This window comes from Reyranella sp., assembly GCF_965279465.1.
Classification (GTDB): Bacteria; Pseudomonadota; Alphaproteobacteria; order Reyranellales; family Reyranellaceae; genus Reyranella.
This window is the reverse complement of record NZ_OZ257242.1, coordinates 4,917,562-5,028,482: the sequence shown is the minus strand read 5'-3', so window position 1 is coordinate 5,028,482 and position 110,921 is coordinate 4,917,562. Positions and strand designations below refer to the sequence as shown.

The 110,921-nt window shown below is 65.4% G+C and carries 114 protein-coding genes and 4 tRNA genes (2 of these 118 only partly in view); 37 read left to right on the top strand and 81 right to left on the bottom strand.

Features of this window, described 5'->3' with window-relative positions; genetic code table 11:
- Positions 1 to 83: the 5' end (the start) of an alcohol dehydrogenase catalytic domain-containing protein gene (locus ACQY8M_RS24500; protein ID WP_428660945.1), read on the bottom strand. It extends 985 nt beyond the left edge of the window; 83 of the gene's 1,068 nt are visible here — the first part of the coding sequence; the start codon lies at positions 81 to 83; its stop codon lies off the left edge, out of view.
- A gap of 89 nt (positions 84 to 172) precedes the next feature.
- Here ACQY8M_RS24500 and ACQY8M_RS24495 point away from each other — a divergent pair, with 89 nt between their 5' ends.
- A complete protein-coding gene (locus tag ACQY8M_RS24495; RefSeq protein WP_428660942.1) occupies positions 173 to 952 on the top strand; it encodes a helix-turn-helix transcriptional regulator in 780 nt (259 codons plus the stop codon).
- Positions 953 to 1,010: 58 nt separating this feature from the next.
- Here the strand turns inward: ACQY8M_RS24495 and ACQY8M_RS24490 are convergent, their stop codons facing one another.
- From ACQY8M_RS24490 to proS, 5 genes are all read right to left on the bottom strand, one after another.
- Complete coding sequence (locus ACQY8M_RS24490) at positions 1,011 to 1,256, bottom strand: hypothetical protein (protein ID WP_428660939.1); 246 nt, start codon at positions 1,254 to 1,256, stop codon at positions 1,011 to 1,013.
- A 122-nt stretch (positions 1,257 to 1,378) separates the two neighbouring features.
- Positions 1,379 to 2,062, bottom strand: a complete 684-nt coding sequence (locus ACQY8M_RS24485) for an ABC transporter ATP-binding protein (RefSeq protein WP_428660936.1) — start codon at positions 2,060 to 2,062, stop codon at positions 1,379 to 1,381.
- Positions 2,055 to 3,317: an ABC transporter permease gene (locus ACQY8M_RS24480; RefSeq protein ID WP_428660933.1), complete on the bottom strand. Its 1,263-nt coding sequence runs from the start codon at positions 3,315 to 3,317 to the stop codon at positions 2,055 to 2,057. The genes ACQY8M_RS24485 and ACQY8M_RS24480 overlap by 8 nt, the downstream gene beginning before the upstream one ends.
- Positions 3,310 to 4,623 carry an FtsX-like permease family protein gene (locus ACQY8M_RS24475; RefSeq protein WP_428660930.1) on the bottom strand — a complete coding sequence of 438 codons (1,314 nt, stop codon included), beginning with the start codon at positions 4,621 to 4,623 and terminating at the stop codon, positions 3,310 to 3,312. Before ACQY8M_RS24475 ends, ACQY8M_RS24480 begins: the two co-directional genes overlap by 8 nt.
- 60 nt (positions 4,624 to 4,683) lie before the next feature.
- Positions 4,684 to 5,997, bottom strand: coding sequence for a proline--tRNA ligase (proS, locus tag ACQY8M_RS24470; protein ID WP_428660927.1), 1,314 nt, complete (start codon positions 5,995 to 5,997; stop codon positions 4,684 to 4,686).
- Positions 5,998 to 6,110: 113 nt separating this feature from the next.
- Between proS and ACQY8M_RS24465 the strand changes: the two genes are divergently transcribed.
- Entirely contained in the window at positions 6,111 to 7,403 is a 1,293-nt protein-coding gene (locus tag ACQY8M_RS24465) for an NCS2 family permease (protein WP_428660924.1), read from the top strand.
- A gap of 260 nt (positions 7,404 to 7,663) precedes the next feature.
- Here ACQY8M_RS24465 and ACQY8M_RS24460 read toward each other — a convergent pair whose 3' ends face one another.
- The 34 genes from ACQY8M_RS24460 to ACQY8M_RS24295 all read right to left on the bottom strand — a co-directional run bounded on the left by ACQY8M_RS24460 (position 7,664) and on the right by ACQY8M_RS24295 (position 37,878).
- Positions 7,664 to 7,897 (bottom strand): DUF1467 family protein, encoded by a 234-nt coding sequence (locus tag ACQY8M_RS24460; protein ID WP_428660921.1) that lies wholly within the window; start codon positions 7,895 to 7,897, stop codon positions 7,664 to 7,666.
- Between the two features lie 139 nt (positions 7,898 to 8,036).
- Complete coding sequence (gene mce / locus ACQY8M_RS24455) at positions 8,037 to 8,441, bottom strand: methylmalonyl-CoA epimerase (protein WP_428660918.1); 405 nt, start codon at positions 8,439 to 8,441, stop codon at positions 8,037 to 8,039.
- Positions 8,442 to 8,457: 16 nt separating this feature from the next.
- Entirely contained in the window at positions 8,458 to 10,113 is a 1,656-nt protein-coding gene (locus tag ACQY8M_RS24450) for a ribonuclease J (RefSeq protein ID WP_428660915.1), read from the bottom strand.
- Positions 10,110 to 10,880 (bottom strand): type III pantothenate kinase, encoded by a 771-nt coding sequence (locus ACQY8M_RS24445; protein WP_428660912.1) that lies wholly within the window; start codon positions 10,878 to 10,880, stop codon positions 10,110 to 10,112. The genes ACQY8M_RS24450 and ACQY8M_RS24445 overlap by 4 nt, the downstream gene beginning before the upstream one ends.
- 13 nt (positions 10,881 to 10,893) lie before the next feature.
- Positions 10,894 to 11,628: a biotin--[acetyl-CoA-carboxylase] ligase gene (locus tag ACQY8M_RS24440; RefSeq protein ID WP_428660909.1), complete on the bottom strand. Its 735-nt coding sequence runs from the start codon at positions 11,626 to 11,628 to the stop codon at positions 10,894 to 10,896.
- On the bottom strand, positions 11,625 to 13,067 hold the full coding sequence (gene nuoN / locus ACQY8M_RS24435; protein WP_428660906.1) for an NADH-quinone oxidoreductase subunit NuoN: 1,443 nt from the start codon (positions 13,065 to 13,067) through the stop codon (positions 11,625 to 11,627). Before nuoN ends, ACQY8M_RS24440 begins: the two co-directional genes overlap by 4 nt.
- Before the next feature lie 8 nt (positions 13,068 to 13,075).
- Entirely contained in the window at positions 13,076 to 14,590 is a 1,515-nt protein-coding gene (locus ACQY8M_RS24430) for an NADH-quinone oxidoreductase subunit M (RefSeq protein WP_428660903.1), read from the bottom strand.
- Between the two features lie 5 nt (positions 14,591 to 14,595).
- Positions 14,596 to 16,563 carry an NADH-quinone oxidoreductase subunit L gene (gene nuoL / locus ACQY8M_RS24425; protein WP_428660900.1) on the bottom strand — a complete coding sequence of 656 codons (1,968 nt, stop codon included), beginning with the start codon at positions 16,561 to 16,563 and terminating at the stop codon, positions 14,596 to 14,598.
- Between the two features lie 16 nt (positions 16,564 to 16,579).
- Positions 16,580 to 16,888, bottom strand: coding sequence for an NADH-quinone oxidoreductase subunit NuoK (nuoK, locus tag ACQY8M_RS24420; RefSeq protein ID WP_428660897.1), 309 nt, complete (start codon positions 16,886 to 16,888; stop codon positions 16,580 to 16,582).
- The gene (locus ACQY8M_RS24415; RefSeq protein WP_428660895.1) at positions 16,888 to 17,505 is read right to left on the bottom strand and encodes an NADH-quinone oxidoreductase subunit J; all 618 of its coding nucleotides are present in this window, start codon (positions 17,503 to 17,505) and stop codon (positions 16,888 to 16,890) included. Before ACQY8M_RS24415 ends, nuoK begins: the two co-directional genes overlap by 1 nt.
- 25 nt (positions 17,506 to 17,530) lie before the next feature.
- A complete protein-coding gene (nuoI, locus tag ACQY8M_RS24410; RefSeq protein ID WP_428660892.1) occupies positions 17,531 to 18,019 on the bottom strand; it encodes an NADH-quinone oxidoreductase subunit NuoI in 489 nt (162 codons plus the stop codon).
- A gap of 13 nt (positions 18,020 to 18,032) precedes the next feature.
- A complete protein-coding gene (nuoH, locus tag ACQY8M_RS24405; RefSeq protein ID WP_428660889.1) occupies positions 18,033 to 19,070 on the bottom strand; it encodes an NADH-quinone oxidoreductase subunit NuoH in 1,038 nt (345 codons plus the stop codon).
- Positions 19,071 to 19,075: 5 nt separating this feature from the next.
- Positions 19,076 to 21,115 carry an NADH-quinone oxidoreductase subunit NuoG gene (nuoG, locus tag ACQY8M_RS24400; protein ID WP_428660886.1) on the bottom strand — a complete coding sequence of 680 codons (2,040 nt, stop codon included), beginning with the start codon at positions 21,113 to 21,115 and terminating at the stop codon, positions 19,076 to 19,078.
- Positions 21,116 to 21,130: 15 nt separating this feature from the next.
- Positions 21,131 to 22,414, bottom strand: a complete 1,284-nt coding sequence (nuoF, locus tag ACQY8M_RS24395; RefSeq protein ID WP_428660883.1) for an NADH-quinone oxidoreductase subunit NuoF — start codon at positions 22,412 to 22,414, stop codon at positions 21,131 to 21,133.
- Positions 22,415 to 22,419: 5 nt separating this feature from the next.
- Complete coding sequence (nuoE, locus tag ACQY8M_RS24390) at positions 22,420 to 23,001, bottom strand: NADH-quinone oxidoreductase subunit NuoE (protein ID WP_428660880.1); 582 nt, start codon at positions 22,999 to 23,001, stop codon at positions 22,420 to 22,422.
- 12 nt (positions 23,002 to 23,013) lie between these two features.
- On the bottom strand, positions 23,014 to 24,198 hold the full coding sequence (locus tag ACQY8M_RS24385; RefSeq protein ID WP_428660877.1) for an NADH-quinone oxidoreductase subunit D: 1,185 nt from the start codon (positions 24,196 to 24,198) through the stop codon (positions 23,014 to 23,016).
- Positions 24,198 to 24,803: an NADH-quinone oxidoreductase subunit C gene (locus ACQY8M_RS24380; RefSeq protein WP_428660875.1), complete on the bottom strand. Its 606-nt coding sequence runs from the start codon at positions 24,801 to 24,803 to the stop codon at positions 24,198 to 24,200. The genes ACQY8M_RS24385 and ACQY8M_RS24380 overlap by 1 nt, the downstream gene beginning before the upstream one ends.
- The gene (locus ACQY8M_RS24375; protein ID WP_428660873.1) at positions 24,803 to 25,348 is read right to left on the bottom strand and encodes a NuoB/complex I 20 kDa subunit family protein; all 546 of its coding nucleotides are present in this window, start codon (positions 25,346 to 25,348) and stop codon (positions 24,803 to 24,805) included. The genes ACQY8M_RS24380 and ACQY8M_RS24375 overlap by 1 nt, the downstream gene beginning before the upstream one ends.
- The gene (locus tag ACQY8M_RS24370; protein ID WP_428660870.1) at positions 25,339 to 25,704 is read right to left on the bottom strand and encodes an NADH-quinone oxidoreductase subunit A; all 366 of its coding nucleotides are present in this window, start codon (positions 25,702 to 25,704) and stop codon (positions 25,339 to 25,341) included. The genes ACQY8M_RS24375 and ACQY8M_RS24370 overlap by 10 nt, the downstream gene beginning before the upstream one ends.
- 42 nt (positions 25,705 to 25,746) lie before the next feature.
- Positions 25,747 to 25,823 (bottom strand) — tRNA-Asp (locus ACQY8M_RS24365).
- 239 nt (positions 25,824 to 26,062) lie between these two features.
- Positions 26,063 to 26,137 (bottom strand) — tRNA-Val (locus ACQY8M_RS24360).
- A 41-nt stretch (positions 26,138 to 26,178) separates the two neighbouring features.
- Complete coding sequence (locus tag ACQY8M_RS24355) at positions 26,179 to 26,451, bottom strand: HU family DNA-binding protein (RefSeq protein WP_428660868.1); 273 nt, start codon at positions 26,449 to 26,451, stop codon at positions 26,179 to 26,181.
- A gap of 171 nt (positions 26,452 to 26,622) precedes the next feature.
- Entirely contained in the window at positions 26,623 to 29,019 is a 2,397-nt protein-coding gene (lon, locus tag ACQY8M_RS24350) for an endopeptidase La (RefSeq protein WP_428660865.1), read from the bottom strand.
- Between the two features lie 174 nt (positions 29,020 to 29,193).
- Entirely contained in the window at positions 29,194 to 30,465 is a 1,272-nt protein-coding gene (gene clpX / locus ACQY8M_RS24345; RefSeq protein ID WP_428660862.1) for an ATP-dependent Clp protease ATP-binding subunit ClpX, read from the bottom strand.
- 148 nt (positions 30,466 to 30,613) lie between these two features.
- Positions 30,614 to 31,261 (bottom strand): ATP-dependent Clp protease proteolytic subunit, encoded by a 648-nt coding sequence (locus tag ACQY8M_RS24340; protein ID WP_428660859.1) that lies wholly within the window; start codon positions 31,259 to 31,261, stop codon positions 30,614 to 30,616.
- 74 nt (positions 31,262 to 31,335) lie between these two features.
- Entirely contained in the window at positions 31,336 to 32,694 is a 1,359-nt protein-coding gene (gene tig / locus ACQY8M_RS24335; RefSeq protein WP_428660857.1) for a trigger factor, read from the bottom strand.
- Positions 32,695 to 32,718: 24 nt separating this feature from the next.
- A tRNA-Leu gene (locus ACQY8M_RS24330) sits at positions 32,719 to 32,803 on the bottom strand.
- 55 nt (positions 32,804 to 32,858) lie between these two features.
- Positions 32,859 to 34,349, bottom strand: a complete 1,491-nt coding sequence (locus ACQY8M_RS24325) for an NAD(P)H-hydrate dehydratase (protein ID WP_428660854.1) — start codon at positions 34,347 to 34,349, stop codon at positions 32,859 to 32,861.
- A gap of 14 nt (positions 34,350 to 34,363) precedes the next feature.
- Positions 34,364 to 34,440: transfer RNA gene (locus ACQY8M_RS24320), tRNA-His, on the bottom strand.
- Positions 34,441 to 34,496: 56 nt separating this feature from the next.
- A complete protein-coding gene (locus ACQY8M_RS24315; protein ID WP_428660852.1) occupies positions 34,497 to 35,111 on the bottom strand; it encodes a hypothetical protein in 615 nt (204 codons plus the stop codon).
- 131 nt (positions 35,112 to 35,242) lie between these two features.
- Positions 35,243 to 35,899: a TetR/AcrR family transcriptional regulator gene (locus tag ACQY8M_RS24310; protein ID WP_428660850.1), complete on the bottom strand. Its 657-nt coding sequence runs from the start codon at positions 35,897 to 35,899 to the stop codon at positions 35,243 to 35,245.
- Positions 35,900 to 36,550 carry a TetR/AcrR family transcriptional regulator gene (locus tag ACQY8M_RS24305; RefSeq protein ID WP_428660847.1) on the bottom strand — a complete coding sequence of 217 codons (651 nt, stop codon included), beginning with the start codon at positions 36,548 to 36,550 and terminating at the stop codon, positions 35,900 to 35,902.
- On the bottom strand, positions 36,516 to 36,752 hold the full coding sequence (locus ACQY8M_RS24300) for a hypothetical protein (protein WP_428660844.1): 237 nt from the start codon (positions 36,750 to 36,752) through the stop codon (positions 36,516 to 36,518). Before ACQY8M_RS24300 ends, ACQY8M_RS24305 begins: the two co-directional genes overlap by 35 nt.
- Positions 36,712 to 37,878: an aminotransferase gene (locus ACQY8M_RS24295; RefSeq protein WP_428660841.1), complete on the bottom strand. Its 1,167-nt coding sequence runs from the start codon at positions 37,876 to 37,878 to the stop codon at positions 36,712 to 36,714. Before ACQY8M_RS24295 ends, ACQY8M_RS24300 begins: the two co-directional genes overlap by 41 nt.
- Before the next feature lie 197 nt (positions 37,879 to 38,075).
- Here ACQY8M_RS24295 and ACQY8M_RS24290 point away from each other — a divergent pair, with 197 nt between their 5' ends.
- Positions 38,076 to 38,414 carry a P-II family nitrogen regulator gene (locus tag ACQY8M_RS24290; RefSeq protein ID WP_428660838.1) on the top strand — a complete coding sequence of 113 codons (339 nt, stop codon included), beginning with the start codon at positions 38,076 to 38,078 and terminating at the stop codon, positions 38,412 to 38,414.
- Between the two features lie 55 nt (positions 38,415 to 38,469).
- On the top strand, positions 38,470 to 39,876 hold the full coding sequence (gene glnA, locus ACQY8M_RS24285; RefSeq protein ID WP_428660835.1) for a type I glutamate--ammonia ligase: 1,407 nt from the start codon (positions 38,470 to 38,472) through the stop codon (positions 39,874 to 39,876).
- A 56-nt stretch (positions 39,877 to 39,932) separates the two neighbouring features.
- On the opposite strand, the gene ACQY8M_RS24280 is transcribed toward glnA, so the two are convergent.
- Entirely contained in the window at positions 39,933 to 40,220 is a 288-nt protein-coding gene (locus ACQY8M_RS24280; protein WP_428660832.1) for a hypothetical protein, read from the bottom strand.
- A 208-nt stretch (positions 40,221 to 40,428) separates the two neighbouring features.
- Here ACQY8M_RS24280 and ACQY8M_RS24275 point away from each other — a divergent pair, with 208 nt between their 5' ends.
- A complete protein-coding gene (locus ACQY8M_RS24275) occupies positions 40,429 to 41,298 on the top strand; it encodes a hypothetical protein (RefSeq protein WP_428660829.1) in 870 nt (289 codons plus the stop codon).
- Complete coding sequence (locus tag ACQY8M_RS24270) at positions 41,295 to 42,491, top strand: CaiB/BaiF CoA transferase family protein (RefSeq protein WP_428660827.1); 1,197 nt, start codon at positions 41,295 to 41,297, stop codon at positions 42,489 to 42,491. Before ACQY8M_RS24275 ends, ACQY8M_RS24270 begins: the two co-directional genes overlap by 4 nt.
- Before the next feature lie 69 nt (positions 42,492 to 42,560).
- Here ACQY8M_RS24270 and ACQY8M_RS24265 read toward each other — a convergent pair whose 3' ends face one another.
- Together ACQY8M_RS24265 and ACQY8M_RS24260 are read right to left on the bottom strand one after the other, a co-directional pair.
- Positions 42,561 to 43,400, bottom strand: coding sequence for a TauD/TfdA dioxygenase family protein (locus ACQY8M_RS24265; RefSeq protein WP_428660825.1), 840 nt, complete (start codon positions 43,398 to 43,400; stop codon positions 42,561 to 42,563).
- 9 nt (positions 43,401 to 43,409) lie between these two features.
- Positions 43,410 to 43,919, bottom strand: a complete 510-nt coding sequence (locus tag ACQY8M_RS24260; RefSeq protein WP_428660822.1) for a hypothetical protein — start codon at positions 43,917 to 43,919, stop codon at positions 43,410 to 43,412.
- Between the two features lie 45 nt (positions 43,920 to 43,964).
- Here ACQY8M_RS24260 and ACQY8M_RS24255 point away from each other — a divergent pair, with 45 nt between their 5' ends.
- Positions 43,965 to 45,014 (top strand): alkaline phosphatase D family protein, encoded by a 1,050-nt coding sequence (locus tag ACQY8M_RS24255; RefSeq protein WP_428660820.1) that lies wholly within the window; start codon positions 43,965 to 43,967, stop codon positions 45,012 to 45,014.
- 200 nt (positions 45,015 to 45,214) lie between these two features.
- Here ACQY8M_RS24255 and ACQY8M_RS24250 read toward each other — a convergent pair whose 3' ends face one another.
- Together ACQY8M_RS24250 and ACQY8M_RS24245 are read right to left on the bottom strand one after the other, a co-directional pair.
- Complete coding sequence (locus ACQY8M_RS24250; RefSeq protein WP_428660818.1) at positions 45,215 to 46,207, bottom strand: tripartite tricarboxylate transporter substrate-binding protein; 993 nt, start codon at positions 46,205 to 46,207, stop codon at positions 45,215 to 45,217.
- 25 nt (positions 46,208 to 46,232) lie between these two features.
- Positions 46,233 to 47,300, bottom strand: coding sequence for a tartrate dehydrogenase (locus tag ACQY8M_RS24245; RefSeq protein WP_428660815.1), 1,068 nt, complete (start codon positions 47,298 to 47,300; stop codon positions 46,233 to 46,235).
- Between the two features lie 216 nt (positions 47,301 to 47,516).
- Between ACQY8M_RS24245 and ACQY8M_RS24240 the strand changes: the two genes are divergently transcribed.
- The 7 genes from ACQY8M_RS24240 (at position 47,517) to ACQY8M_RS24210 (ending at position 54,265) form a co-directional block, all read left to right on the top strand.
- Entirely contained in the window at positions 47,517 to 49,202 is a 1,686-nt protein-coding gene (locus tag ACQY8M_RS24240) for an N-acyl-D-amino-acid deacylase family protein (RefSeq protein ID WP_428660813.1), read from the top strand.
- Positions 49,203 to 49,300: 98 nt separating this feature from the next.
- Positions 49,301 to 49,609 (top strand): putative quinol monooxygenase, encoded by a 309-nt coding sequence (locus ACQY8M_RS24235; protein ID WP_428660810.1) that lies wholly within the window; start codon positions 49,301 to 49,303, stop codon positions 49,607 to 49,609.
- On the top strand, positions 49,606 to 50,421 hold the full coding sequence (locus ACQY8M_RS24230; RefSeq protein WP_428660807.1) for a phytanoyl-CoA dioxygenase family protein: 816 nt from the start codon (positions 49,606 to 49,608) through the stop codon (positions 50,419 to 50,421). The genes ACQY8M_RS24235 and ACQY8M_RS24230 overlap by 4 nt, the downstream gene beginning before the upstream one ends.
- Positions 50,422 to 50,532: 111 nt before the next feature.
- The gene (locus ACQY8M_RS24225; RefSeq protein WP_428660805.1) at positions 50,533 to 51,705 is read left to right on the top strand and encodes a DUF3734 domain-containing protein; all 1,173 of its coding nucleotides are present in this window, start codon (positions 50,533 to 50,535) and stop codon (positions 51,703 to 51,705) included.
- A gap of 9 nt (positions 51,706 to 51,714) precedes the next feature.
- Positions 51,715 to 52,473 (top strand): acetoacetate decarboxylase, encoded by a 759-nt coding sequence (locus ACQY8M_RS24220; protein ID WP_428660802.1) that lies wholly within the window; start codon positions 51,715 to 51,717, stop codon positions 52,471 to 52,473.
- A gap of 11 nt (positions 52,474 to 52,484) precedes the next feature.
- Positions 52,485 to 53,267 carry a 3-hydroxybutyrate dehydrogenase gene (locus tag ACQY8M_RS24215; protein ID WP_428660799.1) on the top strand — a complete coding sequence of 261 codons (783 nt, stop codon included), beginning with the start codon at positions 52,485 to 52,487 and terminating at the stop codon, positions 53,265 to 53,267.
- Between the two features lie 38 nt (positions 53,268 to 53,305).
- Complete coding sequence (locus ACQY8M_RS24210) at positions 53,306 to 54,265, top strand: cation diffusion facilitator family transporter (protein WP_428660796.1); 960 nt, start codon at positions 53,306 to 53,308, stop codon at positions 54,263 to 54,265.
- Positions 54,266 to 54,312: 47 nt separating this feature from the next.
- Here ACQY8M_RS24210 and ACQY8M_RS24205 read toward each other — a convergent pair whose 3' ends face one another.
- Positions 54,313 to 55,050 (bottom strand): TetR/AcrR family transcriptional regulator, encoded by a 738-nt coding sequence (locus tag ACQY8M_RS24205; RefSeq protein ID WP_428660794.1) that lies wholly within the window; start codon positions 55,048 to 55,050, stop codon positions 54,313 to 54,315.
- Positions 55,051 to 55,095: 45 nt separating this feature from the next.
- On the opposite strand from ACQY8M_RS24205, the gene ACQY8M_RS24200 reads away from it, so the two are divergent.
- Positions 55,096 to 56,238 carry an efflux RND transporter periplasmic adaptor subunit gene (locus ACQY8M_RS24200; protein WP_428660791.1) on the top strand — a complete coding sequence of 381 codons (1,143 nt, stop codon included), beginning with the start codon at positions 55,096 to 55,098 and terminating at the stop codon, positions 56,236 to 56,238.
- Positions 56,239 to 59,349: an efflux RND transporter permease subunit gene (locus ACQY8M_RS24195; RefSeq protein WP_428660788.1), complete on the top strand. Its 3,111-nt coding sequence runs from the start codon at positions 56,239 to 56,241 to the stop codon at positions 59,347 to 59,349. It abuts the gene before it with no gap.
- Between the two features lie 91 nt (positions 59,350 to 59,440).
- Here the strand turns inward: ACQY8M_RS24195 and ACQY8M_RS24190 are convergent, their stop codons facing one another.
- From ACQY8M_RS24190 to ACQY8M_RS24135, 12 genes are all read right to left on the bottom strand, one after another.
- Positions 59,441 to 60,529 carry a mandelate racemase/muconate lactonizing enzyme family protein gene (locus ACQY8M_RS24190; RefSeq protein WP_428660785.1) on the bottom strand — a complete coding sequence of 363 codons (1,089 nt, stop codon included), beginning with the start codon at positions 60,527 to 60,529 and terminating at the stop codon, positions 59,441 to 59,443.
- 22 nt (positions 60,530 to 60,551) lie between these two features.
- Positions 60,552 to 61,193: a pyroglutamyl-peptidase I gene (pcp, locus tag ACQY8M_RS24185; protein ID WP_428660782.1), complete on the bottom strand. Its 642-nt coding sequence runs from the start codon at positions 61,191 to 61,193 to the stop codon at positions 60,552 to 60,554.
- Positions 61,194 to 61,281: 88 nt separating this feature from the next.
- A complete protein-coding gene (locus tag ACQY8M_RS24180; protein WP_428660779.1) occupies positions 61,282 to 62,079 on the bottom strand; it encodes an FAD binding domain-containing protein in 798 nt (265 codons plus the stop codon).
- Positions 62,080 to 62,081: 2 nt separating this feature from the next.
- A complete protein-coding gene (locus tag ACQY8M_RS24175; RefSeq protein ID WP_428660777.1) occupies positions 62,082 to 64,451 on the bottom strand; it encodes a xanthine dehydrogenase family protein molybdopterin-binding subunit in 2,370 nt (789 codons plus the stop codon).
- 5 nt (positions 64,452 to 64,456) lie between these two features.
- Complete coding sequence (locus ACQY8M_RS24170) at positions 64,457 to 64,942, bottom strand: (2Fe-2S)-binding protein (protein ID WP_428660775.1); 486 nt, start codon at positions 64,940 to 64,942, stop codon at positions 64,457 to 64,459.
- 202 nt (positions 64,943 to 65,144) lie between these two features.
- Positions 65,145 to 65,270 carry a hypothetical protein gene (locus ACQY8M_RS24165; protein WP_428660772.1) on the bottom strand — a complete coding sequence of 42 codons (126 nt, stop codon included), beginning with the start codon at positions 65,268 to 65,270 and terminating at the stop codon, positions 65,145 to 65,147.
- On the bottom strand, positions 65,270 to 65,728 hold the full coding sequence (locus tag ACQY8M_RS24160; protein ID WP_428660770.1) for a CoxG family protein: 459 nt from the start codon (positions 65,726 to 65,728) through the stop codon (positions 65,270 to 65,272). Before ACQY8M_RS24160 ends, ACQY8M_RS24165 begins: the two co-directional genes overlap by 1 nt.
- 28 nt (positions 65,729 to 65,756) lie before the next feature.
- Positions 65,757 to 67,691 carry a hypothetical protein gene (locus ACQY8M_RS24155; protein WP_428660767.1) on the bottom strand — a complete coding sequence of 645 codons (1,935 nt, stop codon included), beginning with the start codon at positions 67,689 to 67,691 and terminating at the stop codon, positions 65,757 to 65,759.
- 188 nt (positions 67,692 to 67,879) lie between these two features.
- Positions 67,880 to 68,977 (bottom strand): M14 family metallopeptidase, encoded by a 1,098-nt coding sequence (locus tag ACQY8M_RS24150; RefSeq protein WP_428660764.1) that lies wholly within the window; start codon positions 68,975 to 68,977, stop codon positions 67,880 to 67,882.
- Positions 68,978 to 68,986: 9 nt separating this feature from the next.
- On the bottom strand, positions 68,987 to 69,742 hold the full coding sequence (locus ACQY8M_RS24145) for an SDR family NAD(P)-dependent oxidoreductase (RefSeq protein WP_428660762.1): 756 nt from the start codon (positions 69,740 to 69,742) through the stop codon (positions 68,987 to 68,989).
- Positions 69,743 to 69,753: 11 nt separating this feature from the next.
- Positions 69,754 to 70,704 (bottom strand): Bug family tripartite tricarboxylate transporter substrate binding protein, encoded by a 951-nt coding sequence (locus tag ACQY8M_RS24140; protein ID WP_428660759.1) that lies wholly within the window; start codon positions 70,702 to 70,704, stop codon positions 69,754 to 69,756.
- Positions 70,705 to 70,730: 26 nt separating this feature from the next.
- Entirely contained in the window at positions 70,731 to 71,708 is a 978-nt protein-coding gene (locus ACQY8M_RS24135; RefSeq protein WP_428660757.1) for an NADPH:quinone oxidoreductase family protein, read from the bottom strand.
- A gap of 95 nt (positions 71,709 to 71,803) precedes the next feature.
- On the opposite strand from ACQY8M_RS24135, the gene ACQY8M_RS24130 reads away from it, so the two are divergent.
- From ACQY8M_RS24130 to ACQY8M_RS24095, 8 genes are all read left to right on the top strand, one after another.
- Positions 71,804 to 72,259 carry a MaoC family dehydratase gene (locus ACQY8M_RS24130; RefSeq protein ID WP_428660755.1) on the top strand — a complete coding sequence of 152 codons (456 nt, stop codon included), beginning with the start codon at positions 71,804 to 71,806 and terminating at the stop codon, positions 72,257 to 72,259.
- Positions 72,260 to 72,307: 48 nt separating this feature from the next.
- On the top strand, positions 72,308 to 73,168 hold the full coding sequence (locus ACQY8M_RS24125; protein ID WP_428660753.1) for an HpcH/HpaI aldolase/citrate lyase family protein: 861 nt from the start codon (positions 72,308 to 72,310) through the stop codon (positions 73,166 to 73,168).
- Positions 73,165 to 73,776, top strand: coding sequence for an exopolysaccharide biosynthesis protein (locus ACQY8M_RS24120; RefSeq protein ID WP_428660750.1), 612 nt, complete (start codon positions 73,165 to 73,167; stop codon positions 73,774 to 73,776). Before ACQY8M_RS24125 ends, ACQY8M_RS24120 begins: the two co-directional genes overlap by 4 nt.
- Before the next feature lie 339 nt (positions 73,777 to 74,115).
- On the top strand, positions 74,116 to 75,255 hold the full coding sequence (locus tag ACQY8M_RS24115; protein WP_428660747.1) for a hypothetical protein: 1,140 nt from the start codon (positions 74,116 to 74,118) through the stop codon (positions 75,253 to 75,255).
- Positions 75,256 to 75,324: 69 nt separating this feature from the next.
- The gene (locus tag ACQY8M_RS24110) at positions 75,325 to 77,505 is read left to right on the top strand and encodes a malate synthase G (protein ID WP_428660745.1); all 2,181 of its coding nucleotides are present in this window, start codon (positions 75,325 to 75,327) and stop codon (positions 77,503 to 77,505) included.
- A gap of 55 nt (positions 77,506 to 77,560) precedes the next feature.
- Positions 77,561 to 78,568, top strand: coding sequence for a phosphotransferase family protein (locus ACQY8M_RS24105; protein WP_428675475.1), 1,008 nt, complete (start codon positions 77,561 to 77,563; stop codon positions 78,566 to 78,568).
- A 29-nt stretch (positions 78,569 to 78,597) separates the two neighbouring features.
- Positions 78,598 to 78,726: a hypothetical protein gene (locus ACQY8M_RS24100; protein WP_428660743.1), complete on the top strand. Its 129-nt coding sequence runs from the start codon at positions 78,598 to 78,600 to the stop codon at positions 78,724 to 78,726.
- A 230-nt stretch (positions 78,727 to 78,956) separates the two neighbouring features.
- Positions 78,957 to 79,286, top strand: coding sequence for a hypothetical protein (locus ACQY8M_RS24095; RefSeq protein WP_428660741.1), 330 nt, complete (start codon positions 78,957 to 78,959; stop codon positions 79,284 to 79,286).
- Between the two features lie 443 nt (positions 79,287 to 79,729).
- Here ACQY8M_RS24095 and ACQY8M_RS24090 read toward each other — a convergent pair whose 3' ends face one another.
- Genes ACQY8M_RS24090 through ACQY8M_RS24080 form a run of 3 tightly spaced genes read right to left on the bottom strand, consistent with a single transcriptional unit; the run spans position 79,730 to position 84,075 of the window.
- Positions 79,730 to 80,896 (bottom strand): acyl-CoA dehydrogenase family protein, encoded by a 1,167-nt coding sequence (locus ACQY8M_RS24090; RefSeq protein WP_428660738.1) that lies wholly within the window; start codon positions 80,894 to 80,896, stop codon positions 79,730 to 79,732.
- 10 nt (positions 80,897 to 80,906) lie between these two features.
- Positions 80,907 to 81,818: a glutamate cyclase domain-containing protein gene (locus tag ACQY8M_RS24085; RefSeq protein ID WP_428660736.1), complete on the bottom strand. Its 912-nt coding sequence runs from the start codon at positions 81,816 to 81,818 to the stop codon at positions 80,907 to 80,909.
- Entirely contained in the window at positions 81,799 to 84,075 is a 2,277-nt protein-coding gene (locus tag ACQY8M_RS24080) for a CHASE2 domain-containing protein (RefSeq protein WP_428660733.1), read from the bottom strand. The genes ACQY8M_RS24085 and ACQY8M_RS24080 overlap by 20 nt, the downstream gene beginning before the upstream one ends.
- 85 nt (positions 84,076 to 84,160) lie before the next feature.
- Here ACQY8M_RS24080 and ACQY8M_RS24075 point away from each other — a divergent pair, with 85 nt between their 5' ends.
- Both ACQY8M_RS24075 and erpA read left to right on the top strand, forming a co-directional pair.
- A complete protein-coding gene (locus tag ACQY8M_RS24075; protein WP_428660730.1) occupies positions 84,161 to 85,057 on the top strand; it encodes a DMT family transporter in 897 nt (298 codons plus the stop codon).
- 85 nt (positions 85,058 to 85,142) lie between these two features.
- Complete coding sequence (gene erpA, locus ACQY8M_RS24070; RefSeq protein ID WP_428660727.1) at positions 85,143 to 85,475, top strand: iron-sulfur cluster insertion protein ErpA; 333 nt, start codon at positions 85,143 to 85,145, stop codon at positions 85,473 to 85,475.
- A gap of 12 nt (positions 85,476 to 85,487) precedes the next feature.
- On the opposite strand, the gene ACQY8M_RS24065 is transcribed toward erpA, so the two are convergent.
- The gene (locus ACQY8M_RS24065; protein WP_428660724.1) at positions 85,488 to 85,802 is read right to left on the bottom strand and encodes a hypothetical protein; all 315 of its coding nucleotides are present in this window, start codon (positions 85,800 to 85,802) and stop codon (positions 85,488 to 85,490) included.
- A 48-nt stretch (positions 85,803 to 85,850) separates the two neighbouring features.
- On the opposite strand from ACQY8M_RS24065, the gene ACQY8M_RS24060 reads away from it, so the two are divergent.
- Positions 85,851 to 86,636 carry an exodeoxyribonuclease III gene (locus ACQY8M_RS24060; protein ID WP_428660721.1) on the top strand — a complete coding sequence of 262 codons (786 nt, stop codon included), beginning with the start codon at positions 85,851 to 85,853 and terminating at the stop codon, positions 86,634 to 86,636.
- A gap of 84 nt (positions 86,637 to 86,720) precedes the next feature.
- Here ACQY8M_RS24060 and ACQY8M_RS24055 read toward each other — a convergent pair whose 3' ends face one another.
- The 5 genes from ACQY8M_RS24055 to ACQY8M_RS24035 all read right to left on the bottom strand — a co-directional run bounded on the left by ACQY8M_RS24055 (position 86,721) and on the right by ACQY8M_RS24035 (position 91,709).
- On the bottom strand, positions 86,721 to 87,488 hold the full coding sequence (locus tag ACQY8M_RS24055; protein ID WP_428660718.1) for an SDR family NAD(P)-dependent oxidoreductase: 768 nt from the start codon (positions 87,486 to 87,488) through the stop codon (positions 86,721 to 86,723).
- Positions 87,489 to 87,503: 15 nt separating this feature from the next.
- A complete protein-coding gene (locus tag ACQY8M_RS24050) occupies positions 87,504 to 88,757 on the bottom strand; it encodes a class I SAM-dependent RNA methyltransferase (protein WP_428660716.1) in 1,254 nt (417 codons plus the stop codon).
- Between the two features lie 8 nt (positions 88,758 to 88,765).
- Positions 88,766 to 89,767 (bottom strand): asparaginase, encoded by a 1,002-nt coding sequence (locus tag ACQY8M_RS24045; protein ID WP_428660713.1) that lies wholly within the window; start codon positions 89,765 to 89,767, stop codon positions 88,766 to 88,768.
- Entirely contained in the window at positions 89,764 to 90,399 is a 636-nt protein-coding gene (locus tag ACQY8M_RS24040) for a PP2C family protein-serine/threonine phosphatase (protein ID WP_428660711.1), read from the bottom strand. The genes ACQY8M_RS24045 and ACQY8M_RS24040 overlap by 4 nt, the downstream gene beginning before the upstream one ends.
- Positions 90,400 to 90,473: 74 nt before the next feature.
- Complete coding sequence (locus tag ACQY8M_RS24035) at positions 90,474 to 91,709, bottom strand: cytochrome P450 (protein WP_428660708.1); 1,236 nt, start codon at positions 91,707 to 91,709, stop codon at positions 90,474 to 90,476.
- A gap of 190 nt (positions 91,710 to 91,899) precedes the next feature.
- On the opposite strand from ACQY8M_RS24035, the gene ACQY8M_RS24030 reads away from it, so the two are divergent.
- Both ACQY8M_RS24030 and ACQY8M_RS24025 read left to right on the top strand, forming a co-directional pair.
- Positions 91,900 to 93,459, top strand: coding sequence for an acyl-CoA synthetase (locus ACQY8M_RS24030; RefSeq protein ID WP_428660705.1), 1,560 nt, complete (start codon positions 91,900 to 91,902; stop codon positions 93,457 to 93,459).
- A gap of 4 nt (positions 93,460 to 93,463) precedes the next feature.
- On the top strand, positions 93,464 to 94,996 hold the full coding sequence (locus ACQY8M_RS24025; protein WP_428660703.1) for an acyl-CoA synthetase: 1,533 nt from the start codon (positions 93,464 to 93,466) through the stop codon (positions 94,994 to 94,996).
- A 187-nt stretch (positions 94,997 to 95,183) separates the two neighbouring features.
- Here ACQY8M_RS24025 and ACQY8M_RS24020 read toward each other — a convergent pair whose 3' ends face one another.
- The 3 genes from ACQY8M_RS24020 to ACQY8M_RS24010 all read right to left on the bottom strand — a co-directional run bounded on the left by ACQY8M_RS24020 (position 95,184) and on the right by ACQY8M_RS24010 (position 96,364).
- Positions 95,184 to 95,537: a hypothetical protein gene (locus ACQY8M_RS24020; protein WP_428660700.1), complete on the bottom strand. Its 354-nt coding sequence runs from the start codon at positions 95,535 to 95,537 to the stop codon at positions 95,184 to 95,186.
- Positions 95,534 to 95,929, bottom strand: a complete 396-nt coding sequence (locus ACQY8M_RS24015) for a toxin-antitoxin system TumE family protein (RefSeq protein WP_428660697.1) — start codon at positions 95,927 to 95,929, stop codon at positions 95,534 to 95,536. The genes ACQY8M_RS24020 and ACQY8M_RS24015 overlap by 4 nt, the downstream gene beginning before the upstream one ends.
- An 81-nt stretch (positions 95,930 to 96,010) precedes the next feature.
- A complete protein-coding gene (locus ACQY8M_RS24010) occupies positions 96,011 to 96,364 on the bottom strand; it encodes a cupin domain-containing protein (RefSeq protein WP_428660695.1) in 354 nt (117 codons plus the stop codon).
- Between the two features lie 71 nt (positions 96,365 to 96,435).
- Here ACQY8M_RS24010 and ACQY8M_RS24005 point away from each other — a divergent pair, with 71 nt between their 5' ends.
- The gene (locus ACQY8M_RS24005) at positions 96,436 to 97,089 is read left to right on the top strand and encodes a glutathione S-transferase family protein (RefSeq protein WP_428660692.1); all 654 of its coding nucleotides are present in this window, start codon (positions 96,436 to 96,438) and stop codon (positions 97,087 to 97,089) included.
- Positions 97,090 to 97,101: 12 nt separating this feature from the next.
- Positions 97,102 to 97,881 (top strand): SDR family NAD(P)-dependent oxidoreductase, encoded by a 780-nt coding sequence (locus ACQY8M_RS24000; RefSeq protein ID WP_428660690.1) that lies wholly within the window; start codon positions 97,102 to 97,104, stop codon positions 97,879 to 97,881.
- A gap of 70 nt (positions 97,882 to 97,951) precedes the next feature.
- On the opposite strand, the gene ACQY8M_RS23995 is transcribed toward ACQY8M_RS24000, so the two are convergent.
- From ACQY8M_RS23995 to ACQY8M_RS23960, 8 genes are all read right to left on the bottom strand, one after another.
- Positions 97,952 to 98,116, bottom strand: a complete 165-nt coding sequence (locus ACQY8M_RS23995; protein WP_428660688.1) for a hypothetical protein — start codon at positions 98,114 to 98,116, stop codon at positions 97,952 to 97,954.
- On the bottom strand, positions 98,113 to 98,343 hold the full coding sequence (locus tag ACQY8M_RS23990; RefSeq protein ID WP_428660685.1) for a hypothetical protein: 231 nt from the start codon (positions 98,341 to 98,343) through the stop codon (positions 98,113 to 98,115). The genes ACQY8M_RS23995 and ACQY8M_RS23990 overlap by 4 nt, the downstream gene beginning before the upstream one ends.
- A gap of 92 nt (positions 98,344 to 98,435) precedes the next feature.
- Positions 98,436 to 99,284, bottom strand: coding sequence for a carbohydrate ABC transporter permease (locus tag ACQY8M_RS23985; RefSeq protein WP_428660682.1), 849 nt, complete (start codon positions 99,282 to 99,284; stop codon positions 98,436 to 98,438).
- A 10-nt stretch (positions 99,285 to 99,294) separates the two neighbouring features.
- Entirely contained in the window at positions 99,295 to 100,224 is a 930-nt protein-coding gene (locus ACQY8M_RS23980) for a carbohydrate ABC transporter permease (protein WP_428660679.1), read from the bottom strand.
- A gap of 4 nt (positions 100,225 to 100,228) precedes the next feature.
- On the bottom strand, positions 100,229 to 101,410 hold the full coding sequence (locus ACQY8M_RS23975; RefSeq protein ID WP_428660676.1) for an ABC transporter substrate-binding protein: 1,182 nt from the start codon (positions 101,408 to 101,410) through the stop codon (positions 100,229 to 100,231).
- A 299-nt stretch (positions 101,411 to 101,709) separates the two neighbouring features.
- Positions 101,710 to 102,219 carry a hypothetical protein gene (locus tag ACQY8M_RS23970; RefSeq protein WP_428660673.1) on the bottom strand — a complete coding sequence of 170 codons (510 nt, stop codon included), beginning with the start codon at positions 102,217 to 102,219 and terminating at the stop codon, positions 101,710 to 101,712.
- 98 nt (positions 102,220 to 102,317) lie between these two features.
- The gene (locus ACQY8M_RS23965; protein ID WP_428660670.1) at positions 102,318 to 102,926 is read right to left on the bottom strand and encodes a glutathione S-transferase family protein; all 609 of its coding nucleotides are present in this window, start codon (positions 102,924 to 102,926) and stop codon (positions 102,318 to 102,320) included.
- 1 nt (position 102,927) lies between these two features.
- Entirely contained in the window at positions 102,928 to 103,449 is a 522-nt protein-coding gene (locus tag ACQY8M_RS23960) for an N-acetyltransferase family protein (protein ID WP_428660667.1), read from the bottom strand.
- Positions 103,450 to 103,712: 263 nt separating this feature from the next.
- Here ACQY8M_RS23960 and ACQY8M_RS23955 point away from each other — a divergent pair, with 263 nt between their 5' ends.
- From ACQY8M_RS23955 to murA, 3 genes are all read left to right on the top strand, one after another.
- The gene (locus ACQY8M_RS23955) at positions 103,713 to 103,949 is read left to right on the top strand and encodes a hypothetical protein (RefSeq protein WP_428660664.1); all 237 of its coding nucleotides are present in this window, start codon (positions 103,713 to 103,715) and stop codon (positions 103,947 to 103,949) included.
- Complete coding sequence (locus tag ACQY8M_RS23950) at positions 103,946 to 104,200, top strand: hypothetical protein (protein WP_428660661.1); 255 nt, start codon at positions 103,946 to 103,948, stop codon at positions 104,198 to 104,200. Before ACQY8M_RS23955 ends, ACQY8M_RS23950 begins: the two co-directional genes overlap by 4 nt.
- 181 nt (positions 104,201 to 104,381) lie before the next feature.
- Positions 104,382 to 105,707, top strand: a complete 1,326-nt coding sequence (murA, locus tag ACQY8M_RS23945; protein ID WP_428660659.1) for a UDP-N-acetylglucosamine 1-carboxyvinyltransferase — start codon at positions 104,382 to 104,384, stop codon at positions 105,705 to 105,707.
- Here murA and ACQY8M_RS23940 read toward each other — a convergent pair whose 3' ends face one another.
- A complete protein-coding gene (locus ACQY8M_RS23940) occupies positions 105,708 to 106,649 on the bottom strand; it encodes a dihydrodipicolinate synthase family protein (RefSeq protein ID WP_428660656.1) in 942 nt (313 codons plus the stop codon).
- Between the two features lie 59 nt (positions 106,650 to 106,708).
- On the opposite strand from ACQY8M_RS23940, the gene ACQY8M_RS23935 reads away from it, so the two are divergent.
- From ACQY8M_RS23935 to ACQY8M_RS23925, 3 genes are all read left to right on the top strand, one after another.
- On the top strand, positions 106,709 to 107,824 hold the full coding sequence (locus tag ACQY8M_RS23935) for a fumarylacetoacetate hydrolase family protein (RefSeq protein ID WP_428660654.1): 1,116 nt from the start codon (positions 106,709 to 106,711) through the stop codon (positions 107,822 to 107,824).
- Positions 107,821 to 109,242: an amidase gene (locus ACQY8M_RS23930; protein ID WP_428660651.1), complete on the top strand. Its 1,422-nt coding sequence runs from the start codon at positions 107,821 to 107,823 to the stop codon at positions 109,240 to 109,242. The genes ACQY8M_RS23935 and ACQY8M_RS23930 overlap by 4 nt, the downstream gene beginning before the upstream one ends.
- Positions 109,243 to 109,361: 119 nt before the next feature.
- On the top strand, positions 109,362 to 110,015 hold the full coding sequence (locus ACQY8M_RS23925) for an RluA family pseudouridine synthase (RefSeq protein ID WP_428660649.1): 654 nt from the start codon (positions 109,362 to 109,364) through the stop codon (positions 110,013 to 110,015).
- Here ACQY8M_RS23925 and ACQY8M_RS23920 read toward each other — a convergent pair.
- The gene (locus ACQY8M_RS23920) at positions 109,999 to 110,619 is read right to left on the bottom strand and encodes a hypothetical protein (protein WP_428660646.1); all 621 of its coding nucleotides are present in this window, start codon (positions 110,617 to 110,619) and stop codon (positions 109,999 to 110,001) included. The two genes, ACQY8M_RS23925 and ACQY8M_RS23920, sit on opposite strands and share 17 nt — an antisense overlap.
- A 50-nt stretch (positions 110,620 to 110,669) precedes the next feature.
- Positions 110,670 to 110,921 carry the 3' end of an ABC transporter permease gene (locus ACQY8M_RS23915; protein WP_428660643.1) on the bottom strand. The gene runs 729 nt beyond the window's last position, so 252 of the gene's 981 nt are visible here — the last part of the coding sequence; the start codon falls outside the window, past its right edge; the stop codon is at positions 110,670 to 110,672.

The window sequence follows — 110,921 nt, the reverse complement described above, 5'->3', positions numbered from 1 at the left end:
ACCTCGCCGGTACCGAGCACGGGATCGGGGACAGATTCGACGGAGAGCGGCGAGCCGAACGCCTTCAGGACGGCAGCTTTCATGGGACACCTCGTTTTGGGATGGCCCATTGTCTGCCGTTCGAGGTAGTCTATTCAGACCTGGTATTATCCTGGGATCAGTTGGTACTACCATGGACGCACGGCGCAGCGAGCTCGGTGACTTCCTTCGTTCACGGCGCCAGCGGCTGAGGCCCGAGACGGTCGGCCTGCCCGCGACCCGTCGGCGGCGCACGCCCGGGCTGCGGCGCGAAGAGGTGGCCGAGCTCGCCGGCATCGGCATCGACTGGTATGTCCGGCTTGAACAGGGACGCAGCGTCAATCCCTCGCTCACAACCATCGATGCCCTGGCGCGTGCGCTGCGGCTGGGCAAGGCCGAGCACAATCACCTGCGCGCCCTCGCCCGGCACGGCGATCAACGCGCCTTCGCCAGGGAGACGGTACCCGATGCGATCCGGCTTATGGTCGAGAGCCTGCCGAATCCGGCGTACATCACCGGCCGGCGCTGGGACGTGCTGGCCTGGAACACGGCAGCCGAAGAGGTTTTCGCCTTCGACCGCGTGGCCGACGAGGACCGCAACACGCTGATCTTCATGCTCACCAAGCCGGCGAGCCGCCGCCTGTTCGGCGCAGGCTGGGCCGACGAGGCCCGGCGGATGGTGGCGATGTTCCGCACGACGCATGACCTCTGGGCGGGTGACCCCGCCTTCGTCGAGCTGCTCGCCCGCCTGCGGCGCGACAGTCCGGAATTCCCCGGCTGGTGGAAGGCGCACGACATCCGCGACGTCGCCGCCGGCGAGAAGCGGATGGTGCATCCGAAGAAGGGCGTGCTGCGCTTCCAGCACGCGTCGTTCCAGTGCAACGACGAGCCGGGGCTCAAGCTGGTGATCTACACGCCGATTCTGTCGTCGTGAGCGAAGCGCCGGACCTCTCGCCACTCAGAAGAAGGTGCCCAGCACCTGAATACGCCTGTCAGGCGTCTCTCAGGTCAAGCCTCTGTTCAATTCGCTCCAGGCGCATCTCCAGGCGATCGATCCGGCGAGACTGTCCGGCAAAGTCGCCGTGGACCATGGCAACCGACTTCTCGACGCTCGCCAGTCGCTCCTCGACAGCAGTAAGCCGCTCTTTCACGTCGCGCATGTCCTCTCCAAGCCGATCCATCTTGGCATCGAGGCGGCGCAGGAAGACGAGCGTCAGGTTTTCGAGGTCGTCGGCCATGGATATATTGTAGGCATGCAATAGCATCGCGGCCACGTATGATATCGTACCGAGCTTCGCGAAGCACCGTGCGGACGGCCAGGCGTGGAGCGCGGTTGTTGGCGCCAGATCCCCCGCTGCGCTTACGAAAACAGAATGCCGTCCTTGAGATGCAGCGTGCGATCCATCCTCGCGGCAAGCTCGGGATTGTGGGTGGCGATCAGCGCGGCCATGCCGGTCTCGCGGACGAGAGCGAGGAGCTGGCGGAAGACTGTGTCCGCAGTTGCGGCGTCGAGATTGCCGGTCGGCTCGTCGGCCAGCAGCACGCGCGGGGCGTTGGCGACGGCGCGGGCGATGGCCACCCGCTGCTGCTCGCCGCCCGACAGGCGGCCGGGCCGGTGCTCGGCACGGTCCTTGAGGCCGACCATGGCCAGCAGGTCGGCGGAGCGCACCCGCGCCTCGCTGCGCGACAGGCCGTTCAGCATCTGCGGCAGCATCACGTTCTCCAGCGCCGAGAATTCCGGCAGCAGGTGGTGATACTGATAGACGAAGCCCAGGAACTTGCGGCGCAGCGCCGTGCGCGGGCCATCGCCGAGCGTCTTGGTGGGCTTGCCGTCAACCACGACCTCGCCACCGTCCGGGCGCTCGAGCAGCCCCGCGATATGCAAAAGGGTCGACTTGCCGCTGCCCGACTGGCCGACCAGCGCCACGATCTCACCGGCGCGCAGGTCGAGCGAGATCGCGCGCAGCACCTCGAGGCGGCGATCGCCCTGCACGAAGGTGCGCTGGAGGGCGCGCAGCGAGAGCGGAAAGGAGTTGTCACTCATGCCGCAGCCCTTCGACAGGTTCGATGCGCGTGCTGCGCCAGGCGGGATAAGCCGCCGCCGCGAGCGACAGGCCGACGGCGATGGCGATCACGGTCAGAACATCTCTCAGCCGGATAGTCGCCGGCGCCGAGGTGATGAACTCGAGCTCCATCGAGCTGCCTTGCAACCGGCCGATCAGCTCGACGATCGACGCAATGTTGGTACTGACCAGCAAGCCGAGCGCGGTGCCGGCGGCCGTCCCCACGATCCCGACGGCCGCCGCCGACAGGAAGAAGGCGCGCACGATCGTGCCCTTCCCCGCTCCCATGGTGCGCAGGATCGCGATGCTGCCGCGCTTGACCCTCACCAGCATGGTGAAGCTCGCCACGACGTTCATGGCCGCCACCAGTACGATCAGGGTGAGGATGATGAACATCATGACCCTCTCGACCTCGAGCGCGCCGACGAAGCGGGCATTGAGCGTCTGCCAGTCCGAGACCTTGAGGTCGTCGCGGCCGAGCGACTTGCGGATTTCCGCGGCGACCTTCGGCGCGGCGTTGGGATCGGCGAGGTCGAGGTCGATCGAGCTTACCGCCCGGCGATCGTATTCGAGGTCCTCCTGCAGCATCTGCAAGGGCATGAAGACCAGAGCGTTGTCGAACTCGTAGCGCTTGCTGAGGAAGCTGCCGAGCAATTCGTAGTCCGAATAGCGCGGCGCGATCGTGCCCGACTCGTTCAGCCGATGGGTGGTGACGGTGACCATGTCACCGGCGGCGATGCCCAGCGCCTGGCGCAGGCGTTCGCCCACCACCACGCCCGGCTTGGTGCCGAAGTCGCCCAGCCCGCCGTGGACGAGGTTCTTCGTGACCATGTCGCGCGACAGCAGATCCTCCACACGGACGCCGCGGATCAGCACGCCCCTGCTCTGGCCGCCCGCGCTGATCAGCGCCTGGCGCTCGAGGGTCGGCCGCACGGTCTTGACCTCCGGCACCTTGCGCAGCGCCTCGAGCAGCTCGGGCGTGGTCTGCAGCATGCCGTCGCGCGCGGTGATCACGATATGGCCGTTCATGCCGATCAGCCGGCTGATCAGGTTGGTCCGGAAACCACTCATCACGGACAACACCACGATGAGGGTCGCCACGCCCAGCGCGACGCCGATCAGGGAGAAGATCGCGATGAACGACACGAAGCCCTCGCGCTGGCGCGTCGCGAGATAGCGCCAGGCGAGCCAGCGCTCGACGGTACGTTCGCCGCGGCGGACAGCGGCGTCACTCACGGCGCAGCCCTTCCACCGGGTCGAGCCGTGCGGCGCGCGCCGCGGGGTAGAGCGAAGCCACCAGCGCGAACACCACCGCCATGCCGGCGATGGCCGCGACCTCCTGCCAGGTGATGTGCGCGGGCATCTCGGCCAGCAGATAGAGCGTCTCGTCGAACAGCACGAGGCCGAAGGCATGCTGCAGCCATTGGCGGATCGACTCGATATTGAGCGCGAATGCCAACCCGAGCGCGACGCCGATCGCGGCGCCGATACTGCCGATCGCCAGCCCATCGATCAGGAACAGCCGCATGACGGCGCCGCGCGTGGCGCCGATGGTGCGCAGGATGGCGATGTCCGCGGTCTTGGTGCGCACCAGCATCACCAGGCTGGACACGATGTTGAAGGCCGCCACCAGGACGATCATGGTGAGGACGATGAACAGGACGTTGGACTGGCTCTGGATGGCGGCGAAGAAGCCGTAATTGGCCTGGGACCAGTCGAACACCCAACCCTCCGGGCCGACGGTCTGCGTGACGAGGCGACGCTCGTCCGCAAGCGAAGTGCCCTCGTTCAGGAACACCTCGATGGTCGAGACCTTGTCGCCGAGATTGAGCATGCGCTGCACATCGACCAGCGGCGCATAGACGAAATTCGAGTCGTAGTCGTACATGCCGGCGCAGAAGATTGCCGCGACCCTGACCGAGGCCGAACGCGGCATGACGCCGAGCGGCGTGGCGACCGACACCGGGGAGACGAGCTGCAGCCGGTCGCCGATCTTCAGCCCCATCAGGTCGGCGAAGCGCTTGCCGACCACGACGGTGAAATCGTCGCCGAAGCCGTCCAGCGTGCCCCAGTCGATCGGCTTCCCGTCGTCGCTGCGGCACAGGTTGCGATAGCGATCGCGGACGCCGGGCGGGCCTTCGATGGCGGCGGAGAGCGGCCGGCGGGCTCGGAAATCGTCCGGGGACATGCCGCGCAACAGCACGCCGCGCACCTTGTCGCCGGCCACGGCGATCACCTGGCCTTCGGCCGAGGCGGTGGCCGTCGCCACGCCGGGCACGGCGCGCAGTCGCGAAATCAGGTCGGGCGTCGCCACGAGCCCGCCGCGCGTGCCCTGCACGCCGAGCTGGCCGCTGATGCCGGCCATCTGGCGCAGCATCTCGATCTGGAAGCCGTTCATCACGGCCATGACCACGATGAGCGTGCCGACGCCCAGCGCAATGCCGACCAGCGAGAAGCCGGCGATCACCGAGATGAAGCCCTCCTCGCGGCGGGCCCGCAGGTAGCGGAAGGCGATCAGGCGCTCAACGGCAGCGAATGCCACTTACCTCTACCTTTCGTTCCCAGCAGTCACGCGTAGGAACATGATCCGCAGGCAGGAGCGTCATGAGAAGCGGGTAACGACTTCCTCGGCCGGAAGTTCCTCGCGCGCGCCGGTCTTGCGGTTCTTGAGCTCGACCTTCCCGGCGGCGACACCCTTGGGACCGACGATCACCTGCCAGGGGATGCCGATCAGGTCCATGTCGGCGAACTTGCCGCCTGGCCGTATGTCGCGGTCGTCGTGGAGCACCTCGATCCCCTTCGCCGTCAGCTCGCTGTAGAGCCTGGCGCAGGCGCCGGCAACGGCGCCGTCGTCCGGCTTCAAATTGACAAGGGCAACCTTGAACGGCGCAACCGACTCCGGCCAGACGATGCCGGCCGCATCGTGGCTCGCCTCGATGATGCCGCCGACAAGACGCGACACACCGATGCCGTAGGATCCCATCTCGACCGTGATCTCATCGCCGCCCGGACCGGCGACGATCGCCTTCATCGGCTTCGAATACCTGGTGCCGAAATAGAAGATGTGGCCGACCTCGATACCGCGCGCGGACAGGCGCTCGGCTTCCGGGATCGCCTCGAACGCGGCCTTGTCGTGCATCTCGTCGGTCGCGGCATAGAGCGATGTCCATTCCTGGACGATCGGCTGGAGGTCGGCGCCGTAGTCGATGGTTCGGCTCAGGATGTCCTTGTCGACCAGCCCCTTGTGGCAGAACACCTCGCTCTCGCCGGTCTCGGCCAGGACGATGAACTCGTGACTCAGGTCGCCGCCGATCGGGCCGGTATCCGCACGCATCGGGATCGCCTTCAGCCCCATGCGCGCGAAGGTGCGCAGATAGGCCACGAACATCTTGTTGTAGGAATGGATCGCGCCCGCCTTGTCGACGTCGAAGGAGTAATTGTCCTTCATCAGGAACTCGCGGCCGCGCATCACACCGAATCGGGGCCGGACCTCGTCCCGGAACTTCCACTGGATGTGATAGAGGTTCTTGGGCAGGTCGCGGTAGCTCTTCACGCCGTCGCGGAAGAGGACGGTGATCATCTCCTCGTTGGTCGGGCCGAACAGCATGTCGCGGTCGTGCCGGTCCTTGATGCGCAGCATCTCCGGCCCGTAGGCGTCGTAGCGACCGCTCTCGCGCCACAGATCGGCCGACTGGATGGTCGGCATCAGCACTTCCTGAGCACCCGCCCCGTCCTGTTCCTCGCGCACGATGCGCTCGATGTTGCGAAGCACCCGAAGGCCGAGCGGCAGCCACGCATAGATGCCGGCGCTGGTCTGGCGGATCAGGCCGGCCCGCAACATCAGCCGGTGCGAGACGATCTGCGCCTCGGAAGGCGTTTCTTTCAGAGTCGGCAGGAAATATTGGCTCATTCGCATGGCGGCGGACTGTAGGGAACGGGCTGTGCAAAGGCAAACAAAGCCGGCTTTCCCGGCTGGCTTTGCACAGGTCGGTGCCCGCACACTGCGGCAATCGATGGGGGAGACCGCCAATGCTCGAACAACTGTTCAAACTGAGCGAGAACAAGACGACGGTGCGGACGGAGATCGTGGCCGGGATCACGACCTTCCTCACCATGGCCTACATCATCTTCGTCAATCCGGACATCCTCAGCAAGGCCGGCATGCCGTTCGGCGCGGTGTTCGCGTCGACCTGCGTGGCCGCCGCCATCGGCTGCCTGCTCATGGCCTTTCTCGCCAACTACCCGATCGCGCTGGCACCGGGCATGGGGCTCAACGCCTACTTCGCCTTCGTGGTGGTCGGCCAGATGAAATTCAGCTGGCAGGTTGCGCTCGGCTGCGTGTTCCTGTCGGGTATCCTCTTCTTCATCATCAGTGTGCTGCCGATCCGCGAATGGATCGTCAACGCGATTCCGCGGTCCCTCAAGATGGCGATCGCCGCCGGCATCGGCCTGTTCCTCGCGCTGATCGCGCTCAAGAACGCCGGGATCGTCGTCGCCAATCCCGCGACGATGGTGGCGCACGGCGACCTCGCGAGCTGGCCAGTGCTGATGGCGACGCTCGGCTTCGCACTGATCGTCGCCCTCGAATATCGCAAGGTGCTCGGCGGCGTGATCATCGGCATCCTTGCAGTGACCATCGTCTCGATTATCGCCGGCCAGCAGAAGTTCGGCGGCATCGTCGACATGCCACCGTCGATCGCGCCGGTATTCCTTCAGATGGATCTCGGCGGCGCTCTGCAGGTCGGGCTGGTGACGGTCGTCTTCGCCTTCCTGTTCGTCGATTTGTTCGACAACACCGGCACGCTGATCGCCCTCGCTCATCGTGGCGGCTTCATGCGGCCCGACGGCACCGTTCCGCGCCTCAATCGTGCGCTGATATCCGACAGTGCCGCAGCGATGATCGGTGCCGCGGTCGGCACCTCGACGACGACGAGCTACATCGAGAGCGCGTCGGGCATCAACGCCGGCGGCCGCACCGGACTGACGGCGCTCACCGTCGCGGTGCTCTTTCTGCTCGCGCTGTTCATCGCACCGCTCGCCGGTTCCATTCCACCCTACGCCACGGCGCCAGCGCTTCTGTACGTCGCCTGCCTGATGACGCGTGGCCTCGTGGAGATCGAATGGAACGACATCACCGAGTCGGCGCCGGCCGTGATCACCGCGATCGCGATGCCCTTCACCTTCTCGATCGCGGAAGGAATCGCCTTCGGGTTCATTTCCTATGCCGGAATCAAATTCGTCGCCGGAAAGTTCGCGGACATCCATCCGGCGGTCGCAATTCTCGCTGTGCTGTTCGTGATCAAGTATGTGGTCATGCCCTAGTCACAGAGCATTCCGACAAAGCGTACGGACATTTGTTGCTCCCGGTGCACCCACCGATCCTAACATTCGTTCCGTCAAGCCCCCTCTCTCGAAAGAATTGGTCTTGGCAATTCCACAAACGCCATGTACACAGCCTAAGCCTTAGGCGATGGCCTGAGTTTTAGGGAGGAGAGCGGCTTCAAAAGCCGCCGAGGACCACAAGTTTCGGGGTAAGAGAGAAGCGGCGGCCACACGGGGCCGCCGCTTTTCGTTTCAGCGGTCTACTCGCGGAAGCTGAAGAAATCCGACTGGTGCAGGACGAAGAAGCCGATCCACAGCACGGCTGCCACGATCGTGGTAATGACGGCCTTGCGGAGCAGCTGCGGCCGCTCGGGCGATCCGCGCTCCTGCCCCCGCCCCGGATTTTCGACCCTTTTGACCCCGAGCGGTAGGACGGCGAACAGCACCGTCCACCAGATCACCACATAGACCATGAGCCCAGTCGCCCAGCTCATCGTGACCGTCGAGCGGTGTCATCCCGAGCGTAGCGAGGGACCTTTAAGCATCTCATCGCTGGGAGCGCGGGTCTCCAGACCCGCTCATGATCCTGAGCGGGTCTGGAGACCCGCGCTCCCAGCAAAGAGCTGATCAACTCTAAACCTGCTCGAGCTCGATCAGGGTGCCGGTGAAATCCTTCGGATGGAGGAACAGCACGGGCTTGTCGTGGGCGCCGATCTTCGGCTCGCCGTCGCCGAGCACCCGCGCCCCGCCGGCCTTCAGCTTATCGCGTGCGGCGTAGATGTCCTCGACCTCGTAGCAGACGTGGTGGATGCCGCCGTCGGCATTGCGGGCGAGGAAATTGGCGATCGGCGATTTCTCGCCGAGGGGATGCAACAACTCGATCTTCGTGTTGGGCAGCTCGACGAACACGACCGTGACGCCGTGCGCGGGCTGTGCCTTGGGAGCGCTCACCTTGGCGCCCATGACCGTGCGGTAGAGCTCGCCGGCCTTGTCGAGGTCCGGCACGGCAATGGCGATGTGGTTCAGGCGTCCGATCATGGGCTCTCCTCGGACGTTAGATGCGGACGATATGGACATCCGTCAACGGCTTCTTGCCGAGATGCGCTCGCACGACGCGGCGCAGCGCCTTGTGGGCCGCGTCCTCGATCCGCCCGTCGTCGCGCCGTTCGGCGGCGCTGAGGTCGGCCAGCATCTCCTTGAGGCCGGCAACGATGGCTTCAGCCAGCTCGCCCTCCTCGTCTTCCATGCCGCGCAGGCTCACGACGGGTGCAGCTTTCGGTCGGCCCTGCTGGTCGATCACCAGGGTGGCCGCTGCCGCGCCATTCCACAGCAGCTTGCGCCGTTCGCGCAGCGCCAGCCCCTCCAGCGGGATAACGCCATCACCGTCGCGCGCCAGGCGGCCGGCAGGGACATGGTCGATGATCGTGGCGGGGCCCGGCGCCAGCCGGACCAGGGTGCCGTTCGGCGCCACCACCGTCTCCGGCACCTGGCACTGCCGGGCGAGCGCCGCATGCTCGACCATGTGCCGCACCTCGCCATGGACCGGCAGGGCGATCCTGGGCCGGACCCACTGGTACATACGGACCAGCTCGTCTCGCGCCGGGTGCCCTGAAACATGGATATGCTCGTCGGGACCGTCGCTGATCACCTCGACGCCGCGCGCCGTCAGCGCATTCTGCAAGCGCCCGACCGGCCGCTCGTTGCCCGGGATCACGCGCGAGGAGAAGATCGCGGTGTCGCCGGCCTCGAGCACCAGGTCGCGATGCTCGCCGGTGGCGATCTTGGCCATCGAGGCGCGCGGCTCGCCCTGGCTGCCGGTACAGATGAGCAGGACCTTCTCGCGCGGCAGATACCCTGCGTCCTGTTCCGACACGGTCTGCGGGAAATCGAGCAGATAGCCGCATTCCTGAGCCGCCTCGACCATGCGCTGCAACGCGCGGCCCGACAGCACCGGATGGCGACCGGCCGCGACCGCCGCCTTCGCGATGCTCTCGACCCGCGCGAGGTTGGAGGCAAAGCAGGTCACGGCGACCCGGTTCTTGCGCGTCTTCACCAGCTTCTCGAGGTTGGCGCGCACGGTCGCCTCCGAGCCCGCCTCGCCCTCGACGAACACATTGGTGCTGTCGCACACCATGGCGAGCGCGCCCTCGTCGCCGATGCGCTTCAGCGTCCTTTCGTCGGTAAGCTCGCCCAGGAGCGGCTCGGGATCGATCTTCCAGTCGCCGGTATGGAACACCGTGCCGAACTTCGTCCGGACCGCCAGGGCATTCGGCTCCAGGATCGAATGCGTCATGGTGATCATCTCGAGCTCGAACGGCCCGACGGTGAACTCGCCGCCGAGCGGTATCTCGGTGATCGGCACCGTGTTGAACAGGCCCGCCTCACGGAGCTTGCGCTTCAACACCGAGGCGGCGAACGGCGTGGCATAGACCGGCGCCTCGAGCCGCGGCCAGAGGTCGGCCACGGCGCCGAGATGGTCCTCGTGGGCATGGGTGATGATGATGCCCGCGAGATCCTTGCGCCGTTCCTCGATGAAGGACGGATCGGGCATCACGACCTCGACGCCCGGCATGGTGTCGTCGCCGAAGGCGATGCCGAGGTCGACCATCAGCCACTTGCCGGCGTGGCCGTAGAGATTGAGGTTCATGCCGATCTCACCGGCACCGCCCAGGGCGAGGAACAGGAGCTCGTCGTTCGTGGGAACTGTCATGCGCGGTTACGACGCCATATCTCCAGCAGTCCCAGCGACATCAGGTCCGGCTCGATGGCATCGAACAGGCCGATCTCATCCTTGAAGACGTTGGCCAGGCCTCCGGTTGCGACGACCTTCATCGGCTCGCCGTATTCGGCGCGGATGCGCTTGATCAGGCTCTCGATCAGCCCGACGTAGCCCCAGAAGATACCCGACTGCATGGCTGGCACAGTGGCCTTACCGATCACCTTCTCGGGCTTCTCGACCCGGATGCGCGGCAGGCGCGCAGTCATCAGGTAGAAGGATTCGATGGTCAGCTCGACGCCCGGCGCCAGCACGCCACCGACGAAGTTGCCGTCCTTGTCGGCCATGTCGAAGGTCGTGGCGCTGCCGAAGTCGATGGTGATCAGCGGTCCGCCATGCCGTTTGTGCCCTGCGATCACGCCGACCAGACGGTCGGCGCCGACATCCTGCGGCCGGTCGATCAGCACCTTTATGCCCAGTATGCAGTCAGGTTCGCCGACAACCAGCAACGGTGTCTTGAAGTAGGACTCGCACAGGCGGCGCAGGTGCGTGTTCACCGCCGGCACAACGCTCGCCAGGATCGCGCCGCTGAGCGCCTTCCGATCGAAACCCTGCAGGTCCATGAGCTGGGTGAGCCAAGCGGCATATTCGTCGGCCGTGCGCTTGACCTCGGTGCGCAGGCGAAACTGCGCCACGATCCGATCGCCGTCGAACACGGCGAACTTGGAATTGGTATTTCCGACGTCGATGGCGAGCAGCATCGCTCGAACTCCTTCAGGCCGCGCGGGCCAACAGCTCTCCCGCCACGATCCGGCGCGGACCGCCGGAGGTATCCAGCAGCAGGGCCCCTTCCCGGTCCATTCCGGCGAAGCGGCCACGCACGACTTCATCGCCGAGCTTCACGTCGACCTCGAGGCCGAGCGGGCCGGCCTTGGCCAGCCATTGCGCGCGAACGGCCTCGAAGCCGTCGCGCCGCCACTCGGCGACGCGCAGGGCCAGGGCGGCGGCGAGCCGCTCCAGGGCCGCTTCGACAGTGCCGCCGAGGCAGGCGCCGCGATAGCGCATCTCGGGCAGGCTCGGGGCGAAGCCGACGTTCACGCCGATTCCCATCACCACGTGCTCGGCCTGGCCGCCCTGGCCGATCGAGCTCTCGGGAAGGATCCCGGCGACCTTGCCGCCGTCGACCAGCACGTCGTTCGGCCACTTCACCCGCACGTCGCGACCGGCCGGGACGATGTCGGCCACCGCCAGCGCCGCCACGAAACCCAGCTCGGCCGCCCGCATGGCCTGACAATCGGGCCGCAGGATCGTCGAACTGTACAGATTGCCGATCGGCGAGGCCCAGACCCGGCCGCGCCGGCCACGTCCGCCGGTCTGCTCGCGCGCCCAGACGACGGTGCCCTCCGGCGAGCCCGCTTCGGCAAGGCGCGCGGCCTCGTCGTTGGTGCTGCCGACGCTTTGCAGCGCGACCAGCCTCCACCCGTCCGGCAGGACGGGCGCGGGTATCACGGGAACAAGCCCTTGGCGGCGGCTGCGGCGATCAGGCTGAGCGGCTGCGGCGCCAGCGAGAAGACGGCGAGCAGCGCCGCCGCTACCAGAGCAACAGCACGATTGACGCTGAACGAACTCGAATCGAGCACCTCGGTGCCTTCGTCGAAATACATCACCTTGACGATGCGCAGGTAGTAGTAGGACGCCACGACGGAAGCGAGCACGCCGAGTATGGCCGGCCAGAACAGCTTGGCCTCGATGGCGGCCATGAAGATGTAGAGCTTGCCCCAGAAGCCGGCGAGCGGCGGGATGCCGGCCATCGAGAACATGAAGATCAGCATGGCCAACGCCAGCATGGGATGATCCTTGCCGAGGCCGGCCAGGTCCGAGACGCCCTCCACCATGATGCCGCGGCGGCGCATCGCCAGGATGACGGCGAACACGCCCAGGGTCATGACCATGTAGATCGCGAGATAGAAGACGACCGACTGAACGCCCTTCTCGCTGCCGGCCGCGAGACCCAACAGCACGTAGCCGACATTGCCGATCGAGGAATAGGCCATCAGGCGCTTGATGTTGGGCTGGCGCAAGGCGGCGAAAGCGCCCCACGCCATCGACAGGACCGCGGCGGCAACGATGATCTGCTGCCATTGGGGGAACAGCGGCTTGAACGGGCCCATCAGGACCGAGACCGTCAGCGAGATCGCGGCGATCTTGGGCGCGACGGCGAACAGCGCCGTCACCGGCGTCGGGGCGCCCTCGTAGACGTCCGGCGTCCACATATGGAATGGCACGGCGGAGATCTTGAATGCGAGCCCGGCGACCACGAACACCAGCCCGATCACGGTGCCGATCTCCCCTGCCTTGCCGGCCAGCAGCGCCTGGGAGATCTGCACGAAGGAGGTGCCGCCGCAGAAGCCGTAGATCAGCGAGGCGCCGAACAGGAGCATGCCCGAAGCGACCGAACCCAGGACGAAGTACTTCACGCCGGCCTCGGTCGAGCGAGCCGAATCGCGCTGGAAGGCAGCGATGACGTAAAGCGCCAGCGACTGCAGCTCGAGCCCGACATAGAGCGACATCAGGTCGTTGGCCGAGATCATCAGCATCATGCCGAGTGTGGCGAGCGAGACGATCAGCGGATATTCGAAGCGCCAGGCTCTCACCTGCTCGAAATAGGCGCGCGACATCAGGATCGAGATCGCCGCGCCGACCAACACCAGTGCCTTCATGGTCGTGGTCAGGCGGTCGGTGATGAACAGCGTGGCGAAGGCCGTGCCCTCGCGGTACGGCATGAACAGCAGCACCGCCGTGGCGAGCAACGCAATCGACGCCGCCACGGAGATGAAGGCGGTGGCGACCTCGCCGCGCAGCACGCCGTAGAGCAGCAGCAGGGCCGTCGCGACCGCGAGGAAGATCTCGGGTCGCGCCAGGGTCCAGTGTTCGAGGCCGAGGATCATGGAATTGCTCACGGGTGCAACGAGGCGGTGCGGGCGAGCTTCAGCGCCGCGTTGTAGTCGCCGATCAGCTTGTCGACGGCCGGTGCCATGGGATCGAGAAACGAGTTCGGATAGATGCCCATCCAGATCGTGATCAGGACCAACGGCAGGAACACCGCGATCTCGCGCCGGTTCATGTCGAGCATGGCCTTCAGCGAGTCCTTGGTCAGCTCGCCGAAGATGATCCTGCGATAGAGCAGCAACGCATAGGCCGCGCCCAGGATCAGGCTGGTCGCGGCCAGGAAGGCCACCCAGGTGTTGGCCTTGAACGCACCAATCAGCACCAGGAACTCGCCGACGAAGCCCGACAGGCCGGGCAGCCCGACGCTCGCCAGGGTGAAGAACAGGAAGACGAAGGCGTAGCGCGGCATGCGGTGAACGAGGCCGCCATAGGCCTCGATCTCGCGGGTATGCTTGCGGTCGTAGACCACGCCGACACAGAGGAAGAGCGCGGCCGAGACGATGCCGTGGCTCAGCATCTGGAAGATCGAGCCCTGCACCCCCTGCATGTTCATCACGTAGATGCCGATCGTCACCAGGCCCATGTGGGCGATCGAGGAATAGGCGATCAGCTTCTTCATATCCTCCTGCACCAGCGCGACAAGCGAGGTGTAGATCACCGCCACGCATGACAGGGCGAAGATCAGCGGCGCGAAATACTGCGTCGCCTCGGGGAACAGCGGGACGGAGAAGCGGATGAAGCCGTAGCCGCCCATCTTCAGCAGCACGCCGGCCAGGATCACCGAGCCTGCCGTCGGTGCCTCGACGTGGGCGTCGGGCAGCCAGGTGTGGACCGGCCACATCGGCACCTTGACCGCGAACGAGGCGAAGAAGGCGAGCCACAGCCAGAACTGCCACTGGAATGAAAGCTGCAGCTTCTCGAAGGCGGTCGGCAGGTCGGTCGTGCCGATCTGCGAGTAGACCGCGATGATCGCCAGCAGCATCAGGACCGAGCCGAGCAGCGTGTAGAGGAAGAACTTGAAGGCCGCGTAGACGCGCCGCTTGCCGCCCCACACGCCGATGATCAGGAACATCGGGATCAGCACGCCTTCGAAGAATACGTAGAAGAGGGCGAGATCGAGCGCGCAGAACATGCCGACCATGAAGGTCTCGAGCACGAGGAACGCGACCATGTATTCCTTGACCCGGACCTGGACGGCTTCCCAGCTCGCCAGGATGCAGATCGGCGTCAGCAGGGTCGACAGCAGGACGAAGAACAGCGAGATGCCGTCGATGCCCATGTGGTAGCCGATGTCGAGCGCCGGCACCCACGCGAGCTTCTCCTCGAACTGGAAGCCGGGTTTCGTCGGGTCGAAATGAATCCACAGCAGCAGCGAGATCAGGAAGGTCACCAGCGAGGTGATCAGTGCGGCGCTGCGGCAGTTGCGGTCGACGGCCTCCTTGGGGCCGTTGACGACCAGGCAAAAAATCGCGCCGACCAGCGGCAGGAAAGTGACGAGGGAAAGGATCGGCCAGCTCGACATCGTGCCTACCTGACGAACAGCATGAAGTAGGTGACGAAGCCGGCCACGCCGATCAGCATCACGAAGGCGTAGTGGTAGAGATAACCGCTCTGGAAGCGGCTCAGCACGCCGGCGAGGTCGACGGCGCGGGCGGCAACGCCGTCCGGACCCAGCCCGTCGATCGTAGCGCCGTCACCCTTCTTCCAGAAGAAGCGCCCGATCATCAGGGCGGGCTGGACGAACACGGCGTCATAGAGCTCGTCGAAATACCACTTGTTGTAGAACAGGGTATGCAGCGGCTTGAACATCCGCACGGTCTTGGCCGGCAGGTCAGGACTGACGATGTAGTAGTAGTAGCTCATCCCGAGGCCGCCGAGGCCCGCCACGAGTGGAAGCAGCGCCACCCAAGTCGGGACCTCGTGCATGTGATGCAGGACCTCCTTGGTCGCCTTGACGGCAATCGACGTGCCCCAGAAGTGCTCCCATCCCTCACCGACGAACCAGCCGTAGGCGACGAAGCCCGCCAAGGTCGCACCGGTCGCGAGGACATAGAGCGGGATCAGCATGACCGGCGGCGATTCGTGGGCGTGGTCCCAGGTATGATGGTCGCCGCGATACTTGCCGTAAAAGGTCATGAACATCAGCCGTCCGGAATAGAACGCCGTCATGAAGGCCGCGATGACGCCAAGCCAGTAGGCGATGAATCCGACCGTCGAATGGACACCGAACGCGGCCTCGAGCAGCGCATCCTTCGAATAGAAACCCGCAAAGCCGATACCCTCGCCCAGGATGAACGGGATACCGATGCCCGATAGCGCAAGGCTGCCGATCCACATCAGGATGAAGGTCTGCGGCGCCTTCTCCTTCACCCCGCCCATCTTGCGCATGTCCTGCTCGTGGTGCAGGCAATTGATGACCGAGCCCGAGCCGAGGAACAGCAGTGCCTTGAAGAAGGCATGGGTCATCAGGTGGAACATCGCCGCCGAATAGGCGCCGACGCCGGCGGCGAAGAACATGTAGCCGAGCTGGCTGCAGGTCGAATACGCCACCACGCGCTTGATGTCGTACTGGGTGAGGCCGATCGTGGCGGCGAAGAAGGCGGTCGCCGCGCCAATCAGGGTCACGACCTGGCTCGCGGTCGGCGCCAGCTCGAACAACGGCGACAGGCGGCAGACCATGAACACGCCGGCGGTCACCATGGTCGCGGCATGGATCAGGGCGGAGACCGGCGTCGGGCCTTCCATCGCATCCGGCAGCCAGGTGTGCAGTCCGAGCTGGGCCGACTTGCCCATGGCGCCGACGAACAGCAGCAGGCAGGCGGTCTCGAGCGCGGGCACTTCCTTGCCGAGGAACATGAAGTGCGCAGCGGCCATGTCCGGCGCCTTGGCGAAGATCTCGTTGAAGCTGACCGAGCCGCTCAGCATCCAGACCGCAAAGATACCGAGAGCAAAGCCGAAGTCGCCGACCCGGTTGACGATGAACGCCTTCATCGCCGCGGCATTGGCCGAGGGCTTGTCATACCAGAAGCCGATCAGCAGGTAGGATGCGAGGCCCACGCCTTCCCAGCCGAAGAACAGCTGCACCAGGTTGTCCGCCGTCACCAGCATCAGCATGAAGAAGGTGAACAGGCTGAGATAGGCCATGAAGCGCGGGATCGAGGGGTCCTCGGCCATGTAACCGACCGAATAGACGTGGACCATCGAGGAGACGCCGGTGACCACGATCAGCATGACGGCGGTCAGCGTATCGACCCGAAGCGACCAGTTGATGTCGAGCGTGCCGGAGTCGATCCACGAGAAGAGCGGGACGACCAGCATCTTGTCGTGGCCGAAACCGATGCGTACGAAGACGAAGACCGACAGTGCAGCGGCAATCAGCAGCGCAGCGCAGGTCACGATCTGGGCCGGCCGGTCGCCGATCACTCGGCACAGCAGGCCCGCAATAGCGGCAGCAAGCAGCGGCAGCAGGACGATGAGCTTGATGGCAAGATCCATGGTGATAGTCCCTGCCCTAGCCCTTCATCGCGTTGATGTCTTCGACTTCGACAGTGCCGCGGGTGCGGAAATAGACCACCAGAATGGCGAGCCCGATGGCGGCCTCCGCGGCGGCCACCGTCAGCACCAGCATGGCGAAGATCTGGCCCACGATGTTGCCCTGGTAGACCGAGAAGGCCACCAGGTTGATGTTGACCGCGAGCAGCATCAGCTCGACGCACATCAGGATGACGATCACGTTCTTGCGGTTCAGGAAGATGCCGAGGATGCCAAGCGTGAACAGCACGCCGGCCACCGTGAGATAATGTCCCAGACCGATCACCATCACACGCCCTCTCGCGACGGGACCTTGACCACGGTCATGGTCTCTTCCTTCGACCGGTAGAGCTGGTCGGCGACGCGCTGGCGGCGGACGCCGGGGCGGCTGCGCAGGGTGAGCACGATGGCGCCGATCATGGCGACCAGCAGCACCAGGCCCGCGACCTGGAACAGGTAGAAGTACTGAGTGTAGAGCACCTGGCCGATCGCCCGGGTGTTGTCGATCGTAACAGGCGGGATTCCGGCGCGATTGAACGCCTGCACCGTGCCCGATGTCCCGCTGCCCCAGACGCCCAGCCCGAACAGGATCTCGGCCAGCATCGCCGCGCCGATCATCGCGCCGATAGGCAGGTAGTCGAGGAAGCCTTCCTTGAGCTTCGTCATGTTGATGTCGAGCATCATCACGACGAACAGGAAGAGCACGGCCACGGCGCCGACATAGACGATGACCAGGATCATCGCGATGAATTCCGCGCCGATCAGCACGAACAGCGCGGCCGCGTTGAAGAAGGCCAGGATCAGGAACAGCACCGAGTAGACGGGGTTGCGCGAGACCACGACCATGGCGCCCGACGCGACGACGACCGCCGCGAATACGTAGAAGGCTATGGCCTGAAGCAGCATTGTCTTGTTCTCCCCCTCGGCCGGCCTAGCGGAAAGCCGCGTCGGCCCGGAGGTTGGCGGCGATCTCGCCTTCCCATTGGTCGCCGTTCGCGAGCAGCTTTTCCTTGTTGTACATCAGCTCCTCGCGGGTCTCGGTCGAGAACTCGAAGTTCGGCCCCTCGACGATGGCATCGACCGGGCAGGCTTCCTGGCAGAAACCGCAGTAGATGCACTTGGTCATGTCGATGTCGTAGCGCGTGGTGCGCCGGCTGCCATCGTCGCGCGGCTCGGCCTCGATCGTGATCGCCTGCGCCGGGCAGATCGCCTCGCACAGCTTGCACGCGATGCAGCGCTCCTCGCCGTTGGGATAGCGCCGCAGCGCATGCTCGCCGCGAAAGCGCGGGCCGAGCGGTCCCTTCTCATAGGGATAGTTCAGCGTCACCTTGGGCTTGAACATGTACTTGAGGGTGAGCAGGAATCCGCCGACCAGCTCGGACAGCAGGAACGAGCGCGCGGTGCGATCGAGAGAGGCCATGGTGCGTTCTCTCCTAAGGTTTCGGAACCCAGCCGCCGAACTGCAGCACGGCGGCGGTGAGGACGACCCAGCCCAGCGACACGGGCAGGAATACTTTCCAGCCCAGCCGCATCAGCTGGTCGTAGCGGTAGCGGGGCAACGTGCCCTTGGTCCAGGAGAAGACGAACAGCAGGAACGCGATCTTCAATGCGAACCAGACGACGCCGGGGATCCAGGTGAAAGGCGCGAACGGGATCGGCGACATCCAGCCGCCGAGGAACAGGACCGCCCCCAGCGCTGACAGCAGGATCATGTTGGCGTATTCGCCGAGGAAGAACAGGCCGAAGGTCATGGCCGAATATTCGGTGTGGAAGCCCGCCACCAGCTCTGCTTCAGACATCGGCAGATCGAACGGCGTGCGGTTGGTCTCGGCCAGCGCGGAAATGAAGAAGATCACGAACATCGGCAGCAACGGGAGCCAGAACCAGTTGAAGAACCAGCCCGACTGGGCAAGGACGACCTTCGAGAGGTTGAGCGAGCCGGTGCAGAGCAGCACGGTGATCAGGACGAAGCCGATCGAGACCTCGTAGGACACCATCTGCGCCGCCGACCGCAGAGCGCCGAGGAAGGCGTATTTGGAGTTCGACGCCCAGCCGGCGATGATGATGCCGTAGACGCCGAGTGAGGAGATCGCGAACAAGTAGAGGATGCCGACGTTGATGTCGGCGATCACCCAGCCGTCGTCGAACGGCACCACCGCCCAGGCGACCAGCGCGGTCATGAAGGCGAGCATCGGCGCGATGATGAACAGAACGCCGTTGGCGCTCGACGGGACGATCGTCTCCTTCAGCACCAGCTTCAGGCCGTCCGCAAAAGGCTGCAGCAGGCCGAACGGACCGACGACGTTGGGGCCGCGGCGGAGCTGGATCGAGGCCCAGACCTTGCGGTCCACATAAGTCATGTAGGCCACCGCCACGAGCAGAGGCACGGTAACGGCGAGGCACTGGAGCAGGATCAGGATCGCCTGGCCCAGCCAGTGCGTCGTGAGGAAAGTGACGACGGTCGCGACCATGCCCCCTACTCCGCCGCCATCAGCTGCTGACGCGAGGCGACGCATTCGGCCATGGTTCGGGACGCCCGGCTTATCGGGTCGGTCATGTAGTAGTTCACGATCGGCGAGACGAACGGCGCGTCGGTCGTGGCGCCAGCCTTGCCGAACTCACCCCACGCGCCGGCAGCCTGCTGCTCGAGCGCGGCAAAGCTTCTGTTCACCGCGACGAGACGGGCGCGGACCTGTTCGAGCGAGTCGTACGGCAGGGTCTTGCCCAGCCGCTCCGACAAAGCCCGCAGGATTGCCCAGTCCTCGCGGGCATCGCCCGGCGGGAAGTTGGCGCGGAAGCCCTGCTGAACGCGGCCCTCGGTGTTGACATAGGTGCCCGGCTTCTCGGCGTAGGCCGCACCCGGCAGGATGACGTCGGCACGATGGGCGCCGGCGTCGCCGTGATGGCCCTGGTAGATCACGAAGGCCCTGCCGAGCTTCGAGGTGTCGAGCTCGTCGGCGGCCAGCAAATAGACGACGTCGATTTCCTTGCTCTGCGCGCCGGCCAGGATGCCGGCCACGTCGCGGCCGCCGTCCCCCGGCACCAGGCCGAGATCGAGGCCGCCGACGCGGCTTGCCGCGGTGTGCAGCACGGCAAAGCCGTTCCAGTCGTCGCGTACGACGGCGAGGCTGCGCGCCAGGGCGAGCACGGCAGCGCCATCCTCGCGCGCCAGGGCGCCCATGCCGACGATGATCAGTGGGTTCTTGGCGCCCTTGAGCTTCTCGGCAAAACCAAGCTTGCCGTCGGCGAGCTCACGCAGGGTCGCGGGACCGGCACCGAGCCTCTCGACCGGATAGGTGAGATCGACGGCCGGCCCGACGCTGGCGATGGCGCAGCGACCCGACAGGTAGCGCTTGCGGATGCGCGCGTTCAGCACCGGCGATTCCCAGCGCGGATTGGTGCCGACCAGCAGGATGGCGTCGGCCTGGTCGATGCCGCGGATGCCGGCATTGAAGAGGTAGCCGCCGCGCACGCCGGCTTCGAGCTTCACGCCGTCCTGACGGCAATCGACGTTCGGTGAGCCGAGCGCGGCCATCAGATCCTTGAGCGCGACCATCGCTTCGGCGTCGCACTGGTCGCCGACGATGGCGGCGACCTTCTTGCCATCGATACCCTTGAGCCTGGCTTCGATGGCAGCGAAAGCCTCGTCCCACGTCGCCTCGACCAGCTTGCCCTTCGTGCGCATATACGGACGGTCGAGGCGCTGGTAGCGCAACCCGTCGATCGCATGGCGCGACTTGTCGCCAAGCCACTCCTCGTTCACGTCGTCGTTCAGCCGTGGCAGCACGCGCATCACCTGCCCGCCGCGGGCATCGACGCGGATGTTGGCACCTAGGGCGTCGAATACGTCGACCGACTCGGTCTTGCGCAGCTCCCACGAGCGCGCTTCGTAGGCGTATGGCTTGGAGGTCAGCGCGCCAACCGGGCAGATGTCGACCAGATTGCCTGAAAGCTCGGTCGTCAACGCATGCTGGACGTAGGTCGTGATTTCCATCTGCTCGCCGCGGCCGGTCGCGCCGAGTTCCTCGACGCCGGCCACCTCGGCGGCGAAGCGGACGCAGCGTGTGCATTGGATGCAGCGGTTCATCGAGGTCTTGACCAGCGGCCCGAGTTCCTTGTCGGGCACGGCGCGCTTGTTCTCGTGGTAGCGACTGCGGTCGAAGCCGTAGGCCATCGCCTGGTCCTGCAGGTCGCATTCGCCGCCCTGATCGCAGATCGGGCAATCGAGCGGATGGTTGATCAGCAGGAACTCCATCACGCCGTTACGCGCCTTCTTGATGGTCGCCGAGTTGGTCGTGATCTCCTGCTTGTCGGCGACCGGCATCGCGCAGCTCGCCTGCGGTTTGGGCGGGCCGGGCTTCACCTCGACCAGGCACATGCGGCAGTTGCCCGCGATCGACAGGCGCTCGTGGTAGCAGAAGCGCGGGATCTCGACGCCGGCCATCTCGCAGGCCTGCAGGATCGTGATGCCGGCCGGCACCTCGATCTCCTTACCGTCGATCTTGACTACGGGCATCGTCTGCTCCCCGCCCTACTCGGCCGCCAGCTTTTGCGTATGCATGCGGATGCGCTCTTCCATCAGCGGCCGGAAATGCCGGATAAGGCCCTGGATCGGCCACGCCGCGGCATCCCCCAGCGCGCAGATCGTATGGCCCTCGACCTGCTTGGTCACGTCCTGCAATGCATCGATCTCCTCGATACGCGCATGACCGGTGACCATGCGCTCCATGACGCGCCACATCCATCCGGTGCCTTCGCGGCACGGCGTGCACTGGCCGCAACTCTCATGCTTGTAGAAGTACGACAGTCGCGCGATCGCCTTTATGACGTCGGTCGACTTGTCCATCACGATCACCGCCGCCGTGCCGAGGCCCGATTGCTTTTCACGCAGCGAGTCGAAGTCCATCAGGATGGTGTCGCAGATCGACTTGGGCAGCAGCGGCACCGAGGCACCGCCCGGGATCACCGCCAGCAGATTGTCCCAGCCGCCGCGCACGCCGCCGGCATGCTTCTCGATGAGTTCCTTGAGGGGAATGCCCATCTCTTCTTCGACGTTGCAGGGTTTGTTCACATGACCCGAGATGCAGAACAGCTTGGTGCCGGTGTTGTTCGGCCGCCCCAGCGCCGCGAACCACGCCGCGCCACGGCGCAGGATGGTCGGCGCCACGGCGATCGATTCGACGTTGTTCACAGTCGACGGGCAGCCATAGAGGCCGGCACCGGCCGGGAACGGCGGCTTGAGCCGCGGCATGCCTTTCTTGCCTTCGAGGCTCTCGAGCAGCGCGGTTTCCTCGCCGCAGATATAAGCGCCGGCGCCGCGATGGACATGGACCTCGAACTTCCAGCCCGAACCACAGGCATTGTCGCCGAGCAGGCCGGCTTCGCGCGCCTCGCGCACCGCCTCGATAAGATGCTGGGCCTCGTTGTAGAATTCGCCTCGCACATAGATGTAGGCCGCATGCGCGCGCATGGCGAAGCCCGCGACCAGGCAGCCCTCGATCAGCAGATGCGGATCGTGCCGCAGAATGTCGCGGTCCTTGCAGGTGCCCGGCTCGGACTCGTCGGCATTGACCACGAGGTAGTGCGGCCGGTCCTTCACCTCCTTTGGCATGAAGGACCATTTGAGACCGGTCGGGAAACCGGCGCCACCGCGGCCGCGCAGGTTCGACTTCTTCATCTCGTCGATGATCCAGTCGACGCCTTTGTCGAGGAGCGCCTTGGTGTTGTCCCAGGCACCGCGCTTGCGCGCGCCGTCCAGGCGCCAATCGTGGAAGCCGTAGAGGTTGGTGAAGATGCGGTCCTTGTCGGCGAGCATGATCCTCACTCACCTTTCAGCGTGGTAGGGCCACCTTCGGGGGCCGAGGTCTGGCGGTTCACCTGCGGGCCGGGCCTGGGCACTTCGCCGCGGCGGAAGGCATCGAGCACCCGCTTCGTCGAGGCCTCGTCGAGATCCTCGTAGAAATCGTCGTTGATCTGCACCACGGGCGCGTTCACGCAGGCTCCGAGACATTCGACTTCCTGCACGCTGAAGGTCGTGCCGTCGGCGGCTTCCTGGCAGGCCTTCATCACCGCTTCCGAGCCGCGCAGCCAGCACGGCGTCGTGGTGCAGACCTGCAGGAGGTACTTCCCCTTCGGCCGAAGCTGGAACATCGTATAGAAGGTCGCGATTTCGTAGACACGGATCGGCGCCATGTCGAGGAGGCGCGCCACCTCGTTCATCGCCACCCGTGGCAGCCAGCCCTGCTGGCGCTGCGCTAGGTCGAGCACGCCGATCACAGCGCTCGCCTGACGGCCCGGCGGATAGTTCGCGATCAGCTCCTCCACCTTCGCCATGTATTCCGGCGTGAAGGCGAACGAGGCGACCTGCGGCACGTCCTTGGGATCGGCGGTGATCATCGCCATCTCGAGCTTCTCCTAGCGGTCGATCTCGCCGAACACGATGTCGAGCGAGCCGATGTTCGCCGACATGTCGGCGAGCTGGTGGCCCTTCGTCATCATCTCGAGCGCCTGCAGATGCGGAAATCCAGGAGCCCGGATCTTGCAGCGGTACGGTCTGTTTGTGCCGTCGGAAACGAGATAGACGCCGAATTCGCCCTTGGGCGCTTCGACGGCCGTGTAGGTCTCACCGGCCGGCACTTTGTAGCCTTCGGTGTAGAGCTTGAAGTGATGGATCAGCGCTTCCATCGAGCCCTTCATCTCACTACGGCGCGGCGGCGAAATCTTGCGGTCGTCGACCCGGACCGGCCCCTTTACGGTGCGCAGCGCCTTGATGCATTGCTCCATGATCCGCACAGCCTGGTACATCTCCTCGATGCGGACCAGATAGCGAGCGAAGCAGTCGCCGGTCTTGCCGACCGGGATGTCGAAGTCCATGCGGTCGTAGACGTCGTAGGGCTGCGATTTGCGCAGGTCCCACGGGATGCCCGAGGCGCGGATCAGCGGACCCGAGAAGCCCCAGTCGAGCGCCTGCTCGCTCGAGACGACACCGATATCGACCGTCCGCTGGCGAAAGATCCGGTTGTCGTTCAGCAGATTCTCGATGTCCTTGAGGAACGGGTGGAACTGCTTGATCCAGCCATCCATCGAATCGAGCATGCCGTCGGGCAGGTCCTGATGGACGCCGCCGGGCCGGAAATAGGCCGCGTGCATGCGCGAGCCAGAGACGCCCTCGTAATACTCCATCAACAGCTCGCGCTGCTCGAAGCCCCACAGCGGTGGGGTGAGAGCGCCGGTATCCATCGCGAAGGTCGTGACGTTCAGCAGGTGATTGAGGATGCGCGTGATCTCGGCGAACAGCACGCGGATATACTGCCCACGCTCGGGCGCCTGGATGCCGAGCAGCTTCTCGACCGCCAATGCGTAGGCATGTTCCTGGTTCATCGGCGAGACGTAGTCGAGCCGGTCGAAGTACGGGATCGCTTGCAGGTAGGTTTTGTACTCGATCAGCTTTTCGGTGCCGCGATGCAGCAGGCCGATATGCGGATCGCAGCGCTCGACGATCTCGCCATCCATCTCGACGACGAGGCGCAGCACTCCGTGAGCCGCCGGGTGCTGCGGCCCGAAATTCATCGTCAGGGTCTTGATCTCGGCGTCGGCCATCAGCTCTTGCCCTTCTCTTGGGCTTTTTCTGCAGCCTTCTCGTCGCCGGGGAGAACGGCGTGGGCGCCTTCCCACGGGCTCAAGAAGTCGAAGCGGCGGAACTCCTGCTGGAGCTTCACCGGTTCATAGATCACACGGCGCTGCAGGTCGTCCCAGCGCAGCTCGACGAAGCCCGTCAGGGGAAAGTCCTTGCGCAGCGGATGGCCCTCGAAGCCGTAGTCGGTAAGAATGCGGCGCAAGTCGGGATGATCGCCGAACCACACGCCGTAGAGATCGTAGGTCTCTCGCTCGAACCAGCTCGCGGCGCTGTAGACCGACGCCGCCGACGGCACCGGCGTCGACTCGTCGGTCTGCACCTTCACCCGGACGCGCAGGTTGTTCTTGAGGCTGAGCAGATTGTAGACGACGTCGAAGCGCTTCTCGCGTTCGGGCCAGTCGACGCCGCAGACGTCGATCAGCTGCTTGAACAGGCATCTGGGATCGTCGCGCAGGAAAGTGAGTAGCGCGACGACCTTATCGCCTGTGGTCTCCAGCATCAGCTCGCCGAGACGCACCGAAGCCGTCGCACCCGTGGCTTGCGAAATATGGTCGCCGAGCTCCTGCATCAGCGCACCAGCGTTCCGGTTCGACGGACTTTCTTCTGGAGCTGCAGGATGCCGTAAAGCAGGGCCTCGGCGGTCGGTGGGCAGCCCGGCACATAGACGTCGACCGGCACGATGCGGTCGCAACCGCGCACCACGGAATAGCTGTAGTGATAATAGCCGCCGCCGTTGGCGCAGGAGCCCATCGAGATCACGTAGCGCGGTTCGGCCATCTGGTCGTAGACCTTGCGCAGCGCCGGAGCCATCTTGTTGGTCAGCGTGCCGGCCACGATCATGACGTCGGCAGCGCGTGGGCTGGGCATCGGCGCGAAGCCGAAGCGGTCGAGGTCGTAGCGGCTCATCCAGGCGTGGATCATTTCAACGCCGCAGCAGGCGAGACCGAAGGTCAGGCCCCACATCGAGCCAGTGCGCGCCCAAGTGATCAGCTTGTCGAGCCGAGCGACGACAAATCCCTTGTCGGCAAGTTCATCGGACAGCGCGCGAGAGAGCGCGGCTTCGGCCGCCGGACCGGGCTTGGCCAATTGCTGGCCTGGCGTGATCACTCCCATTCGAGCGCCCCCTTGCGCCATTCGTAGATGAACCCGACGGTCAGCACGCCGAGGAACAGCATCATCGACCAGAAGCCGAACAGGCCGATCTCGCCTAGGGTCACCGCCCATGGAAACAGGAAGGCGACCTCGAGATCGAAGATGATGAAGAGGATGGCGACGAGATAGAAACGTACATCGAACTGGCCGCGGGCGTCGTCGAACGGCGCGAAGCCGCACTCGAACGGCGATAGCTTCTCGGAGTTCGGGTTTTGGCGCGCGATCAGGTAGGAGCCGCCGAGCATGGCGCAAACCAAGGCGAACGCGAGGCCGAGGAAGATCAGGATCGGAAGGTATTCCTTCAGAAGAGCTTCCATCGTCACCCCATTCGCCCCGTTTGGGCTTGCCAGCGTTGGGGCTGGCGCGAGCGACGGGACTCGAACCCGCGACCTCCGGCGTGACAGGCCGGCGTTCTAACCAACTGAACTACGCCCGCAAAAGCCCCAAACGGCGCGCGGAGAGATAAAGGACACCCCATAGTGTGTCAAGCTTACCGCACCCGCGAAGGCGTGCGTAAGTGCCGGAATTTCCAGCGATTTCCGTGCAGCCCCCGATCGCCTTCCTGTACGCGGAAGCAAAGTGCGTTCTTGCATCGGCAAAATCCGCCGATTCCGCGCCACATTGTCGCCATTGAACCGCGTGCAGGGATGCGCGAGGTTCAATGATCATGATCGATGGTGGGCGATGACGGGATCGAACCGCCGACCGCTCCCGTGTAAAGGGAATGCTCTACCGCTGAGCTAATCGCCCGGCGCCGTTGGTATCACAGCCACAGGCGAAGCGGGAACTGGTTAGTTGATGGCGTCCTTGAGGGCCTTGCTCGCCTTGAAGCGCGGCACGTTGGCCGCCGGGATCTTGATCTTCTCGCCGTTCTGCGGATTGCGGCCCTCGCCCGCCGCGCGCTTCGAGACCTGGAAGGTGCCGAAGCCGACCAGCAAGACTTTTTCCTTCTTCTTCAACGATTTGGTGATGACCGTCAGGATGGAGTCGACCGCGTTGGCGGCGTCGGTCTTGGTCAGGTTGGTCGAGGCGGCGACGGCCGCAATCAAATCGTGCTTGTTCACGAGCAAACCCCTGAAAATCCGGCAGCCCCAAAGTTTAAGGGCGGCGGCAAAACGGCGTCAACGCTGAATACCAGATTTTGGGGGTTGGGCCACTGCGACACCGTACAAATGGGGCCAAACGCAACAAAGCCCCGGATTTCTCCGGGGCTTTGCAGGTTTGTTTCCAGCTCCTTAGTGGGCGCGGACTTCGGCCGGCTCCACCGGCTTGGGCGGCACCGGCTCGAGGTCGTTCGGCCATTCGATCGCCGTCAGCGGCTTGACCAGCGCCCGGGCCAGGACCTCGTCCACCGTCGAGACGGGAATGATCTCCAGGCCCTTCTTCACATTGTCCGGTATCTCCGGCAGATCGCGCTCATTCTCCTTCGGGATGAGCACGGTCTTGAGACCGCCGCGCAGCGCCGCAAGCAACTTCTCCTTCAGGCCGCCGATCGGCATGACCCGCCCGCGCAGGCTGATCTCACCGGTCATGGCCACTTCCTTGCGGACGGCGGTGCCGGTCAGCGCGGACACGATCGAAGTGATCATGCCGACGCCTGCCGACGGACCGTCCTTGGGCGTCGCGCCTTCCGGCACATGCACATGGATGTCGCGCTTCTCGAAGATGTTCGGCTTGATGCCGAATGCCGCCGCGCGCGACCGGACGTAGGCGTTGGCCGCCTGCACCGACTCCTGCATCACATCGCCCAGCTTGCCGGTGACCGTAACCCGGCCCCGGCCCGGGACAAGCACGGCCTCGATCTGCAGCAGTTCGCCGCCGACTTCTGTCCAAGCCAGGCCAGTGGTGATGCCGACCAGATCCTCGAGCTCGGCCTCGCCGAAGCGGAAGCGCCGGACGCCGGCATACTTGTCGAGGTTCTTGGCCGTGATCTTCACCTTGGAAGTCCCCTTCATAAGGATTTCCTTCACGCCCTTGCGGCCAAGGTTGGCGATCTCGCGCTCGAGGTTACGAACACCGGCCTCGCGCGTGTAGTAACGCACCAGGTCGCGCACGGCATCGTCATGGATGTCGAGCTCGCCCGCCTTAAGGCCGTTGGCTTCGACCTGCTTGGGAATCAGGTGCTTGCGAGCGATCGCAACCTTCTCGTCCTCGGTGTAGCCCGCGAGCCGGATGATCTCCATGCGGTCCATCAGCGGCTGCGCCATGCGCAGCGAGTTGGCCGTGGTGATGAACATCACGTTCGACAGGTCGTAATCGACTTCGAGATAGTGGTCGTTGAAGCTCGCGTTCTGCTCGGGGTCGAGGACCTCGAGCAGTGCCGACGACGGGTCGCCGCGAAAATCGGCGCCCAGCTTATCGATCTCGTCGAGCAGGAAGAGCGGGTTCGACGACTTCGCCTTCTTCATGCTCTGGATGACCTTGCCCGGCAACGAGCCGATATAGGTCCGCCGATGGCCACGGATCTCGGCCTCGTCCCGCACGCCGCCGAGCGACATGCGCACGAAATTGCGGCCGGTCGCCTTGGCGATCGACTTTCCGAGCGAGGTCTTGCCCACGCCCGGCGGTCCGACGAGGCACAGGATCGGGCCCTTCATCTTGTTGACCCGCTGCTGGACAGCGAGGTACTCGAGGATGCGCTCCTTCACCTTCTCCAGGCCATGGTGATCGGCATTGAGCACGTCTTCGGCGTACTTCAGGTCCTTGATGACTCTGGTCGGCTTGCGCCACGGAATCGACAGCAACCATTCGAGGTAGTTGCGCACCACCGTCGCCTCGGCCGACATCGGGCTCATCGTGCGCAGCTTCTTCAGCTCGCCGTTGGCCTTGTCGCGCGCCTCCTTGCTGAGGCCCCTCATCTTGATGCGCTTTTCCAATTCGGAGATCTCGTCGCGACCGTCCTCGGTCTCGCCAAGCTCCTTCTGGATCGCCTTCATCTGCTCGTTCAGATAGTACTCGCGCTGCGTCTTCTCCATCTGACGCTTCACGCGGTTGCGAATCTTCTTCTCGACCTGCAACACGCCGATCTCGCCTTCCATCAGGCCGAGGATGCGCTCGAGCCGCTTCGAGACCGAATCGAGCTCGAGCAGCTGCTGCTTGTCGGCGACCTTCAGCGCCAAATGAGCGGAGATGGTGTCGGCGAGCTTGGACGGCTCCTCGATCTTGTTGATCGAGACGACGACCTCGGGCGGCACCTTCTTGTTGAGTTTCACATAGTTCTCGAATTCCGAGACCACCGTGCGCGAGGCAGCCTGCAACTCGGCAGGATCGCCGGCCGCCTCTTCCATCTCGACGGCGCGAGCCTCGAAGAACTCGGGCTTGTCGGTATAGCCGCCGATGCGCACGCGCTTGCCGCCTTCGACCAGTACCTTGACGGTGTCGTCGGGCAGCTTCAGCAGCTGCAGCACGGTGCCGAGCGTGCCGATGTTGTAAATGTCCTCGGGGCCGGGATCGTCCTGGGTAGCGTTCTTCTGGGCGATCAGCAGGATCTGCTTGTCGTCCTTCATCACTTCTTCCAGCGCTTTCACGCTCTTTTCGCGGCCGACGAAGAGCGGAACGATCATACCCGGAAACACGACGATGTCGCGCAACGGCAGGACGGGATAGACGGTACCTTGGGTGGGGGCGATCATGATGCCTCGCAATCTATACTGTTAGAGCTGACGCGCACCGCAGCCTCGGCCCCTGGATAGGCGACCCGCGGCAGCTAGCCACGCGCACTCGGTTCACAGATTGGCCTGAACGGGGTTTCGTTCAAGCCCTTGGCGGAGGTACCGCCGACGGCTCTCCGACGGCGGTTGCAAAAGCTAGGCCGGTGCGGCCGCGATGCCTTCTTTGCGCTCACCGTGCACATAGAGCGGCTGGGCGCGCCCTTCGATGACCTCACGGTTGATCACCACCTCGTCCACCCCGTCGAGCGACGGCAGGTCGTACATGGTGTCGAGCAGCACGACCTCGAGGATCGACCTCAGGCCACGCGCACCGGTCTTGCGCAGAATCGCTTTCTGGGCAACGGCCTTCAATGCATCCTCGGAGAACTTGAGCTTCACGCTCTCCATGTCGAACAGGCGTTGATACTGCTTGACCAGCGCGTTCTTGGGCCGGGTCAGAATCTCGACAAGCGCCGCCTCGTCGAGGTCCTCCAGCGTGGCGACCACCGGCAGGCGGCCGACGAACTCCGGGATCAGGCCGTACCGCAGAAGATCCTCGGGCTCCAGATCGCGCAGAATCTCGCCGGTGCGGCGGTCTTCCGGGCCGCGCACCTCGGCCCCGAAGCCGATCGACGTGCCCTGGCGGCGCATCGAGATGATCTTGTCGAGCCCCGAGAAGGCACCGCCACAGATGAACAGGATGTTGGTGGTATCGACTTGCAGGAACTCCTGCTGCGGGTGCTTGCGCCCGCCCTGCGGCGGAACGCTTGCGACCGTGCCTTCCATGATCTTGAGCAGCGCCTGCTGTACGCCCTCACCCGAAACGTCGCGCGTGATCGACGGATTGTCGGACTTTCGGCTGATCTTGTCGACCTCGTCGATATAGACGATGCCGCGCTGTGCCCGCTCAACATTGTAGTCGGCCGACTGCAGCAGCTTCAGGATGATGTTCTCGACATCCTCGCCAACGTAGCCGGCTTCGGTCAGGGTCGTCGCGTCGGCCATGGTGAAAGGCACGTCCAGCATGCGCGCCAAGGTCTGCGCGAGCAACGTCTTGCCGCAACCGGTCGGGCCGATCAGCATGATGTTGGACTTGGCGATCTCGACGTCGTTCGCCTTCCCACCGTGGCTGAGGCGCTTGTAGTGATTGTGCACCGCAACGGCGAGGATGCGCTTGGCCTTGTCCTGGCCGATTACATAGTCGTCGAGGATCTGGCGGATTTCCTTGGGCGACGGGACGCCGTCCTTGGACTTCACCAGGGTTGTCTTGCTCTCTTCCCGGATGATGTCCATGCAGAGCTCGACGCATTCATCACAAATGAACACGGTGGGCCCGGCAATGAGCTTACGCACTTCATGCTGGCTCTTGCCGCAGAAGCTGCAATAGAGGGTATTACGGGAGTCGCCCCCTGATTTGGCGGCTGGCATGTTCTTAACGTACCTCCGCTTGGGCGGCCCGCCAACCCCGCGAGCCCGCCTCCAGCGCTATGTTAAACACCCGTCACAGATTGCGACAACCTCTAAATATGGTGTGTCGATCTGCGAACCGGAAACAATTGGTCGCGGGATCTCCGGCTCAGGAGGCCGCGGCCTGGATAGTGGGCACGGGCCGGCTTTCCAGCACGTCGTCGATCAGGCCGAAAGCCTTGGCTTCAGGCGGTGAGAAGAACTTGTCTCGCTCCATCGCCCGCTCGATCTCCTCGATCGTCCGGCCCGTGTGGGTAACGTACATCTGGTTCAGGCGCGCCCGGGTCAGGAGGATTTCCTTAGCATGAATCTCGATGTCGGTCGCCTGGCCCTGGGCACCTCCCGAGGGCTGGTGGATCATGATCCGCGCGTTGGGCAGAGAGAAACGCTTGCCCTTCTGCCCAGCCATGAGCAGCAGCGAGCCCGCCGAAGCCGCCTGGCCGAAGACCAGGGTCGAGATATTCGGCCGGATGTATTGCATCGTGTCGTAGATCGCGAGGCCCGAGGTCACCACACCGCCCGGCGAGTTGATGTAGAAGGAAATGTCCTTCGTGGGATTCTCGGCTTCGAGGTAGAGCAGCTGGGCACACACGAGACCCGCAACGTTGTCCTCGATCGGGCCGTTCAGGAAGATGATGCGTTCCTTGAGCAGCCTGGACCAGATGTCATAGCCGCGCTCGCCGCGTGCCGATTGCTCGACCACCATCGGCACGTAGTAGTTATTGTAGACCTGCAGTGGATCGCGGTCGCGAATCATCGCGGGGCCCCCTTGTTACTATACGATGTAAAAGTGGCAGTGCCGGCGGTCCGGTTCAAGACCACCGGGATCGATCAGGTCGCCGCAGCTTCCTCAGCCGGCTTTTCGTCTACCTCTTCTGCTTCGCGCGCGGCCTTAAGCAGTTCCTCCGGCGTAACCGACTTCTCGGTGACCTTGGCGAGCTCGAGAATGAAGTCCACCGTCTTCTCCTCGAAGATCGGCGCACGGAGCTGTTCCTTCATTTCCGCGTTCTTATTGTAGAACTCGAGCACCTGCCGCTCCTGGCCAGTATAGCGCATCGCCTCGCGCATGACGGCCTGGTTGAGCTCTTCCGGCGTGACATCGATCGAATTGGAGCGGCCGACATCGGCCAGGAGAAGGCCGAGCCGAACACGCCGCGCAGCGATTTCGCGGTACTCCGTCTTCATCTTCTCTTCGTCGTCCTCGACCTTCTGGCCCTGCTTCTTGGCTTCCTCGATTCGCTGCCAGATCGCATTGAACTCACCTTCGACCAGGCCCTCCGGCACTTCGAACTTGTGCGTCTCCGCCAGCTTGTCGAGCAGCTGGCGCTTGACCATGCTGCGCGACACCTGTGCGTAGTCCTGGCCAATGCGCTCGGACACCGCCTTGCGCATCGCCTCGAGGTTCTCGAAGTTGTTTTTCTTCGCAAGCTCGTCGTCCGCCGGCTTCTCCACGAACTCGTGGATCTCCTTGACCGTGCACTTGAAGACCGCGTCCTTGCCCGCGAGGTCCTTGTTGCCGTAGTCGTCCGGGAACTTGACCTTCACATCGACGGGCGCGCCGATCTCGGCGCCGACCAGCTGATCCTCGAAACCCGGAATGAACGAGCCCGAGCCGAGTTCGAGCACATAGTCCTGGGCCGTGCCGCCGGGAAATTCGACGCCGTCGACCGAGCCCACGAAGTCGAGTTTCAGCGCGTCACCCTTTTGCGCGGGGCGCGGCGGGTCGACCGGCTTCTGTTCGCGATTGGCCTTGGCGATTCGCTGCAGCGCCTCGTCGACGTCCTTCTCCGGCACGATGGCCTTAAGCCGCTCGAGCTCAATGCCCGAGAAATCGAGCTGGCCGATCTCCGGCAGCACTTCGAGCGACATCTCGAACTCGACGTCCTTGCCCTCGCCGAACTCGCCCTTGAGCTCGAGCTTCGGCTGCATCGCGGGCTTCAGACCGCGATCCTCGATCGTCTTGGCGGTGCCCTGGTTGACGGCCTGCTCGAGCGCCTCGCCCAGCAGCGCCTGGCCATACTGCTTTCTCAGCAATCCGGCGGGCACCTTGCCCGGACGGAAGCCAGGCATCGACGCCGTGCGGGCCATCTCGGTCACGCGCTCGTCGACCTTGGCCGCCAGATCGCCGGCGGGGATGACGATCTTGAATTGCCGCTTCAGCCCATCGGCTGGGAGTTCCGTCACTTGCATTGGCTCACTTCCATCTCTTCCGTCTGGTGCGGGCGAAGGGACTTGAACCCCCACGCCTTGCGGCACGAGATCCTAAGTCTCGCGTGTCTACCAATTCCACCACGCCCGCCCAACATCGCTCAGGGCCGAATGGGCGGGCCTCTTAGCCCGCGCCCGACGGGCGGTCAATTCATCGCTGCAGCAAGCGCTTCCGGCAGGCGCCCGGCAAGGTCTTCGGCGATCAAACCGGGCTTGCCGAAGCCGTAGGCGCACTCGCCATGGAGCCACGCCGCCGCGGCTGCCGCGGCCAGCGGCGAGAGTCCCCGGGTCATCAAACCGGCCGAGATTCCCGCCAGCACATCGCCGGATCCGGCGGTGGCGAGCGAGGCCGGGGCGTGGACATTGATGACCGCCCGTCCGTCGGGAGCTGCGATCACCGTATCGGGTCCCTTGAGCAGGACCGTGGCGCCGCTCGACCTGGCAGCCTCGCGCACGCGAGCGACCTTGCCGGACTGCATGGCAAGTTCCGGAAACAGGCGGCGGAACTCCCCTTCATGCGGCGTGAGCAAAACCGGGCCCTGAATCGCCGAGAACAGGCGCTGCCGGTCGTCGGCAAAGACCGTAACGGCGTCGGCATCGAGCACGGCGGCACGGTCGGCCGCCAACACAGCAAGCACAGCATCTCGCGTGCGTTCATTCACGCCGGAGCCAGGGCCGATCAGGAAGCCATTGCGACGCTTGTCCTCGAGGAGCCGCGCGATGGACGGTCCGTCGTCGGCGTCGACGATCAGGTTGCCGGGCTCGGCCATGCGGTAGATCGCCGTCGACGCCGACGGCGACGCAATGGTCGCAAGGCCCGCCCCCGCCCGGCGGGCCGCGATCGCCGCCAGCCGCGCCGCGCCCGTCGCCACGGCGCCGCCCAGGATCGTCAGATGGCCGCGGGCATATTTGTGATCGCCGGGATCGCCCCGCCTCAAGGCATCCATCCACAGGGGCGGCTCGTTGCGCCAGAGCCGCGGGCCGATCGCGTCGAGGACCGACGGTGGGATGCCGATATCGACGACCTGCAATTTGCCGCACCGGCGCAGGCCCTCGAGGGAATAGTGGCCGGGCTTGGCCCGGAAGAAGGTCACGGTGAGCTCGGCGTGCGGTGCGGCCCCCATGACCTCGCCCGTATCGCCATGCAGGCCGCTCGGCACGTCGATGGCGACGACCGACAGGCGCTCGCGATCAAGGGCCTCGACCAGTTCGAGAGCCGTGCCTTCGAGACGCCGCACGAGGCCCGCGCCAAACAGGGCATCGATCACCAGGGGCCGGCCCTCGAGCAGTCCGGGCGAGGGATCTGCGACCACGCCCTTCCACTCCTTTGCGGCCCTGGCCGCATCGCCGCGCAAGTCGCTCGCTCCGCGCAACAGCGCGAGATTGATCGGCCACCCTTCCGCCTGGAGGTGCCGTGCCGCCACAAAGCCGTCGCCGCCGTTGTTGCCGGGTCCGCACAAGACCACGACCGGTTGCCTGGGATAGCGTTCGATCACAGCGCGTGCGACAGCCCTGCCCGCCGCCTCCATCAGCGCGCTGCCGGTCGTGCCCGAGGCGATGGCCGCGGCGTCGGCGGCGGCCATTTCCGCGCAGCTCAGCAAAGCGAGTTCGGGCTTCGGCGAGAACTCGTCACTCATGGCGAACGGGGGATTGGGGCGGCCGACCGGAATTGAACCGGCGACATCCAGAATCACAATCTGGCGCTCTAACCAACTGAGCTACGGCCGCCATCGTTGGTACCTTCCCGACGAAGCGCGCCTTCCTACGCTGTGCCGGCCGGAGCGTCAAGAATCAGGCGTCGGTGGCAGCAGGCGGTCGATCGTACGTATCCACACCGCGCCGGCTTGCTCCGTTGAGAAGCCGAAAGTCTCACGCATGCGCGCCCAGCTCTCGAAGTCGGTAATCGCCTCCAACGCAATCAGGGTGCGCAGGCGCTCGGCCGCAGGCATGGGCGCCAGTTCCGGCCGGTACATCAGCTCGAGCCGCAGCCAGACGGCCTCGCGCATCCGCCGCATGCGCATCCTCAGCTCTTCAGAATGGTGGATATTGTGCGCGAGCGCGCGCCAGAGCGGCAGCCACTGCTCGCAGGTCCGGCCGCGTGTCTCGACCTGGGTGCGAATGCGCGTCGCGCGATCGGCGTCGGCATTGCGGATGACGGCCTGGGCATTGGCCTGCGCGAAGGCATGATCGGCGGCGGCGATGCTAAGCGTGAGCAGGTCGGGAAAGCGCTCGAACAGAGATCGCACCGAATAGCCTGCACGCTCGGCGATCTGCGCAGCCGTCGGCACCGCCGGGCTTTCCCGCAGCAACGCCAGGTAGGCCTCGATAATGTATTGGCGCGTGCGCTCGCTGCGTAGTCGGCGGCCGTCGATCTCGACGTTCTTGAGGGAAATCGCCATGGGGTCCGTTCAGTGCGCCGAAGTGGATGGCCGGAGCGCGAGACGACGCGCGATTTCGCGCTGAGGGGCGCGCCCGCCGCACGGGCACGGCCTGTCGACGGCCGGAGCCGGAGCTGGCGCGGTCGACCAACTCAAGACGGTGTCGCCGGCAGCAGGCGGTCGATCGCACGAACCCACACGGCACTCGCTTCTTCGACCGATAGACCGTAGAGTTCACGCATGCGCGCCCAGCTTTCGAACGTCGTGAGCGCTTCGAGCGCCAACGCGATCTTCCGGCGGTCGGAATCCGCCACCGCCGACAGCTCCGGTTTGAACATTATCTCCATGCGCATGATGATCAGCTGGCGGATCACCGTGATGCGCTGATGCAGATCGGGCGATTGCGACGTATCCGTCGACAGCACTCGCCACAACGGCAGCCATCGTTCACATGTCTGGGCGCGCTGCTCGACCTGCGACCTGATTCGTGTCGCGCGGGGGGCATCGAGGTCGCGCAACGCGGCGTCCACGCGGGCTTCTGCGATCGCATAGTCGGTTACGGCGACACGGAGTGCGGTCAAGTCGGGAAAGCGCTCGAAGATCGAGCGCACCGAATATCCCGCCCTCTCGGCAACTTGCGCCGCCGTCGGCATTTGAGCGTTCTCGCGCACCAGCGCCATATAGGATTCCACGATCAGCCGCCGGGTGCGCTCGCTGCGCAGGCGGCGGCCATCGACGCGCGGCGCCGTGCGGGGGGCGCTCTCGCCGTCGGATGGGGTAGAAGTGTCGATCATCGCGTCGTCCGACAATCAGGTCGCTGCGGTTGCATTCGGCGTCGGTGGCAGGAGCCTGTCGATCGCATGGATCCATACCTCGCAGGCTTCGTCGAACGACAGGCCGTGGTGCTCGCGCATGCGCGCCCAGCTCTCCATATCGGTAAGGGCCTCGAGGGCGATCAGGAGCTGGCGTCGTTCGTCTTCCGGCAAGGCCGACAATTCGGCACGGTACATCAGCTCGATGCGTCCAACCGTTGTCTCCCGGGCGCGCGCCACACGCTGCTTGAGCTGGCCGCTCGGGTCCTGGTCGGCAAACTGAAGCAGCACGCGCCACAGCGCAACACCGCGCTCGCAGGTGTGGGCTCGGGTGTTGACCTGCGACCGCACCCTTGTTTCCCGATCGCCGTCGGCGCCGCGCGGCGGGGCCAAGGCCAGGGCCTGGGCAAGCTGGTAGTCGGTCGCCGCCACGCGTAGCGCATTGAGGTCTGGAAAGCGCTCGAAGATCGAGCGTACGGAATACCCTGCCCGCTCGGCGATCTGCACAGCCGTGGGCATCTGCGAATGGTCGCGCAGCAGGGACAGGAACGCCTCGATGATAAGCTGCCTGGTACGCTCGCTACGCAGGCGCCTGCCATCGATACGCGGAGGTTTACTGATCGACGCGCGCTGCAATTCGATATCCACGGTGCTCCGCCCCGACCGGAACTTGCATCGTTGCGGTCACTATGCCGAAAGATACGCCAGAATTTGGCAATAGCAATGCAGTAATGTGCCATAAAATGACGCCTGCGTCGTCTTTTTCCACGGAAAATATGCGCGCATCGTGAATTTCAGTGGCGGCCCCGTCAAAGCCTGAAATAACTGCCCAACCGATCGATTGCAGCATCCAGTGTCTCGTCGTGCTTGCAGAAGCAGAACCGGGCGAAGTGGCGGGGCGCCACCTCCGGCTGGTCATAAAACGCGCTGACAGGAACGGCGGTCACGCCGGCCTCGACGGTGATGTGGCGGCAGAAGTCTTCGTCTGTGCCGTTGAAGCCCAGTGGCCGGAAGTCGGTCGTGACGAAATAAGTGCCGTGCGCCGGCAGAACATCGAAGCCGATCTCGGAGAGCGCACCGGCCAAGCGGTCGCGCTTGCGTTGCATGTCGCCAGCCAGGCCCGAGTAGTAGCTATCGTCGAGTCGCAGCCCGGCCGCCGTTCCCCATTGCAGGTTCGGTGGGGTGGTGAAGGTCATGAACTGATGGGTCTTCGCGATCGCTTTCATCATCTCGGGTGGCGCGGTGACGTAGCCGACCTTCCAGCCAGTGACGCTGAAGCTCTTGCCGGCCGATCCGATGCGCGCGGTACGCTCGCGCATGCCGGGCAAGGTCATGATCGACTGATGCCGGAGGCCATCGAAGATGATGTGCTCGTAGACCTCGTCGCACACCGCATAGGCATCGTGCTTGAGACAGAGCCCGGCGATGAACTCGAGCTCCTCGCGATCGAATACCTTCGAGCATGGGTTCATCGGCGTGTTGAACAGGATGAGCTTGGTGCGGGCGCTGAATGCCGCCGCCAGCTCTTCGCGTGGCAGGCTCCAGGTCGGCGGCTCGAGCCGGACGAGCTTTGCAATGCCCCCTGCCCTGCGCACGATCGGGAGATAGGAATCGTAGAGCGGCTCGATCAGCACGACTTCGTCGCCCGGTTCGATCAGGCCGAACAGGCAGTCGCCCAACGCCTCGGTCGCCCCCGACGTCACGAGCACTTCGCTCTGCCAGTCGACTTCCAACCCCTGGAAGCGCTTGGCATGCGCCGCCACCGCCTGCCGCAATTCAGGCAGGCCCATCATCGGCGGATACTGGTTGTGGCCGTCCATCAGATATTCGGCCGCCGCCCGCCGAACCGCTTCCGGTCCCTTGTCGTCCGGAAAGCCCTGGCCGAGATTGACCGATTGATGCTGCCGCGCGAGGGCCGACATTACCTCGAACACAGTCGTTCCCAAGCCGGACATCAGCGAATTGGCAGTCTTCATTATATGATCTCGCGTTGGTTCTAGATTGAGCAGGAATCAGCCCACAATCCGGCCAATCAGCCTATCCCTGGGGCAGTTCTGCCCTCTATTTCCATCCTACGGCTTGTGGAAATTTGTGGCATAAAAGCTGCTTCCTTGAGGAGCACGGACCAGCCGAGCAGGCCGGACCGGCGTCGTGCGCGGAGTCAGCCAAGCAAATGAAGAAGATCGAAGCGATCATCAAGCCCTTCAAGCTGGACGAGGTCAAAGACGCACTCAACCAGATCGGGCTGAAGGGCATCACGGTGATCGAGGCCAAGGGCTTCGGCCGGCAGAAAGGCCACACCGAGCTCTATCGCGGCGCGGAGTACGTCGTCGACTTTCTTCCCAAGGTTAAGATCGAACTCATCATCGAGGATGATCTGGTCGAGAAGGCCGTCGAGGCGATCCGTACATCGGCGCAAACCGGGCGCATCGGCGACGGCAAGATTTTCGTCTCGCCGATCGAAGACGCCATTCGAATTCGTACTGGCGAGCGTGGAGACGCCGCCGTATGAGGAGCGGCCCCCGGGGGGCAGGGTCAACCATTCAAGAGAGAGGGACGTACGACAAATGGATGCCAAGCAAGTTCTCGCGATGATGAAGGAGAAGGACGTGAAGTTCGTGGACTTCCGTTTCACCGATCCTCGCGGCAAGTGGCAGCATACGGCCCGCATGGCCTCGGCCACTGAGGAAGACTCCTTCACCGACGGCGTCATGTTCGACGGTTCCTCGATCGCCGGCTGGAAGGCGATCAACGAGTCCGACATGATTCTCATGCCCGACCCCTCGACGGCCGTGCTCGACCCCTTCACGGCGCAGACGACCCTGATCATCAACTGCGACGTCGTCGAGCCCTCGACCGGCCAGCTTTACGCCCGCTGCCCACGCTCGACCGCCAAGCGCGCCGAGGCCTATATGAAGTCCTCGGGCATCGGCGACACCGCCGTGTTCGGCCCCGAGCTCGAGTTCTTCGTGTTCGACGACGTGCGCTTCAAGGTCGAGATGTCCGGCAGCTCGTTCTCGATCACCTCGAGCGAGTCGCCATGGAACTCGAACACCGAGTACGAAGGCGGCAATATGGCTCATCGCCCGGGTGTCAAGGGCGGTTACTTCCCGGTCCAGCCAGTCGATTCGATGAACGACCTGCGCGCCGAGATGATGTCGGTCTGCACCGAGATGGGCCTCACCATGGAGATCCATCACCACGAAGTGGCGCCCGCCCAGAACGAGCTCGGCTTCCGCTTCGACACCCTCGTGAAGACCGCCGACAACGTGCAGAAGTACAAGTACACGCTGCACAACGTTGCCCATAGCTACGGCAAAACGCTGACATTCATGCCGAAGCCGCTCTACGGCGACAACGGCTCGGGCATGCACTGCCACCAGTCGATCTGGAAGGACAACAAGCCGCTGTTCGCGGGCTCGGGCTATGCCGACCTCTCGGAGACGGCACTGTACTACATCGGCGGCATCATCAAGCACGCCAAGGCGCTGAACGCCTTCTGCAACGCGAGCACCAACTCCTACAAGCGCGTCATCCCGGGCTTCGAGGCGCCGGTGCTGCTCGCCTACTCGTCGCGCAACCGCTCGGCGTCGTGCCGCATCCCCTACGTCAACTCGCCCAAGGGCAAGAGGGTCGAAGTCCGCTTCCCCGATCCGTCGGCCAACCCGTACCTCGCCTTCTCGGCGATGCTCATGGCCGGTCTCGACGGCATCCAGAACAAGATCCATCCGGGCGATCCGATGGACAAGAACCTGTACGACCTGCCGCCGGAAGAGCTGTCCAAGGTCCCGACCGTGGCCGGCTCGCTGCGCGAGGCGCTGAACTCGCTCGACGCCGACCGCAGCTTCCTCACCAAGGGCGGCGTGTTCACCGACGACCAGATCGACGCCTACATGGAACTCAAGTGGGAAGAGGTCTACAACTGGGAACACCAGCCGGCCCCGATCGAGTACAAGATGTACTACTCGGTCTGAGCCAGACGTGCCTCAGGCAAACGGAAAGGCCGCCCTGGGGGCGGCCTTTTTGTTTGTCATCCGTCGATCGCCGGACGAACCCGCGGCTCGCCGAGCTCGGGAGCGATCGCTGCGATGTCTGAAAAGTAGATCGCGAGATAGCGCGCGATCAGACGCTGAAGCTCGCCGCCCGGCTGTTGATCCTGGTCCGCCACGGTCATCACCGTGTCGGTGGGTGTCTGGGTCCACATCATCGAGCGCGTCGGAGCGTTGGGAAGGCCCGCGAAACTGATCACCCCGAACCCGACCGCATCGAGCGATCGCGCATGCCGGGTGAGCGCATTGTCCAATTCGAGATCGCCCAAGGCAAATCCGAGCTTGCCCTTCGTCCCGTCGGGCATCGACACCTCGTACTCTCGTCCCGCATCTCTGAACATTCCCGGATTCCACCGCATCCGTCGCGCCTCCGTCAATCGATCCGACTTTCGGATCATGGAAAGGCCCGCTTTTGCCCACCCTTCTTTTGTTGGAGGATGTGAACCGCAAAATTGAAGGGACGAGCGGATGGGCTGGATGGACGACGCGATGGTGGAGCTGCGCCCCTGGATCGGGCGCATGCGCACGGTGGAGGACGACCTCGGCATGGTGGCCATCCGACGCGTCGCCGCGACGTTCGACGTCGATCCCGACAGCATCAAGCGCGGCGACGAGTTGCCGCCGCACTGGTTTACCGTGTTCTTCGGCGAGACCGTCGTGCAGAGCGAGCTCGGCCCTGACGGTCATCCCAACAAGGGCATCGTGCTGCCGCCGATCCCCATGCCGCGACGAATGGGAGCGGGCCGCCGGGTCAGGATCCTGGGCCGGCTGCGGGCCGGCGAACCCGCCGTGAAGAAGGCCGAGGTCGCCGATATCGTGCCGAAGAGCGGTCGCTCGGGCGACATCTTCGTGCTCACCATGCGCCACACGATCGAACAGGCCGGCAAGACCGTCGCCATCGATACGTTCGATGCGATCTACCGTCCCGCGGTGCCACCCGGCCAGAAGACGACCGCCACTGTGCCGACCAAGGCGCGCACCGACCAGAAGTGGAGCGACACGATCAAGCTCACCAACACGCTCAACTTCCGTTACGGTGGTCTCACTTGGAATGCGCACCGCATCCACTATGACGGCGACTACACACGCACCGAGGAAGGCTATCCGGCGATCGTATCGAACGGTGGCCTGTCGATGCATCTGATGGTCGACGCCGCCCTCAAGCGCGGCAAGGGCGCCCTCACCGGCTACACTGCCCGCCTCGTCCATCCGCTGTGGGTCGGCGACCTGATCGAGGTGCGCGGCGAGAATCCGGTCGATGGCAAGATGAAGATCTGGGCAGCCGACAAGAACGGCACGCTGTGCGGCGAGATGGACCTGGAGTTCGGCCCAGGGAGCGGCTCGTGAGCGGTCCCCTCGGCGGAGTCCGCGTCGTCGACCTGACGACCATCGTCATCGGGCCGATCTGCACACGCACGCTCGCCGACTACGGTGCCGAGGTCATCAAGGTCGAGGCGCCCGGCGGCGACCTGCTGCGCACCATGGCCGAGGGCAGCCGCAATCCCGGCATGTCCGGCAAGTTCATCAACTTCAACCGTAACAAGCGGTCCATTGGGCTCGACATCAAGAAGCCCGAAGGGCTCGACGCCCTGCTCCGCCTGATCGACAGGGCCGACGTCTTCGTAAGCAACGTCCGGCCGGAGGCGCTGGCCCGCGCCGGCCTCGACCACACGAGCCTCGTCAAGCGCAACCCGCGGCTGATCCACTGCTCGATCCTGGCATTCGGCCGCGGCGGACGGTACTTCAACCGCCCGGCCTACGATCCGGTGATCCAGAGCCTGTCCGGCGTCGCCGGCACCATTGCCCGCGCAACCGGCGAGCCGCGCTTCGTGCCGATGGTGATGACCGATCACACCAGCGGCCTGATCGCCGCGCAGGCGATCGGTTTCGCCCTCTATCGCCGGGAAAAGACCGGCGTTGGCGAGGCCATCGACGTGCCGATGCTGGAGAACATGGCCTCGTTCGTGTCGAGCGAGCACCTGGGTGCGGCGACCTTCGACCCGCCGGTCGGCCCGACCGGCGACGGCCGCCTGCTCAGCCCGAACTACAAGCCGGTGCCGACCAAGGACGGCTACGTTACCGTGCGACCCAACACCAATGCACAGGCTTTCGCCTTCTTCGACGCGATCGGACGGCCTGAGCTCAAGACCGATCCACGTTTCGACAGCGCCGCCTCGCGGACGAAGAACGCCGCAGCCTACTTCGAGGTCCAGGCGACCTGCCTCGGCCACAAGACGACCGACGAATGGGTCGAGCTGTTCGATAAGCTCGACGTGCCGGCGGCGCGTTACAACACGATCGACGACCTGCTGACTGACCCGCATCTCAAGGACGTCGGCTTCTACAAGGAAGAGCAGCATCCGTCCGAGGGCAAGATCCGGCGCAGCAAACTTGCCAACGTCTTCTCGGGTGGCGCGCGAGAGAACGAGACACATGCTCCGCTCTATGGGGAGCACACGCGCGAGATCCTCGTCGAGCTTGGTTATGGCGCCGCAGACATCGGAAAGATGGTCGACGCCAAGGCGGTCAAGATTTCCTGATCTTCCGGACCGCGAGCGTTCTGCTCGCTCACGATCAAGAGCGAGCGGGACGCTCGCGGTCCGGAAAAATCAAAACGGCTTGTCGCCCTCGATCAGGACGCGCTGCATGATGCGGCGCTCGCCGACCGGATAGTCGACGTCGACCCGGTGCATCGTCGCGCGGTTGTCCCAGATCACGCAGTCGCCGACTGTCCATTCGTGTCCGAAATGATGCTGCGGCTTGCGCGCCTCGGCGGCCAACTCGTCGAGCAATTCGTCGCTCTCGGCCCGTTCCATGCCGACGATACGGTCGAGCCGGTTGAAGTTGAGATAGAGCGCCTTGCGCCCGGTATCGGGATGGGTGCGGACCAGCGGATGCTCGATGTCCGGCGTCTCGGCGATCTCCTGCGCCGTGCGCGGCGAGGGCCGGTTGCGGGCGCGCATTGTGTCGTAGCCGTGCATGGCGCGCTTGCCGTCGATCCGTTTCCGGGTCGACTCGGGGAGCGCCTCGTAGACGGTGCGCATGTTGCAGAACCAGGTCCGGCCGCCGTGGCTCGGGATCTCAATCGAATGGAGCAGCGTCGCCTTGGCCGGCACCGCCATGTAGGAATCGTCGGTGTGCCAGTCTTCCGAGCGGATGGCTGTCTTGTCGGTCGTGCCGTCGGCCATGAGGGTGCTCACCATGGTCGAGACTTCCGGCACCTCGCCATTGCGCTTGTAGCGCAACAGTTGGGCGCGCGGTTTGCCGAAGGCGGTCGCGAAGTCGCGCATCTCGGGCGCGGTCATCGGCGTGCCCCGCACCACAACCACCAGGTGCTCGCCGAGCGCTTTGTTGAGGAAGGCAGCGACCTCGGGCCTGGTCGCAGCATCGGCGCGGTCCAGCCCTTCAATGCGGGCACCGAGAGCGGCATTCAGGGGAACGACTTTCATGCCGTCAGCCTAGCGCGCAAGCAGGCCGGAAACCAATTCCGCCATCCGGGTGCGCAATTGCTGGACCAGCGTGGTGATACGCGTCCAGGCCGGCAGCGATTTCACGAAGGCATAGGCCTGGTCGCGCCAATAGAAGAACCAGGTGTCGGCCTTGGCGAACCAGACGATCGTCATCAGCGTCGGCCGCAGGATGCGGTAGAGTCGCGCCAGCACAGCCGTGCCCAGCATTTTGCCGACGATCAGCGTACCAAGCGCAAAAGTGTAGTGGCCCATGGCCGCGAACCACAGCGCGATGAGCTTGATCGGCAAGATCAGGATCGACGGCGCGAGGAAGGCACAAAGTGCGGCGTAAGGCGGCAGGCGCACGAGCCAGCCTTCGAGTTTGGCGATCGGCGGCCAGCGCGCCACCGCCACCATGGCGACGTTGAGGTACTTGATCAGCGTCTGCTCGATGAAGACGATGGCCGCGGCCAGCGGCACGATCGCCAGTTCGAGAGCGCGTTTGAGGTGGCGATTCATGTCGGTCCCGATTAAAGCAGAGATCGTGTCAATTCGGTGGTTTTCATGCTGAAGCGCCGCGCCCTCACCCAGCTCATCGCCGCCGCCTCGCTGGCCCCCGGTGTCGGGCAGGCACAGGGTCGCCCTCCGCTGACGCGCATCGCCTTCGGATCGTGCGCCGAGCAACGACGGCCGCAGCCGATCTGGGATGCCGTGCTGGCCTATCATCCCGATCTGTTCATCTTCGCCGGCGACAATGTCTACGGCGACTTCGACACTGCCGACGCCGCCGGCCTCAGGCAGGCCTATGACGGCGCCACTCACATCACCGGCTACACCAGCCTGCTGCGAACGGTGCCGCATCTCGCGATCTGGGACGATCACGATTATGGCCTGAACGACGGCGGCGCCGACTTCGCGCACAAGGCGATTGCCAAGGAGGAATTCCTCCGGTTCTGGAATGTCCCCGCCGACGACGTGCGACGCACCCGCGAAGGCATCCACAACGCCCACATCATCGGGCCGCCGGGCATGCGCGTGCAGGTCATCCTGCTCGATCTGCGCTGGTTCCGCTCGCCGCTCAAGCCGACCGACCAGCGCGGCGCACCCGGCAAGGAGCGTTATGTGCCCGACGCCGATCCGGCCAAGACGATGCTCGGCGAGGCGCAATGGGCGTGGCTTGCCGCGGAGCTGCGCAAGCCCGCCGAGGTGCGGCTGCTGGTCTCCACCATCCAGGTGCTGGCCGAAGGCCACGGCTGGGAACGCTGGGGCAATTTCCCGCTCGAGCGCCAGAAGCTGTTCGACACGATCCGCGACAGCAACGCCAGCGGCGTCGTGCTGCTGTCGGGCGACCGCCATTTCGGCGCGCTCTATCGCGAGACGCCGGCGGGTGGCTATCCGCTCTACGAGATCACCTCGAGCGGCCTGAACATGATCTACTGGAACGTGCGCGAGCCCGGCCCCAATCGGCTGGGCGCGGTCTATCCGGTGGCGAATTTCGGCGCGATCGACATCGACTGGTGGGAACGCACCGTCACCCTGGCGCTGCGCGACGAAAGCGGCAGCGTGCGGCGCAGCGCCACGATCAAGGCGGACGAGCTGCTCTTCAGCAAATAGCCCACGGTTTTCGGACAGGGAAGGAGCGCAGGCGCATGCCGTAACCCATGCGAAGGCGGTACGTCGTCCGGCCGTCTCCAGCGCGCCTCATGACCCTTCAATGCCTGCAACGAAGCTTCCGGCGTCCGTCTCTTTGGCCGCGCTCGAAGGCCGGGAGCCCGACGGCTCCCGGCCCTGCCGGCAACGATCACCGCTGACGCCTACTCCGGTTTCACGCCGGCGGCCTTGACCGCGGGCACCCACTTGTCGATCGATGCCTTGAGCTGCGTGCGCAGCGCCTCGGGGCTCGCCTCTTCCTGGGTCGGCAAGTCGACCGCCAGCTCGGTCAGGCGCTTGACGACGCCAGGGTCCGAAATCGCCTTGACCAGCGCGTCGTTGATCTTCGCGATATTCTCCTTCGACATGCCTTTCGGCCCAAAGAAGCCGTTCCAGATCGTGACCTCGTAGCCCTTGAGGCCCGCCTCGTCGATGGTCGGCACGTTCGGGAGCTGCGGCAGGCGCTTCAGCGTCGAGACGCCGAGCGCCTTGATGTTCCCGCTGTTGATCTGCGCCAGCACGTTGACCGCCTGATCGACCATGTAGTCGAACTGGCCGGAAACCAGATCGTTGAGCGCCGGGCCGGTGCCCTTGTACGGGATCTCCAGCACGTCGACCTTCATCATGCTGTTCAGCATCAGCCCGCCGAGATGCGACGCGGCGCCGATGCCGGCCATGCCGTACTGCACCTTCTTCTGGTTGGCTTTCACGTAATCCTGGAATTCGGCGAAGGTCTTTGCCGGCAGGTCTTTCTTGGCGACCAGCACCATCGGATTGGTGCCGCCCATGCCGATCGGCTCGAGGTCCTTCTGGCTGTCGTAGGGCAGCGACTTGTAGAGCGCGATGTTCACCGCCAGCGTGCCCATATGAGTGAACAGCAGCGTGTAGCCGTCGTTCGCCGCCTTCGCGACCTTGTTGACGCCGATCGTGCCGCCCGCCCCGCCGACATTCTCGACCACGAGCTGCTGGCCCAGGATCTCGCTCATCTTCGCGCAGACCACCCGGGCGAGCGCGTCGGTCGGCCCACCGGCCGCGAACGGCACGATCACCGTGATCGGCTTTGCGGGATAGCTTGCTTGTGCTGCCGCCTTCGAGGCGATGGCAGCGAGGCTGGCAGCGCTTACGGCCGCCAGCAGATGACGTCGTTGAAATTCCATGAACACCCCTATTGGGGGCGTGCTGCTACACCGTCTTCACGATCTCTGCAATAGCTTTCCCGACGGTCACGGTGTCGCCGTTGCCGCCCAGGTCCTTGGTCCTGGGTCCGCCCTCGACCAAGGAGGCGGCGATCGCCCGTTCGATCGCCTCAGCCGCCTCGGGGTAACCGAGATGGCGCACCATCATGGCGCCCGACCAGATCTGGCCGATCGGATTGGCGATCCCCTTGCCGGCGATGTCCGGCGCCGAGCCGTGCACCGGCTCGAACATCGACGGGAACTTGCGCTCCGGGTTGATGTTCCCCGACGGCGCAACGCCGATCGAGCCGGTCAGCGCTGGGCCGAGGTCCGACAGGATGTCGCCGAACAGGTTGGAACCAACGACCACGTCGAACCAGTCCGGGTTGCGCACGAAATGCGCCGTCAGGATGTCGATATGATACTGATCCGCCTTGATGTTCGGGTACTTCTTGCGCATCGCGTCGAAGCGCTCGTCCCAGAACGGCATGGTGTGGATGATGCCGTTCGACTTGGTCGCCGAAGTGACATGCTTCTTCTTCGTCGTGCTTGCGAACTCGAAGGCGAACTTCATGACGCGATCGACGCCCTTGCGGGTGAAGATCGCCTGCTGGATGGCCATCTCGTCGTCGGTGCCCTGGAACATGCGGCCGCCGACCGAGCTGTACTCGCCTTCGGTGTTCTCGCGTACCACCCAGAAATCGATCTCGCCCGGCTTGCGGTTGGCGAGCGGGCTCGGCACGCCTTCGAACAGGCGCACCGGCCGGAGATTCACGTACTCGTCGAACTCGCGCCGGATCGGGATCAGCAGGCCCCACAGCGAGACGTGATCGGGCACGCCCGGCCAGCCCACCGCGCCGAGGAAGATGCTCTCGTACTGCTTGAGCGTCTCCATGCCGTCGTCGGGCATCATCTTGCCGGTCTTGGCAAAGCGGTCGCACGACCAGTCGAAGTCGGTGAACTCGAGCTCGAAATTGAAGCGGCGCCCGGCGGCTTCGAGCACGCGCACGCCCTCCGGCAGAACTTCCTTGCCGATTCCGTCTCCCGGAATGAGGGCGATCTTGTGCTTGGCCATGTGTTTCCTCTCTGGGCGCGATTTGCGGGCCGCACCGTAAAGGAAAGCTCACTCCGGTCCAATCCTTGACGCTGCCGGCGTGTTTGCGGCCAGACCTGCCCTGGGGAACGTGGGTGACGCGTCCCGCTCGAGGCGCAGCGAAACTCGGCGCGAGCGGGCATTGCCGATCGAAGGCGTGATTGACAATATGAACGGACATTCATGGGAGTGAACGTCATGGCCTTCGATCTGAAGATCACGGGCGGCACCATCGTCGACGGCACAGGCAAGCCGGGCTTCGTCGGCGACGTCGGCATCAAGGACGGCAAGGTCGTCGCACTGGGCAAGGCGGACGGACCGGCCGCCACGACGATCGATGCGACCGGCAAGGTCATGGCGCCGGGCTTCGTCGATGTGCACACGCACTATGACGCGCAGGTGCTGTGGGATCGCATGCTGAGCATCTCGCCCTGGCACGGCGTGACCACGACGGTGATCGGCAATTGCGGCTTTGGCGTCGCCCCGACCAAGACGATCCATCGCAAGATGATCATGCAGACGCTGGAGAAGGTCGAAGGCATGAGCCTCGAGGCGCTCGAGGCCGGCCTGGGCAGCGCCTGGCCGTTCGAGACCTTCCCGCAATATCTCGACACGCTCGAGAAGCGCGGCTCGTCGATCAACATCGCCGCGTTGTTCGGCCACACGCCGCTTCGGCTTTACGTCATGGGCGAGGAGTCGACCGAGCGCGCCGCCACACCGGACGAGATCGGCGCGATGAAGAAGCTGATGCGCGAGGCGATGGAAGCCGGCGCTATCGGCTTCGGCACGTCGGTGTCGGTGAGCCACAACGGCTATGCCGGCAAGCCGGTGCCGAGCCGGCAGGCCACCGTCGAGGAGATGGATGCGCTGGTCTCGGTGATGGGCGACATGAAGCGCGGCCTGATGCAGATCACCATCGGTCGCGAGTTCTCGACCCGGCACATGGCTGAGGTCAGCCGCAAGTACGGCGTGCCGGTCACCTGGACCGCTCTGCTCTCCTATCTCTATGGGCCGGGTGGCCATCGCAAGCAGCTCGATCTCGCCGCCGAGCAGCGCAGGACGGGCGCAATGGTCATTCCCCAGGTCAGCTGCCGCCCGCTCAACTTCGAGTTCACCTTTGCCGAGCCGTTCATCTTCGATGTCATGAAGTTCATGAACGAGCTCGCCGTCGAGGATGCCAAGGCGCCTGGCACGCGACGCCGAGCCTATGCCGACCCGGCGTGGCGCGAGAAGCTGCGTAGCGAGGTGACGCCGCTGTTTCGAAACTGGTGGGACCGCGTGATCATCGCCTGGGCCCCCTCGCACAAGGAGCTCGAGGAGCAGCCCCTCACCGAGGCCGCCGCGAAGCTCGGCAAGCATCCGGTCGATCTTGCGCTCGACATCGCGCTTGCCAGCGACCTGCAGGCGCGCTTCCGCATGGCCGTAATGAACTTCGACGAAAAGGAAGTGGGCGAGCTGATCACCGATCCAAACACTATAATCGCGCTCAGCGACGCGGGCGCCCATGCCAGCCAGCTGTGCGATGCGTGCTACTCGACCTACCTCCTCGGCCACTGGGTGCGCGATCGCAAGGTGTTCACGGTCGAGCAGGCCGTGCACAACCTTACGCAGCGGCCGGCCGAGATGTTTGGCATCACCGATCGCGGCGTGCTCGCTGACGGCAGGCCCGCCGACGTCGTGGTGTTCGATCCCATGACCGTCGGCCCCGGCCCGCTCAAGCGCGTCTACGACCTGCCGGCCGGCGCCGATCGCCTCGTGTCGGAGGCCAACGGCATCGACGCAGTGATCGTGAACGGCAAGCTGATCCGCCGCGACGGCAGGGATACAGTCGCCGCCAACGACACGCTGCCCGGCCGCGTGCTACGCAACGGCCGCGCCGCTTAAGAGAGAATTGTCATCCCGAGCAAAGCGAGGAATCTATACTGATCAGCATGGATCCCTCGCTTCGCTCGGGATGACACGAATACTGGAGGAAACATATCATGATCCACGTCCTCGCCATCATCACCACCAAGCCCGGCATGCGGGAAGAGATCCTCGGCCATTTCCGCGCCAACGTGCCGGCGGTGAAGGCCGAGAAGGGCTGCATCGAATACGGCGCGGCCACCGATGCCGACGGCATGGGCTCGTTCCAGACCAAGTTCGGACCGGACACCTTCGTCGTGGTCGAGAAGTGGGAGAGCACCGACGCGTTGAAGGCGCATTCGGCCGCGCCGCACATGGCCGCCTACGCGGCCAAAACGCGCGAGCATATCGCCAGCCGCGTCATCCACGTCCTCTCGCCGACTTGATCGGTTCCGTATCGACGACGAACGTCGCCGACTACGACGTCGACGGCGTCGTCTGCCTGCGCCAGCAGTTCGACGCGCCGTGGATCGATCGGATTCGCGTGGCAGTCGAGCGCGACCTCGCCTCGCCCGGCCCCAACGCGACCAACTTCGCCGAAGGCAGCAGCACGGGGAAGTTCTTCGGCGATATGTTCATGTGGAAGTCCGATCCGGACTTCCGCGCCGTTGCCCTCGAGTCACCGGCCCCCGCGATCGCCGCGAAGATGATGAATTCGGCGCGCGCCGAATTCTTCTACGACCAGCTCTTCGTCAAGGAACCCGGCACGGCTCATCCCACGCCGTGGCACCAGGACCAGCCCTACTGGCCGGTGAAGGGCTGGCAAATCGCGTCGGTCTGGATCGCGCTCGACCGGATCGACCGCAGCAACGGCGCGGTCGAATTCATCGCCGGCTCGCACCGCTGGGGCGTGAACTATCGCCCCACCCCGTTCCGCAAGGGCCACGAGATCAAGTTCACGTCGAGCGACCTGCAGCAGATCCCCGACATCGACGCGGATCGCGGCAAGTTCGACATCCGGTGCTGGGCGATGGAGCCGGGCGACTGCCTGGTGTTTCACGCCATGATCGTGCACGGTGCGCCGGGCAACGACACACCGGGCGCGCGCCGCCGCGGCCTGTCGTTGCGCTATACGGGCGACGATGCGCGTTACGATCCGCGACCGGGCACCTTCCAGTTTCCTCACAAGCCGGACCTCGTTGCCGGCGCGCCGATGAGGTGCGATCTCTTCCCGAGAGTGTGGCCGCCGCGTCCATAGACCCGTGCCGATGGCATGTTCCCTGCTTCCCACGAGGCGTCGAGCCTGATAGCCGTCATCAGCGCGACACGTAAGTCGCGTTGGATGGGCGAGTGACGGAGGCTAATCCCAATGGACTCGAAAACGGCAATGGGCTCGGAACCGCACGGCTCCCCGGTCCGCCCGGATTTCGAACGCATCGCACTGCTGCTGCAGGGCGGCGGAGCGCTCGGTTCCTACCAGGGGGGCGTCTATCAGGCGCTGTCCGAAGCGGGCCTTCACCCGCACTGGGTCGCTGGAATCTCGATCGGAGCCATCAATTCGGCCCTGATCGCCGGCAACCCGCCGGAGCGCCGCGTCGAGCGCCTCCGGCAATTCTGGGAAACCGTCACCGAACCGCCGTTCGGTTTTCCCCTGATGTTCAGCGGGGACATCCAGAATAACCTGGTGCATCAGTTCATCAACCAGGGCGGCGCCTTGAATGCCCTGCTGTGGGGAGCGCCAAGCTTCTTCAAGCCTCGCATACCGCCGCCTATCTTCACGCCTCTCAGCAGTCCGGGAAAACTCAGCTTCTACGACGTCTCGCCGCTCAAGACGTTGCTCGGCCAACTGGTCGATTTCGACCGGCTGAACTCCGGCGAGATGCGGTTGACCGTCGGCGCCACCCACATAAAAAGCGGTAACTACGTCACTTTCGACACGGCGGATCGCAAGATCTGTGCCGACCATATCATCGCCAGCGGCTCGCTGCCGCCGGGCTTCCCCTCCGCCGAGATAGACGGCGAGCACTATTGGGATGGCGGCGTCGTGTCCAACACGCCACTGCAATGGGTGCTCGACGCTGCGCCACGGCAGGACACGCTCGCCTTCCAGATCGACCTGTGGAGCGCGCGTGGCAAGCTGCCGCGCGACATGGTCGAAGTGGACACGCGCCTCAAGGACATCCGCTACTCGAGCCGCACGCGCCTGGCCACCGACCAGTTCCGCAAGACCCAGGCGCTGCGGCGCGCCACGGCGAAGCTGCTGTCGGAGATGCGCGAGGAGCTGCGGATCACGCCCGAGGCGGCGCTGCTCGCCGCCGAGGCCGACGAGAAAGTCTACAACATCATCCAGATGATCTATCGCTCGCGGTCGTACGAGGGCGCCTCGAAGGATTACGAGTTCTCCCGCCGCACGATGGAGGAGCACTGGAAGTCGGGCTATGGCGACATGACGCGGACGCTCAGCTACCCCGAGGTGCTGCAGCGACCGACCAGCCCCGACGGCGTCTTCACGTTCGACCTCAAGAATCAGCCCGGAGAATAGGATACCGAGATGAAGATTGCCGACGTGCGCGCGAAGGCGTTCGCCATGCCGCTCAACAACCCGGCCTACCCGCCGGGCCCGTACAAGTTCTACAATCGCGAGTTCATCGTCATCAGCTACCGCACAGATCCCGAGATCCTGCGCGCGCTGGTACCCGAGCCGCTCGAGGTGATCGGCGACACGGTGAACTACGAGTTCATCCGCATGCCCGATTCAACCGGGTTCGGCGACTACACCGAGACCGGCCAGGTGATCCCCGTGCGTTTCAAGGACAAGGACGGCACGGTCCAGGAAGGCGGCTACGTGCACGCTATGTATCTCGACGACAACGCGCCGATCGCCGGCGGCCGCGAGATCTGGGGCTTTCCCAAGAAGCTCGCAAGCCCCAAGGTCTGCCACGAGAACGAGACGCTGGTCTGCACGCTCCACTACGGCACGGTGCTCTGCGTCACCGCCACCATGGGCTACAAGCACCGCGTGCTCGAGCAGGCGCCGATCGCCAAGTCGCTGGCCAAGCCGAACTTCATGATCAAGATCATCCCGCACGTCGACTGCACGCCGCGTATCTGCGAGCTGGTGCGCTACTATTGCGAGGACGTGACGGTCAAGGGCGCCTGGGCCGGCCCTGCGGCGCTGCAGCTTTTCGACCACGCGCTGTGCGACGTGAACCGCCTGCCCGTGCGCGAAGTCCTGTCGGCGACGCACTTCGTCACCGACCTCACGCTCGGCCTCGGCGAGGTCGTGCACGATTATCTGGCCAAGGACTGAAAGGAATTCCCATGGCTCGCTTCGACAAGAAAGTCGGTATCATCACCGGTGCCGCCAGCGGCATCGGCAAGGAAATCGCGCTGCGCTACGCCGCCGAGGGCGGCACGCCGGTCATCGCCGATCTCAACCTCGACGCCGCCAACGCGACGGCCGCCGAGATCAAGGCCAAGGGCTCCGATGCCTTCGCCGTCGCCATGAATGTGGTCGACGAGGCCGCGGTCGAGAAAGGCGTGGCCGACGTGATGGCCAAGTACGGCCGGATCGACCTCCTGGTCTCCAACGCCGGCATCCAGATCGTGAAGCCGGTCGTCGACTTCTCCTTCGCCGACTGGAAGAAGCTGCTGTCGATCCATCTCGACGGCGCCTTCCTGACCACCAAGGCCTGCCTCAAGCACATGTACGCTGCCAAGTCGGGGAGCGTCGTTTACATGGGCTCGGTCCATTCCAAGGAAGCGTCCAAGCTCAAGGCGCCCTACGTCACCGCCAAGCACGGGCTGATCGGCCTGTGCAAGGTCGTCGCCAAGGAAGGTGCCGAGTTCGGCGTGCGCGCCAACGTGGTCTGCCCCGGCTTCGTACGCACCCCGCTGGTCGACAAGCAGATCCCCGAGCAAGCCAAGGAACTCGGCATCTCCGAGGACGACGTCATCAAGCACGTGATGCTGAAGGATACCGTCGACGGCGAGTTCACGACCGTCGACGACGTGGCCGACTGCGTGCTGTTCTTCGCCGGTGCGCGCAGCAACGCCCTGACCGGCCAATCCATGGTGGTCAGCCACGGCTGGTTCATGCAGTGAGGCAATAGTGTACGGTCGGGCGGGCGGTAAGATCACGCATGCCCGACCGTACACGCCATGATCACGCGCGCGACCACAAGCATGATCATGACCACGGCGGGCATTCGCACAGCCACGCCCCCGCGAGCTTCGACCGCGCCTTCCTGATCGGCATCACGCTCAACACCGGCTTCGTGATCGCTGAAGCCACCTACGGCGTCCTCGCCAACTCTCTCGCCCTGATCGCCGACGCCGGCCACAATCTCAGCGACGTGCTGGGCCTGCTGCTGGCCTGGGCCGCTTCATCCCTGGCAAAGCGGCTACCGACCGACCGGTACACCTATGGCCTGAAGCGCACGCCGATCCTGGCCTCGCTCGCCAACGCCATGCTCCTGCTGGTCGCCAGCGGCGCGATCGTGTGGGAAGCCGTGCAGCGCTTCAGCGACCCGACACCGGTCGCCGAGATGACCGTCATCTGGGTCGCCTTGATCGGCATCGTCATCAACGGCGCAACGGCGCTCGGCTTCATGGCGGGCCGCAAGGGCGACCTGAACATCCGCGGCGCCTTCCTGCACATGGTGGCCGACGCCGTGGTGTCGCTCGGAGTCGTGCTGAGCGCGCTCGCCGTGCTCTACACGGGCTGGCAGTGGATCGACCCGCTGGTCAGCATCGCGATCGCCGCCGTGATCGTGATCGGCACCTGGTCGCTTCTGAAGGACTCGATCAACCTTGCGCTCGACGCCGTGCCGTCGACCATCGACCGGCCGGCGATCGAGACCTATCTCAAAGGCCTGCCCGGCGTGTCGGAAATCCACGACCTGCATATCTGGGCCATGAGCACGACGGAAGTCGCCCTGACCGTCCACCTGGTTCGTCCCGGCGCCATGCTCGACGACGGCTTGCTCGCCCAAGCCAGCCGGGACCTGACTGCCCGCTTCGGCATCGCACACGCAACACTGCAGATCGAATCAGGTGACCCCGCGCACCCCTGCACGCTGGCTCCCGCGGAGGTGGTTTAGGAGCCGCGCTCCGATGAAAGGACGTGAGGCTGCTCAGCCGGTCCTAACTAAGGGACCTTCACGACGCCGCGCACCGCCAGGTCGAGCATGCCTTCGATCAGGGCGTCGCGCTTGGTCCAGGGGAATTCCGGATTGTTGATCAGCGCGGCGACCAGCCCGTGCAGGCTCATCCAAACGAGCTCGGCAGCCGTCTCGACCGGATAGTTGAGTTGGAAGCCGCTGTTCTCGATGTCGCGAAAGGTGCCCATCAGCCGGGCAAAGGCCACGGCACCCTTCGAGCCCGGCTCGTCGGGATCGAAGGCCTCGGGTTTGTGCCCGCGCTTCTTGATCTCCGCCGGCGTGTTGCCCGACATAAAGGTCAGCCAGTATTCGCGCGGATGCTCGAGGGCGAAGCGGATGTAGGCCGCCCCGCAGTTGCGCAGCCGCTCGAGCGGCGTCAGCGCCTGCTTGTCCAGTCCGTCCATCAGCTCGATCAGGCTGGAAAAAGTCTGATCGCAGAGCGCGATCAGGATCGCATCCTTGTCCTTGAAATACAGGTAGAGCGCTGGCGCCGAGACGCCGACCACTTCGGCGATCCGTCGGATCGTCGTGGCCTGGTAGCCCTCGCGCAGGAAAAGCTCCTTGGCGGCGATCAGGATTTCATCGCGCCGGGTGTGGCCTTCGCCACGTCGCTTCCGGGTGCCGCTCGATGCCGTGGACAAGTTGCGTTCCATCCCTTGACAGTTAACTGAACGTTGGTAAGTTATCAACGTTAAGTTACCGGCGTTCAGCATTGTCGCGGCCATTGTACGCTGCCACAGACGCTCACGGAACGACACAAGGATGCCACGATGCGGCTCTCTGTTGATGGCTTCGCCTCCCTCTTCTCCCGCAGGACCCTGATTGCCACCGCCGCGGTCGGAACCGTTGCCTTGGTCGCGCTCGGTGCCTTCTCCTGGAAAAGCACACAGCCGGCGGCCGCCGCTCCCGAGCCTGTCGTGCGTCCGGCGCGCGTGGCGACGATCAACTTCCGCTCCCACATGCATAGCCTGATGCTGGCAGGCACGGTGGTGCCCCGCATCGAGACAACCCTGGGTTTCCGTGTCGCCGGCAAGGTGATCTCGCGCGAGGTCGATGTCGGCGCCATCGTGCAACCGGGCCAGCTCATCGCCCGGATCGATCCGACCGACTACCGGCTCGCCGTCGACAACGCGCGCGCCGCCCTGGTCTCGGCCGAAGCGGACTACGCCCGCGCGAAGGCCGATTTCGAGCGCTACCAGATGCTGCGCGGCAGCGCTTCCTTCATGACCCAGACCCTGGAAACTCGGCAGTCGGTCTCCTCGACGACGCAGGCCCGGGTCGACCAGGCCAAGAGCCAGCTTGCCTCGGCCGAGAACAACCTTGCCTACACCGAGCTGCATGCCGATGCCGCGGGCGTCATCACCGCGGTACAGGCCGAGGTCGGCCAGGTGCTGGCGCAGGGCCAGGGCATGGTGAAGCTCGCCCGCAGCGAGGAGCTCGAGATCCTGGTCGGTGTGCCCGAGCACCGCCTCAAGACGGTCCGTGACGCGACCCGAGTGACGTTCGAGCTATGGTCCGACACAGGCCGCAAGTACGCGGCCAAGCTGCGCGAGCTGTCGCCCAGCGCCGATCCCATGACACGCACCTATCCGGCGCGCTTCACCGTGGTCGATCAGCCCCCCTTCATCGGCATCGGCATGACGGCGTCGCTCATCATCGCGCGCCCGGACGCCGAACTGCTGGCCGAGGTGCCGCTGAGCGCCATCTTCCAGCAGGGCAAGGAGCCTGCCGTCTGGGTGGTGGACAAGGCGACCAGCAGCGTCTCTCTCCGTCCGGTGACCATCTCGCGCTGGCGCGACGAGACGGCGCTGATCGCATCGGGCGTCCAGAACGGCGACATCGTGGCAACTGCCGGCGTCCACAAGCTCGAGCCCGGCCAGAAGGTGAAGCCGGTCCTGCCGGGAGCGCGCTAGATGAGCGCCCGCGGCCCCAACCTGTCCGAGCTGGCGCTCAAGAACAGCACGCTCACGCTGTTCTTCATGATCGTGCTGACCGCCGCCGGCATGTTCGCCTATTTCAATCTCGGCCGCGGCGAGGACCCGCCCTTCACCATCAAGCAGATGGTCGTGTCGGCGGCATGGCCGGGCGCTACCTCGCGCGAGATGGAGCTTCAGGTCACCGACAAGCTCGAGACCAAGCTCCAGGAGCTGCCCTACTTCTACAACGTCCAGAGCTACACCAAGCCTGGCGAGACGGTGCTCTTCGTCTCGCTGCGTGACGACGTTCCGCCGGCGAAGGTACCGGATCTCTGGTACCAGGTGCGCAAGAAGCTCGGCGACATTCGCGGGACGCTGCCGCAGGGCGTGCTCGGGCCGAACTTCAACGACGAATACGGCGACACCTACAGCCTGATCTGGGCCTTCGAGGCCGACGGCTTCTCCGACGCCGAGGTCAAGGCCATGGTCAGGGAGGCGCGGCTGCGGCTGCTGCGCGTGCCCGACGTGACCAAAGCCGACCTGTTCGGCGTGCAGGACGAGAAGATCTACATCGAGTTCAGCCACGCGCGGCTCGCCATGATGGGCGTCCCGATCGACCAGATCCTCGACGTCGTGCGCAAGCAGAACGCCATTGCCGCGTCCGGCACCATCGAGACCAAGGGCGAGCGCATGGCGATCCGGGTGGATGGCGCGCCCTCCTCCGCCGAGCAGCTCATGGCGCTGCCGTTCAGCGCCGCCGGTCGCACGCTCACGCTGGGCGACGTCGCCGACATCAAGCGCGGCTACACCGATCCGCGCCAGTTCTCGATGCGCTTCAACGGCAAGCCGGTGATCGGGCTCGGCGTCGTCATGCAGGCCGGCGGCAACGTGCAGGTCCTCGGCAAGGCGCTCGACGAGGTGATGGAGGGTATCCAGCGCGATCTGCCGGTGGGCATCACCGTGCATCGCGTCGCCAACCAGCCCGAGGTGGTGCAGGAATCGGTGCACGAATTCACCCAGTCGCTGGCCGAGGCGCTCGGCATCGTGCTGGTCGTGTCGTTCCTCAGCCTGGGTTTCCGCACCGGCATCATCGTCGCCCTGTCGGTGCCCCTGGTTCTGGCGATCACCTTCGTCGGCATGATGCTGCTCGGCATCGACTTCCAGCGCATCTCGCTCGGCGCGCTGATCATCGCGCTCGGGCTACTGGTCGACGACGCCATCATCGCCGTCGAGATGATGATGGTGAAGCTCGAGCAGGGCTTCAGCCGAATGGAGGCAGCGACCTACGCCTACACCTCGACCGCCTTCCCGATGCTGACCGGCACACTGATCACGGCGGCGGGCTTCGTGCCGGTCGGCTTCGCCAAGTCGAGCGCCGGCGAGTACACCAACTCGATTTTCTGGGTCGTGGGCCTGTCGCTGGTGATCTCCTGGTTCGTGGCGGTGCTGTTCACGCCCTGGATCGGCTACCGCCTGCTGCCCACGCCCAAGGCCGGCGCGCATCACGACCCATATGGCGGCCGCCTCTACACGATGTTCCGCGCAATGGTGACGTGGTGCCTCCGGTGGCGCTGGGTGACGATCGGCGTGACGGCGCTCGCCTTCGTCGGCGCGATGGCCTCGTTCGGCCTTGTGCAGAAGCAGTTCTTCCCGACCGCCAACCGGCCCGAGCTGATCGTCGACCTCCGGCTGGCGCAGGGCGCGTCCTATCGCGCGACCGACGCCGAGGTGAAGAAGCTCGAGCAGTGGCTCGCCCAGAGCCCCGACGTCGCGCACTACACCTCGTACATCGGGGCCGGCTCGCCGCGCTTCTACCTGCCGACGGTGCCCGAGCTCACCAACTCGAACTTCGGGCAGGTCATCGTAATGACCAAGGACCTCGAGGCGCGCGAGCGGGTCGTGACGGCGCTGGACACCCTGTTCAAGGAAGGCTTCGAAGCCGTGCGTGCCCGCGTGCAGCGGCTGCAGAACGGCCCGCCGGTCGCCTATCCCGTGATGTTCCGCGTGCTGGGCGAGGACCCGCAAAAGGTGCGCGCCGTGGCCGAGCAGGTCCGCCAGGTCTTCAAGGCCGATCCCGACACGCGCGACGTCAACTTCGACTGGAATGAGCTCGCCAAGTCGGTGCGGCTCGACGTCGACCAGGCCAAGGCGCGCGCCTTGGGCGTCGACTCCCAGCTACTGAGCAATGCACTGCAGACCATCCTGTCCGGCGTGATCGTGACCCAGTACCGCGAGGGCGTCGAGACGATTGATGTCGTCGCCCGTGCCGTGGCGCCCGAGCGGCTGAGCGTCGAGGGACTGGAATCGATCCACCTGCGCACCGCGACCGGCGGCATCGTCTCCCTGGCCCAGCTGGCCACGCTGCATTTCGAGCTCGAGGAGCCGATCCTGTGGCGGCGTAACAAGGAGCTGCTGATGACCGTGCGCGCCGGCGTGACCGACGGCGTGCAGGGCCCTGACGTGGCGACGCGGCTCGACAAGGCCCTCGAACCCCTGCGCGCCTCGCTGCCGCCGGGCTACCGGATCGAGGTCGGCGGCGACAAGGAGGAGAGCGCCAAGAGCCAGGGCTCGATCTTCAAGATGATGCCGGTGATGGCCTTCCTCACCCTGCTCTTCCTGATGCTGCAGCTGCGCAGCTTCTCCAAGCTCGCGCTGGTGCTACTGACCGCGCCGCTCGGCATGATCGGCGTGGCGCTGTTCCTGCTGCTGTTCAACCAGCCCTTCGGCTTCGTGTCGCTGCTCGGGACCATCGCGCTGGCCGGCATGATCATGCGCAACTCGGTGATCCTGGTCGACCAGATCGATCAGGACATCGCCGCCGGCCATGCCGCCTGGGACGCCGTGATCGATGCCACGGTGCGCCGTGCCCGGCCGATCCTGCTCACCGCCGGCACCGCGATCTTCGCCATGGTGCCGCTGTCGCGCAGCGTCTTCTGGGGCCCGATGGCCGTGGCGCTGATGGGCGGCCTGCTGGTCGCGACCGCGCTGACGCTGCTCTTCCTGCCGGCCCTCTACGCCGCATGGTTCCGGGTGAAGCGGCCCGATGCGGTGGCCGCTGCACAGCCCGTTCGCCACGATCCCCCGCCACTCGCGCTCGCGGCAGAGTAGTTCGTCATATTCTCCCGGACCGCGAGCGTCTCGCTCGCTCATGATCATGAGCGAGCGAGACGCTCGCGGTCCGGAAGATCATGACGTGCAATCAAGCTCTGACCGCATCGAGCCTCTTCCAGTCGAATTCGACGCCATGGCCGGGGCGTTCGGGCGCGACGGCCTTGCCGTCCTCGATGCGCATGGGATCGGCGATGTAGTTGTTGATCCCGAAGCCGTGCGTTTCCAGGAAGCTGCGGTTGGGACAGGCGGCGAGCAGGTGCACCGTCACGTCGTGCGCGCCGTGCGAGGTGACGGGAAGATTGAACGCCTCGGCCAAGTGCGCGACCTTCAAGAACACCGTGACGCCGCCGCAGTTGGTGACATCCGGTTCGGGGTAACTCACGCCCCCGGCCGAGATCATCTGCTGGAATTCCCACAAGGTGCGGAAATTCTCGCCCGTGGCCACCGGCAACCCGCCGTCGCGCATGACCCGGGCGTGGCCCGCGACGTCGTCCGGGATGGTCGGCTCCTCGAGCCACACCAGGTCGAAGTCGCGCAGCGCCCGCGCGCGGCGGATGGCCTCGTCGACCGACCACTTCATGTTGGCGTCGACCATCAGCGGGAAGTCGTCGCCCAGATGCTTGCGCATCGCCCGGATACGCTCGACATCCTCCTGCAGCTTTTCGCGTCCGACCTTGGTCTTGATGGCTCGGAATCCCCTCGCCAGGTTGCCGTCGGTCTGCGCCAGCAGATCCTTGACCGAGAGGTCGAGATCGATGCCACCGGCGTAGCACGGCACCTTGGCGTCGTGACCGCCAAGCAGCCGGTAGAGCGGCAGCTTCGCCCGTCGCGCCTTGAGGTCCCACAGCGCCATGTCGAGCGCCGACAGGGCGAGCACGGCAGCACCTCCCCGACCACCATAATGCAGCGCCCACCAGACCTTCTGCCACATTGCCTCGATCAGCTCGCAGTCGACACCGGCCACGACATCGGGAAGCTCCCGAGCCAGGATGTGGTGGATGGCGCCACCATTGTGTCCGGTGGTGTAGGTGTAGCCGACGCCCTCCTGCCCATCGGCATCGGTGACGCGAGCGGTGACGAGCTCGAACGACGTCATCACACCGTGGGTCGAATCGGATGCAGGCGCATCGAGCGGAATACGGAAATGCTCGGCGCCGAGCGACTTCAGTTTGGCCATGCCGGACGTCCTCGCTGCAGGCTCAAGAAATCTGCCCCTCGACCGAGTGCAGATCGGTCTGGCGCACGGCGCTAACCGCGAGCGTGATCTCGATACCGCGCACGATATCGTCGAGCGACATCGACGGTGCGCCGCCGACGCGGGCGGCCTGCTCGGGGATGTACGGGATGTGCAGGAAGCCGCCGCGGAAGCCCATCGAATGCTGCTCGGCCATGTCCATCGCGGCATAGAAGACATGGTTGCAGACAAAAGTGCCGGCGCTGTTGGACACCGCGGCCGGCAGCCCGGCCTTGCGCATCTCCGCCACACAGGCCTTGATCGGCAGGGTCGAGAGATAGGCGGCGGGTCCGTCGCGCACGACCGGCCGGTCGATCGGTTGCTTGCCGTCGTTGTCCTTGATGCGCGCATCCTGGACGTTGATCGCAACCCGTTCGAGGCAGAGTTCGGAGCGGCCGCCGGCCTGGCCCACGCCCAGCACGATGTCCGGCTGGACCTCGTGGATCGCCGCGCGCAGCACGATCGGCGAGCGCGAATAGGAGGTCGGTAGCTCGACCGCATGGATGGTCAGCCCGCCGATCTTGCGCTTGAGGCGCCGCACCGCCAGCGACGATGGATTGAGCTTGTCGCCACCAAAGGCGTCGAACCCCGTGACCAACGCTTTCATGCTCGCCACCCCCCGCTCCGAACGCCCCAAGCAAGAGGGGCGCCCCGTTGGAGCGCCCCTGCAAGTTAGCCAATTTCGATTGAGACGACTACTTGTTGGCGGCGTCGACCGCGCGCCGCGCCATGACGGTGACGAGGTGAGCGCGATACTCCGCGCTGCCGTGGATGTCGCTGTTCAACCCGTCGGCCGGGACCTTGATGTCCTTGATCGCGTCAGACGAGAAATTCTTGGAGAGCGCGTCTTCCATCGCCTTGACGCGGAAGACGCACGGGCCCGCACCGGTGACCGCGACCCGGACGCCACCCGCAGTCTTGGCCACGAACACCCCGACCATGGCATAGCGCGATGCCGGATTGGGGAACTTCATGTAGCCCGCCTTCTCGACCTTCGGGAAGCTGATGGCGGTAATCAGCTCGCCATCCTCGAGGGCGGTCTCGAACAGACCCTTGAAGAAATCGTCGGCTGTGATCTTGCGGCTGCTGGTGGTGATCGTCGCGTTAAGCGCAACGACCGCCGCCGGATAGTCGGCTGCCGGGTCATTGTTCGCCACCGAACCACCGATGGTGCCACGGTTTCGGACCGCCGGATCGCCGATATGCCCGGCGAGATGGGCCAGCGCGGGAATTGCGGCCTTTACGTCGGCCGACGACGCGACGTCGGCGTGGCGGGTCATACCGCCGATCGTTACGCCGTTGCCCTCGACCTTGATGCCGGCCAGTTCCTTGATACCGTTGAGGTCGACCACATCGCTCGGCTTGGCCAGCCGCTGCTTCAGGGTCGGAATCAGGGTCATGCCGCCCGACATGACGCGGCCCTCCGGCTTTCCTTTGAGGGCGGCCGCCGCTTCAGCCAGCGACTTCGGACGGTGATAGGCGAAATCGTACATCTTCAGTTCCCTCCGTGGATGGCCTGCCACACGTTCAGCGACGTGGCAGGCATCGGCACATGCTTGACACCGAGCGGTGCCAGCGCGTCGTGGACGGCGTTCATGACGGCGGCCGGGGCAGCGATGGCGCCCGCCTCGCCGCATCCCTTCACCCCCAGCGGATTGTGCGGGCAAGGCGTGACCTTGTTGCCGAGCTTGAACGACGGCACGTTGTCCGCGCGCGGCATGGTGTAGTCCATGAACGAGCCGCTCACGAGCTGACCCGTCTCCTTGTCGTAGACGGCGTTTTCCATCAGCGCCTGGCCAACGCCCTGGGCGATGCCGCCATGCACCTGGCCGTCGACGATCATCGGGTTGATGATGTTGCCGAAGTCGTCGACCGCGGTGTGGTTCACGACCTCGACCAGCCCGGTGTCGGGATCGATCTCCACCTCGCAGATCTGCGTGCCGGACGGATAGACGAAATTCGACGGGTCGTAGAAGGCGTTCTCGTCCATGCCGGGCTCGAGCTCTTCGAGCGGATAGTTGTGCGGCACGTAGGCCGCGAACACCGCTGCGCCCAGCGGCACCGCCTTGTCGGTGCCGGCGACCTTGAAGGTGCCCTGCTCGAAGACGACGTCGGCGACGTCGGCTTCCATCAGATGGGCTGCGATCTTCTTGCCCTTGGCGATGATCTTGTCGGTCGCCTTGACGATCGCCGAACCACCCACGGCGAGCGAACGCGAGCCGTAGGTGCCCATGCCGAACGGCGTCGTCGCCGTGTCGCCGTGGACGATCTCGATCTGCTCCATCGGCACGCCGAGCTTGTCGTGGATGATCTGGGCGAAGCTCGTCTCGTGGCCTTGGCCGTGGCTGTGCGAACCCGTCATGACCTGGACGTTGCCGGTCGGGTTGAACTTGATCTGCGCCGCCTCCCACTGGCCGACGCCACCGCCGAGCTGGCCGATGACCCGCGAGGGTCCCAGGCCGCAGGCCTCGATGTAGGACGAGAAGCCGATGCCGCGCAGCTTGCCGCGCGACTTGGCCTCGGCCCGCCGCGATTCGAAGCCCGTGTAGTCGGCGATCCTGATCGCCTCGTCGATGATCGGCGGGTAGTTGCCCGAGTCGTACTGCAGCGCCACCGGCGTCTGGTACGGGAAGGCCGTCGTCGGGATGAAGTTCTTCCGGCGCAGCTCAGCCGGATCCATCTTCAGCTCGGCCGCGGCCTTGCTGACGATGCTCTCGATCACGAAGGTCGCCTCGGGACGGCCCGCGCCGCGATAGGCATCGACCGGCGCGGTGTGCGTCACCGCCGCCCGGACGTTGGCGTAGATCACCGGCGTCGTGTACTGGCCGGCCAGCAGGGTCGCGTAGAGATAGGTCGGCACCGCGGTCGAGAAGGTCGACAGGTACGCCCCCATGTTGGCGATCGTATCGACCTTGAGCGCGAGGAACTTGCCGTCCTTGTCGAGCGCCAGCTCGGCATGGGTGACGTGATCGCGGCCATGCGCATCGGTCATGAACGACTCGCTGCGCTCCGCCGTCCACTTGATCGGCCGGCCGACGCGGGACACCGCCCATGTGACCATCGTCTCTTCGTTGTAGCAGAAGATCTTGCTGCCGAAGCCGCCGCCCACGTCGGGCGCGATCACGCGCAGCTTGTGCTCGGGAATGCCGAGCACGAAAGCCGACAGGATGAGGCGCAGCACATGCGGGTTCTGTGACGTCGACCAGAGCGTGTAGTTGCCCGTGCCCTTGTCGTAATCCGCCGCCGCCGCGCGCGGCTCCATGGCGTTGGGGATCAGGCGGTTATTGACGATATCGAGCTTGGTGACGTGCGCCGCCTTCGCGAACGCCGCGTCGGCATCGGCCTTCACGCCGATTTCCCAGTCGTAGATCATGTTGCCCGGCGCTTCCGGGTGGACCTCGGGCACGCCCTTGTCGAAGGCCCTGGCGAGGTCGACGTTGGCGGGCAGCACCTCATAGTCGACCGCGATCGCCTCGGCGGCATCGCGCGCTTCGTCATGGCTGTTGGCCACGACCATGGCGACCGTGTCGCCGACATAGCGCACGGTGTCGAGCGCCATGACCGGATGCGGCGGCGCCTTGTGCGGCTGGCCGTGCTTGTCCTTGACCACCCAGCCACAGATCAGCCCGCCAACCTTGGCGTCGGCAGTGTCCTTGCCGGTGAAGATCTCGACCACGCCCGGCATGGCCTTGGCCGCCGCGGTGTCGATGCTCTTGATCTTCGCATGGGCATGCGGCGAACGCAGGAAGTACGCGTAGGTCGCCCGCGCGAGGGGCAAGTCGTCGACATAGCGGCCGGTTCCCGTCAGGAAGCGCTTGTCTTCCGTCCTGAGAACCCGCGCGCCGATTCCGGTGGCGGCGGTCATGGCGTTTACACTCCTGCTGACTTCATTGCTGGCGCGGCGGCCAGAATTGCCTTCACGATGTTGTGGTAGCCGGTGCAGCGGCAGAGATTGCCCTCCAGCTCGCGGCGCACGGTCGCCTCGTCGAGTTGGTAGTTGTGACGCTTCACCATGTCGATTGCGCTCATCACCATGCCCGGCGTGCAGAAGCCGCACTGCAGCGCATGGTTCTCGCGGAAGGCCTCCTGCATCGGATGGAGCTTCTCGGCGCTTTCGGCCAGGCCCTCGATGGTCAGCACCTTGCTGCCCTCCGCCTGGACGGCGAGGATCGTGCACGACTTGATCGACTTGCCGTCGACATGGACGACGCAGGCTCCGCACTGGCTGGTGTCGCAACCTACATGCGTTCCAGTCATGCCGAGGTGCTCGCGCAGGAACTGAACCAACAGCGTGCGGGCCTCGACCTTGCCGGAAACGGCCTTGCCGTTCACGGTCATGGCGACGTTGATGGTCATCACTCTTCTCCCTCACATCGTTGGTATGCCGCGCTCGACAGCGCGCGCCTGCCCCGGCGTTGGGCCGGACTCTCGCAAGCCGGTCAGGCGCCGGTCAAGCGAATTACGAGATACGGATAACGGTCGTGATAGCCAGCGATCCGCAAAGTCGATGTCCTCCCTGCGCGCCGCGCGGGGAGGAACTCAAGATGTGTCAAAGCCGCTACCGGCTGATCAGGAAGACGATGACCAGGATGGCCGCGCCAATGCCGATGATCGTCCAATGCCTCATGCCGCGCTCGGCCGCAGCAGCCGGCACGGGCGGCGGCGGATCGTTCAGCATCACCATCAGGCGGACTCCGCAGGCGGCGCCCCGACCATCCCGGCGAACTTGCCAAAGAACTGATCGGCAAGCTTCTTCGCGGTGCCGGTGATCAGGCGGGCGCCGACCTGGGCGATCTTGCCGCCGACCTGGGCGTCGACGTCGTAAGCCAGGACCGTCACGCCGCCATCGTCGGTGAGCCTCACCACGGCGCCGCCCTTGGCGAAGCCGGCGACGCCGCCCTGCCCTTCGCCCGAGATCTTGTAGCCGTTCGGCGGATCGATGTCCGACAGCGTGACCTTGCCTCCGAAGGCCGCACTCACCGGACCTATGCGCAGGCGCACCTTGGCGGTCATCTCGGTATCCGACAGCTTGTCCAGCGACTCACAGCCCGGGATGCACGCCTTCAGAATTTCCTGATCGTTGAGCGCCGCGAAAACCTTTTCGCGCGGCGCCGCGATCCTGTATTCGCCCTTGATTTCCATAGACTTACTCCCGCTTCAGCGACGGCTTCTACCATTTGCTGGTATAGGAGTCCGGCGGCGGTTCTGCCAGCGGTTCGCGCAGGGAGACGTAGATGGTCGCGAGATAGGGCACCGCCATCAGCACCGCCAGGCCGGCGAACCAGTTGGCCTGGGTGTTCCAGAACAGGGTGCGGATCACCCAGCGGCCGCCGTCGGCCGACACGAAGCCGCCCGCCCCGCCGTCGTAGAGCTTGATCGCCCCCTCGGTGATCAGCAGCGCCACCGCCCACAGGATCAGCATCGAGGACAGCACGATCTCGGCCAATACCGGCCGAAGCCGGCTGAACGACTTGCGCATGCGCACGTAGCCCGTGCTGCCGTCGTAGCCGAACAGCCGGCCGAAGGAGAGCGCCTTGGCGAACCGCTCGTGGCGCGGCACCGTCTCCTTGCGCAGCACCGTCATGATCTTCCAGGCCATCAGCACGATGCTCGGGATGACGAAGCTCCAGATCGGGAAATCGCGGTAGCGGCCGTCGATGGCGATCTGCCGGTAGAAGGTGTCGCTCAGCCGGATGACGCCGTCATACCAGTCGATCGTGATGACAATCAGGTAGAAGATGCAGAGCACTGTCAGCATGAGGTAGAGGAACTGCGCCAGCAGGTCGATCCTCTGCACGATGCGGAAGCGCGGCAGCTCGCGGCAGGCGCGCCATGCTTCGCGTACCCGTGCGCCGTAGAGCGACGGGTCGGTCATCCGATGGGCCAGGCTATCGGCGATGCCGCGCAGCAGGGCGTAGCTGAAGGCGGCGAGCAGCACCCCCCAGAAGACGACACCGACCATCTTCTCGAAATAGAAGGTGCGCGACAGGTCGATCCAGACCGCCTGCAGGTAGCAGGTTGCGACCAGCTGAGCGAACAGGGCGAAGATTGCGATGGCTCCCGGGGTGGGGCGGTGCTTCCAGCTCGCGAAGGCCACGAGAAACAGGGCCGACAGCATGGTCGAGAAGGCGAACAGCATGCGCCAGTGCGGCTCGGCACTGACCGGTTGGCCGAGTTGGAACTTGTCGTTTCTCTGGGCGTCGAGCAGGCCCCAGGCCGCGCCGACGGTGCCTTCCTGGCGCGCCTTCCAATACTGGTCGAACGCTTCGACGATGTTGTAGTCGAAGTGCTCGCGCTCGGCGAGCGAGCGAAAGATCGAGAAATAGCGTACCTGCTCGACCCGGCCGGGCCGCGCGTCGGACCGCATGCGGCCGTCGCTCGGCCAGCCGGTCTCGCCGATCACGATCTTCTTGTCGGGAAAGCGCTCCTGGACCTTCTTGAAGATGGCCAACAGGTGGTTCTCGATGCGCAGGGACCCGTTCGGATCGCGGCGGTCGAGGCCGATCGGCTCGTCTTCCCAATAAGGCAGCAGATGCACGGTGATGAAGTCGACCTCGTCGGCCAGCGAGGGATTGCGCAGCCAGAATTCCCAGACATCGGCATAGGTCACCGGCTGCTTCACCCGGCTCTTCACCTGGCGGATGTAGCCGCGCAGCTGGTTGGCGGTGAGGTCCTTGCGCAGAAGCACTTCGTTGCCGACGATCACCCGCTCGATCGTGTCGGGATAGCGGTTGGCGTGGTCGATCAAAAGGTTGATCTGCTCGAGGTTTTCCTTGTCGTTGTCGTTCAGCCAGGCGCCGTGCCAGACCTTGAGGCCGTACTTGCCGGCGCGCTGGGGCACCGCCTCGAGGTTCTCACCGGCGGAGTAGGTTCGCACGGAGCGCACCTTGCCTTGCAGGCGCTTGAGGTCCTGCTCGATCTGGTCGGGCGTCGGAAACGTGCGTGTCAGCGGGCTCTGGCCCGGCCGATAGGGCGCAAAGGAGACGCTTTGCAGCGGCGCGTTGGTCCACCCGGTGATCTCGACCGGCCGGTTGGGCCACCACCACCACAAGAGATTGAGCGCCGTCACGACCGCGAACGCGACCAACGCCGTTAACACCCGCATGCCTCCTATGTAGCAGGATCATTCGGGGGACGAATTGCTTTTCTTACCGCCGAGAGCGGAGTGAAGGTGGGCTGGGAGCACTCTCTCCAGAGCCGCTCCTTTTTCAGCTTACTAGGCCCATGAGGGGCTCTGGAGAGCCGTGCTCCTGGGCGCTCGACCGAGCAAAAGCCTCACACGCTCTCGACAGGTCAGAGAGCCCCGCGCTGAACGCCGGCGATGGCCTGGCGGACGATCTGGTGACCGCGGAACAGCACGGCCTCCTTCCAGTCGTCGGTATCGGGATAGAACTGGCGGCGCATGGCGGCGCGCACCGGCCCGGCGTCCTTGCCCAGCGGGTCGCCGTACTTATGCAGCCAATGGTCGGCCCGGAAGGCCTTCTGGCCGCTCTCGCGGTCGAAGGTGCCGTATTCGAGGGTGCACATTGTGAGCCGCGTCTCGGGCTCGGTCAGGATGCGGTTGAGGCCGTAGTGGCCCAAGCCGTCGCGCGCCTGCGACGCCGTCTGGCCGCGCTTGGATTCGGTCACTGACTCGCCCCAGAAGGCGCGCACGCGGCGCGAGGCCGGCGTGTCGATATCGAAATGGGTGATCGGCTCGCCGTAGCCGTAGGGACCGAGGCCGGTATGGAAATCGATCACCGCCACGTCGCTCCTGCCTTTCAGGAACTTGTCGGCGATGGCGTGCAGGGTGCGGTTCGACCAGCTCGGGCCGCCGCCGCCGAAGAACATGCCGTCGGGATGGCTGTACTGGCCGCCCGAAACAGCGCGAAAGTAGGCAATATCGCCGACTTTCTTACGGTATTCTGCGAGCTTGCTCTCGGCTGCCCTGATGCTGGCCTCGCCGAGATCCTTCGGGATGAGATAGTCGGCAACCTCGAGATAGCCCTCGTTGACCGGATAGGGCCTGGTATGGTCGACGTAGTTGCGGTTGAGGTCGTTGCCCTCCTCCGTCACCCGCCGTGTCCAGGCGAAGCCGTAGGGATTGATCGCATGGACCCAGACGGCGGCCGTGTCAGGCGGCAGGCCGGCAGCGCCGACACTTGCCAGCCAGTCGACCTGAAACCCCGAGCCGCAGAAGCCCTCGACGCCATGGGTGCTGGAGATCGTCATGACGATCTTCGAGGCATCGTCGGGACCGAGCCGCGCGACGTCGGTCGACAGCGCCTCGCCGAACGGCCCCTTGGTCGGATTGTCGTAGCGGAGCGTGGTGGCTCCGGCGATCTTCGCGGCGGCCAGGAACTTATCGCGCGCCTCGCTGTAGTCGGCGGCGAAGGAATGGATGTTGGGCAAGATGGCTCCCTAGGTGCGCAGTGTGAGACCGCCATCCACGACCAGCTCGTGCCCGGTGATGAAGTCGGCCTCGTCGGACGCCAGCAACAGCGCCCCGCGCGCAATATCGATGGGCTGGCCGAGGCGGCGCAAGGCCGCCTTCTTTTCCCACACCGCCCGAATTTCCGGGGTGTCGAAGTTGTTCCGTGTCATGCCGGTATAGATCGCGCCCGGGCAGACATAGTTGGCCGTGATGTTGAACTTGCCCAGCTCGAGCGCCAGCGTGCGAGTCAGCCCGCCGACGCCGGCCTTCGAGGCGCAATAGGCCGCGAGGCCGTAGTCCGTGTCGAAGGCCATCACCGACGCCGTGTTGACGATGCGGGCCCTGCCCTTTTCCTTCGCCCGATTCTTCAGCGCCGGAATGGCTTCGCGGCACAGCCGGAACATGCCGCGCACGTTCACGCCATTGACCCGGTCCCACATCTCGTCGGTCATCTCCTCGACGAACGCCCGGCCGCTGACGCCGGCGTTGTTGAACAGGATGTCTATGGCGCCGAACCGGTCGAGTGCGGCCGCGACGATCTTCTTGGGGGCATCCTCGGCGGTGATATCGGCGCTGCAGGCGGCGATGGCATCGTTGCCGGCATGCGCCGTCGCGATCGCCGATTCCGGCCGATCGACGGCCAGGACCTGAGCGCCCTCGTCGGCGAACAGCTTGGCCGACGCCGCGCCGATGCCCGAGGCCGCGCCCGTGACGATGGCGATCTTTCCGCTGAGCCTGCCCATCGCATCCTCCTTCATTCGACTTTGACGCCCTGGGCCAGCGCCACGCGCTGCCACAGGGCCAGATCCTTCTCGATCACCTCGGCGAACTGCCGTGCCCCGCGCCCGACCGGATCGGCGCCGAGCCTGGCCAGCCGGTCGCGCACCTCGGGCGCCAGCACCGCCTCGACGAAGGCCCGCTCGAGCTTGCGCACGATGGTGCGCGGCACCCCGGCCGGCGCCATGATGCCGGCCCAGACCACGACCTCGACGGTCGGCCAACCGGACTCGGCCATCGTCGGCACGTCGGGCATCAGCGGCGAGCGCGCCGGCGTGGTGACGGCCAGGGGGCGCAGCTTGCTGCCGGCGACCAGCGGCGCCACCGACGCGGTGCTGGTGAACATGCCCTGGACCTGCCCCGCCTGCAGGTCGTTCAAGGCCGGCGCCGCGCCGCGGTAGGGCACGTGCACGATGTCGATATCGGCGGCGAGCTTGAGCGATTCCATGAGCAGGTGGGAGATCGTGCCGACGCCGGTCGAGGCGTAGTTGAGCGCGCCGCGATGGCCACGCGCCTGGGTGACGAAGTCGTCGACGGTCCTCATGGCGGATTTGGCCGACACGATCAGCACCATCGGTGTGTCGACGAGATGCGCGACCGGCACGAGATCCCGGGGCGGATCGAAGGTGAGCACACGGTTGACCCACGGCGGGATGGTGACCTGGGCCGCCGAGGCCATCAGCAGCATGTAGCCGTCGGGCTCGGCCCTGGCGACCGAGGCCGCCCCGATCAGCCCGGCCGCGCCGCCGCGATTGTCGATGACGATGCTCTGGCCCAGCTCGCGGGCGGCCCGCTCCGCGGTCAGGCGTGCCAGCACGTCGATCGCGCCGCCGGCCGCAAAGGGCACGATCAGCGTGATCGGATGCGTCGGAAAATCGTCGGCCCGGACGCCAAAGGTGAAAACGGATGCGCCGAGCGCGGCGGTCAAGCCGCGACGGCCGATCTTCCTCATGGTCAGGCGATGGTGAGGACGACCTTGCCCGTCGCCTTGCGCGACAGAAGCGCGTTCATCGCATCGGGCCCCTTCTCCAGCGGGAACGTCATGGAGATGTGCGGCTTCAGCTTGCCCTCGGCGTACCAGGCCAGCATCTCGTCGAAGTTCTTGCGCGCCTCGTCGGGCTCGCGGCCGCGCCAGGCGCCATAGAACACGCCGCGCACGTCGCAGCTCTTGAGCAGCGCCAGGTTCGCCGGCAGCGAGGGAATGCGCCCTGCCGCGAAGCCGACCACCAGCAGGCGGCCGTACCAGGCGATGCAGCGCACCGATTCGTCGAAGGCGTCGCCGCCGACGGCGTCATAGATGATGTCTGCACCGGCGCCACCGGTGAGCTCCTTCACCTTGTCGCGCATCTTCTCCTTGGCATAGTTCACGAACATGGTGGCGCCGTACTTGCGGCAGACCTCCATCTTCTCGTCCGAGCCGACCGCGGCGATAACCTTGAGGCCCATCAGCGCGCCCAGCTCGACGGCGGTGAGGCCGACGCCGCCGGACGCCCCGGTGACCAGCAGGGTCTCGCCCGGCTTGTAGCTGCTGCGCTGCTTCAATGCGTAGTACGACGTGCCGTAGGTCATGGTGAAGGCAGCGCCGTCCTCGTAGCTCATATTCTTGGGCATCGGCAGGAGCTGGACCTCGTCGGCCACGACCTCGGTCGCATAGCCGCCATGGCCGATCATGCCGATCACCCGATCGCCCGGCTTGTAGGCGGTGACGCCCTCGCCGACCTCGGTGATGTCGCCCGCCACCTCGTGGCCCGGCGCGAACGGGCGCGGCGGCTTGAACTGGTACTTATCGGCGATGATCAGCGTGTCGGGGAAGTTTACCCCCGCAGCCTTGACGTCGATGCGCACTTGGCCCTTGCCGAGTGGCTTGGACGGCAGCTCCATCAGCTGCAGGCTCTCCGGCCCGCCCGGTGCTTCGCTGATCATTGCCCGCATCGTCTACTCCCATTTCGATCTGTGGCCTCATTGATACGATGGCGACCCGGAAGCGTCCATCCGTGCTAGAAGGGCCGGCTTTCGCGGGGAGGAAAATGGCAGGGCTATATTTCGAGGAATTCACCATCGGGCGCACCTTCGACCATGCCTGGACGCGCACGGTGACGGAGATGGACAATGTCCTGTTCAGCTCGCTCACCATGAACGTGCAGCCGCTGCATCTCGACGAGGAGTTCGCATCCAAGACCGAGTTCGGGCAGCGCATCGTCAACAGCCTGTTCACGCTTGGCCTGATGATCGGCATCACGGTGAACGACACGACGATCGGCACCACGATCGCCAATCTCGGAATGACCGACGTGAAGTTCCCCAAGCCGGTGTTCCACGGCGATACGCTGAAGGTCCGTACCACGGTGCTTGGCATCCGCGAGAGCAAGTCGCGACCCGACGCCGGCATCGTCGAGTTCGACCACACCGCCACCAACCAGCGCGGCGAGGTCGTCGCCGAGTGCAAGCGCCAGGCGCTGATGCGCAAGCGGCCGAAGGCCTGATGCCCCACTCGGGATGACACAATTCGGCACTTTAGAGGATAAGCCCCTATGCGTTCCTTCCTGTTCGTCCCCGCGGACTCCGAGCGCAAGCTCGCGAAGGGTCCGTCGAGCGGCCCCGACGGCCTGATCCTCGATCTTGAGGACTCCGTCGCCACCGACCGCAAGGCCATCGCGCGCGATATGGCTCTGGCCTATCTCCGCTCGGCCGACCGCGCCGGTCCCAAGCTTTATGTGCGCGTCAATGCACTCGACACCGGCCTGACGCTGGGTGATCTCGCGGTCGTCATGCAAGGGAAGCCCGACGGCATCGTATTCCCCAAGTGCGTCGGCCAACGCGACCTCGACCTGCTCGCAACCTACCTCGATGCGTTCGAGGCGCGCGAAGATACAGCGCCTGGTTCGACGAAAATCCTGACCATCGCGACCGAGAGTGCCGCCGCCGTACTCGCCCTCTCTGCGGCGCCCGCCAAGCACGCCCGGCTGATGGGTCACTCCTGGGGCGGCGAGGATCTGATGGCCGATCTCGGCGCCCTCGCGAAAGGTCCCTTGCCCGGCGTGTACGACGACACCTTCAGGCTCGCCCGCACGATCAACCTGATGGCGTCCGTGGCGGCCGGCGTCACCGCCTACGACACTGTCTATCCCGACATCAAGAACGTCGACGGCCTGCGCGCCGAGGCGAACGACGCGCGGCGCATGGGTTATGGCGGCAAGATCGCCATCCATCCCGACCAGGTCGCGATCATCCACGAGGTCTTCACGCCGTCGGCGCAGGAAGTCGATTGGGCCAAGAAGGTGATCGCCACCTTCGAGAACAATCCCGGCGCGGGCGTCCTGACGCTCGAGGGCAAGATGCTCGACAAGCCGCACCTCGTGCTGGCACGCCGCCTGATGTCGCGCGTGGGATGAAGGAGAACGGGTCGCTCCTGCCCACGCTCGATCGGCTTTTCGCCGGGCCGCCCGACTCGCGGCTCACCATCGCGGCGTTCCTCGAAGGGCTGGAGACGCGATCCTTCGCCTTCATCGTTGCCGCCCTCGTCCTGCCGAACTGCATCCCGACCGGCATCCCCCTGCTCTCGACGGTCACCGGTATTCCAATGGTGCTGGTCGTGGCGCAGGCCTATCTCGGCCGTACCACACCACGATTGCCGGACTATCTCGGCCGTCGCGCCTTGCAGCGGGGCCGGCTGCAGGATTTCCTCGTGCGTGTGCGGCCCCATATCGAACGGCTCGAAGCCGCCATCCATCCACGGCAGCACTGGTGGGTGAAGGGCGTGCAGCGTCGGGCGTTGCATGGGGCCTCCAGCCTGATGATCGTGATCCTGGCGCTGCCGATCCCGTTCGACAATCTGTTTGCCGCCTGGGCGATCCTGTTCTTCTGCCTCGCGCTGCTCGAAGGGGACGGCGTGATGGCAATGCTGGGCTGGCTGCTGACATTAGCGACACTCGCCTGGACCGCGCTGCTCCTGATCGTCGGCCCCATGGTCGTGATCGGCATCGTGAAGAGCCTGCTCTAGCCGGCTTGAGCCGGCAAACAGCATGCGAATGCGCGCCAGCAGTCTCCCGGAAACCCCGCGAAGCGTTTGCGGAGTTTCCGAGGGTTCCGGGGCACTCGTCCCGGCATGTTCACCCCGCCCCCTCGGGTAGCCCCCCGCTCAGCAGGCGCCGCTCATCGTTGGTCGAGGCGCAGCCTCGCTAGACGGGGTCCGAACTCCGATCGCGGCTACTGGCCCAGAATTCGCTTGGGCTTGCCTGAAGTGCCTCGAGTACCTGCACGATTTCTGTGCGCCATCAACGGAGCAGAATTGAGCAAATAACGCGAGACATTCGTTGAATGCCTGGATTGGAGGGATTCCATGGATCTGCATGCGGCGGTCGATCCAAAATGGCAGGGCCTTGCCCACCCGAACGGCGATCCCATCCGCCTGAACAGCCAGGACTTCGTGGCTATCGACCGCGACCGGGACGCCACATATGACCCGATCTATCGCCCGCAGGCGCTCTACAACCGCGTGGCCGAAGGCTTTCATGCCAACAATGAAGCCTTCCTCCTCCAGGAAGTGGCGACGAACCTGCCAATCTACCGCCCCGATGCAGGCCCGACCGATTTCCACCTTCACCTGCCCCCCGGCGCCTTCCAGCTCGTGCTGGTCACGTCGGGCATGTTCACCTTCGATTACGATGGCCTGGTGCACTACGTCGGGCCTGGCGCCGTGATACTTCAAAGCGCGATTGTCCATCGCCAGCTCTTCTACACCTGGTCCGGGCTGCCCACCGGCGAGAACCTGAAGACGCCACAATCGGCGGTGCCGGATCCGATGTCCCTGGGCTATTCGGGCAAGTTTCTCGAAGCCTTCATCACCGATCCGACGAGCCTGCCCAACCCCACGGTCGTAGGCTTCGATCATATCGACGAAGCCGAAACGCCCCGATTGGCCTGGGGACACTCCCTCCACGATCGCCCACCCGAGGCGGGTTTCTGGTTCCAGGATCCACTGGCGCTCGAGGCGCTCTATCGGCCGCTGGCGGATGGCCAGGTCAAATCGGCCGTGCCGGTGCATGTGCGCAACCTCGGCATCGAGGTTCCGAGCGGTCACCTTGTGATCGGCCACATCATCGCGACCGACCCGCTCGGGCGGTCTCTCCTGCCCAAAAGCGCGGCGGCAGCATCGAATCCCGCCGATCTCGCCAAGGGGGAGGTTGTCGTCTATCGCGTCATCCGCGGCACTGCCGAGTTCAAGAATGGCGCCGGGCAAGCAATCGAGCTTTCCGCCGGCGACTCGGTCACCGCCGGCAAGAACGCGATCCATCTCGTCGGGATGGGAGAAGATACGCAGATCCTCCGGCTCGGCCTGTTGAAGGGTATGGAGAATCTTCGCAAGTGGACGCCGACGCAGCGCGACGAGATCGACGGCCTGGCTGGGCAGATCATCACGCGCAAGGACATTCGTCCGCAACGCACGGAAGGCAAGCCGGTCGGATATCTGTACAAGTAAGCACTGGCCTCCGAGGCCTGCTGAATAGTATTTCGGCGGGTACGCTCAGCTCCCGCTTTCGAGGATCACATGTCCGATCGAGTCCTGGCCGAAACCCTTTCCGTTGACCGCGGACTGTTCGACTTCGTGGCAAAGGAGGCTTTGCCCGGCACCGGGATTTCCCCCGACCGTTTCTGGGCAGGCTATGCGGCAATCGTCCGGGATTTTGCACCTCGGCACAGGGAAATGTTGGACAGGCGCGACGCGCTGCAACGACAGATCGACGACTATCACACCGCCCACAAGGGTCAGGCCTTCGATGCGGCGGACTACCGGGCCTTTCTGGAGCGCATCGGCTATGTTCAGCCGGAGCCCACCGGCTTTGCGATCAAGGGTGCTGCGGTCGACGCGGAGATCGCGACCATCGCCGGCCCGCAGCTCGTGGTCCCCATTTCCAATGCGAGATACGCGCTCAACGCGGTGAACGCGCGATGGGGCAGTCTCTACGACGCGTTCTACGGCACCGACATCATCGCCGACGAGGGGAAGCTGGCGCGCGCCGGCAAGTATAATCCCGATAGGGGTGCCAAGGTCATCGCCATGGCGCGGGAGTTCCTGGACAGGACCTTCGCTCTGGACAAGGGGTCGTTCGCGAACGTCGTTTCATATGTCGTCAAGGATGGCCGGCTGGTGCTGACATTGGCGAGCGGTGGCGAAGCAGGCCTCGCGACCCCCAGCCAGTTCGCCGGCTATCTGGGCGAGGCTGGCGCCCCCTCCGCGATCCTCCTGCGCAACCACGGTCTTCACGTGTCGATCAGGATCGACCGCGCTCATCTCATCGGCAAGGCGGATCCCGCCGGCGTCAGCGATGTGGCGGTCGAATCCGCCGTCACGACAATCATGGACATGGAGGACAGCGTCGCCGCCGTGGACGCCGCAGACAAGATCGAGATCTATCGCAACTGGCTGGGTCTCATGCGGGGAACGCTGACGGCCCAGTTCGAGAAGGACGGCCGGACGCTCGAGCGGCGCCTCAATGCCGATCCTGTCTACAAGGCGCCCGACGGCAAGGCCTTCCAGCTTTCCGGCCGCAGCCTGATGCTCATCCGCCATTGCGGCATCCACATGGACACGGATGCCGTCCTCGATGCCGACGGCAAGGACACCCCGGAGGGCATCCTCGACGCCCTCGTCAGCACCGCGATCGCACGTCACAACCTGAAAGCAGACGCCGGCATCCGCAACAGCACGACCGGATCGATCTACGTCGTCAAGCCGAAGATGCACGGTCCCGACGAGGTCGCGATGGTGAATGCCCTGTTCGCCAAGGTGGAGGAGGTCCTCGATCTGCCGCCGGGCACGCTCAAGATGGGCATCATGGACGAGGAGCGGCGGACCACCGTCAACCTCAAGGCCTGCATCAAGGCGGCAGCCGATCGGATCTGCTTCATCAACACGGGCTTCCTCGACCGCACCGGCGACGAGATCCACACCTCGATCGAGGCCGGTCCGATCGAGCGCAAGGAGGCCATACGCGGGACGCCCTGGATCAAGGCCTACGAAGACTGGAACGTGGATATCGGCCTCGAATGCGGCCTGCCCGGCAATGCGCAGATCGGCAAGGGCATGTGGGCCATGCCCGACAGGATGGCGGCGATGCTGGAGCAGAAGGTCGCCCATCCCAAGGCCGGCGCGACCACGGCCTGGGTGCCATCGCCAACCGCAGCGACGATCCACGCCCTGCACTATCACCAGGTCGACGTGGCGGCGCGGCAAAAGGAGCTACGGCAACGCCCGCGCGCGGCGCTGCAGGACATCCTCACGATCCCGCTCGGCCAGTCGAACTGGCCGCCCGACGCGGTCCAGCAGGAGCTCGACAACAACGTCCAGGGCATTCTCGGCTATGTGGTGCGATGGGTCGACCAGGGGGTCGGTTGCTCCAAGGTCCCGGACATCCACGATGTCGGGTTGATGGAAGACCGGGCCACGCTGCGAATCTCCAGCCAGCACATCGCCAACTGGCTGCATCACGGCGTGACCAACGAAGGCCAGGTCATGGAGACGCTCCGGCGGATGGCAGTGGTCGTCGACCGTCAGAACGCCGGCGACCCCCTCTATCGGCCGATGGCGCCGGGCTTCTCAGGCCCTGCCTTTCAAGCGGCATGCGATCTGATCTTCCGCGGGCGGATTCAGCCGAACGGCTACACCGAATGGATACTTCACTCCCGGCGCCGTGAAGCGAAGGCGCTCGCGTCCGGATCGTCACAGTGAAGGCCCGCTTCAGCACCAATCCTGGCTAGGGCCGCGCGCCAGCGCCCCCTTGGCTGTGCCCGTCCCCCCTCCCGCCGCGAGCGCCGAGCATCTCACCAAGGTGCTCGGGCGGCCGGTTGCCGAGGTGACCGTCCAACGATCCTTTGCGACGATCCTGTCGCACATCTTCCGGCTTTGCCTCGCCTACGAGGGCGATGCCCAAGGTGCGCCAGGCTCGCTCATCCTCAAGGCCGGCCTGCCCGATCGTCCCGGCGGCCCGTGGAGGCCGGGTCAGCGCGAGGTCGCCTTCTATCGCGACGTCGCCCCGGGGACGCCCGCCGGCCTGCTGCTCCACTGCTTCGACAGCCACGCGGATGCCGACACCGGTACATGGCACCTATTGCTCGAGGACCTGACCGACACGCACCGCATCGCCACGGCCTGGCCGTTGCCGCCGGCCTACGATCAATGCGCCGCCATCATCGGCGCGCAAGCTCGCTTCCATGCGGCGTGGTGGAACGACGACCGGCTCGGTGTCAGCGTTGGCACATTCGGCGAAGCCTCGCTTGATGCAATGGCGAGGCAATTCGACGGCTTCGCGCGAGACTTCGGCGACAGGCTGCCGGCCGAACGCCGCGAACTGCATCGGCGGCTGCTGCAATCGGCGCCGCGCCTGCTCGCCCGCCCCCAACCCAGGACGATCGTCCATGGCGATGCCCATGCCTGGAACTGCTTCCTGCCCACCGGCCCCGGCGAGCCGCGCCTGTTCGACTGGGATGCCTGGCGGATCGGCCATGCGTCGGACGATCTCGCCTACCTGATGGCGGTGCACTGGTATCCCGACCAGCGCCAGGCTTGCGAGAAGCGCCTGCTCGACCGCTATCATGACGAGCTGCTGGCGAACGGCGTCACCAGTTACGACCGCGCCACGCTGCAGGAGGACTATCGCGTCTCGGTGCTGTGGCAGGTCGCACGCGCGATCTGGCAGCAATCGATCCGCATGCCGCCGCTGATCTGGTGGAACAACCTCGAAAGGCTCCACCTCGCCGTCGACGACCTCGATTGCCGCGCGCTGCTCGACTAGAGTCTCCGGCGAGAGCAGTCGGGCACCAGATGAACGAGCACGCAGCCTACGCCAAGATGATTGCCGATTTCGCCAGGAGCCTGCTGGTCCGGCCCGATCGCGCGCGATGTTGCTCGGTCCTCGCCGGCGCCTTCATCGAGCATCGTGACGACCTCTGACCAGAGGGCGGCCCCGAATATCCCGGCCTGAATGGATCCCCGATCACGTCCCGAGCATTCTCGCGCAGCTGGCGAGCATGTTTTCCATAGCGGCCATCGCCGATGATGAAGACAGTACCGATGACTTTCTCATTCGCATGGCGTGGGTGCCAACACAGATCAAGGATCTGGACGCGCGTCACGGCCGGCTCGACGCCTGACAGTTATCTTGCCGGACCGACGGCGGAGACATGACGAACGAGATCGCAGCCTACGGCAAGATGATGGCCAACTTCGCGAGGAGCTTGCGGGTCAGGCCCGATCGCGCGCGATGCTGCGCCGTTCTCGCGGACGCATTGATCGGGCACCGAGACGAGCTGTGGCCCAAGGGTGGCCCCGAATCGAACCCCGAATGGATCGCCGATCATGTACCGGGCATTGTCGCGCACTTCGCGAGCGTGTTTTCCGTAGTAGCTATCATCTGCAAAGAAACGAGCGCCGATGACTGGCTCGTTCGCATGGCCTGGTTGCCGAGGCTGATCCAGGATCTGGAGGCGCGAAACGGCCGGCTGGATGCCTGATGGCCGCCGATAACAAGAGCCGAAGAATCATGAGTGGAGGTTTCTCGAACCGCCTCCCCCATCTTCGGGCTAGGGCATCTACACATCTGCAAAATTGACTTCCTCCCTGCGCGCAGCGCGGGGAGGTGGCGCGGCAGTCCGCGACGGACGGGTCATGGGCAACGCGAACGGCGCTTCAGGACCCGTTACCGATGCTGAGGCCCATGACCCATGGGCGCTAACTTGTGCCCTGAGCGTCAATATCGGGCAATTGCATCTAACCTTTCCGTCGTCTCGACCAAGGCCCGAAGGGCCGCGCGGAGAGACCTTCTGTCCACCATAAGCCGCTACTGATGGAAGCAAGATCTCTCCACTGCGCGCTTCGCGCTCCAGTCGAGACGACGGAAGGGCAAAAAGTTAGCGCCTATGCGCCCATGACCCCTCCGCCCCCGACCAGCTCGTCCTTAGTACGAGCGCGGCAGGCCAAGCACGTGCTCGGAAACGAAGTTCAGGATCATGTTGGTCGAGATCGGCGCCACCGTGTAGAGGCGGGCTTCGCGGAACTTGCGCTCGACGTCGTATTCCTCGGCGAACCCGAAGCCGCCATGGGTCTGCACGCACATCTCGGCTGCCGCCCACGCTGCCTCCGAGGCCAGCATCTTGGCCATGTTGGCCTCGGCGCCGGCGTTGATGCCGGCCTCGAACATCGCCGCGGCCTTGCGCACCATCAGGTCGGCCGCCTCGATCTGCGTATAGGCGCGTGCGATCGGGTACTGCACGCCCTGATTCTGGCCGATCGGGCGGCCGAACAGCTTGCGCTCCTTGGCATAGCTCACGGCCCGGTCGATGAACCAGCGGCCGTCACCGATGCACTCCGAGGCGATCAGCACGCGCTCGGCGTTCATGCCGCTCAGGATGTAGCGGAAGCCCTGCCCCTCCTCGCCGATCAGGTTCTCCGCCGGCACCTCCATGTCGTCGAAGAACACTTCGGTGCTGTTATGGTTCATCATGGTGCGGATCGGCTTGATGGTAAGGCCCTTATTCAGGGCCGCCCGCATGTCGACCAGGAAGACCGACAGGCCCTCCGTCCGCTTCTGGCTCTGCTCGCGCGGCGTGGTGCGGGCGAGCAGCAACATCAGATCGGAGTGCTCGGCGCGGCTGGTCCACACCTTCTGCCCATTCACGATGTAGGTGCTGTTGTTCTTCTTCACCGCCGTCGTGCGCAGGCTGAGCGTATCGGTGCCGCTGGTCGGCTCGGTGACGCCGAACGCCTGCAGGCGCAGCTCGCCAGTGGCGATCTTGGGAAGGTAGCGCTCCTTCTGCTCCTTGCTGCCGTGCCGCAGCACGGTGCCCATGATGTACATCTGGGCATGGCAGGCGGCGGCGTTGCAGCCAGCCTTATGGACCTCCTCCAGCACCGCGCTCGCGGCCGAGATGCCGAGGCCCGAGCCGCCGTATTCCTCGGGGATCAGGATCGACAGCCAGCCCGCCTCGGTCAGCGCCTTGACGAACTCCGTCGGATAGCCGCGCTCGCGGTCCAGCTTGCGCCAGTAGGCGCCGTCGAACTTCAGGCAGAGCGCGCGAACGGCGTCGCGGATTTCGGGGTGCGTCGGCGCGTAGGGATTTTCCATGGCGGCGAAACTAATCCGCCGCCACACCCCATGCAATGCGACGCAGCTCGTTGATCAATGCGCCATGGATCTCGGCCGGAAAGCCGTCGACCGTGGGCTCGTTCCGCGCCGTGACACCGTCGACCGCGCCCGACTTCTCGACGATTGCGCGCGTCACCGCGAGATCGCGCTCCGCAGTCAGGAACTTCGCCAGCGACGGCGACCAGGCATCTCGTACTACTGCCAGAGCGGCCATCAATCCATAGGCACCCCAGTTCGAGACGCCCGCCACGACGAGATGATCGCAGCCGGTGATGCAGGCGATCCGCTCGCCGTTCGGCACGGTTTCGGCGATCAGCCCGGCCGGCAGCTTGCCCATGCCGATCTCGTTGCCGCCGTCGCCGACACCGATTCGGACCCAGGGCGCCGCCGTGTAAAGGTCGTCGAGCGGCGCCGTCCATGGCGAGACGTCGACGCCGCGCATGTTGCGCGGCCGGCCGTCGGGACTGAGCCCACAGCGCTCGATCGCCACGACATGGCTTACGCCCGCCGCGCGCCATGCAGCCGCAACGCGCTCGATGCCGGGCCGGTCGACGACGCCGACTTCGTCCACGATGACGTCGATGCCGGTCTCATGGACGGCCGCGCGCACGGCATCGGCGCAGGGCGAATCGACGGCGATGCGCACCGGAATGCCGTGAGCTCCCAGTGCGGCCGCCAGCAAGGCCGTGCCGACAGGTCCATCCGTCTCGGGTGCGGCCACATTATCGCGCGGCACGAAGAACCCGGTAATGAAGCCGATGCTGGTCGCGCCGGCCAGCGCCTGCGCAGCGGCGGCGAGCTCACCGCGGCTTGCGTCGATGAGGGCCTGCGTGCCGCGACCGACATCGCGGCAGACCTGCGCCTCGATGGCGGCGAGCGCGCTATTTTTCCTGGGCGACATAGACTCCGTTCCAATCCTGCGGCGACTCGTCGATCAGGCCGTCGACCCGCGCGCGCATCATCTTGTAATAGCTTTGGCGCCAGCCGAGCGCCTCTGCCGCCGCGACGCACGCGTCGATGGCCGGCAACGCCTCGGCGAACGCGGCAGTGCGATACAGGGCAAGGAACTCCGCCTGACGCTCGACCAGCCGACGGTAAGCGACATTCCCCGCCATGATCGCGTCGCCCAGCAGGGCATACACCCGGACCGGCCTGGTCTTGCCCTTCACCAGGATCAGGTCGAGCTCCAGGGCCGCGAAGTCGGCAGTCGCCTGGCGCGTGTTCTCGCCAATGACAATGCCGACGCCGTAGGTCTTGCACTGCCCTTCGAGACGGGAGGCGAGGTTCACTTCATCGCCCAGGCAGGAGTAAGTCAGCCGTTGCGACGAGCCGAAGTTGCCGACCGTCGCCTGGCCGGTGTTGAGGCCGATGCCGATGGCAACGGGAATGTGCCGGCGGCCCTCGGCTTCGGCTTCCCCCTGCCATTGGGCATTGAGGGTGGCCAGATGCGCCTGCATGGCAAGGGCGGCCTCGCAGGCGCGGGCGGCGTGCCGATCGACGTCGAACGGTGCATTCCAGAACGCCATGATGGCGTCGCCCATGTACTTGTCGATCGTGCCACGGCGCGCCTGGATCAGATCGGTCATGGGCGTGAGGAAGCGGTTCATGAATCGGGTCAGGCCCGCCGGATCGAACTGTTCGGAAATTTGCGTGAAGCCGCGCACGTCGGTGAACATGACGGTGATTTCGTGCTGCCGGCCGCCGAGCTGAAGCGCCGCCGGATTTCGCGCCACGACGTCCACCTGGTCGGGCGACAGGTAAAGCGCGAAGGCACTGCGGATCTCGCGCCGCTCGCGCTCGGTCTGAATGAAGCCGAGAGCGGACCCGCCGACATAGATCGCCGCCAGCGTGACCGGCAGATAGATCGGGTCCAGCAGCAACTGGGCGCGGTCGAAGGCAACCCACGGCAGGAGAAGCGTAAGGGCGATCAGGCTCGCCGCGACAAGCGCCATCCGCGCCGCCCGAAGCCGCGGCAGCAGCAGGACGAACAGCAGCCCGACGCCGGCCAGGTAAAGGAACTCCGCGCCGTCGGCCCAGTCCGGCCGGTGCAGGAAGGTTTGACTCAGCACCTGCTCGACGAGCTGGGCATGGACCTCGACGCCCGGCGTGGATTCCTCGATCGGGGTAGCGCGCAGGTCCTGCAGGCCGACGGCGGAGGTGCCGACGAAGACGATGTGCGCTTCGAGCTTCTCGGCAGGTACCGTCCCGTTCAGCACGTCTCGCGCCGAGACGAAGCGCGACGGCCGATGGCCGCTGTCGTACAGGATCATGCGGCCGCGCGAGTCGGTTTCGATCGAAACGTTGCCGACCCGGATTCCGCCGACTCCGGTGCGCTCGCCGAACGATCGATAGGCCTGCGACCCAGACCAGCGCACCAGATAGGTCGAGGCGCCCTGCACCACCCGGATCGTCTCCATGGACAGCGATGGATAGAGGTCTTCGTTGCGCTGCCCGGCCAGACGAAACAGCATCGGAACACGGCGAACGACCGACGTCCTGATATCGGGAGTCACGCTGCCGTTGCCCTGGGCCGCGGCCTCCAGCAGATCGATGGTCTTCACCGCGCCGGACTGCCGCGGAATGAACTGCGCAATCAGCTCCGGCACCGCGCCTACATCGCTCTCGCCGCTGCTGTGGGCCACGCCGGCAATGCGCCGCGGCGGCGCGGTGCCCCCTTTGAGGTCGAATCCGAAGCCGGTGACGACCGGCGCATTCCTGATCGCCGCGGCAAAGACCTCGTCGTTGTCGGGAAACTTCTCCGCCAGGCGCTGCATCTCGCGCGTCTGCTCGTCGAGCGGCAAGGTGCGTAGGACGCGGCCGATCGAGGAGCGGTCCGGTTCGGCGAAGATCACGTCGAAGGCGATGACCGCGGCGCCCTTCTCGACGAGCTTCTGGACCAGGGTCGCCAGCAGCGTGCGCGGCCAGGGCCACTGCCCATACTCGGCAAGGGCCGCCTCGTCGATGTCGACGATGCGCACCGGCATGTCGTCGGCCGGAACGCGAGGCTTCAGCCGCTGGTAATAGTCGAAGGCGATGTTGCGGAATCGCGCCAGCGCCGGCGGGTCTGCGGCGCGCACGACGAGCGCGCCCAAGAGGATCAGGAACGCCACGACGACCGACGTGCGCCATTTCCTGTCCTGGCCGAACAACCAACCCATGCGCCCCCAGCGAACGACCTGTTCAAACGCCACTTTACGGAAGGCCGGTGCGCAAGCCAAATAGCGCCCCCTCATCGGCAGTGCGATGTTCACCGGACCGATCCACGCCTCCCTGCTCGGCATCTACTGCAAGCTCGGCTCGCTCGTGCTGTTCTGCACCATGGACGCCATGGTGAAGGCGCTGGGCGGCATCTACGGGCCGTTCCAGCTCATGCTGTTCCGCAGCGCCGTGGCAATGGTGCCGATCGCGGTCATCGTCTGGCGCGCGGGCGGCCTGCGCGTCGTCCGCAGCAACCGGCCCTGGCTGCAGGCGACGCGCATCCTGGCGGGGCTCGGCAGCACGGCGGGGTTCTTCTACGTCTTTCCGCGCATGCCCCTGGTCGACGCCTATGCCATCTCCTTCGCGGCCCCCTTCTTCATGGTCGCGCTGTCCGTGCCGATGCTCGGCGAGCCGGTCGGCTGGCGGCGCTGGACGGCGGTGGCCGTGGGCTTCGCCGGCGTGATCGTGATGCTTGATCCGTTCGGCATCTCCTTCCACGCCATCTCGCTGGTCGTGCTGGGCGCGACCTTCTGCTATTCGCTGTCGACCGTGCTGGTCCGCGTCGTCAGCCGCCACGATTCCGACGCGACCACGCTGTTCTGGTTCGCCATCGTCTCCAGCGCGGTTTCGCTCGGCGCCGCCGTTCCGGACTGGATCTGGCCCAGCGCCATCGACTGGTTCTGGCTGATCGTGCTCGGCCTGCTGGGCGGGGTGGCGCAGATCCTGGTGACGCGGGCCTGGCGTCTCGCGCCGGCCGCCGTGCTGGCCCCGTTCGACTATGCGGGCATCGTGCTGGCCGTGGCCTACGGCTACCTCTGGTTCAAGGAGGAGCCGTCGTGGACGGTCTGGCTCGGCCTGCCGCTGGTCATCGGCTCGGGCCTCTACATCTTGCATCGCGAGCGGGTGCGCGCCCGTGAGCGGGCCCTCGCGGCAGTTGGCTGAGCGCCTTTTCCCGCAATGATATTAGGGATATTCGCCATGCGGTTGCGGGATTGACGAAGCCGCCCCCAATCCACATCTTGTGGTCATGAGCGAAACCCAGTTCAACGTCACCTCCAACGCTGCCAAGCGGATCGCCTTCCTGGCCTCGCGGGAGGCCAAGCCCGTGATGATGCGGGTGGCGGTGCTGGGTGGCGGCTGTTCGGGCTTCCAGTACAATTTCACCTTCGAGGATGCGCGCCAGGACGACGACCTGGTGATCGAGCGCGATGGCGCGGCGGTGCTGGTCGACTCGACCTCGCTCGAGTTGCTCAAGGGCAGCGAACTCGACTATGTCGAGGAGATGGTCGGCTCGTCGTTCCAGGTGAAGAACCCGAACGCGACCTCCTCCTGTGGCTGCGGCAATTCCTTCAGCATCTGAGGCCAGTCGGCCTCAGATGCAATCGGCCTGCGCCAGGACGGTCGCCTGCAGCCCACGCATCAGATTGGGCGGAAGCTGGGTCGGGTCGAGTAGTGTGCCGGTATCCTGCATCGACTTGTAGGATTGCTTCAGCGCTGCAATGGCGTCGGCACGTACGTTGCCCGGGATCTTGGTCGACATGCAGGCACAGGTCTTCGGCATGTCGGTTGCGGGGTCGCTCCCCAGCATGCAGGCATCGATGAAATCGTCGGCGTAGGCAGCGGTGGACAGGGCTAGCAGCGCGGCGGCGGCGGTCGCGCCCCTCAGAACGACAGAACTGACCTTCATAACTCTCCCCCGAGGACAACTGGGCGCACTATACAGTAGTTTGAGCCCATGAAAGTCGCGACTTGGAACGTCAACTCCGTCCGCAAGCGGACCGGCAACCTCGTCACCTGGCTGCAGAGCGCCAAGCCCGACGTGGTCGTGCTGCAGGAGATTAAAGCGCAGGAGGCGCAGTTCCCCAAGGCCGAGATCGAGGCCGCCGGCTACAACGTCGAGATTGTCGGCCAGAAGGGATTCAACGGCGTCGCCCTGCTCTCGCTCCATCCGGTCGAGATCACCGCGCGTTCCCTGCCCGAGCCTGCCGCCGACGAGCCGGCGCGGTACATCGAGGGCAAGGTCCAGACGCCCAAGGGACCGCTCACCGTCGGCGGCCTCTACCTGCCCAACGGCAATCCGATCGGCACCGAGAAGTTCGCCTACAAGATCGCCTGGATGGACCGCCTCGCCCAGCGGGCGCGGGCGCTGCTGGCAAGCGAGGAGATGTTCGTGCTCGGTGGCGACTACAACGTCATCCCCACCGATGTCGACGTCTACAGCCCCGCCGCCTTCGCGGGCGACGCGCTCACCCAGCCGCAGTCACGCCAGGCGCTGCGCACGCTCCTCAATCTCGGGCTGACCGATGCCGTGCGCGCGATCCATGTCGAGGGCCCGCAATATACCTACTGGGATTACCAGGCCGGCGCCTGGCAGAAGGACAACGGCCTGCGCATCGACCACCTGCTGCTGTCGCCGCAAGCCGCCGACCGCCTGACCGCCGTCGGCATCGACAAGGAACAACGCGGCCGCCCCGAGCCGTCCGACCACGTCCCGGTATGGTGCGAGCTCGACGTCGCGTAGCGTTCTCCCAATATGCGTGATGTCCTTCGCTTCGCTCAGGGCGACAGCGGGACTTCGACCTCGTGCCGTCCGGGATCCATGAAACTACTCCGCGCCGGTGCCGATCACGCCGCCGTCGGCGATGATGGTCTGGCCGCAGATGAAGTTGCCGGCCTTCGAGGCGAGGAATACCGCGACGCCGCCGATATCGTCGGGCTGGCCGATGCGCTTAAGTGCGGCCTTGCTCTCGTTGGCCTTTCGGATCTCGGGGTTGTCCCAAAGCGCCTTGGCGAAGTTGGTCTGGATCAGGCCGGGCGCAATGCAGTTCACCCGGATGTTGTGCTTGCCCCACTCCATGGCGAGCGACTTCACCAGGTTGATGTCGGCCGCCTTGCTCATGTTGTAGGCGGCGATGTGCGCCGAGCCGACCAGGCCGCCGATCGACGAGACGATGATGAATACGCCGTCCTTCCGTTCCGCCATCTCCGGCCCGACCATGTTCATCAGGGCGATGTTCGACATGACGTTGTTCTGCATGATCTTGAGGAACACCTCCTCCTTCAGGCCGCTGAGCGGACCGAAGTACGGATTGGAGGCCGCGTTGCAGACCATGATGTCGATCCTGCCGTAGGTCTTGCGCGCGAAGTCGACGAGCGCCTCGAGCTGCGCCCTGTCGGAGATGCTGGCCGCGACCGCGGTCGCCTCGCCACCTTTGTCCTTGATGCCCTTCACGACCTCCTCGCAGGCCGGCAGCTTGCGGCTGGAAACGATCACCTTGGCGCCGTGCGCGGCCATCTGCTCGCAGATCGACCGGCCGATGCCGCGGCTGCCGCCGGTTACCACCGCTACCTTGCCGGAAAGATCGAACATCATGAGCTGCTCCTCGCTTCATTTGACGAATAGTGCAATCAACTCAACATGCCCCGCCCAGAGGAACTGGTCGATGGGTTTCAATTTCTCCAATCGATATCCGCCGTCCTGCAGCACACACGCGTCGCGGGCGAAGCTGCCGGGATCGCACGAGGCATAGACGATGCGCGGCACCGTCGAGCGGGCGATTTCCGCGACCTGCGCGGCCGCACCCGCGCGCGACGGGTCGAGCACGACGGCATTGAAGGCGTCGAGCTCCTTTGTGCCCAAGGGATTGCGGAACAGGTCGCGCCGTTCCGCGCTCACGCGATTGCCGCCGATCCTGCGTGCCGCCGCATCGACCGCGGCGACCGACGGCTTGTCGCTCTCGAACAGCGACAGGCGGCCCGGCCGCCCGAGGGTCAGCGCACCGATGCCGGCAAACAGATCCGCGAGCTTCGGCGCGTTCCCGATCCAGGCATTCACCGCGGCGCGCATCGTCGCCTCGCCGCGCTTGGTCGCCTGCAGGAAGCCGCCCGGTGGCGGCTCGACCGTGGCGTCGCCCAGGATCAGCAACGGCGTGCGGAGGGTCACGATCGGCTCGGGCGCGGCCCGATCGCCCCAGCTCAGGCGCGCAAGGCCCGCGCGTTCCGCGAACCCGACCAGCGCCTGCCGCCGGTCGATCGACAGCTCGAGCCGCTGGTGCGGCCGGATCAACACGTCGAGCCCGCTGTCCGTGTCGTTCGCGACCGCATCGGCGGCGGCACCATCCGGCAGAATCCCGGCAAGCGCCGCACGCAACGGATCGAGCAGCGCCGTGAGCGATGGCCGCGCGATGACACAGGTCCCGACATCCACGACCCGCGCGCTCGCCCGCTCGTGGAACCCGGCCAGCACCCGCCTGCCCTGGCGGCGCAGCACGAAGTCGACGCGACGTCTTTCGCCCGGCTCGCCGAGCAGCGGTCGCTCGAAGGCCGGCGCCGCGACGCCGCGCTGCTTCAGCGCGCGCTCGATCAGGCCGACCTTCCAGGCGGTGTAGGCATCGCGCCGCCAGTGCTGCAGCGCGCAGCCGCCGCAGAGGCCGAAGTGGGCGCACGGCGGCGTCTCGCGGTGGCGCGACGGCGCCAGGACCTCGATCAGCCTGGCCGCGATGCCCTCGCCGCGTCTGTCGATCGGCTCGGCTTCGACGACCTCGCCCGGTAGGGTAAAGGGGACGAAGTAGCGTTCGCCGCCCTGCTCGGCGACGCCGTCGCCGCGCGCCCCGATCTCCAGGATGTCGAGCTTCAGCGGCATGGCCGCTGCTACCCCAGCCAGCTCGTCGCCGGTCGCATCTCGCCGACCAGCAGACCGACCACGTTCCTCACCGGCGGATGGAGCAGCTCGTCCTTCTTGTCCGACGGCAGGACACCGAAATGGCCGAGCAGCGTCGCCATCGCGACCTCGGCGGCCCGGCCCGCGCCGTCCCACATCTTGAGCGCGATACCCAGGCCCAGGGCCGGGAGCATGCCGCAGAACACGCCCTCCGCGCCGGTCTTGATCTGCGCCGTGCCCGGCAGCAGGGCGTTGATGCGGGTGCAGAAGCGGCCGGTGCCGGCCATCATGAAGGGCTCGGCACTGATCGCCGCGCGGATGCGCGCGGCGGCCTCGGCGTGCTTGTTCGAGAGCCGCGACGGCTCGGCCATGTTCGCCATGGCGCGTGCCAGGCTCCGCAGCGGCGTGGCCAAGGTGGGGATGCCGCACCCGTCGGTGCCGTAGGCGAAGTCGTCGGCGTTGCTGCCACACAGGTCGGTCATCACCGCACGCAACCGCTTCTGCACCGGGTGGTCGTACTTGATGTAGCCCCTGGTCGGCTCGCCGAAGGCGACGGCGGTGCTGAGGAAGCCGCTGTGCTTGCCCGAGCAGTTGTTGAAGGCGGCGGTCGGCAGGGCGTTCTCCTGCACCAGCTCCTCGATACTGGCTTGCAGGCGCGGCGGATGGGTGCCGCATTCGAGGTCGCCCTCGTCGAGGCCGATCGTCTTCAGCCAGGCGCGCACCGTCTCGACATGGCGCTTCTCGCCGTTATGGGAGGCACAGGCGAGCGCGATGTGCTCGTCGCCCAGGCCGAAGCGCTCGACGGCACCGCTCTCGACGAAGGCCATCGCCTGGATCGGCTTGTTGGCCGAGCGCGGCAGGATCGGCGCGTCGATGTCGCCCCACGACGCGACAACGGTTCCGTCCGGCTTCACGACCGCGGCGATGCCCTCGTGCCGGCTCTCGACCAGTGGCCCGCGCGTTACTTCGATGACGACCGGCCAGGCGCTCATTCTTCCCGTTCCAGCTTGATGACCGTCACGTTGTCCTGGTGCGGCTCGCCGACCGCCAGCACCGCCGCGATCAGTGCGTGCACCGGTCCGCCCGCTCCCGCCGCGATGCCGTCCTCGTCGAGGCTCTGCACCCCGTCGCTGCACAGCAGCAGCCGGGCGCCGGGCCGCAGCTGTCTGGTGCCTTCGTCGATCAAGGTCAAAGGGTTGCCCATCACCGCCTCGCGTAGCGTGTGGCGGCCAGGATGGTTGGCCGCCTGCCGGGGGGTAAGCAGGCCGCGCGCAACCATCGCGTCGATCTGTGGCGCCATCGAGTGGTCGGCGTTCACCCGCTCGATCCTGCCGTCGGCCACGAGATAAAGTGGCGAGTCGCCGACGCTGACCCAGCGCATCTCGTCACCCGCCACGGTCACGGCCACGAAGGTCGCGCCCATGTTCGTGAGATTCTGGTCGCTCGCGGCCTTCTCGCCGACTGCCCGGTTGGCCGCCTGCAAGGCCGCGCCGAGTCTCGCGCCTCTTCCGACCGACACGACGGCGGTGTCGACGGCGACCTTCGAGGCGATCTCGCCGCCCGCATGTCCGCCCATGCCGTCAGCCAACACCGCGAGCAGGCTGCCGTCGGCGAGCTGCTTCACGGCCCAGCTGTCTTCCTGATACGGACGGGCGCCCTGGTGTTGAGCACCCTCGCCTCGCCACCGGCTGGTCATGTCTAGTGCCAGATGGCCGGGAGCTTGTGCAGGCCGCGCAGGGTGAAGGTGCCGCGCCAGTCGGGCGTGTCCTTCTCCGGCAGCTCGAGATCCGGAATCCGCTCGACCAGGGCAGTAAAGACCAACTCGGCCTCGAGCCGCGCGAGCTGAGCGCCCAGGCAATGATGGATGCCGCCACCGAACGACATCGGCCGGATGTTCTGGCGCCCGACATCGAGCGTCTCGGGATCGGCATAATGCGCCGGATCGCGGTTGGCCGCGCCGAGCAGCATGATCACGCTCTCGTTGGCCGGCAGGGTGACGCCCCCGACCTCGACTTCGGTCGTCGTGACGCGCCCGGTCATCTGCACCGACGAGTCGAAGCGCAGCAGCTCGTCGACCGCGCCCGGGATCAGTGACGGATCGTCCTTCAATCGCTGCCACTGATCGGGCGAGCGATGCAGCGCCAGCAGGCCATTGCCGATCAGGTTGGTCGTGGTCTCGTGGCCAGCCCCGAACAGCAGGCCGATATTGGCGCGCAGCTCCTCGCCCGACAGGCGGTCGCCCGCCTCCTCGGCCCGCACCAGCTCGGTGGTGAGGTCGTCCTGCGGCTCGCGGCGGCGCAGGTCGCAGAGCTGATCGAAATAGGCGTTGCCCATCACCGTTCCGGCATTGGCGCGGTCGAGCTCCTCGCGCGTCATCGGCGCGGGATCGAGGATGCGGCCCGACACGTTGCTGCCGACCAGGAAGGCGGCTCGGTGGTCCTCCGGAATGCCCAGCATGTCGCAGATCACGATCACTGGCAGGCGGTGTGCGAGATCCTTGATCACGTCCATCGCGCCATGATCGACGACGCGATCGAGCTGCTCGTCGACGAGCTTGCGGATGCGCGGCCGCATGTCGGCGACTCGGCGGGCGGTGAAGGCCTTGGTGACCAGACTGCGTAGGCGTGTATGGTCCGGCGGATCGAGCACCAGCATGGTGCGCGCGAGATTGGCAATCACCGGCTCGTCCATGCGGCTGTCGCCGTAGCGGCGGGTGATGTTGCCGGCGAAGTCCTTGCCGAAGCGCCGGTCGCGCAGCGAGAAAGCGACATCGTCGTAGCGGCTCAGCAGCCACAGGCCCTGCGGCGTCCTGAACACCGGCGCCTCTTCCCGCAGCCGGCGGTAGAACCGGTAGGGGTCGGCGATGAAGGCCGGCGACAGCGGGTCGAAAACCAGCGGTCCCTCAGGCAGTGACGGCGGCGTCATCTCGTTCATGGCCTCCTTTACCACGATCTACCTTCCCCCGTCTGCGGCGGAAGGAGGTCATGCGATCCTTGCTCCCGGCAGATTGCCGGCGCGAGGAAGACCCCTTCCGGCACTGCGCACCACCTTCCCCCGCAGACGGGGTAAGGCATGATTTGCGACGGAGGTGAAGCCGCATTCATCATGCGCTAGCATCGGTCCAATGTTCGCCTTGACCCAGGGACTGCGCCGCGCCGTTCAGATTCGCCCCAAGGGGCCCTCCACTGCCTTCGTCTCCCGGCGGCGGATCTGGGAGCAGACCGTCGAGCGGGTCGCCCGGGTCGCAGGGGCGCTGGAGGCCCTGCACATCCGGCGCGGCGACCGGGTGGCCATCCTGGCGCTCAACAGCGACCGCTATTTCGAGCTGATGTATGCCCTGCCCTGGATCGGCGCGGTCATGGTACCGCTCAACACGCGGCTGGCGGCACCCGAAATCGAATACATCCTCGAGGACTCCGGCGCCGTGGCCCTCTTCGTCGACGCCGCGATGGCCCACCACCTGACCGCTCTCGACGGCAGGATACGCGGCGTGCGCGAGGTAATCTGGCTCGACGACATCGCCTCGCCCGACGGCATGCTGCATTACGAGGACCTCACCGCCTACGAGCCGACCGACGATGTCGAGGCAGCCAACGACGATCTCGCCGGCCTGTTCTACACCGGCGGCACGACGGGCCGTTCCAAAGGCGTGATGCTCACCCACACCAACCTGGTGGTGAACGCGATGAACGCGGTCGCCGGTATGGGTTTCACCGCCGACACTGCCTACATCCATTCCGGCGCGATGTTCCATCTCGCCGATGGCGCCTCGACCTTCGGCGTCACCCTGGCCGGCGGTCGCCACGCGTTCGTGCCGCGCTTCGAGCCGGTCGAGGTGCTGCAGACCATCGCCCGCGAGAAGATCACGCACGCCCAGTTCGTGCCGACCATGATCAACATGCTGGTCAACCATCCGCGCTTCGCGGAGTTCGACCTCTCGCTTCTGTCCTTCATCCTCTACGGCGCCTCGCCGATGCCCGAGGGCGTGTTGCGCAAGGCGATGGAGGTGATGCCGCACGTCCGGCTGATGCACGGCTATGGCATGACCGAGGCGTCGCCGATCGTCACCCTGCTCGACCCGCGCTACACGACGCTCAATGGACCCTATGCCGGCCGCCTCAAATCCTGCGGCCAAGTCGCGCTCACCTGCGAAGTCAAGGTGGTCGACAGCGCGCGCCAGGAGGTGCCGCGCGGCACCGCGGGCGAATTGGCGATTCGCGGCGCCAACATCATGAAGGGTTACTGGAACAAGCCGGCCGAGACCGCCGCCGTGATCGAGGACGGTTGGTACTACTCCGGCGACGGCGCGATCATGGACATGGAAGGCTTCGTCTATATCGTCGATCGGCTGAAGGACATGATCATCTCGGGCGGCGAGAACGTCTATTCGGCGGAAGTCGAGAATGCGATTTCGCTGATGCCGGGCGTCGGCGAAGTCGCCGTGATCGGCATCCCCGACGAGCGCTGGGGCGAGACGGTGCATGCGATCATCGTCCCCAAGCAGGGCGTGACGCTCACGGCCGACGAGGTGATCGCCCATTGCCGTGAGCAGATAGCTGGCTACAAGTGCCCACGCGGCGTCGACTTCCGCGACACGCCGCTGCCGCTCTCCGGTGCTGGCAAGATCCTCAAGCGCGAGCTGCGCGAGCCCTACTGGAAGGGCTTTACCAAGGCGGTGAACTGACGCGATGGCTATCCCTCCCTATTACGACTGGATCGCACACCACGCCTATCGCCGGCCGCAGCAGCTTGCCGTCAACGACCTGCAGACCAGTCGGACCTTTACTTACGCCGAGCTGCACCGCCGCACCGACCGGCTCGCCGCGTGGCTCGCCGCGCAGGGCATCGGCAAGGGCGATCGCGTAGCGCTCCTGGCGCCCAACTGCCCGGAATATTTCGAGCTCCAGTTCGCCTGCGGCCGGCTCGGCGCGATCATGCTGCCGCTCAACTGGCGGCTCACTGTGCCGGAGCTCGCCTACATCCTGGGCGATTCGACGCCGAAGCTGCTGATCCACGACAAGTCGTTCGCCCAGCAGGCCACGGCGCTGTCGAAAGACCTGCTCGAGATCGATCCCGGGAACCCGGCCAGTGCCTACGAGTGCGCGCTGGCGTCGGGTGCGCCCATTCCCGCGCCCGTACCGCTGACGCACGACGATATCGGCATGGTGATGTACACCTCGGGCACCACCGGGCACCCGAAGGGCGCGATCATCACCCACGGCATGGTATTCTGGAACGCCGTCAACCTCGGCATCCCGGCGATGATCTCGCCGCAGACCGTGCAGCTCGTGATCCTGCCGCTGTTCCATACCGGCGGGCTCAACTGCTACGCCAATCCGGTGCTGCATGCCGGCGGCGCGATCCTGATCATGCGCGCCTTCGAGCCCGGGTTGGCGCTCGACTACCTCTCCGACCCCGCGCTCGGCATCACCCACTTCTTCGGCGTGCCGGCGCCCTACCAGTTCATGATGCAGCATCCCAAGTTCCAGAGCGCCGACCTCTCACGGCTCAAGATCTCCGGCGTCGGCGGCGCGCCCTGCGCGCTCGCCATCCTCGAAGGCTGGCAGGCGCGCGGCGTGGCGCTGATCCAGGGCTGGGGCATGACCGAGACCAGCCCGGCCGGCACGATGCTCGATGCCGCCGACGCCATCCGCAAGGCAGGCTCGGCCGGCAAGGCAATGATGCACACCGCAATCCGTATCGTCGACGACCACGGCAAGGACGTGCCGCAGGGCGCGATCGGCGAGCTGCTGATCAAGGGGCCCAACATCACGCCGGGCTACTGGAACAAGCCGGAGGCGACGGCGGCCGCCTTCACCGACGGCTGGCTGCATACCGGCGACGCCGCGCGGCTCGACGAGGAAGGCTTCGTCTACATCGTCGACCGCTGGAAGGACATGTACATCTCGGGCGGCGAGAACGTTTACCCGGCCGAAGTCGAGAACGTGCTGTTCCAGCTTCCCCAGGTCGCCGATGCCGCCATCATCGGCGTGCCCAACGAGCGCTGGGGCGAGGTTGGCATGGCGATCATCGTGCGCAAGCCGGACCAGCCGCTCGAGGAAGGCGACGTCATCCGCCACTGCCTGGGCCGCCTCGCCAAGTTCAAGGTCCCTCAATCGGTGACCTTCGTCGACGTTCTGCCCCGCAACGCCACCGGCAAGGTCCTCAAGCGCGAGCTGCGCACCCAGTTCGTCGGCACGGGCAAGCCGGCGATCACGTAGCGACGCATCACCACGCGCCAGAAGACAGACGACGGGACACAGCCATTTCTCGAGACGAACTGATGCCCATCCAGCGGCCGTCGCACCGCGCGCGCTCCGTTCACTACGCAAACGGCTGGGCATTCGGCGGTCTCACTTAGTATCGGCGGCGCCAGGCGGCGACAGGCTGGGCCGCCTTGCGACCATGCTACGCGGCGGACGCCATTTCGATATCGATGTGGATCCGCGCGAACGGGCATTCCACGCCCTCTTCGATGCGCTCCAACAGGCCCAACTCGAGCAGGTCGGTGACATCTTCGTGCACGCGCTTGAGGTCGCGGCCAACCAAGCCGGCGATCCCCCGCATCGACATGGCGCCCTTCCCCTGCATCATCCGGACCAGCTCCCATCGCCGCTCCGTCAGGCGCCCGAAGAATGCAGCCGGTGTCTCGAAGGCCAGCTCCTCGCCCTGATAGGTTTTGGACTTGGCCTTACTGCCGGCTGCCCGCAGCCCGGCTTTCCAGTCCTGCCGCAATCGGATGGTGAGAGTCCGCTTCGTCATGTCATCCTCCGTGCGGCGTCCACCGCTGCGATGAAATCCTCGATCAGCCGATCAACCGTCGTGAAGGCATAGGGCAGTTCCTTGCCGTCGACATGCATGGGGTCGCCCTTGCCGCGCTCGTTGTCGAAACCGACGATCCGCACGCCAGCGACGATGTATACGGCCCGGTACTTGAAAGGGTGCTGGCTCGGCGGTACCGGCGCCGGCACGCGCCAGATCACCAGCTCGACGATCTCGCCCTTCGCGAGAATGGTCTTGGACCGGGTAATCAGCGTTGCCTTCGCGTTGGCAAGAATGCCAACGCATCCGAGTGTTGTCAATAATGCCAACGGCGCAATGCCGCTTCCGACTGGCAGACCGAGCCTATCGGTACTATCAGTCGTCTCAATCAAAGCATGAAGGGCCGCGTGGAGAGGCCTTAGGAAGAGTGCCTATGCAATGGCTCTGTCCGAGACTGGGAGCAACGGCGACAGCTACACCAGCGGCACGTAGTCGTACTCGCCGATGCCCTGCATGATCAGGAAGGTGAGCGACGCCTTTCCGGCGTTCGTCACCAAGTGCGGCCGGCCGGCGACCGCGACGAATGTTTCGCCGGGCTTCAGCCGGACTTCTTCCTTGGGGTTCTGCAGGAAGAGCCGCATCTCGCCTTCGAGCACATAGAACGTGTCGGCGATGTTGGTGTGGAAATGCCAGGGCACGGTCTGCGTCGGCGAGAGCTGCAGCTCGCTGATGCGGAAGCCGGGACGTTCGGCGTGCCTGGCGCGGCGCTCCACCTCGTAGAGGTGGCTGGCATCCTTGACTGGCTGGAGGCGTGTCGTGGCTGTCATGAGAAAAGCTTAGACGCGGCGGGCCTTACCGACAAGGACAAGCCCGCACCGCGCTGATAGACAGTTGCGCCATGCTGACCATCTACGGCGTCTACCGCTCCCGCGCCTCGCGCAACATCTGGCTGGCCAACGAGCTCGGACTCTCTTTCGAGCATGTGCCCGTCATGCAGCGCTATCGCCTGCCCGACCCGCCGCCCGCGGGCGTCGTGCATACCAAGTCGCCCGAGTTCCTGAAGGTCAATCCCAACGGCCACATCCCGTCGATCGACGACGACGGGCTGGTGCTGCACGAGTCGCTCGCGATCAACCTCTATCTCGCCAAGAAGCATGGCGGCCCGCTCGCGCCGGCCAACCTCGCCGAGGATGGCCAGATGTCGATGTGGTCGCTGTGGGCCGGGATCGAGATCGAGGGTCACGCCATCAGCATCCTCTACCATCGCGTCAACAACGCCGGCCGTCCGATGGACCCGAAGATCGCCGACGAAGCGGTCGAGGCCCTGCGCGGCCCCTTCGCGGTGCTCGATGCCGCGCTGGCCAAGGACGGATATCTCGTCGGCAGCCGCTTCACGGTCGCCGACATCAACGTCGCCGAGGTGGTGCGCTATGCCAAGGCCGCGCCCGAACTGTTCGCCGAGGCACCGCACGTCGAGGCATGGCTCGCGGCCTGCCAGGAACGGCCAGCCTTCAAGAAGATGTGGACCGCCCGCGACAGCGAGCCGGCATAGGAGCTTCCGCCAATGCCCACGAAAGTTGCCCTCGTCACCGGTGCGGCGCGCGGCCTCGGCCTTGCGGCGGCGACTCGCTTCCTCGACGACGGCTGGCAAGTTGCGATGCTGGACATCCTGGGCAACACGCTGCGCGCCGCCGTGAAATCCCTGGACCGCACAGGCCCCGCGCTGGCTCTCGAGGCCGATGTCTCCGACCCGGCAGCGGTTCAGGCCGCTGTGCAACAAACCCACCGGCAGTTCGGCCGCATCGATGCGCTGGTCAACAATGCAGGCATCGCGGTGTTCAAGCCGATGCTGGACGTTACGCTGGAGGATTGGCAGCGCGTGCTGGCGGTCAACCTGACCGGTCCCTTCCTGATGACCCAGGCGGTGGCGCCGATCATGCGCGACCAAGGTGGCGGCGCCATCGTCAACATCACCTCGATCTCGGGCCTGCGTGCTTCGACGCTTCGCGTTGCCTACGGCACCAGCAAGGCCGGGCTCGCTCATCTCACCAAGCAGCAGGCCGCCGAGCTCGCGCAGTATGGGATCCGCGTCAACGCCGTCGCGCCGGGACCGGTCGATACCGCCATGGCCAAGGCCGTGCACACTCCGGAAATCCGGGCCGACTATCACGACCATATCCCGCTCAACCGCTACGGCTTGGAGTCGGAACTCGCCAACGCGATCTGCTTCCTGTGCGGCGACCAGGCAAGCTACATCACCGGCCAGGTGCTGGCGGTGGATGGCGGCTTCGATGCTGCCGGCGTCGGCCTGCCCACGTTACGAGGCGAGCGGCGGAATCAGTGAGCTCGCTCCCTCGATCACTGCTTCTGGAACTCGAAGTCGCAGATGATTTCCGGATGTCTCTGGGACAATGTCATCCGGTCGCCGCTGATCCGGCCCGACATGGGGAGCCGGTCTGCGGGCGAAACAGCACGGCCTCCAGGAGACCGGCGTCGCGCAGGCCGGGTGAACCGCCGTAGCGTTGGATCAGATCGGCATGAATGGCGAGTGCGTCGGCAAGCGTGAGATAGTCGGTCACCGCGCCAGCTTTTTGTACAGCTCACCGTATTGCTCGTGGCTGCGCTCGTATGCGGTCAGCACATGGAAGCGCGGTTTGCCCAAGCGGCGCTTCTCCAACAGGTCAGTCAGCGCCTCCTCGATGACGGACTGCAACTGCCGTCCCTTTTTCTCGGCTACGCGCCGCACGGTCGCGAGCGTCTTGGCATCGACCTGGGTGGCAAATTTATCGCGGCTGTTGGAGGCCATACTTCAGCTCCTCCTAGTTCCACAGTACTACATCATGATAAATCATGATGTAAGCTCGAGCGGCCAACCTGCACCTGCGCTTGCGACGGAAGTCACCCCTTGACCGATCCGGCCGTCAGTCCGGCGACGTAGTGCTCGACGAAGAACGAGTAGATGATTGCCACCGGGATCGAGCCGAGCAGCGCGGCCGCCATCAGCTGGCCCCAGTAGAATACGTCGCCCTTGACCAGCTCGGCGATGGCGCCGACCGGCACCGTGCGCACCTCGCTTTTGGTCAAGAATATCAGGGCATAGAGGAACTCGTTCTGCGCCAGGGTGAAGGCGAAGATGCCGGCCGAGATGAAGCCCGGACCGCACAGGGGCAGCACGATCTTGATCAGGGTCTGCAGCCGGCTGGCGCCGTCGATCCGGGCGGCGTCCTCGAGCTCGACCGGCACGGTGCGGAAATAGCCGAGCAGGAGCCAGGCGCAGAACGGTATCAGCAGGGTCGGATAGGTCAGGATCACCGAAGTCAGCGTGTCGCCGAGGCCGAGCCGGTTGATCAGGTCGGCCAACGGCACGAACAGCAGCGGCTGCGGCACCAGATAGGTCGCGGCGATGGCGAAGGACACCAGCGTCGCTCCGGCAAAGCGCATGCGCGCCAGCGGATAGGCGAGCATGGCGCCGAACAGCAACGAGATCGCCGTCGAGATCGCCGCTACCACGAAGGTGTTCCAGGTCCACTCCAGGAAGTTGGTCTCTGTGAGCAGGTCGACGTAGTGCTTCAGCGTCGGGTTATGCACGATCAGCGGCATGACCTTGCGGTTGTAGAGTTCCTGGTTCGACTTCAGCGAGGTAATCGCCATCCAGTAGAACGGGAACAACGCGAACAGCAGCGACGCGCCGAGCGGCAGCCACAGCTTGAGCACGCGCATCTGCCAGCCGCCGCGCTCCACCGTCATGACCTGCTCCTCACGACTTCGAAGGCCGCATGTAGATCGCCATGGCAAGGATGATCAGGGCCAGCGGCGGTACCATGGACAGCGCGATGGCCGCGCCCTGGCCGAACTGGCCCGCGCCCATGGCAATGTCGAAGGCGTAGGTCGCGAAGACATGGGTGGCGTTGGCCGGCCCGCCGCGGGTCAGGACGTAGATCAGCTGGAAGTCGGCGAAGGTGAAGATCACCGAGAACATGGTGACGATGAAGATCACCGGCTTGAGCAGCGGCAGGGTGACGTAGCGAAAGCGCTGCCAGGCGCTGGCGCCGTCGATGGTGGCGGCTTCGTAGAGTTCGGGCGAGATGGTCTGCAGGCCGGCCAGCAGGGTGATGGCGTAGAACGGCAACCCCCGCCAGGTGTTGACCACGATCAGCGAGAACATCGCGAGGTATGGATTGCCGAGCCAGCTCGGGCCGGGATTGGCGAGGCCGGTGTACGCCAGCGCCCAGTTGATCACGCTGAAGGCCGGATCGAGAATCCACTGCCAGGCGATGGTCGACAGCACCGTCGGCACGATGAACGGCAGCAGCAGCAGCGCGCGCGTCAGGTTCCTGAAGCGGAAATTCTGGTTCATCACCAGCGCAAGCCCGAGGCCGCCGACCATCTTCAGCAGCGTCGCGGCGACGGTGTAAACGATGGTGTTGAACACCACGAGCCGGAATACCGGGTCGTGCCAGGCGGCTACAAAATTGTCGAGGCCGATGAATTCGCCCGCCTTCGCCACTGGCCGGTTCTGCAGGCTGATCCAGATGCCATAGAAGAACGGGTAGCCAACCAGCGCCACCAGGAAGGCGACGGGCGGCGCCACCATCAGCCAGCTGAACACGCCTTCGCGTTCCAGCCAGCGTCCGAACGAGAACGCGGGACGCCGGCGCCCCAGCGCCGGCGCTACTGCTGTCGTCATCCGCCTACGCCTGCTTGTAGATCTGCTTCAGCTGTCCCTTTGCGTCGGCAATGACCTCCTTGGTCGACTTGCCGGCACAGGCCTTGGCGAACATGTCGATGATCACGAACTTGGCGATGGTCTCCGACTGCGCCCGGCTGAGTGGCGCCGGCCAGCCTGGAAGATGCGCGGTCTTGAGCGCATCCCGGTACGGCAGGTTGCGCGGCTCGACCTTCCACATCGGCGCATCGTCATAGGCATGCAGGAACGGCTGGTAGTAGGTGACAGCCACGTCATACCAGGCGCCGGCCTGCTCGGGCTTCATCAGCCAGCGCAGGAAGTCCTTCGCCGCTTTCTGATCCTGCGTGTGCGTGAAGATCGAATGGCAGAGCGGATTCAGCATGTGGAAGCGACCCTTCGGCCCCTTCGGGTTTTCCGACTGGTCGATCACCTTTGCCATGTCGGGAAAGTCCCTCTTGGCCGACCACAGGATCGATTCCGCGTTGTTGGTGCAGGAGATCTGCTCCGACAGGAACGCCTTGTTGTTGTTGACGTCGGTCCAGCCGAGGCAATCCTCGAGCATCGTCTCCTTGTATAGCCGGCGACAGTAATCGATTGCCCGCGCTGTCTCATCCGAATCGATCACGATGGTCTTGCCGTCGGCCTCGACCTCGCGGGCGCCGTAGGACCACAGCAGTGGATAAAGCCAGCCGTGGTTGTCGCCGAAGCCGTGACCGAGCTCGAATCCGAACGGATGGCCGGCCTTCTTGAGCTTGATGCCGGCCTCGAGCAACTCGTCCCAGGTATCCGGAAACTTGTCGTAACCGGCCTGCTTGAACCAGTCGGTGCGCCAATTCATCAGCTGGCCAATGTTGCCGAAGGGAATCGACTTCCATTTGCCGTTGACGACGACCGCTTCCGCCGCCGACTCGTACCAGCCGCCGGATTCCTTGCCGATCTCCGCGGCGATGTCGCTCACGTCGACGAATTTCTCGTCGAACAGGAAGGCCCAGTTGAAGCCGATTGCGGTCATGTCCGGGCCGGTGGCATTCTCGGCCGCGGTCGTGACACGGGTCTGCAGGCTGCCGACGCTGACCACGTCATAGTTGATCTTGATGCCGGTCAGCTTTTCGTAGGCGGTCGCCAGCTTGTTCTTGAAGAAGGCATCGTACGGCGGCACGAACGAACTCTCATGCATCATCGTCATGCTCTTCGGCGCGGCCCGTACGATGGACGGGGCGAGCAACGTGCCGGCGGCACCAAACGCTGTACGCTTAAGGAATACTCGACGCGACTCACGGGAAGAAACGCGCATAACAACGCCCCCCTTTTCTTGTCGATCAGGAAGCATAGCGGATGCGAATGGAGTCCACCACCCAGATGGTGTGCTTGCGTGCTGAAAATCGAACAGCGCCTTCAGCGAGGCGAAGTGGAAGGACCTGTTCCTCGATTTCAGCGGAGGCGAATGGGCCCCTTGGCTAAGCTCGGGACGACGAAGTCGTTAGATCAACTGGTCGGCGCCAGCTCGACCCGGGCCTTTGCGGCCGCGATTGCTTCGGGCGAAAATTGCTCGGAATACTTGAGCACGAGATGCTCGCCAGTCAGCTCGGGCATGCCTTTCGCCACCAGGATCTCGTACACCTCGTTGGCAGTCTTGCTCGTGACCCATTCCTGGAGGAGGTGGACGACGCCCTTGGTCCTGGCCTTCAGCCGCGTCGGGGTGGCGCGTGTCGCGCGGCCGTTCCGCTCGGACAGAAAATGCTCGTAGGCGGCCAGCATCTCGTAGAAGTCGCGGTGCAGCGGATCGGTCTGGTCGGCGCCCTCGAGCACACAGAGCCGCCGGAAGGCGTCGCGCCAGACGTCGTCACGGCCCAGGCGCTTGGCGTTCACCATCAGGGTGCGGAGATCTGCAGCCACCGTGTAGTCGGCGACCGGCTTGGCCATCGTCTGACGCAGCACGCCGGGCGCCTTCTCGACCGGCTGCTGCTGCTGCTTGCGCGCATTGTTCTTGGCCATGGTCTGCTCCTGCACATCTTCCCAGGCACGGGTGTGTGCATGAGAGATCATCGTATCACACGCTTTGCCCCGGCCGTCGACCCATGCGCCCAAACCGCCTAGGGCTCGGTCGACCGAAAGGCGGGTTCCTCCGCGAGCTTGCGGGCATGGGCGTGCAGGCCCGGCATCTCGGTCGCGGTGTCGACGTTGAGCCCGAAGCGCGCCAGCCGCTCGGCCACGAAGGCCGTGATGTCCGCCTGGGTCAACCGGCCCAGCATCAGGTACGGCGCCGCCGGATCGACCATCGCCTCGACCGCGACAAGAGCGCTCCGGACCTGCGCCCTACAGTCGTCGACCCAGGGCTGGTGCAGCTTCTCTACTGGCGTGTGATTGCGATGGTAGGCCGCCTGCAGGCCCTTGGCGCAGGCGCCGGTCATGATCGCCGCAACCCTCAGCACTGCCCGCCGCTCCGCTCCCGCCTTGGGCACGGTGGGCCTGTCGCCGCCGTATCTCTCGTCGAGGAAGTCGACGATCGCGCCGCTGTCGATCAGCGTCTCGCCATCGTCCAGTACCAGCGCCGGGATGCGGCCGAGCGGATTGTGCCGCCGCACCTCGTCACGATTGCCGAAGCCCGAGAGGCAGCGCTGCTCATAGGCCACGCCAAGGGCGGCGAGCGTGATCGCCACCCGACGTGTGTAGGGCGAGCGGTTGACGCCGATCAGCAGCATCTCAGGCCGCCAGCACGAGGCGGTTGACCGACGAGGCGAAACCGAAACTTTGGTAGAAGCGCTGGGCATCGCGGTTGAAGTCGTGCACCGCCACCTCGACATGGGTCGCGCGGCGCTGGCGCGACCATTCGACAACTGCCGCGAGCAGCCGGCGTCCGATCTTCCGGCCGCGCTGGTCGGCGCGCACCACCAGATTGTCCAGCTCGATCACCTTCCGTGGCACCGCGCCGGAGAAGCCCGACGGCGCGCGGGTCAGCAGCACGGCAAGGCCCACGACCCCCTGCTCGCTCTGGGCGACAAGCACCGTCGAATCGGGCTGCGCAAGCCACTGGGCGATCTGCTCGCGCGTGCGCGCCGGCGGCGGGAAGGCCTGGAACATGTCCGGCCGGGCCTCTCGATGGAGCTCGTCAAGCTGGTCGAACAGCCCGCACAACTCCTCGTAATCGCGCAGGCTCGCCAGCCGCACGCGAATGGGAAGCGGTTCTCGTTCCGCCTCGTCCTCGATTATTTCTGCGATCGACATCTCGTCCTCCGTCTGCGGTACCGCCCGCGGCCCGGAGGCCTGTCTCAGAAACTCAGAAGCCGCCGGGATGCGGCGGCTTCGTTGAGTCATGACCCTTCGCGCCGCCTATGTGAGCGACGTAAAATACCAACCCTTGTTGAGGATCTTCGGAGCCATAAATGATCGATAGCTCCGTCAGACCATCACTGTCAACGGTATTTGATATCACTCATTTTGGACATCAAAGCATCAAACGCCATATGTTTTGATGTATGAGAACCACCTTGACCCCGGATCCGGATGTCGCCGCACGGCTCAAGCGCCTGCGGCAACGTCGCGATGTGACTTTCAAGGAGGTCGTCAACGACGCCTTGCGGGAAGGGCTGCGGGCTTTGGAAGAGAAGCCAAAACCGAAGCGGAGGGCTTGGACAAAGACGCTTTCCCTGGGCGGCTCGCTCATCGGCCCCTTGGATAACGTCGGCGAGGTGCTGGCCATCGCCGAAGGCGATGCCTTCAGGTGATCATGGTCGATGCCAATATCCTGATCTACGTATCCGATGGCGATAGTCCCCAATATGCCAAGGCTCACAGCTGGCTGGAGGACAAGGTGAACGGATCGGCGCGTGTTGGGTTGCCTTGGACCTGCCTGCTCGATTTCATGCGTATCGTCACCAATCCACGGGTCATGTCACGACCCGCAGCCATGACCGCTGCGCGTTCTCAGATTCGGACTTGGCTCGAATGCGACTCGGTATGGATTCCGGCACCTTGAGAACGACACGCAGAAATCCTCGATGGATTGCTCGCATTGCCGGGTATTCATGGCAACCTCGTCATGGATGCCCATATCACCGCCCCTGCAATCGAGCACGGCCTGGAGATTTGTTCAACCGATGCGGACTTCATGCGATTTCCGAACGTCCGCTGGACCAACGCGCTGTATGTCTAAGGAGATGATGTCCTCCCTCTCCTCCGCCGCGCCCTGGTGGCGGCCCAGCACCGGCCGGCTGCTCGCGATCCGCGGCGGCACGCCGCTCGTCGGCAGCTGTCCGATCAGCGGCGCCAAGAACGCCGCGCTGCCGCTGATGGTGTCGGTATTGCTCACGCCGCACCTCGTCAGCTTGCGCAGCGTGCCGGGCAATCTCGATGTCGCCGTGCTGGCCTCCCTGTTGCAGCGCCTGGGCTGCGAGATGCACTGGTCGTCCACCGAGGTGGGCCTTGCAGTGACCATTGCTGCCGATCGCATCCAGCCGGCACATATCGACCGCGACCTCGTCTCCCGCATGCGCGCCTCGGTCTTGCTGCTCGGCGCCCTGCTCGCCCGGTGCGGCGAAGCGCATCTGCCGATGCCGGGCGGCGATGCGATCGGGCTGCGCGGCATCGACTTCCATGTCGCGGGCCTGCGCGCCATGGGCGCCGTGATCAGCCTCGACGGCGGCACCATCCGGGCGACGGCGCCGCATGGCCTGCAGGGCGCCGATATCCTGCTGCCGCAGCCTTCCGTCGGGGCGACCGAGAACCTGTTGCTTGCCGCCGTCCTGGCCAGCGGGCGGACGACAATCCGCAATGCCGCACGCGAACCGGAGATCGCCGACCTCGCAGCCTGCCTGACGGCGATGGGCGCCCATATCGCCGGCATCGGCAGCCATATGCTGACGATCGACGGCGGCCATGCGTTGGCCGGCGCCGTGCACACCGTCCTGCCCGACCGGATCGAGTTCGGCACGCTGGCCTGCGCGGCTGCTGCCACCGACGGCGAACTGATGCTGCCCAATGGCCGTGTGGACCTGCTCGGCGCCGCCGCGCCGCTTCTCGACGCAGCCGGCGTCGAGATGCGCGAAGTCGACGGCGGCGTCGTCGCCCGGCGCGCCGCCGGCGGCCTGCGGGGCATCGATGTCACGACGGGCCCCTATCCCGAGTTCGCAACCGATCTGCAGGCACCGACCATGGCATTGCTGGCGCTCGCCACCGGCGCAAGCGCGATCACCGAGACGGTGTTCGAGCAGCGTTTCCGCCACGTCGATGAACTGCGAAAGATGGGTGCCGACATCTCCGTGCGCGGCCGGACAGCGCTGGTGCGCGGTGTGGCTCGGCTGCAGGGCGCATCGGTGACCTGCACCGACGTGCGCGCCGCCGCCGCGCTCGTCATCGCCGGACTGAACGCATCGGGCGAGACGACCGTCGGCGGGCTCGATCACCTCGATCGCGGCTACGATCGGATGATAGAGAAGCTGGCGGCCGTCGGCGCGGACATCGTCTGCTCCGACGGCAACGGCTGATTACTCAGCGGCGACGGCCATCGCCTGCTTGAGGCCCGGCATGGTGAAGCCGAGCTTGTCGAGCTTCTCGATCATGTCCTGGCCGACCTTGGCATCGATCTCGACCAGCGGCGGACGGACCGGCATCCAATGCGAGTCGTCGCCGTAATGGGCGATGCAGTACTTCAGCGCCGGGATCATCACGTAGCCCTGCATCACGCCGCGGACCTCGTTGATCCAGCCCTGCAGCGTCTCCCCCTCGGGCGTCGCGTACTTCTTGTAGGTCTCGGCGATCTTGCCGGGATTGATGTTGGCGGTCGCGCTGATGCAGCCCGCGCCACCCGACTTGATGTTGTCGATCAGCGGCTTCTCGTTGCCCGAGAATACGTCGAAGCCGTCCTTGGCGAAGGCGTCGATCATGCTCTTGGTGTGCGCCCAGTCGTCCGAGCTGTCCTTCATCCCGGCGATCTGCTTGGGATAGGCCTTCATCAGCCGCTCGACCAGCTTGTGGGTGATCGGCACGGCAGAGACCGGCGGGATATGGTAGAGATAGACGCGCAGGCGGTCGTCGCCGACCCGCTGCACCACCTCGGAGAAGAAGCGGAACAGCCCCTCCTCCGGAACGCCCTTGTAGTAGAACGGCGGCAGCATCAGGACGCCCGAGACACCCAGCTTGGTCGCGTGCGCACTGACCTCGGCCGCCTCGCTGATTGAGCAGGCACCGGTGCCCGGCATCATGCGGTCGGTCGGCACGCCCGCCGAGACGATGGCATCGAGCAGGGCCATGCGCTCCCGGGCCGACATGGAGTTGGCCTCGGAGTTGGTGCCGAACACCGCCAGGCCGCAATCCTGGCTCAGCAGCCACTTGCAGTGAGCGATGAAGCGTCCGACGTCGGGCGACAGGTCGCGCTTGAAGGGAGTGACGACGGGCGAAAGAACGCCTTTGATCCGCGCTGCGGCCATGATTTTAATGCTCCAGGGAATGGCGCACCTTTCTTGCAACGAAGCGCCGGAGACGTCCAGTGGCAGAAATCCTCCCCGAAGACGGCTTTGCCGGCACGCTGATCGGCCGGGTCAATACAACGGCCGGGCCGAGCGTCGTGGCGGTGCGCCATGACGGCGTTTTCGACATCACGGCAGCCGCTGCGACGGTCGCCGATCTGTGCAATGCCCCCGATCCGATGGCCCTGGCCCAGTCGACGGGCCACCGTCTGGGCGATCTGGAAGAGCTCGTCCCGACCCTGCTGGCGCCGATCGACCTGCAGGCGATCAAGGCAGCCGGCGTCACCTTCGCCGTCAGCCTGCTCGAACGGCTGATCGAGGAGCATTCCAAGGGCGACCTCAGCCGCGCCGAGACCGTGCGCGGCGAGCTGAACCAGATCATCGGGGTCGACATCACGACGATCAAGCCGGGCACGCCCGAGGCCGAAGCACTGAAGAAGACCCTCGTCGCGCGCGGTGCCTGGTCGCCCTATCTCGAGGTCGGCATCGGCCCCTACGCCGAGATCTTCACCAAGGCGCCGCCGCTGTCGGCGGTCGGCTACGGTGCGGAGATCGGCATCCGACCCGATTCGGACTGGAACAATCCCGAGCCCGAGGTGACGCTGATCGTCAATGCCGCCGGCAGGATCGTCGGCGCGACCCTGGGCAACGACGTGAACCTGCGCGACATGGAGGGCCGCAGCGCGCTGCTGCTCGGCATTGCCAAGGACAACAACGCCTCCTGCGCGATTGGCCCGTTCGTGCGGCTGTTCGACGAAACGTTCAGCCTCGACGACGTGCGTAAGGCCAAGGTCGAACTCGAGGTCAACGGTCCCGACCAGTTCCGTCTCCAGGGATCGAGCGACCTGTCGAAGATCAGCCGCGATCCGACCGACCTCGTGCACCATGCCATGGGCAACCTGCATCAGTATCCCGACGGCATGGCGCTGATGACCGGGACCCTGTTCGCACCGACCGAGCAGCGCACACCCGGTGGACACGGCTTCACCCACATGGTCGGCGACGTGGTGTCGATCCGCTCGCCCAAGCTCGGCACGCTCACCAACCGGGTGAATCATTGCGACAAGATCGCGCCCTGGACCTTCGGCATCTCGGCCCTGATGCGCAATTTGGCCGGCCGCGGCGTGCTGAAGTGAGCGATCTCACACGCCTGCCCGCCTCGACGCTGCGCCAGCAGATCGCCAGCAAGGAAATCTCTCCCGTCGAGCTGATGAAGGCGGTGCTCGACCGAGCCGAGAGGCTCCAGCCCGTGCTCAACTGCTTCATCACCCTCATCCCCGAGCAGGCGATGGCGGCCGCGAAGCAAGCCGAGGACGATGTCATGCAGGGCAAGCCGCTCGGCCTGCTGCATGGTGTCCCCTACGCCGCGAAGGACCTCGTCAACACGGCCGGCGTGCGCACCACCTACGGCTCGCTGCTGCACGAGAACAACGTGCCGAAGGAGGACGCGGTCGCCATCGCCCGCATGAAGCAGGCCGGCGCGATCCTGTTCGGCAAGACGACGACGCCGGAGTTCGGTCACAAGGCACTGACCGATGCGCCGCTGTTCGGGCGCACGCGCAATGCCTGGAGCGCCGAGCGCATCTCGGGCGGATCGAGCGGTGGCGCCGCGGTGGCCGTCGCGGCCGGCATCGGGCCGATTGGCGTCGCGACCGACGGCGGCGGCTCGACGCGCATCCCGGCGGCGGCCAACGGCATGGTCGGGCTGAAGCAGAGCAACGGCGTCATCCCGCACAGCCAGGTCGCCGACCTGTTCGGCAACTATACCTATGTGACGCCAATGACACGCACGGTGATGGACACCGCGGTGATGCTGCAGGCAATGGCTGGGCCCCATCCCAGCGACCCGTGGTCGATCGGCACCGTGCCGCAGGATTACATCGCCGCCGCCAAACCCGACGGCGACCTCAAGGGCAAGCGCATCCTGCACAGCGCCACGCTTGGCAACCGTCTCGTCTCGAAGGACGTGCGCACAGCCTACGAGCAGGCGATCGGCAAGCTCGCCAAGGCCGGCGCCGAGCTGGCCGAGATGCCGGGCGACCTGCCCGACATGGAACCGGTATGGAAGGTGATCAACCACACGACCTGGCGGGCACGCTTCGACGACATGATCCGCCGCGACGGCAACCGCATGACGCCCTCGCTGGTGCGCCAGGTGGCGATGGCCGAGCAGTGGAGCGGTGCGGACTACCAGAAGGCCATGTTCCAGCGCGCCGACCTCTTCCGCATGGTGCAGAAGTGGTTCGAGCAGGCCGACTACGTCGTGACGCCGACCCTATCGCGCACCGCCCTTCCGATCGACCAGGACCTGTTCGAGCCGATCACCATCGATGGCGTCGAGGCGGGTGAGCTGCGCCGCAACTGGTTCCCCTACACCATGCCGTTCAACATCACAGGGCATCCCGCGATCACGGTGTGCTGCGGTTTCGCGAGCGACGGGCTGCCGGTCGGCCTGCAGATCCTCGGGCGCTTTCGCGACGAGGCCTCCATCCTGCGTGCCGCGGCAATCTACGAGACGAGCGAGCCTTGGCTCGACCGATGGCCCGACCTCTGAGGCGTCCTCTTCCGGACCGCGAGCGTCCCGCTCGCTCGGACGGAAGAGCGAGCGGGACGCTCGCGGTCCGGAAGACTCCGAGGCCGCCGCCCCTGACACCCGAAGAGATCCAGGCACGGGTGCTGCACCGTGACGGGCTGATCCTCGTCATCGACAAGCCGGCCGGGCTCGCGGTCCATGCGGGCCCAAGCGGGGCGCCCAACCTCGAGGAATGTTTCGACGCCCTGCGTTTCGGCCTGCCCCGCCCGCCGGCGCTCGCTCACCGGCTCGACGCTGACACATCGGGCGTGCTGGTGCTCGGCCGCCATCCGAAGGCGCTCAGCAAGCTCGGCCGCTTGTTTTCTGGCCGGGACACCGAGAAGACTTACTGGGCCGTCGTCGAGGGCTCGCCACCGGCCGATGACGGCGTGTTCGACTGGCCGCTGCTCAAGCTGAACACCCGGGCGGGCTGGTCGGTCAAGGTCTCGGATAAGGGCCAGGCCTCCGTTACGCGCTACAAGGTGCTCGGCCGCAGCCCCGGCATGACCTGGCTCGAGCTCGCGCCCGAGACCGGCCGCACGCATCAGATCCGCGTGCATTGCGCGCACGCTGGCTGCCCGGTGATCGGCGATCGACTCTACGGTACGGCGGCGCCGGGCGAGCAGCTCCACCTGCAATCGCATGCGATCGTCCTGCCTCTGTCCAAGAACAAACTCCCTGTCCGGGTCGAGGCCCCGCCCCCGCCGCACATGCTGAAAGCGTTGGAGATGTGCGGGTTCAATCCCGAGCGATGACCCACACCCGAAGCGGATCGCCGATCTCGAAGCCGGCCTTGCGGGCGGCGCGGAGCTCGTCGCCGGACTCGTAGCCGACCAGCGGCAGACCGGGGAACGTGGCGGCCGCCAGCACAGAGAGGTCGCGCCAGACCGCCGGCTCCTCGTCGGCATCGGCCACGACATTGGAGATGCCCACGACGCCGTCGGCCCGATAGAGCGTGCCGCCGGCGACGACCGCGCCGCCGCGGCGGCCCGAGAACATCGCGAAGTTCTCGTCGCTGAACAGCGAGGCGGGAAAGGCGTCGCCGCCCGGCTTGGCCCGCTCCCACGACAGGCCCGAGACCATCGTCGCGGCCTTCGGCTCGGCCTTGCGGATCCAGTTGGCCTCGAGCAGCACCTCGAATCCCAGTCGCGCGATGTCGAGTGTCTTGAAGCTGTCCTTCACCGCCCATCGCCCGGGGAGGTTCGACTTCTGGAGAATGCGCACGGTCTGGCGCTGCTCGGCGATGTCGGCCTTGCCCGTCGTGAGCGTCACGACATTGGGATAAAAGCGCGGGACCGGCTCGGCATTGACCCAGGTATGGACCAAAAACCGCCCGGCCGACCCGTGCGCAAAGCACACGGCGTTGCACCAACGCGCGTTGTTGAGTGCCGCGGTGAGCGTCCAGTCTTTCAGGCTCGCACTTCCTCTCGCTGGAAGACGATGTAGGCGATGGCGAACAGCACGATCATCCCGGCGATGAGACCGGTGATTTGCGGCCAGATCAAGAGCAGGCTCTGGTCGAGTGGCAGCGGCGTGCCCGGGATCATGCCCCGCGTCTGCGCCATCACCAGGTTGGCGAAGTAGCCGAACGCCTTGGTTTCCGGGTTCAGCAGGCCCAGCACCGCCTCGCCGAACAGCGTGCCCGGCGACAGCCGCCCCAG

Bases quoted from the DNA above. Each gene is read 5' to 3' on its own strand.
- ACQY8M_RS24450 (WP_428660915.1), bottom strand. From the start codon at position 10,113: ATGACAGTTCCCACGAACGACGAGCTCCTGTTCCTCGCCCTGGGCGGT.
- ACQY8M_RS24135 (WP_428660757.1), bottom strand. From the start codon at position 71,708: ATGCGGGCAATGATCAGCGAAGCACCGGGCGGGCCGGAGAGCCTGCAG.
- ACQY8M_RS24020 (WP_428660700.1), bottom strand. From the start codon at position 95,537: ATGACGAAGCGGACTCTCACCATCCGATTGCGGCAGGACTGGAAAGCC.
- ACQY8M_RS23960 (WP_428660667.1), bottom strand. From the start codon at position 103,449: ATGTCGATCGCAGAAATAATCGAGGACGAGGCGGAACGAGAACCGCTT.
- ACQY8M_RS23980 (WP_428660679.1), bottom strand. From the start codon at position 100,224: ATGACGACAGCAGTAGCGCCGGCGCTGGGGCGCCGGCGTCCCGCGTTC.
- ACQY8M_RS24385 (WP_428660877.1), bottom strand. From the start codon at position 24,198: ATGGCCGACGCCGAGATCAAGACCCTGACGATGAATTTCGGGCCGCAG.
- ACQY8M_RS24255 (WP_428660820.1), top strand. From the start codon at position 43,965: ATGCTGAAGCGCCGCGCCCTCACCCAGCTCATCGCCGCCGCCTCGCTG.
- murA (WP_428660659.1), top strand. From the start codon at position 104,382: ATGATGTCCTCCCTCTCCTCCGCCGCGCCCTGGTGGCGGCCCAGCACC.
- ACQY8M_RS24380 (WP_428660875.1), bottom strand. From the start codon at position 24,803: ATGCAGGAGCTCGGCGACCATATTTCGCAAGCCACGGGTGCGACGGCT.
- ACQY8M_RS24065 (WP_428660724.1), bottom strand. From the start codon at position 85,802: ATGAAGGTCAGTTCTGTCGTTCTGAGGGGCGCGACCGCCGCCGCCGCG.
- ACQY8M_RS24445 (WP_428660912.1), bottom strand. From the start codon at position 10,880: ATGCTGCTCGCCATCGACGTCGGAAATACCAATTCCAAGTTCGCCGTG.
- ACQY8M_RS24465 (WP_428660924.1), top strand. From the start codon at position 6,111: ATGCTCGAACAACTGTTCAAACTGAGCGAGAACAAGACGACGGTGCGG.
- ACQY8M_RS24050 (WP_428660716.1), bottom strand. From the start codon at position 88,757: ATGCCGCTGAAGCTCGACATCCTGGAGATCGGGGCGCGCGGCGACGGC.
- nuoL (WP_428660900.1), bottom strand. From the start codon at position 16,563: ATGGATCTTGCCATCAAGCTCATCGTCCTGCTGCCGCTGCTTGCTGCC.
- ACQY8M_RS24115 (WP_428660747.1), top strand. From the start codon at position 74,116: ATGGATCTGCATGCGGCGGTCGATCCAAAATGGCAGGGCCTTGCCCAC.
- ACQY8M_RS24190 (WP_428660785.1), bottom strand. From the start codon at position 60,529: ATGGCCAAACTGAAGTCGCTCGGCGCCGAGCATTTCCGTATTCCGCTC.
- ACQY8M_RS24315 (WP_428660852.1), bottom strand. From the start codon at position 35,111: ATGGCGATTTCCCTCAAGAACGTCGAGATCGACGGCCGCCGACTACGC.
- ACQY8M_RS23970 (WP_428660673.1), bottom strand. From the start codon at position 102,219: ATGGCCAAGAACAATGCGCGCAAGCAGCAGCAGCAGCCGGTCGAGAAG.
- ACQY8M_RS24375 (WP_428660873.1), bottom strand. From the start codon at position 25,348: ATGGGAGTGATCACGCCAGGCCAGCAATTGGCCAAGCCCGGTCCGGCG.
- proS (WP_428660927.1), bottom strand. From the start codon at position 5,997: ATGCGAATGAGCCAATATTTCCTGCCGACTCTGAAAGAAACGCCTTCC.
- ACQY8M_RS24295 (WP_428660841.1), bottom strand. From the start codon at position 37,878: ATGAAGACTGCCAATTCGCTGATGTCCGGCTTGGGAACGACTGTGTTC.
- ACQY8M_RS24460 (WP_428660921.1), bottom strand. From the start codon at position 7,897: ATGAGCTGGGCGACTGGGCTCATGGTCTATGTGGTGATCTGGTGGACG.
- ACQY8M_RS24340 (WP_428660859.1), bottom strand. From the start codon at position 31,261: ATGATTCGCGACCGCGATCCACTGCAGGTCTACAATAACTACTACGTG.
- ACQY8M_RS24030 (WP_428660705.1), top strand. From the start codon at position 91,900: ATGTTCGCCTTGACCCAGGGACTGCGCCGCGCCGTTCAGATTCGCCCC.
- ACQY8M_RS24325 (WP_428660854.1), bottom strand. From the start codon at position 34,349: ATGAGTGACGAGTTCTCGCCGAAGCCCGAACTCGCTTTGCTGAGCTGC.
- ACQY8M_RS23990 (WP_428660685.1), bottom strand. From the start codon at position 98,343: ATGGCCTCCAACAGCCGCGATAAATTTGCCACCCAGGTCGATGCCAAG.
- ACQY8M_RS24245 (WP_428660815.1), bottom strand. From the start codon at position 47,300: ATGGCCAAGCACAAGATCGCCCTCATTCCGGGAGACGGAATCGGCAAG.
- ACQY8M_RS24010 (WP_428660695.1), bottom strand. From the start codon at position 96,364: ATGACAGCCACGACACGCCTCCAGCCAGTCAAGGATGCCAGCCACCTC.
- nuoN (WP_428660906.1), bottom strand. From the start codon at position 13,067: ATGATCCTCGGCCTCGAACACTGGACCCTGGCGCGACCCGAGATCTTC.
- ACQY8M_RS24240 (WP_428660813.1), top strand. From the start codon at position 47,517: ATGGCCTTCGATCTGAAGATCACGGGCGGCACCATCGTCGACGGCACA.
- ACQY8M_RS24225 (WP_428660805.1), top strand. From the start codon at position 50,533: ATGGACTCGAAAACGGCAATGGGCTCGGAACCGCACGGCTCCCCGGTC.
- ACQY8M_RS24090 (WP_428660738.1), bottom strand. From the start codon at position 80,896: ATGGAAAATCCCTACGCGCCGACGCACCCCGAAATCCGCGACGCCGTT.
- ACQY8M_RS23985 (WP_428660682.1), bottom strand. From the start codon at position 99,284: ATGACGGTGGAGCGCGGCGGCTGGCAGATGCGCGTGCTCAAGCTGTGG.
- ACQY8M_RS24080 (WP_428660733.1), bottom strand. From the start codon at position 84,075: ATGGGTTGGTTGTTCGGCCAGGACAGGAAATGGCGCACGTCGGTCGTC.
- ACQY8M_RS24290 (WP_428660838.1), top strand. From the start codon at position 38,076: ATGAAGAAGATCGAAGCGATCATCAAGCCCTTCAAGCTGGACGAGGTC.
- ACQY8M_RS24000 (WP_428660690.1), top strand. From the start codon at position 97,102: ATGCCCACGAAAGTTGCCCTCGTCACCGGTGCGGCGCGCGGCCTCGGC.
- ACQY8M_RS24485 (WP_428660936.1), bottom strand. From the start codon at position 2,062: ATGAGTGACAACTCCTTTCCGCTCTCGCTGCGCGCCCTCCAGCGCACC.
- ACQY8M_RS23975 (WP_428660676.1), bottom strand. From the start codon at position 101,410: ATGACGATGATGCATGAGAGTTCGTTCGTGCCGCCGTACGATGCCTTC.
- ACQY8M_RS24205 (WP_428660794.1), bottom strand. From the start codon at position 55,050: ATGGCCGCGACAATGCTGAACGCCGGTAACTTAACGTTGATAACTTAC.
- pcp (WP_428660782.1), bottom strand. From the start codon at position 61,193: ATGAAAGCGTTGGTCACGGGGTTCGACGCCTTTGGTGGCGACAAGCTC.
- glnA (WP_428660835.1), top strand. From the start codon at position 38,470: ATGGATGCCAAGCAAGTTCTCGCGATGATGAAGGAGAAGGACGTGAAG.
- tig (WP_428660857.1), bottom strand. From the start codon at position 32,694: ATGCAAGTGACGGAACTCCCAGCCGATGGGCTGAAGCGGCAATTCAAG.
- lon (WP_428660865.1), bottom strand. From the start codon at position 29,019: ATGATCGCCCCCACCCAAGGTACCGTCTATCCCGTCCTGCCGTTGCGC.
- ACQY8M_RS24300 (WP_428660844.1), bottom strand. From the start codon at position 36,752: ATGCTGCAATCGATCGGTTGGGCAGTTATTTCAGGCTTTGACGGGGCC.
- ACQY8M_RS24125 (WP_428660753.1), top strand. From the start codon at position 72,308: ATGCGTTCCTTCCTGTTCGTCCCCGCGGACTCCGAGCGCAAGCTCGCG.
- ACQY8M_RS24415 (WP_428660895.1), bottom strand. From the start codon at position 17,505: ATGCTGCTTCAGGCCATAGCCTTCTACGTATTCGCGGCGGTCGTCGTC.
- mce (WP_428660918.1), bottom strand. From the start codon at position 8,441: ATGATCGGACGCCTGAACCACATCGCCATTGCCGTGCCGGACCTCGAC.
- nuoI (WP_428660892.1), bottom strand. From the start codon at position 18,019: ATGGCCTCTCTCGATCGCACCGCGCGCTCGTTCCTGCTGTCCGAGCTG.
- ACQY8M_RS24370 (WP_428660870.1), bottom strand. From the start codon at position 25,704: ATGGAAGCTCTTCTGAAGGAATACCTTCCGATCCTGATCTTCCTCGGC.
- ACQY8M_RS24215 (WP_428660799.1), top strand. From the start codon at position 52,485: ATGGCTCGCTTCGACAAGAAAGTCGGTATCATCACCGGTGCCGCCAGC.
- ACQY8M_RS24490 (WP_428660939.1), bottom strand. From the start codon at position 1,256: ATGGCCGACGACCTCGAAAACCTGACGCTCGTCTTCCTGCGCCGCCTC.
- ACQY8M_RS24220 (WP_428660802.1), top strand. From the start codon at position 51,715: ATGAAGATTGCCGACGTGCGCGCGAAGGCGTTCGCCATGCCGCTCAAC.
- ACQY8M_RS24260 (WP_428660822.1), bottom strand. From the start codon at position 43,919: ATGAATCGCCACCTCAAACGCGCTCTCGAACTGGCGATCGTGCCGCTG.
- nuoG (WP_428660886.1), bottom strand. From the start codon at position 21,115: ATGCCCGTAGTCAAGATCGACGGTAAGGAGATCGAGGTGCCGGCCGGC.
- ACQY8M_RS23940 (WP_428660656.1), bottom strand. From the start codon at position 106,649: ATGGCCGCAGCGCGGATCAAAGGCGTTCTTTCGCCCGTCGTCACTCCC.
- ACQY8M_RS24085 (WP_428660736.1), bottom strand. From the start codon at position 81,818: ATGTCGCCCAGGAAAAATAGCGCGCTCGCCGCCATCGAGGCGCAGGTC.
- ACQY8M_RS24175 (WP_428660777.1), bottom strand. From the start codon at position 64,451: ATGACCGCCGCCACCGGAATCGGCGCGCGGGTTCTCAGGACGGAAGAC.
- ACQY8M_RS24165 (WP_428660772.1), bottom strand. From the start codon at position 65,270: ATGGTGATGCTGAACGATCCGCCGCCGCCCGTGCCGGCTGCTGCGGCC.
- ACQY8M_RS24025 (WP_428660703.1), top strand. From the start codon at position 93,464: ATGGCTATCCCTCCCTATTACGACTGGATCGCACACCACGCCTATCGC.
- erpA (WP_428660727.1), top strand. From the start codon at position 85,143: ATGAGCGAAACCCAGTTCAACGTCACCTCCAACGCTGCCAAGCGGATC.
- ACQY8M_RS24210 (WP_428660796.1), top strand. From the start codon at position 53,306: ATGCCCGACCGTACACGCCATGATCACGCGCGCGACCACAAGCATGAT.
- ACQY8M_RS23965 (WP_428660670.1), bottom strand. From the start codon at position 102,926: ATGCTGCTGATCGGCGTCAACCGCTCGCCCTACACACGTCGGGTGGCG.
- nuoH (WP_428660889.1), bottom strand. From the start codon at position 19,070: ATGGTCGCGACCGTCGTCACTTTCCTCACGACGCACTGGCTGGGCCAG.
- ACQY8M_RS24100 (WP_428660743.1), top strand. From the start codon at position 78,598: ATGAACGAGCACGCAGCCTACGCCAAGATGATTGCCGATTTCGCCAGG.
- ACQY8M_RS24155 (WP_428660767.1), bottom strand. From the start codon at position 67,691: ATGCGGGTGTTAACGGCGTTGGTCGCGTTCGCGGTCGTGACGGCGCTC.
- ACQY8M_RS24200 (WP_428660791.1), top strand. From the start codon at position 55,096: ATGCGGCTCTCTGTTGATGGCTTCGCCTCCCTCTTCTCCCGCAGGACC.
- ACQY8M_RS24250 (WP_428660818.1), bottom strand. From the start codon at position 46,207: ATGGAATTTCAACGACGTCATCTGCTGGCGGCCGTAAGCGCTGCCAGC.
- ACQY8M_RS24145 (WP_428660762.1), bottom strand. From the start codon at position 69,742: ATGGGCAGGCTCAGCGGAAAGATCGCCATCGTCACGGGCGCGGCCTCG.
- ACQY8M_RS24005 (WP_428660692.1), top strand. From the start codon at position 96,436: ATGCTGACCATCTACGGCGTCTACCGCTCCCGCGCCTCGCGCAACATC.
- ACQY8M_RS24265 (WP_428660825.1), bottom strand. From the start codon at position 43,400: ATGAAAGTCGTTCCCCTGAATGCCGCTCTCGGTGCCCGCATTGAAGGG.
- ACQY8M_RS24055 (WP_428660718.1), bottom strand. From the start codon at position 87,488: ATGATGTTCGATCTTTCCGGCAAGGTAGCGGTGGTAACCGGCGGCAGC.
- ACQY8M_RS24110 (WP_428660745.1), top strand. From the start codon at position 75,325: ATGTCCGATCGAGTCCTGGCCGAAACCCTTTCCGTTGACCGCGGACTG.
- ACQY8M_RS24180 (WP_428660779.1), bottom strand. From the start codon at position 62,079: ATGTACGATTTCGCCTATCACCGTCCGAAGTCGCTGGCTGAAGCGGCG.
- ACQY8M_RS24495 (WP_428660942.1), top strand. From the start codon at position 173: ATGGACGCACGGCGCAGCGAGCTCGGTGACTTCCTTCGTTCACGGCGC.
- ACQY8M_RS24045 (WP_428660713.1), bottom strand. From the start codon at position 89,767: ATGAGCGCCTGGCCGGTCGTCATCGAAGTAACGCGCGGGCCACTGGTC.
- clpX (WP_428660862.1), bottom strand. From the start codon at position 30,465: ATGCCAGCCGCCAAATCAGGGGGCGACTCCCGTAATACCCTCTATTGC.
- ACQY8M_RS24430 (WP_428660903.1), bottom strand. From the start codon at position 14,590: ATGTCGAGCTGGCCGATCCTTTCCCTCGTCACTTTCCTGCCGCTGGTC.
- ACQY8M_RS24035 (WP_428660708.1), bottom strand. From the start codon at position 91,709: ATGAACGAGATGACGCCGCCGTCACTGCCTGAGGGACCGCTGGTTTTC.
- ACQY8M_RS24075 (WP_428660730.1), top strand. From the start codon at position 84,161: ATGTTCACCGGACCGATCCACGCCTCCCTGCTCGGCATCTACTGCAAG.
- nuoE (WP_428660880.1), bottom strand. From the start codon at position 23,001: ATGGCGATGATCACCGCCGATCCCAAGGACGTGCCGCAGGTCGCCTCG.
- ACQY8M_RS24130 (WP_428660755.1), top strand. From the start codon at position 71,804: ATGGCAGGGCTATATTTCGAGGAATTCACCATCGGGCGCACCTTCGAC.
- nuoK (WP_428660897.1), bottom strand. From the start codon at position 16,888: ATGGTGATCGGTCTGGGACATTATCTCACGGTGGCCGGCGTGCTGTTC.
- ACQY8M_RS24170 (WP_428660775.1), bottom strand. From the start codon at position 64,942: ATGACCATCAACGTCGCCATGACCGTGAACGGCAAGGCCGTTTCCGGC.
- ACQY8M_RS24120 (WP_428660750.1), top strand. From the start codon at position 73,165: ATGAAGGAGAACGGGTCGCTCCTGCCCACGCTCGATCGGCTTTTCGCC.
- ACQY8M_RS24060 (WP_428660721.1), top strand. From the start codon at position 85,851: ATGAAAGTCGCGACTTGGAACGTCAACTCCGTCCGCAAGCGGACCGGC.
- ACQY8M_RS24275 (WP_428660829.1), top strand. From the start codon at position 40,429: ATGGACGACGCGATGGTGGAGCTGCGCCCCTGGATCGGGCGCATGCGC.
- ACQY8M_RS24195 (WP_428660788.1), top strand. From the start codon at position 56,239: ATGAGCGCCCGCGGCCCCAACCTGTCCGAGCTGGCGCTCAAGAACAGC.
- ACQY8M_RS24160 (WP_428660770.1), bottom strand. From the start codon at position 65,728: ATGGAAATCAAGGGCGAATACAGGATCGCGGCGCCGCGCGAAAAGGTT.
- nuoF (WP_428660883.1), bottom strand. From the start codon at position 22,414: ATGCTCGCCGACAAGGACCGCATCTTCACCAACCTCTACGGCTTCCAC.
- ACQY8M_RS24235 (WP_428660810.1), top strand. From the start codon at position 49,301: ATGATCCACGTCCTCGCCATCATCACCACCAAGCCCGGCATGCGGGAA.
- ACQY8M_RS24095 (WP_428660741.1), top strand. From the start codon at position 78,957: ATGACGAACGAGATCGCAGCCTACGGCAAGATGATGGCCAACTTCGCG.